The sequence below is a fragment of the Paraburkholderia sp. BL9I2N2 genome (assembly GCF_004339745.1).
GTDB lineage: Bacteria > Pseudomonadota > Gammaproteobacteria > Burkholderiales > Burkholderiaceae > Paraburkholderia.
In genome coordinates, this window is record NZ_SMGP01000004.1 from 456,900 (window position 1) to 569,512 (window position 112,613).

Consider the following 112,613-nt stretch of genomic DNA (forward strand, 5'->3'; position numbering starts at 1 on the left):
CTCCCTGGGAATGGACGTGATGGCACGAATTCCAAAACTCACAACGACGCTCGCCTACGACCGCTACATGGCGGGCCAGAAACTGGTGTCGAGCGTGGATCGCCCGTGGCGGCACCTGGTGCTGCGTTCCTATCTCGAACCGGCCGAGCAGGAACTGCTGGAAGCGCCCGGCTTGCAGGACCTCACGCTGATGACCCTCGCGAGCGGCGCCGAGCACCTCGAGCGCAACCTGAACGGGCGCTGGGAAAGCGCCGATCTGCGGATGGGCGACGTCTGGTTCGTGCCGCCCGCGCCGATCTCGTGGCGCTGGCGTTCGATCAGCGATGAGCCGCTGTCGACCGTCCATTTGCACATCGAGCGCAGCCTGATCGACAGCGTCGCCGATCAGATGGAGCTCGGCGGCTCCCGCGAGCTGTCGCTCGGCGACGCGATGCGGTTTCGTGATCCGTTGATCGCCGCGATGCTTGCTGCATTGCATCGCGCCGCCGCCGATCCGGCCGACTCGCGCCTGTATGTCGATGCGCTGGTTCACGCGCTCGCCGCGCACCTGTTGCAGCACTATTCGCGCGGCCGCCCCGCGCTGGCCGGATTGCTGGCGCGCCCGGAACGCCTCGTGCCGCGCCGGATCCGCCGTGTAACCGATTACATTCGCGCCAATCTCGCCGAGGATCTGGCGATCAGCGAACTGGCCGCACAGGCGGGGTTAAGCAGCTTTCATTTTGCGCGTGTGTTTCGCCGCGAGACCGGCGAGACGCCGCATCAGTACGTATCGCGATTGCGGCTCGAGGAAGCGGCGCGGCTATTGCGTGCCACCGATCAGACCGTGCTGCAGATTGCGATCGCGGTTGGTTTCGAGAGTGCCAGTCATTTCTCCGTGCAGTTCAAGCGTGACTACGGCGTGACACCGCTCGCTTACCGGCTGCGCGGCTGAAGTACGGATTGCGCGGCTGGAAGTGGCCGGCTGGTCAGCCCGGCAATCGCGGGACGGCGGCGGACGGTTCGAGGCAGTCCGATGAGTACACTCGGAGCCTCGCCGCTTTCGCCGCCGGGCAATGCTGCGGCCCCTGTCTCTGACGGCAGACAGGGTTGGGCCGCCGGACGGTACAGTCCGATGAGCCGCCTTGGGAATCACGCACTTTGCGCAGTGTGCTGCGCATTGCGCGGCTTGCAAACTACGAACTTTCGTGGCGCTCGGGCGGTTGGACCTGGCATGCGTGTGCCGTTGTGGCTTGCCGGGCGGTATTCGCACAAGAAAACAGTACTGGTCCAACTGGCCTGACCAGTCGAACGGCAACTGTATCTGTCGAAGCCTTGCATCGGACGACAGAATGATGTGCCTACGGCCTGGCTCCGCCTTGCGTCAAACCTCCGACCGACCACTCCATTCACCTCACACTGGAAACCTGGCGATGACCCGACTCCGAATCACCTCCTGTGGCCATGTCTTTACCGCCGAAACCCATCCGGACGCGCCGCAAACCGTGGCTGCCTTCCTGAAGCTCCTGCCGTACCGGCAGAAGATCATTCATGTGCGCTGGAGCGGCGAAGGCTGCTGGGTGCCGCTTGGCGACTTCAAGCTCGAGAACGACGGCGCGGCGGTCGGCTTCGAAAATCACACGAGCCATCCGTCGGTCGGCGACATTCTGTTCTACCCCGGCGGCTACAGCGAAACCGAGATCATTCTCGCGTACGGTTCGTGCTGCTTCGCGAGCAAACTGGGACAACTCGCGGGCAATCACTTCCTGACCATTGTCGAAGGCAAGGAGAAGCTGCGCGAACTCGGCACCAAGGTGTTGTGGGAAGGCGCGCAAGACGTATTGTTCGAAAAGATCTGAAGCAGTGGCGCCGGGTTGCGCAAGGGGGAGACGTTCGGGCGGCTCTTGAGGGGACTTTCTTTGTGAGACCCTCACGGAGGCTTTCTTTGCGGCGCACTACTGCGGACGCGTCCTAACCCTGGTTAATTTTTATTCCATAAATCGCGCATACTGGAGGCGCCCGGGCGGCTTGTGAAGCGCTCACCTTCTGCCTCCTGAGCGCGGTTTGCAGTCCATGCGGACGCGTTAGGTACGCTCCGAAAGCAGTTCTTTGGAGCCGGCGCGGAACACCTATTTTCGCCGCCATGCGGCGCCAGGTCTCGCACATGACGGACTCGCACGTACTGCCGCTTACCGCTTTCGCCACACAGTTGCGCCTGCAACAGGTCGATCTGACCGAACGCTGGATGAAGGCCGTCTTTCACGACGCCGAATTGACCGAATCCGACCGGCTGACCTACGAGCAACTGGCCGATCACATCCCGAACATCCTCGACGAAATCTGCAGCGTGCTGGAGAACCAGGATCTCGACCATGTCGAGAGCGCGATCGAACGCGACGCGCGCCTGCACGGCAAATTGCGCTGGAAGCAGGGCTACCGGATCGACGAACTGGTGCGCGAGCTCGATCTGTTCCGGCAGATGCTGACCGGCGCGATCGTCGAATTCAGCGAGGCCCGGCCGTATTTCACGCGGCGTCATGAGGAGCGGGCGCGGCATTTCATCGACGAAGCCGTCAGCTTTGTCACGCTGACCTCGATCCGCGAGGTCGTCAACGAGCGCGACCGGAAGATCGACGACTACACCGGACGCCTCGAACGCGCGAATCACGAACTGACGCTCAAGCAACGGCTGGTCGGCGATCTGTACGAGTCGCGCATGCAGATCACGCGTAGCGTCGTGCACGATTTGCGCAACTTTCTCAACGTGTTTTCGATGGCGCTGCAACTGATCAGCCGCGCGCCGTCCAAGGTCGAGACCGCGCTCGCGCTCGCGAACCGTCAGGCGGCCGATATGAAAACGCTGGTCGACGAACTGGTCGAATACTCGGTCGTGCTCGGCGACGACAGTCCCCTCGTGCTGGAAACCTTCGCGCTGCGCGAGCTGTTCGACGAACTGGTGATTTCGTGCGAAAGCGCGATCGAAGCGAAAGGGCTGCGCCTTCTGACTGCCTTCGACGGGGCGTTGGATGTGGTCGTCTCCAATCGACTCAAACTCAAGCAGGTCGCGCTCAACCTGTTGACCAACGCGGCCAAATACACGAAGGCCGGTCAGGTCGAATTGAGCATGACGGCCGCGGAGGACGATCGCTGGCGCCTGCGCGTGTCGGATACGGGGGTGGGCATCGGCGCGTCGGACCGGGAACGCGTGTTCAAGGAGTTCGAGCGCGCCGCCGATGACGACGTTCCGGGCGCCGGCCTGGGCCTCGCGATCGTCAAGGAACTGTGCCGGGTGCTGGAGGGCGAAATTCGTTTCGACTCGCAGGAAGGCGAAGGGACGATCTTCGAGATCAGTTTTCCAATGCGCTTGCAGGCGGTGGATGGGTGATAGCGCTATTCGGCGTTTGTCCGTTTAAGGGTTTGGGCCGTAATTCTTAATTGACCAATCCATTATTTAAGAATAACTGAACCTCCACTTAATCCGGCCTAATGCACAGTCCGTGCACATTGAGACGTTTGGCATTTCGCGTCTTAAATGGACTACGCCTTTGAGCTAATTCGAGCTAAAAAATAGCTTTTAAGAATTTGCCGTATTCCGCGTAATCGGGGCATGGCGGCAAACTGTGCGCTTCGCTTTTGTCGGCCAAGTGAAAGCGCAATGCCATCTCAAGTTTTTGCTGATCTCTCTTTAATAGTTAGGATGACATAAGAAAAATCTTGGCGTACGAGGCTTTAAGAAAAAGATTGGGAGGAATGTTGAACAAGTCTTATAGGACCGTATGGAACAACGCGACCCGCACCTACGCGGCGGCGTCCGGGGTGGCGAAAAGTCGCGGTGCGAAAGGGGCTTCGGTACGCGGGGCGCTGATGGCCGCCGGAACCAGTCTGTTTGGCGTCCTGGTGGTGGCTTCGCCTGCGAGAGCGGCGGAGGAGTCGCCCAACCCGATCATGAATGCGCCTGTGCAATGGGATGTCGACACGCTGACGACCGTCTCCCAGCCGCCCGAATCCGGCGCGGCCCGTTCGAAAACGCTGACTCTGGGAGCCGCCGCGTTGACGGACGCAGTACCGGTCACCCAATACATTGCTGTGAGTTCGTTCACTACGCCGGCTTTGACGACGTCCGCGTCGGGGGGAGAAAACGCAATGGCGATTGGCGTCGGTGCGATGGCCATCGACGACAATGCGCTCGCAGTCGGTACGAGTTCCGGCGCTGCGCGTAGCAACACGACCGCGGTCGGCGCGGGCGCAGCAGCGTTGGCGCCTTATGCGACGGTGGTGGGCGCCGGCGCGACGTCCAACTATTTCGCCGAGAATGGTGTTGCAATCGGCTACATGGCAGCCGTTCAGAATGTCAACGCGGTGGCTATCGGGACAAACGTCCAGACGGACGCCGTAGACTCGATCGCAGCCGGCAGCGGTGCCCGGATCACGGCGGCCGCAGCGAAAGCGATCGCGTTCGGTTCCGGCTCGAAAGCTACCGCAGCGGGTTCCGTAGCGCTCGGTGCGGATTCCGTCGCGGACCGGTCGAATACCGTCTCAGTCGGCAATGCCACGCTGCAACGGCAGATCACCAATGTTGCAGCCGGTATCCAGGGTAACGATGCCGCTAACGTCACACAGTTGAAGGGCATGGCGGCCGTACTGGGAGGCGGCACGGACGTCGCCGCTGACGGAACGATCGCAAAGCCTGTCTACAAAGTCAGCGGGAAGATATACAACGACGTCGGCTCCGCGCTCGCGGCCGCCGTCACGACCAGCACTCAGGCCAGCGCGGATTCTGTCCAGTACGATTCGAGCTCACACAGCGCCGTCACGTTGGGCGGCGCCGCCGCGCCGGTTCGGCTCACCAACGTGCGCGCCGCGAATCTCGCTGCCAACAGTTCGGACGCCGTCAACGGCGCGCAGCTGTTCACCACGAATCAGGCCGTCGCGCAGAACACGGGCAGCATCACGAACCTCGATCAGCGCGTTACGGATAACACGACGAACATCAGCAATCTCGACCAGCGCGTCACGGATAACACGACGAACATCAGCAACCTCGATCAGCGCGTCACCGACAACACGACGAACATCAGCAACCTCGATCAGCGCACCACGACGATCGAAGGCGACGTGAACAACATCACCAACCAGATCACCAATGGCGAGATCGGGCTCGTTCAGCAGGATCAGACGTCGCGTAATCTCACCGTGGCGAAAGGCACGGATGGCGCCCGCGTCGATTTCACCGGTACCGGCGGCGCACGCGAGCTGACCGGGATTGCGGCGGGCACCACCGATGCATCCGCGGTCAATCTCGGCCAGTTCAAACCGATGGTGGCCGCGTTGGGCGGCGGCGCCCAGATCAACGCCGATGGTTCTGTGACCGGCCCGAGCTATCACATGCAGGGCGGCACGCAAACCACCGTCGGCGACGCGCTCGGCTCGCTCGACAACGGCCTCACCACCTTGCAGCAGAACATGGCGACCGGCGGGATCGGCATGATCACGCAGGATCCGGTGTCGCGTGTCATCAATGTCGGTGCAATCACGGACGGTAACCTGATCAACCTGGCCGGCACGGCGGGCAACCGCGTCGTCACAGGCGTGGCAGCCGGCGCGGTCGCTCCGGCCAGCAGCGACGCGGTCAACGGTTCGCAACTGTATGCGCAGTCGGCGGGCACGGCGGTGGCGCTCGGCGGCGGGTCGACCGTCAACGCGGACGGTTCGGTGACGGCGCCGTCGTATCGCGTGGGCGGCACGGTCGTGAACAACGTCGGTAGCGCGATTACCAACCTGGACGGCCGCGTCACGCAGAACAGCAGCGACATTGCCGGCCTGCAGACCACCGTTGGCAACCTTGGCGGGGCGGTCGCGAATGCGGTGCAGTACGACAGTTCGGCGCATGACAGGATCACGCTAGGCGGCACGGCGGCCAATGCGCCGAAAGTACAGCTGACCAATCTGCAGGACGGCACGCTATCGGCCACCAGTACCGATGCAGTGACCGGTGCTCAACTCTGGAACACCAATCAGACTGTCAGCAGTCTTAGTCAGCAGGTCAACGTGGTGCAGAACAGTCAGACCACGGGCAGTCCCTATGTCGCCGTCAGCAGTTCTGGTAACGCGGCTCAGGCGATCGGCAACGGTTCGGTGGCGATTGGCGGCGGCGCCAAAGCGTCCGCGCCGAACTCGGTGGCGATCGGCGAGGGGTCGGTAGCCGATGTGACGAACACGGTGTCGGTCGGCTCGTCCGGCAGCGAGCGCCGCATCACCAACGTCGCGGCAGGCCAGACGCCCACCGATGCAGTGAATATGCAGCAGTTCCAGGGCGGCCTGAGCAACATAGCACGCGCCGCCTACACCGGAACGGCGTCCGCTATTGCATTGACCATGGTGCCGGAAGTGGACGCGACCAAAAATCTCGCGATCGGTGTCGGAACGGCCGGGTATAAGGGTTATCAGGCCGTAGCGGTCGGCGTGTCGGCGCGTGTCACGCAGAACCTGAAAGTGAAGCTGGGTGCCGGCATTAGCTCAGCCACGACGACAGTGGGTGCCGGTGCGGCCTACCAGTGGTAACGCAAGGGGGTTATTCGCCGCACCCGAGCGGCGCGGGCATCAATTCCGCGACGACCGCGCTCACGGCCGGCGCGCCCGTCCCAATGGCAACAGGGAGACGGGAGATCGGCGCGTTTGACATGCGCCGGTAGACAGTCAGCGAGTCATGCTCGCTGCAAGCACCCCGCGCGCTGAACGCGCGGGGTTGCCATACGACATTTACTTGAAGAGCTTCATCGCCTGCGAGAGCGTATTGACCACGCCCCATGCCAGCGGCAGCGTCACATACAGCCAGAAGACGGCGACTTTGGCCTTGCTGGTCTGATTCCCTGCTCGAACGGTCGACATACGAGTCTCCTTAAGCGCCTTTGGCGAGTTGTGCGTCGGTCATGTGGTGCTTGTCGTCCACGCGCTTGACCAGCAGGTTGCAGACGAAGCCGACTACAAGCAGCACGGCCATGATGTGAACGGTCATCGTGTAGGCGTCCGCCTTGGCGACGCCTTGCGCGACTTCATAGGCGCGAATGTAGTTCACCAGCACCGGACCCGCGACGCCCGCCGCGGCCCACGCCGTCAGCAGACGGCCGTGAATGCCGCCGACGAACGCCGTGCCGAACATGTCGGCGAGATACGCTGGCACGGTGGAAAAGCCGCCGCCGTACATCGTCAGGATCACGCAGTAGGCGAGCACGAAGAGAGCGATGTGACCGGACGCAGCGAAGCCCGGCACGAGGTAATACAGCACCGCGCCGAGCGCGAAGAAGATGAAGTAGGTGTTCTTGCGGCCGATCCAGTCCGACGCCGACGCCCACACGAAACGGCCGCCCATGTTGAAGAGCGACAACAGGCCGACGAAACCGGCTGCCGCGGCTGCCGACACCGTGTCCTTGAAGCTCTCCTGAATCATCACCGAGGCCTGGCCGAGAATGCCGATGCCGGCCGTCACGTTCAGGAACAGCACGAGCCAGATCAGATAGAACTGCGGCGTCTTCAACGCCTGATCGATATGCACATGGTTGCGCGAGATCATCTTGCTCTGGCTGGTGGCGCCCGGCGTCCAGCCGGCCGGCTTCCAGTCCGCCGGCGGCACGCGGATCGCGAGTGCGCCAATCGTCATCGAGATGAAGTAGGCGATGCCGAGCACGACGAACGTCTCAGCCACGCCGATGCTGGTTGCGCTTCGGAAGTGGTTCATCAACGCCACCGACAGCGGCGCGGCGATCATCGCGCCGCCGCCGAAGCCCATGATCGCCATGCCGGTCGCCATGCCGCGGCGATCCGGGAACCAGCGGATCAGCGTGGACACCGGCGACACGTAGCCGAGGCCCAGCCCGATTCCGCCGATCACACCGTAGCCGAGATAGAGCAGCACGATCTGATGCAGATACACGCCGAGCGCGGAAACCAGGAAGCCGCCGCCGAAGCAGCATGCGGCGGTAAACATCGTGCGGCGCGGGCCGACGCGTTCGAGCCACTTGCCGGCGAAGGCCGCCGACAAACCGAGGAACACGATCGCCAGCGAAAAGATCCAGCCGAGCGATGTCAGCGACCAGTCATCCGCGCTGGATTGCGTAATGCCGATGACCTTGGTCAGCGGGCCGTTGAACACCGAGAAGGCATACGCCTGGCCGATACAGAGGTGGACGGCAAGGGCCGCAGGCGGAACCATCCAGCGCGAAAAACCTGGCTTCGCAACGGTGGCCTGTTTGGAAAAGAAGGGGGCGGAGCCTGAATTCCCGCTAGGCTCGGTGATACTGCTCATGGTCGGTCTCCGGGGTGACGAATTAGTTGTTATCGGCGCTTCACACCAATGCTTTAGGTCTCGCGGCGTAAAAATTGTGGTTTTTGGTGCCGTCGATATATGTAATTAAGGTGCATATGGTGTGCACGAATTCGCGCCAAAATCAGCTTCGTCGAACGATAGGGCGCGATCAAGCCCTTGGCAATATGAGATGCAAATACATAAGGTGTTTGCCTGGTGAAACACGACCGTAATTTGTCGAATTGCGGCTTGGCAATGAGGCTGTCCGAAATAAGCTACCGAACGCTCAAAGCAAAGCGGGCCGGCAATGGCATCTTTCGCCACGCCGGCCCGCTTATCAGTGATCGAGGGAAACTCAGTCGACGGTGCGCCCGGTCTTCATCTTGGCCGCCACGAGCACCGAGATCAGGCAGCCGACGGCCAGATACGCCGCCACCGGATGCCACGAGCCGCCGGCAAAGCTGACCAGCGCCACCGCGATGAACGGCGTGAAGCCGCCGCCGACCACGCTCGCCACCTGATAACCCACGCCCGCGCCGCTGTAGCGGTACTCGGTGCCGAACAGTTCGGTGAACATGGGCTGCTGCACGCTCACCACCATGTCGTGCGCGATGTTGGCGAGCATGACGGCGAACACCACGATCCACACCGTCGAGCGTGCTTCGAGCGCGAGGAAGAACGGCACCGCGCTCAGCATGCCGACCAGCGCGCCGACGATATACACGCGGCGGCGGCCGAAACGGTCTGCCAGCAACGCGAAGCACGGAATCGTCACGCAACTCAGCGCGCCCACCAGCAGACCGATGGTGAGGAAGAACTCGCGCGGCATGTGCAGATTGGCCGTCGAGTAGTTCAGTGCGAATGCGGTCACGATATACATCGTGAACAACTCGGCCAGACGCAGTGCGATGATCAGCAGGAACGCCTTCGGGTGGCGCAGCAAGGCTTCGACGATCGGCAGGCGCACGCTGCGCTCACCGTGCTTGCCGACTTTTTCGACGAACTCCTTCGACTCTTCCATGCTCGAGCGGATCCACAGCGCGATCAGCACCAGCACCACGCTGAACAGGAAGGGCAGGCGCCAGCCCCAACTCAGGAACGACGCGTTGTCCATCGAACGGCTGATCAGCGCGACCAGTCCCGTCGAGAGCACGAGGCCCACGCCGTAGCCGACTTGCACGCCGCTGCTATAGAACGCTTTCTTCTTCTCCGGCGCGCTTTCGACCGCCATTAATGCCGCGCCGCCCCATTCGCCGCCCACCGCGAAGCCCTGGATCGCGCGCAGGGTCACGAGCAGCACCGGCGCCCACCAGCCGATGGTGGCGAACGACGGCAGCAGGCCGATCGCGGCGGTCGACAGACCCATCATCATCACCGTGAGCACCAGCATGCGCTTGCGTCCGAGCCGGTCGCCGTAGTGTCCGAACACGAAGCCGCCGAGCGGACGGAACAGAAAGCCGACGCCGAAGGTGGCGAACGCGGCCAGCGTGCCCATCGCCGGGCTGACTTTTGGGAAAAACTCGGAGTTGAAAACGAGCGCGGCGACGATGCCGTACAGCAGGAAGTCGTACCAGTCGACCACGGCGCCGACGAAGCTGCCGAGCGCCGCCTGGCGGGCCTGGCTGCGCGCCTTGCGGTTGTCGACCGTTGCGGCCGTCGGGATGGTGGTACTCATGACAATGTCTCCTTGAAATTCTCGGGCTGCTGGGGACGGGCGACAGACGCAGGGCTGTGGCCGCTCCCGATCGATTGCAGGATGTGCGAAGGTTAATGATGCGGAGTCGATCCCACAATCCGCATCCGATAGAAATTGCGCGATCATCGGACGCGACTGCGCGCATAGCGCGCGTTTTGCGCGTTTACACCGAGCGCCATGCGTTCGTGCATGGCGATAAACCATCGGGAAGCAGCCCGTGCTACCGTGAGGATGTAATCCTGAAAACAACAGTTATTGATATACTACATACGGAATATTGATTTTTGCGGCAATGCAGCATATGATTGAGTCATTCCTTCACTCAATCATTCGGAGTTACAAATGGAATTTGTTCCTCTTTCGCTGTTCGCCGCTGCTGTTGTTGGTTTAGGCTCTGCCGCCACTGTGCTGTTGACCCGCTGGATTCCGCGGCCGGTCGCCCAGCTTGCAGCGCAACATGGCCGCTTTGTCGGTCTGGGCGAGCAACGCGTGGCAGTGGCAACACCGTATCGTGCGCATGTTAAACAAGAGGCGATGAATGTCGTCAGAACTTCAAACTGAAACAGTGGCCACACCGTTGACGTTGTCATTGCAGCCGATCGGCGCGAGCGCGAGCTTGCGCGATCAGGCGTATGCGATGCTCCGCCAGGCCATTGCCGACGCGGACATCTATCAGAACCGCGAAGAAATCCGTCTCGACGAGCGGGTGCTGAGCGAGTCGCTCGGCGTCAGCCGCACGCCGGTGCGCGAGGCCATGACGCTGCTCGAACAGGAAGGTTTTCTGCGCATGGTGCCGCGGCGCGGCATCTATATCGTGCGCAAGAGCAAGCGCGAAATCGTCGAGATGATCCAGATGTGGGCCGCGCTCGAAAGCATGGCGGCGCGTCTTGCCACGCTGCACGCCACAGACGAGGAAATCGCCCGTCTGCGCCACATGTTCGACAACTTCCGCGACGCCACGCCGGCTGAGCACATCGCCGAGTATTCGGACGCCAATATCGCGTTTCACCAGGCAATCGTCGAGTTGTCCAAGTCGCAGATCATTCTCGACACAATCAAGAACATCTTTATCCACGTGCGCGCGATTCGCCGCATGACCATTTCGCAGAGCGACCGCGCGTCGCGCTCGATCGTCGATCATCTGCGCATTATCGAGGCGCTGGAGCAGCGGGATACCGAACTGGCCGAGCGTCTCACGCGTCAGCATTCGCTGGATCTGGCCGCCTTCGTCGAGGCGAATTGCGATTTTCTGGACTGACGGCTGGCGGCCCAAGGGGCGTCTGATTGGCAAGTTGAACAAGAAGGGCCCGCGGTGGAGACACCGCGGGCCTTTTTTGTTTGCCGCCAAACCAACGTGGCGTGGGGCCGCGCGAGCGATGCGGGATAAACCTCGCTTGACGGTCTTAGAAATATGGTATGTGATATATCAAACGACGCGAGACAACAACCGGCCTCGGTGTTTTCCCTCGAATCGAGGCGCCGGGATCGGCACTTGTCCTCGTAACCCTTAGCAGACAAGCAAAAGCAGCAGAACACGAGCCATGAGCATCTGGAAATCCCGATTGATCGAATCTGATATATCACATACGGTATGGTCCAGCTGAGTGGAGTGCAAGGTCGAGACTGTTCGAAGCGGGCGAGTTCACCGATAACCCTTTTGCGTAACCGATTGACCCAGGAGTCGACTATGTCTGCAGTTGTGTCATCCCTGCACCCAGCCACGGACACGATGCGCGTGCTCACGCTCGAGCAGGAGGTGCGCAGCGCCAGCGCCTTGCCGCGCGCTGCCCTCAAAGTGACCCATCGCACCGGCCGCCCGGCGGTCGTGAGCATCTGCGCTGACCCGAGCCAGTACGCGCTGGGGAGCCGCAACCAGACCACATACCAATGAGCCACCCTTCAGGAGACAGGACATGAGCAAAGCACTCGACGGTGTGCGCATTCTCGACTTCACGCATGTGCAATCCGGGCCCACCTGCACGCAGCTGCTTGCATGGTTCGGCGCGGATGTGATCAAGGTGGAGCGGGCGGGCGCGGGGCGACATCACGCGTGAGCAGTTGCGCGATATTCCCGATGTGGACAGCCTCTACTTCACGATGCTCAACCACAACAAGCGTTCCGTCACGATCGATACGAAGAATCCTGAAGGCAAGCAGGTGCTCGAAGCGCTGATCCAGAAATGCGACGTGCTGGTGGAGAACTTCGCGCCGGGCGCGCTGGACCGCATGGGCTTCACGTGGGAGCGGATTCAGGAGTTGAATCCGCGCATGATCGTCGCGTCGGTGAAGGGCTTCGGTCCTGGGCCGTACGAGGACTGCAAGGTCTACGAGAACGTCGCGCAATGCGCGGGCGGTGCGGCTTCGACCACCGGCTTCGACGACGGCCCGCCGGTCGTAACGGGCGCGCAGATCGGCGACAGCGGGACCGGCTTGCATCTGGCGCTCGGCATCGTCACGGCGCTTTATCAGCGCACCCACAGCGGACGCGGTCAGCGCGTACTCGCCGCGATGCAGGACGGCGTGCTCAATCTGTGCCGCGTGAAGCTGCGCGATCAGCAGCGGCTCGAACGCACCGGCGTGATGAAAGAGTATCCGCAATATCCGAACGGAGAGTTCGGTGAGGCGGTGCCGCGCGCGGGCAATGCGTCGGGCGGCGGTCAGCCGGGCTGGATCCTGAAGTGCAAGGGCTGGGAGACGGACCCCAACGCGTATATCTACTTCATCACGCAGGCGCCGGTGTGGGCCAAGATCTGCAACGTGATCGGCAAGGAGGAGTGGGCCACGGATCCCAACTACGCGACGCCCGCCGCGCGTCTGCCGCACCTGAAGGATATCTTCGCCGAGATCGAGCGCTGGACCATGACGAAGACCAAGTTCGAGGCCATGCAGATTCTCAACAAGTACGACATTCCGTGCGGACCGATTCTGTCGATGAAGGAAATCGCCGAGGAACCGTCGTTGCGCAAAACCGGCACGATTGTTGAAGTGGATCACCCGACACGCGGCAAGTATCTGACGGTTGGTAATCCTATCAAACTGTCCGACAGTCCGACCGAGGTCACGCGCTCACCGTTGCTCGGTGAACATACCGACGAAGTCATGGCCGAACTCGGCTATTCGCCTGAGCAGGTCAGTGCATTGCGCACTGCCGGCGCGATCTAGGCCTGATCCAGGCAAATACGGAGCGACGAATGGATACATGGATGCGGTTCATGTCGAGCGACGGCGGCGTCGTGTTCGGCCGTGTGGAAGGTGGCTATCTGCACGAATACGAAGGTCTGGAGCACCCGGTGGCCACTGGCGCCGTGCTGTCGACTCGCGCACTGATGCCGCTCGCGCCGTGCGCGCCCGGCAAGGTCGTCGCGTTATGGAACAACTTTCACACGCTGGCGGCGAAGCTCGACAAGCCCGTGCCGGCGCACCCGCTTTTCCTGTTGAAGCCGGCGGGTTCGGTGATCGGCTCGGGTGAGCCGATCAGGCGGCCGCTCAGCTATGCGGGCAAGATCGCCTATGAAGGCGAACTCGGCATTGTGATTGGACGGCGCTGCCGCGATGCAAGTGTCGAAGAGGCGGCCGAAGCGATTTTCGGCTACACGCTCGTCAACGACGTGACCGCTGCCGATCTGCTGAACGAAAATCCGCACTTTCCGCAATGGTGCCGGGCGAAAGGCTTCGATACGTTCTGCTGTATCGGACCGGCGATCGTCTCCGGTTTCGACTGGCAGCAAGCGCATCTTGTCACGACGCTCGATGGCGTCGAGCGGCAGAACTATCCGCTCGCCGACATGGTTTTCTCGCCCGCCGAGCAGGTGAGTCTGATCTCGCAGGATCTCGCGCTCGAGCCGGGCGACGTAATCGCGTGCGGGACGTCGGTCGGCGTCGGCTCAATCAAGGATGGCGCGACGGTGTCGATCACGGTCGACGGGATCGGAACGCTGAGCAATACCTTGGGCGCCGCGCGCGCAGTCGCCGCGGAGGGCGCGGCGCCGATGGTGGCAGGCGCTGTCTGAACGGTTGACCGATTGTGCGATGCGTTGGCATCGCGCCCATGTATTCCGACACGGAGAAGCGCGCATGCCGCTAGCGTATGACAGTACCGTGTGGTGTTCGCTGGCTGTGGTGTTGGCTTCCGTGCTGGCCGTTGCGCTTGCCGCGGTCGGGCAACTGCCGCTCGAACGGCGACCGAAGCGCCGGCCTGACTGGCACGCCGGTGCATTGGCCGTCGCGCTCGCGGGCCTTTTCGCGGCCGGCATGGGCGCGAGCAACGGCGTGGTCGGAGCGGCGGTGGCGGGCGCGGTGCTCGGCGCGTGGCTGGTGCGCCGGCGCAATCTGACACGGCGCCCGCGCCTCGTTGCGCTGTTGGGCAGCAGCATGGGGCTCGCTGTCATGTCGGGCGGCTTCGCGCGTTATCTGTCGTCGGCGGCGCAGGCGAATGTCGAGCGCGTCGAACTCTATGTCGCCGTGTTCATCGGCGCGCTGATCTTTGCCACCTCGGCTATTGCGTTCTGCAAACTGCGCGGTGCGTTGCAGCTCGGCGCGGCGGTGCGGCCGGGGCACGGCATCGTCAACCTGCTTGCGCTGATGCTGTGCGGGTGGCTCGGCTACGGATTCGTCACGGAACATGCGCAGCCATTCGGGCTCGCCTCGCTACTCGCGATGAGCGCGCTCGCTTGTGCGATGGGTGTGCATCGGATGCTCAGCCGCGAGTATTCCAGCGGCCACGAGCATGGCCACGATTCAAGCGAGCTTGCCTTTGCCGCGCGTTGCCATAGCTTGACGATGGGCAAGCGCGGCCTGTTGGCACGAATCGAATGGCACGGTGGAGAGGACCAGGCCTGGACGCTGCGCGACGTAGCGCAACGTAAGGTGCGCACGGCAGCTTATCCGCATCGTCGAAATGGAAGCCATGGCGTGAATGCGGAACGGCGGCAACGTGCGTGCGCCGGCCACCGGCCGGCTCGCGCTACGACACGGCGCACGCCATGAATGCACACATGCGTCGAACGGTAGGCACGACGGCGCGTCGCGGGATCGTGATCGCGCCGACGTCCTCAGTCGCCCGTCTCGGCGAACTCGCTGAAGTACCGAGCCTTTTTGTGCAGAATCATTTGAGCGAGAAAGTCGGCGTCGTAGGCACGGTGCAGATGGGCGTGAAACCGCTCGATGTAGGCAGTAATTCGAGCCGCCTCGCTGTTGAATTCCTGGAGTACGTCGAGCGTGGCGCGATCCCAGCGGAAGCGCAGGCCGAGGTCGCTGAAGGCGGCGTTGTACGCGCTCAGGTGGGCGTCGTCGGGATGGATCGCGGCAACACGAGCGGTGTGCGCGCTGGGCTGGGACTCAACCGAAGCGTGATTCATGATCGGCCTCCTGGGCTGACGAGTGATGGAACTCGCTTGCAGCATAGAAGTCCTGACGAATTTGCAATAGTTAAAGTTTCATTGGGTCTCCATAGCCTACTGCTTATACACGCTCAATTCCTTGACGCGCGTGATCTTCTCGATCAGATTCGCGCCTTCTTCCATCAGGAAGCGTTTGAAGGCGACCGCAACCGGCGGCAGCCGCTTGTTCTTGCGATGCACCACGTACCAGTTCAGCATGACCGGAAAGCTCTCGACGTCGAGCACGACCAGATGGCCGAGCTGCAATTCGAGGCTGATGGTATGCGCGGACAGGAAGGCGATGCCCATGCCCGCGATCACGGCCTGCTTGATCGTCTCGGTGCTCTTGATCTCCATGGCGATCTTGAGGTTGGCAAGACGCCCGGCGAAGCCTTCTTCCATCGAATTCCACGTGTCCGAGCCGCGCTCCCGCACGATAAACGCTTCGCTCGCCAACTGGCTGAACTTGATGTTGCGCTTGTTTGCGAGCGGATGCGTGGGCGCCGCCACGATCACATACGGGTGCGGCGCGAACGGCTCGTTGGTCGCGTCGGTCTCGTGCGGCGGGCGCACCATCACCGCGAGGTCGGTCTGGTTGGTGGCGAGCTGATGCAGCAGTTCCTCGCGATTGTGCACGGCGAGGTTGAGCACGACGCCCGAGTAGCGGCGCGTGAATTCAGCGAGCAGCCGCGGAAAGAAGTAGTCGCCGGCGCTGATCACCGCGACATTCAGCTTGCCGCCGGAGACGCCTTTGAGCTGACTCATCGCTTCGTCGACTTCGTGGAACTGCTGGATGATCGCGCGGCTGTAGTGAAGCATTTCGGTGCCGGCCGGCGTCAGATAGATTTTTTTACCGAGTTGTTCGAACAACGGCAGCCCGGCGTGTTCTTCGAGTTGCCGGACCTGGGTGGAGACGGCCGGCTGTGTGAGGTGCAATTCCTCGGCGGCGCGCGAGAAGCTCAGGTGGCGCGCCACCGTTTCGAAAACCTTCAGTTGCCGCAGAGTCGCATTCCGCATCGTCATGACCGATGTATAAGCAAATGTGAATCAACATAATAACAAACTTTAATTATTAGTAATTCAGCAATGACCCTAGCATGGCTCTGTATAAGAAAGCGGAATTGCCGCCAGCGGAGTCGGCGAAAAACTCGGGGTTAACGCTTGGATTTGAGGCCTGTTGGACGAGGCGGCCGGCGTCTCGCAGTGTAAAAAAGCATTAATTGATCGGAATAAAGCGCTTCCCAGAAAGCGATGATTTAAGCTGGTCTATTTTTAAAGCAGCGAATTAAAGACGCAAATATCAAATATTCCCGAAGGGTACGGCTTTTCGGGGCAAAACCATAAGGTGGGACGAATACAGCACGGCGTCTCCCGAGGGATTTCCTTCGGGACGTTGGCCGGCTGCACCAAATAAATAGTGGAGACAAGGCACATGGACGATATCAGTCAGCAGACTACGACCCGCGCGTTTTGGGCGAACCGTTGGTGGCAACTCGTCATCGGCATGGTGTGTATGGCCCTGGTGGCCAATCTTCAATACGCCTGGACGCTGTTCGTCACGCCGATGAACGCGCGGCATCACTGGGGCGAAGCGTCCATTCAACTTGCGTTCGCTATTTTCATTCTCACTGAAACGTGGCTCGTGCCGCTCGAAGGCTGGCTCGTCGACAGGTTCGGACCCCGGCCCGTGGTCGCGGGCGGCGCCATTTGCGCGGGCATTGCCTGGGTGATGAATTCGTATATCACGACCTTGCCGATGCTGTACGTCTCCGCGGTCATTGCCGGGATCGGTGCGGGTGGCGTGTACGGCACGTGCGTGGGCAATGCGTTGAAATGGTTTCCCGACCGCCGCGGACTTGCCGCGGGTCTCACGGCTGCGGGCTTCGGCGCGGGCGCAGCGGTGACGGTGATTCCGATCGCCAACATGATCACGCGTTCGGGCTATGAGCACACGTTCTTCTTCTTCGGCATTCTGCAAGGTGGATGCATTCTGGCGCTCGCGCTGTTGTTGAAGAAGCCGACCGCGCGCCAGCAAGCCGCACCGAAGAGGAAGTTCGCCGTCTCGAAGGTCGACTTCACGCCCGGTCAGATGATCAAGACGCCAGTGTTCTGGGTGATCTACGTGTCGTTCGTCGCGGTGGCCGCGGGCGGCTTGATGGCGACCGCGCAGATCGGTCCGATCGCCAAAGACTGGGGCCTCGCACGCATCCCGATGACGATCTTCGGCATGACCTTGCCGCTCCTGACCGCCACGCTGTCCATCGACAACGTCTGTAACGGTTTTACGCGTCCGCTGTGCGGCTTTATCTCCGACAAGCTCGGCCGTGAAAACACGATGTTCGTGATCTTCATCGGCGAGGGCCTGGCGCTGCTCGGCTTGATGGAGTACGGCACCAACCCGTATGCGTTCATGACGTTCGCCGCGTTGATCTTCCTGTTCTGGGGCGAAATCTTCTCGATCTTCCCGGCGATCTGTGCCGATACCTTCGGCAGCAAATATGCCGCGGCCAACGCAGGCACGTTGTACACCGCCAAGGGCACGGCTTCGCTGCTGGTGCCGATCGCCTCGGTACTGTCGGCGACGGGCGGCTGGAATCTCGTCTTCGTCGTTTCCGCCGTCGTGACGATCGCCGCGGGCATCTCGGCGAAATTCATACTCGCACCGATGCGCTCGCGTTGGATCGAATCGCACGATGAGCCGCAGGGTGTGCTTGCCGTTGCCGGCAACGGCAAGGCGTCGCGGTTGAGCCACTGGCCTGAGCAGACAGGGGAATAGCATAAATGGCCCACACCCGGCAGTGACGTTATGAATGTTTCGTTGCAGCAACTCAAGGTGTTTGTCGCCGTTGCGCGTGAGCGGAGTTTTACGCGCGCGGCGCGTGAGTTCGATCTGACGCAATCGGCGGTGAGCCGTTGCGTGCGTGAACTCGAAGAAGCCGTCGAATTGAAGCTGTTCGACCGTACCACGCGCCAGGTCGAACTGACTCATGCGGGCGCGAGCCTCGAGCGAAGGATCGGCCGGCTGCTCGATGAAATCGAACTGACGCTGCGGGAAGAGCGGGCCGCTTACGACGGGCACACTGGCGTAGTGGTATTGGCCAGCAATCCCGTGTTGTCGTCGAGTTGGGTGGCGCAGGGACTCGCGCACTGCGCGGCGGCTTTTCCTGAGCTCGCCGTGTCCGTCAGGGATCAGCCGCAAAGCAGTGTGCTAACCAGCGTGGAACAAGGCGAGGTGGACTTCGGCGTGGTTTCGATGGCCGAGCCGCTTGCCGGCGACCTGTTGCACGCGCAACTGGTTTTCACGACGCCGCTCCATGCGGTGATGCCACCTGCCCATCCGCTTGCCCGCCACGCGAGCGTTGCATGGAGCGAGTTGCACGAATGGGCGCTCGTCACGCTGAACGCCGACACGGGTGTGCGCGCCGCGCTCGAACTCGCCTTCAACACGAACGGCGTTAAACGACGGCCGGTGCAGGAACTCGGACATGTCGCGGCGGTGCTGCGCATGGTCGAACTGGGGCTCGGCATCGGCATATTGCCCATCGACACGCATTGGCCCGCAATAGGCGCATCATTGGTCAGCCGGCCGCTCGCGCCCGCGATGAATCTGGCGACACTGCTCGTGCATCGCCGCAACCGTTCCCTCCGACCCAACGCCGCGGCGGCCTGGGCACAGTTCTCCGCGACTTCACATGCCACCGGCGTGTCGCCGTCCGCTGCGCAGATAGACGCGAAGCCGACCGTTGCGCGCGACGGCGCCGTCCTCCACGAGCCCTAGCGTCTTTTGCCCGAACCGGCTCGCAAGCACTCAGCCCACGCAACATCCAAGCAAGGAGCTTCATGATGGAAACTGAAACCGACCTCAGGCGCCATGATTTGCTGATTGACGGCAAGCGTTTGCCGCCCGGCACCGGCGAGTATTCCGTCGATATCAACCCCGCCACCGAAGAGCCGATCGCGCTGGTTGCGCAAGGCAGCGCCGCCGACGTGGATGCCGCCGTGCGCGCGGCGCGCGCCGCATTGAAGGTATGGAACGGCATACGGACGGCTGAGCGGGCCCGCATACTGATGCGTCTCGCAGGCCTGATGCGCGCGAATCTCGAGGAACTCGCCGCGCTCGAAAGTCTCGACGCCGGCAAGCCGATCGCGGCGGTGATGCGCCAGGACATCCCGGCCGCGATCGATACGCTCGAATACTACGCAGGCTGGTGCGACAAGATCAACGGTCAGGTCGTGCCGGTGCGCCCCGATGCATTGACCTACACGCTGCGTGAACCCGTGGGCGTAGTCGCCGCGATCGTGCCGTGGAATTTCCCGCTGATGATCGGCATGTGGAAGATCGCGCCGGCGCTCGCGTGCGGTTGCACGCTGATCGTCAAGCCCGCGGAGATCACGCCGCTGACCGCGCTGCGCATCGGCGAACTCGCACTCGAAGCGGGTGTGCCGCCGGGCGTGCTGAATATCGTCACCGGCAAGGGACGTGTGGTCGGCGATGCGCTGGTCGCGCATCCCGGCGTCGACAAGGTGACGTTCACGGGCTCGCCCTCCGTGGGGCGCGGCATTCTGCAAGGCGCGGCCAGCAATTTCAAACGCGTTACGCTGGAACTCGGCGGCAAGTCGGCCAACCTGATTTTCCCGGACGCCAATCTCGACAACGCGGTGCGCGCCGCGGCGTCGGGGATCTTCTTCAATACCGGCCAGGTGTGTTCGGCGGGTTCGCGCATTCTCGCCCATCGCGATGTGTACGACGAAGTGGTCGAGCGTCTCGCCGCGCGTGCGAAGTCGATCAAGGTCGGCGATCCGTCGTCGCGCGAAACGTCGATGGGGCCGCTCATCTCCGCGGCGCAGATGAAGACCGTGCTGGGCTATGTCGAAACGGGCCGCGCCGAAGGGGCGTCGCTCGTAGCCGGCGGCGCGCGGGTGGGCGAGCGCGGCTTCTTTGTCGAGCCGACTGTGTTTGCCAACGTCGAGCATGAAATGCGCATTTCGCAGGAGGAGATCTTCGGGCCGGTGGCGAGCGTGATTCGTTTCAACGACGAAGCAGACGCGATAAGGATTGCCAATGGAACGTTGTATAGCCTTGCTGCGGGCGTGTGGAGCGCGGATATCGGCCGGGTGCATCGGGTTGCGCGCGATCTGAGGGCGGGGACCGTGTGGATCAACACATACGGCTACACCGATGTGCGCCTGCCGTGGGGAGGATCGGGCGACTCGGGATTTGGCCGCGAACACGGCGACGTTGCGATTGAGAACTTCACTGAACCCAAGGCGGTGTGGCTCGCTATCGATCAGTAGCGTTAAAAAAGGATCGAACGCGCGCGGCGTTCGATCCTTTCTTGTTTGCGTTTGACGGTATGCGAGAGAGAGCGAGTTTCTGATCGCTCTCTCTCTTTTGAGCCTCAAGCCCCCTGCAATGCCATCCGTTCACGCAGTTTGATGAGCGCCAGCACGACATCGATAGTCGGCGTGGGCTCCGCGACGAGGCGGCCCATTTCCTGCACGACCGTCAGAAGCGGATCGATCTCCATCGGCCGACGATTCTCCAGGTCGACCAGCGTCGAGGTCTTGTGCGCGCCGACCGCGCCCGCCCCATCGATACGCTTTTCCACGTCGACGCGAAAGTGCACGCCGAATTGATCCGCAATGCGCTTGGCTTCGAGCATCATCGTGCGTGATACCGCGCGCGTGCCGGGGTCGCTGGTGAGCACGTCGAGCGTGGCATGCGTCAATGCGCTGATCGGGTTGAAGCACAGGTTGCCCCATAGTTTCAGCCAGATTTCGTCGCGGATATTGTCGCGAATCGGCGCCTCGAAACCTGCCGTCTGCATGATTTCGTGCAATTGTTGAATGCGCGGCGTGCGTTCTCCGCTCGGCTCGCCGATCGGGAATTTCTTGCCGTACACGTGTTTGATCACACCCGGTTCGACGATTTCGGCGGCGGGGTACAGCACGCAGCCGATCGCCCGTTCGGGCCCGAGCTTCGTCCATTGGCTGCCGTCCGGGTCGACGCTGGCGAGACGCGTGCCGGCGAATCGGCCGCCGTGCTGATAGAAGTACCAGTACGGAATGCCGTTGACGCCCGTGACGATGGCCGTGTGCTTGCCGAGCAGCGGCTGCATTGCATCGACCACGCCGGGCAGCGAATGCGCCTTTAGCGTAATGATCACGAAGTCCTGTACGCCGAGCTCGCGCGGATCGGACGTGCAGCGCACAGGCGCGCTGAACGTCTCGCCGTCCATGATCAGACGCGCGCCGTGCTCGCGCATTGCCGCGAGATGTGGACCGCGCGCGACGAAACTCACATCCGCACCGGCGCGTGCAAGTTGCACACCCATCAAGCCGCCGATCGCTCCCGCTCCGAAGACACAGATCTTCATGATGCCGCTCCTCTGATGATGAAAAGTCGCTTGCCCGATGCCGTATCTCGCCGTGCACGGTTTGCGGGTCATTGTTCGAGCATACGGGGGCGGGACGATTGCAGATAGTTAAAGTTTGTCGACGAATGCATTAGGGATGGGTTATGGATGACGCGACGCCCGAGAACGCGGGAAAGGAACTGTACTAAACCGGGAAGCAAGGCGGGAAGCGGACGAATGCCGCAATTGATTGGGAAATCTCTCAAGCCTATGAAATCTACGTGGGCGCAGAACGCGACTTCTTTGAGAAGTTACGCATGCAGGCGACATCGCAAGCAGAATGTTGAGAGTGGCGCCAGAAAGTCAAAGGTTGATGTGAGCTATCCCGTCGTGTTCTTGTGTGTGGCGCCCGTGCGGATAACTTTTCAACCGTTCAAAATACCGGCGAACGGCGGTCGCACGTGTTGCCACAAATCAGCCCTGTTAAACACATTGGCGGGGCTTTATTTATTTGCGGAGGATACGGCTCGACATGAGTTGCCGCCTTCTCGTTGAAACCAGCCTCCCGGTCGACAAGATTGCCCGCCGATGCGGAATTGCGCTCGAGCGAAACGGCGTGATTGGCCGCGCCGAGTGCTCAATGTCCAACTCCCTCACCCCCGCCTCACCATCAAAAACCCCACCCCAATCGCGGCCAGAAATCCCCCACAGCAGCGATTAAACCACCGCCTTACCCTGGCACGCACCAGCCACTTCCCAAGATACATCCCGGCCCACGAATACAACGCAATAGCAAACCACTCCAGCACGAGAAAGCTCGCCCCAAGCACCGCAAACTGCGGCAACATCGGTTTCGCAATATCAACGAACTGCGGCAAGAACGCGGTAAACACCAGAATAGCCTTCGGATTGCCGGCGGCCACGAGAAACTCCCTTCGCGCGACCCGCCCAAGCGACGCCTCTTCCTGCTGCGTCGTGTCGATTGCAGGCGCATCACTGCGCCACAACTGAATGGCCAACCAGATCAGATAAGCCGCGCCGGCCAGTTTGATCGCGAGAAAGAACCATTCCGAGGCGTGCAACACAACCGCAAGACCGGTTGCGGCAAGCACGAGCATCACGGCGAATGCGACCAGGCGCCCCATGCCGCCGACGAACGCGGTCATGAAACCGTGACGCGCCGCTACATTGATCGACAGCAGATTATTGGGCCCGGGCGCGAGATTGATCGCGAAGCAGGCAGGCAGGAAGAACAGCCAGGCGGTGATGGACATGACGGCTCGCAGGTAAAACGCAGTTGCCACGGAGCGCGGCACGCTATTGCAAATTGTAGCGAACCCGCCCGACCCGATGTCGACGATGCGCTTAATTCACCGCTTTGACAAACCCCGGATCGCCGATCAAAGCGTCGACGCTCAACTTGACGGTATCTTCAATAGCGATGGTGCTACTGGTGAACTTCGGCGACTTTTGCTTGACCGTCTTGGTGGTCGAAAACACGACCTTCTGGGTCGCGGCGTCGGTCACCACATAACGCATTTTCAGCGTCCACAACGCCGGCGAGCGTGTGTCGTCCACAGTGAATTTCTCGATGCTGCCGCTGAGAACGCGCTCGCCTGCGTCGAGATGAAAGCCGGCGATCCGTAGACTGGTCACAATGCCGTTGCGCACGGTTTCATTGATATCGTCCTTGAGCACGATGCCCGTCATCGCCGTGTTTTCGATGCGGTTCGGCGACACTTGTCCGCTGCGAGCGGGCATATAGGCGAAGTCACGGGCAGGGGCAACGCTGAGCCAGCCGGTCGGATGCGCGACCGCGCGCGGCGAGCTATTCAGGCCGAACCAGGACCACGAGCAGGCGGAGAGCATCAACGGCAGCGCGATCGTCCCGCATCCCTTGAGCACGGTCGATGTCAAGGGTGAACGCGTGGAATTGAGCGACTGCGGCAGAGACGCGCTCCGATGCGGCGACTCAGTCGCTGTGCTGGAAAAAGCGGCGGTCGAGGTCAGAGGAGTTGCCCTTTTAGATTGAATCAAGCCGGGGAATAAACGACATGGTAACAGCGGCCCGGACCCGCGCATCTCTTATTCAGGGAGCGCTCTGCCTCTCGCAAGGAAGAAACACGTCAAGCCGTCAGAAGAACCCGGCTTTTCCTTGAGTCATATCCACCAACGCTCGCTGGGCATCATCGACCGCGTTGATGGGCAAACGGATCGTCATTTTCACCAGCATCGCGTAGGCGCTGTCCACGAGCGCATAGCCTTCGGCATCGATCCATCGGCGCACTTTCGCCTCGTCGGCGTAACTCACCTCGACGATCAGCGAAACCTGTGCAATCCGCTCGACGCGCGGCGCATCCAGCAGCGCCGAAGCGATCGCATCGGTGTATGCGCGCACGAGGCCGCCGGCGCCGAGCTTCACGCCGCCGTAATAGCGCACGACGGCGGCCAGCACGCCGTCCAGATCGTGATGCCGCAACACTTCGAGAATCGGCCGGCCCGCAGTGCCGGAGGGCTCGCCGTCGTCGGACATGCCGGACTGGCCGCCTGCCAGCAGCGCCCAGCAGACATGCGTCGCGGCAGGATGCTCGTCGCGCAGGCGCCGCAATTCGGCCATCGCGGCGTCGCGGTCGGCGACCGGTAGCGCGTACGCAATGAATCGGCTCTTGCGAATCTCAAGTTCCGCGCTCAACGGCGCGGGCAGGGTGTAAGTGGGCAAGGCAAAGACTTTGGTGAATGGAAACGCTGACCGCGCGCGGTCTTACGCCCGCCATGGTAACGGATCGACGGCTCGCCAATGGACAATCTCCGAGACGGCCATGCACGGCTTGCGCGGCGGGTTTGCGGCGTGCGTTGTGCCGGCCCACTCGCTGCGCGTTTATCGCGTAAGTCATGGCGATGCGCCGGACGGCACGCACGGCGCGCGCCAGTCAGAAATCGCCCGTTCGTCTACAATCTTCCGCTAAACACGCGCGGCTGTCCGCCGGAACCAGCGCGTCAAAGGAGACGACATGCTTGACCTATCGACGTTAGGGACTTTCGTAGCCGTTGTACTCGGGCTCTTTCTGATTCCGGGTCCGGCGGTGCTGCTGGTGTTGACGCGCACCGTGCATGGCGGCCGCAAGGCCGGCATTCTCACCGGCCTAGGCATTGCGGTTGGCGATTTCATTCATACGCTGGGCGCGTCGGTCGGCCTCTCGGCGCTACTGATGACCTCGGCGCTGGCCTTCAACGCGGTCAAGTTCGTCGGCGCGGCCTACCTCGTTTATCTGGGCATTCGCGCGTTGCGCGAGAAGCAGGCGAGCGCGCATATGCCGACCGTCGCCCCGGTGTCGGCCTCGAAAGCCTTCTTTCAGGCCATTCCCGCCGAAGTGCTGAATCCCAAGACCGCACTGTTTTTCCTCGCGTTTCTGCCGCAGTTCGTTCGTCCCGAACACGGTTCCACGTTTCTGCAGTTCACCACGCTTGGCCTCATCTTTGTCGGCATGAGCGCGCTTTACACGACGCTGATCGTGTTGACGATTCGTCCGCTGGGCAAATTCGTCAAGCGTCTGACGTGGCTGACGCGCTGGCAGAACAAGATCATCGGCGTGCTGTTCATTTCGCTCGGCCTGCGCGTGGCCACGCAAACGCGTTGATCGATCCGCGCGGCCTCGCTTCATCGCAGCGTCAGCGAGGCCGCACTCCCGCTAGATATTGCGGCGCTGGCGCCTGAGACGGCCTTCGCGCGCGTACTCCATCTGACCTTCCGTGCGGACCGCGAGCCTTTCCTGCTCGGCGCGGCTCATCTGCCGGGTATCGTCGATGTCGCCGACACGCAGCACTTCCTGCGCAATCCTGATGCGCAGCGTCATCAACGGTTCGCCGCGCTCGACCAGCGTGCGGTCCGCGGCGCGCGCCTGCTGGACGCCGCAGTCGATCAGGTTGCGCAGTTCCAGCAGCGTGAGCCGCTGCCGCTGGATTTCGAGGATGAGCCGCTGGACGGCCTGCTCGTCGCGCGTGCGCCACCAGGCGCGCAGCTCGGCGAGCGTGGGAGGTTCGAAGGGTGGAAGGCGCATTGCTTAGACGAAAAGTACTGTATATATGTACAGTATATCCCGTCTTTTTACGGAATCGCGTAGAGCGCGTTCGCCGGTTCACCGGCGTCGCAGGCGAGGGCGTGAATAGCTCAGGACAGCGCGAGCATGATGGACGTGGACACCACGATGATGAAAAGACACGCGGCGGTGAGAATGTCGTAGGGATAGTTCATGTTATGAGCATCTGACGTAGCGGTGTGAAGGGCCATCATAGGGATAAGCGCGCGGCACGACTGTTAAGCTTTGCAAGACCTAGGCGCTGTCCGGCTACGTATGACTGGAGGGAAAGATGAACGAGGCAGCAACGCGCGTGCCTGCGCATGCACCGGAGATCGAGTTCTGGTTCGACTTCGGCAGCAACTACAGCTATCTCAGCGTCATGCGCGTCGAAGCTGAGGCTGCAACGCGAGGCGTGCGGATTGTCTGGCGTCCGTTCCTGCTGGGGCCGGTCTTTCGCGACCTCGGTTTCGACAATTCGCCGTTCGTGCTGCAGAAGAAGAAGGGCGCATATGTGTGGAAGGACATGGAACGGCAATGCCGCAAATACGGCATCGCCCTGACGCGTCCCACCACGTTCCCGCGCGCGGCGCTTCTTGCAATGCGCGTGGCGCTGCTCGGCGCGGATCGCGAATGGATTGCCGCCTATTGCCGCAAGATCATGCAATTGAACTTCGCGCATGACCGCGATATCGGTTCGATGGAGGTGGTGAGCGAAGCGCTCGATGAACTGGATTTGCCGGCGCGGGAGATCATCGCCGAAGCGCAAAGCGACGCGAACAAACTGCGCTTGCGTGAACAGACCGCGGCAGCCGCGGACCGAGGGATTTTCGGCGCGCCGACGTTCTTTGTCGGCGATGAAATGTTCTGGGGCAACGACCGGCTGGACGATGCGTTGGACTACTGCGCATCGTTCGCCACGCGCGGCTAGCGTGACGAATGGTGACGAATGGTGACCAATGCGCGGCGCGCGATCGGCGCGCAAGCGAGTTATTCGTTGCCGTCCTGACAAAAACGCCGGCCCGGCACGTGCGAGACGACAGCCTGAGCGATTTCAAGCGGCGTACTCTCGGCGGGCACCACCCGGCGGCTCGATTCGGGCGTGTGCTTCATGGTCCATTCGACGAGCCGGTATGAGCGCCCCCAAGGATGCTGCAGCGGGTCCGAGACCTTGCATGAGTGAATCTGGCTGACCCATTCGTTGCCGGGCATGGTGCGCAGATGCTCGAATACCGTGTCTTCAACCATGGTTTGACTCCTTCTTCGCGGGCCTGCAGCCCATCTTCTGGCGCGTCGTCGACACCCCGGGGAAAAAGCGCCGCCGATGTTCTGGCGGCTTCAACAGGGGATGTTGTGCCTCATGGTTACAGCAAAGAATTAAGCCAGACTTAAGAAGGCGCAAAAGCGGATCGCGTAAAAGCGTGGTCGCCGCGATCGGGCCCTCAAGAGCTCGCGAAATCCGCCGTTATTACAGCGATTGGGGGTCGCCAACCCCGCTTCGCCTTCGGGCCCGCACCTATAAAGTGACGAACCTCGCCCAAACGCCGCTTTCCGAGCGCCTTCGTTCGCTCGTCGATACCGTGCAGCACAACGAGCGCACGCTGCGGCGCTTCCAGAACGTCGAGTTGCGTTTGATCGGCGCTCAGGACTTCGCATCGTTTCTCGACACGCTGTTCACTCAGTTGCCGCGGGAATTTTCGCTGACGGGCGTGACGCTCTGGCTCGACGACCGCGCGCCGATGCTGCGCGAGCTGCTCGAACCGGTCGCCTTGCGCGCACTCGATCAGTCGAAGCTGCGCACCTCGCGCGAAGGCGGTCTTGCAGCACAAGGTCTGTGCGAAGAGGGCCGGCCGTGGCTCGGCAAGCCGCACGACATGGATGACGCGGCGCGACGCGCGTTCTTCGGCGACGCCGAAGCACCGGCAAGCGCGATCCTGTTGCCGCTTGCCGCGGGCGACACCGTCAGCGGCTATCTCTGTCTCGGCAGCGACGACCCGGCGCGTTTCGGCCAAGGCATGGCCACCGACATTCTGGAGCGCTTCGCGAGCATCGTGACAGCGAGTCTCGACAACGTGGCGCATCGCGAGCGGCTCAAACAACTGGGCATGACCGATTCGTTGACGGGCCTCGCCAATCGACGCTATTTCGACGAGCGGCTGCGCGAGGAGATCATGCGCGCCGTTCGCTATTGCGTGCCGGTGGCGTGTCTGTTCATCGATATCGACAGCTTCAAGCGGATCAACGACACCTACGGCCATCAGACCGGAGACCGCGCGTTGGCGGCGGTGGCGGCTTGCGTGCGGCAACAGGTGCGCCTGGGCGATACCGTGGCGCGTTATGGCGGCGAAGAATTCGCCGCGCTGCTACAGGGCGACCGCGCCGATGCGCTCACGGTCGCCGAGCGTGTGCGCCTCGCGGTCGAGCGACTCGCTTTGCAGGACGATCATGGCGAGCGCATCGCCTTGACGGTGTCGATCGGTGTGGCGGCGCGTACGATCAGCGGCACGCCGACCGAGGCGGCCAAACTAGGCGGCGCGATGATGGAAGAAGCCGATCGCGCGATGTATCAGGCCAAACGCAACGGCCGCAATCGCATCGAGGCGCTGGTGAATGCGGGCGGCGAGCAGATGGCTCGTTGATGTGAGCCGCTGAAGCGCGCATCGAACTTGCGTGACCGGCTGCTCGGCGCGCATGCCGCTTGAGGTTCTCAAGTGCCCGGCGCATCCGGCGGCACACCCAGCAACTGCAGTGCTCCGCCCGTCACACCGCTGAACACCGGACCGGCCACCGTCCCACCATAAAACGCCTTGCCCGCCGGGTCGTCGATCATCACGGCGACGATCAGGCGCGGGTCGCTCATCGGCGCCATGCCGACGAACAACGCGCGGTAGCGGTTTTTCGCGTAAGTCGCGCCGACCTGTTTGCGCGCCGTGCCGGTCTTGCCGCCGATCCGGTAGCCTTCCACTGTCGCCGCTCGTCCTGTGCCGCCCACGCCGGTCGCCATTTCCAACATCGAGCGGATGGCGCGCGCAGTGGCCGGCGTCGTGACCGCCTGGCCCTTGTCGTCGGATTGCGCGGCCACGCCCGCTCCGTTGCGCAACAGACTCACGCGATGCATCGTGCCGTCGCCGGCATAGGCCGTGTACACCTGCGCCATCTGCAGTAGCGACGTGGACAGCCCGTAGCCGTACGCCATGGTCGCCTGTTCGATCGGCCGCCAGCGTTTGTACGGACGCACCTTGCCCGACGCCACGCCCGGAAAGGTCAGCTCGGGCCGCAGACCGAGCCCGTATTCCTGATACTTGGTCCAGATCTTCTCGGCCGGCAGATTCAGCGCGAGCTTGGCGAGCGCGATATTGCTCGACTTCTGCACGGCTTCGGCGACGGTCATCACGCCATGATTCGAGGTGTCGTGAATGACGGCCGGCCCGATCCTGTACCAGCCAGGCGCGGTATCGATGACACTCTGCGGCCGCACCTTGCCCTCGTCGATCGAGAGCGCGACGACCACCGGCTTGATCGTCGAACCCGGCTCGAAGGTGTCGACCACCGCGCGATTGCGCAACTGGCGGCCGGTCAGGCGCGCGCGGTCATTCGGATCGAAGCTCGGGTAGTTGGCGAGCGCCAGAATCTCGCCATTGCGCGCGTCGAGCACCACCACGCTGCCGGCTTCGGCGTGATGTTTGGCAATCGCGTCCTTCAGTTGCGCATAGGCGAGCTGCTGAATCCGCCGGTCGATCGTCAGGTGGATGGTCTCGCCGTTCTGCGCGGGCACGAGCGGCCGGGTCTCGGACACCACGCGGCCCAGACGGTCGCGGATCACTTCGCGCTGACCGGGCACGCCGAGCAGTTGCTCGTTGGCCGCGAGTTCGACGCCTTCCTGGCCGTTGTCCTCGATATCCGTGAAGCCGACCACGTGCGCCGCCGATTCGCCTTCGGGATAAAAGCGCTTCGAATCGGCGATCTGCGTGATGCCGGCGAGGCCAAGCTTGGACAGATGCCCGGCGGTCTCGGCGTCCACCTGGCGCTTGAGCAGGACGAAGGTCTTGTCGCCGTTCAGACGCCGGCGCAGTTCCGCCAGCGGCAGATCGAGCAGCTTTGAGAGCGGCGCGATCGCGGCTTCGTCGATCAGTTTCGGCGAAGCCCAGATCTCGTAAGTCGCGAGACTGACGGCGAGCATCGAGCCATTGCGATCGACGATCCGCCCGCGCGTCGCGTCGAGTTCGATGGTGCGCTGATAGCGCTTTTGCCCTTGGTCGACGTAGAAGTCCTGGTTCACCACCTGCACCCAGAACGCGCGCCCCGCGAGCGAGGCGAACGCGCCGAACACCAGCAGGACGATGAATTTCGAACGCCACATCGGCAGGCGCGCGGCCAGCAACTGGTTCTTCGCGACGGGCGCGTAGGGATCGTGCGACTGCGATTTCTTCTTCTGGATCATTGGGTGCGGATAACGAACAGCTCGATTAACTTGCGCCGCCCGAATCGGCGGCGGTGAATACCTTGAGTTGCCAGCGGAATCGCACGGCCAGCATGCGCACCGCGAAACCGCCTGCGAGCACCACGACCGACGCCGGCCCCGGCGCCACGCCGCAGGCTTGCAAGGCCACATACACGGCGCCGGCGCCGAGGGCGATGCTGGCGTACAACTCCTGACGCAACACCAGCGGCATCTGGTTGCACAGCACGTCGCGCAACATGCCGCCGCACACGCCGGTGATCGCGCCGGCCAGCACGACAATGGCGGGGCTTACGTCCAGCGTCGCGGCCACGTCGCAGCCGATCACCGTGAAGGCGATCAGGCCGATCGCGTCGACCGTGACGAAGAGCCTCTGCCAGTTGCGCAGCCACTTCGCGCACGCCGCGGCAACCGACGCCGCCCCGATTGTAATGAGAACGTAATCTGGATGCGAGATCCACGCAAGGGGATAGTGACCGAGCAGGACGTCGCGCACCGTGCCGCCGCCGAGCGCGGTGACGGTGCCGACGAGGCACAGACCGAAGCGATCCATGCCGCGGCGCATGCCCATGAGCGCGCCGGACATGGCTTCCGCGACGATCGCGAGCAGGTAGAGGAGATGGAGCAGCATGACGGCGAGCCTCGATGAACGGCGCTCGCGGGCGGCTCCGGCGTGGAGCGCATCTGCGCGGCGGGCGTTAAAAAAGCGGCCATTATCGTAAGCGTGCCGTCAGCATGAAAATGCCTTAAGCAAAATTCGGCGATGCCAAATTCGGCTTAATCTGGTTGCGGTTCGGCGCGTGGTAAGCGTTTGCTGAGCAAGGCGACACCAGGTGCGCCAGAGGTGGTCCAAGGTGGACCGAGGCGCGCGCGGGCGTAAAAAAACCGCGCGGACTTAAAAAATCCGCGCGGCTCTTTCGTTCGATTAATGCGTCGACTCCGACGCGGCGTGTTAAAGAGGCGCTCCCTGCCTGTTGAGCGCCTTCTTTTTTTGTGTGCTGCTTGTTCCGGTTTCGGCCGGTCTGAAAACGCTCAGGCCGGCAGCGCGAAGCTCGAAATCGCTTCGCGCAAGACACCCACCTGGTCCTTCAGCGAATGTGCCGCGGCGGCGGCCTCTTCGACCAGTGCCGCGTTCTGCTGCGTGACCTGATCCATTTCGCCGACCGCGCGATTGACCTGCTCGATGCCCGCGCTCTGTTCACGCGAGGCGTTGCTGATCTCTTCGAGAATCTCGTTCACGCGACGCACCGACTGCACGATTTCGCCCATCGTCGAACCGGCGTTGGCGACCAGCGACGCGCCGGCTTCTACCGTATTCGTCGAGGTTTCGATCAAGGCCTTGATTTCCTTCGCCGCCGTGGCCGAACGTTGCGCGAGGCTGCGCACTTCGGCCGCGACCACCGCGAAACCACGACCCTGTTCGCCGGCGCGGGCCGCTTCGACCGCCGCGTTGAGCGCGAGAATGTTGGTCTGGAAGGCGATGCCGTCGATCACGCCGATGATGTCGCCGATCTGGCGCGAGCTGGCGGTGATCTCGCCCATCGTGCGGACCACGTCGTCGACCACGCGGCTGCCGCGCGTGGCGACATCCGCGGCCTGGCCGGCGAGGTGCGCGGCCTGCAGCGCGCTGTCCGCGTTCTGCTTCACGTTGACCGTCATCTGATCCATGCTCGACGCCGTTTCGACGAGCGCGGCCGCCTGTTCTTCCGTGCGTTGCGAGAGATCCGTGTTGCCGGCGGCGATTTCGGTCGCGCCGACATTGATGTTCTCGGTGCCGAGACGCACACGCGATACCGTCTCGACGAGACCGGCCTGCATCGTCTGGAGCGCATGCAGCAGGCTGCCGGTGTAATCCGACTGAACCGGCACGCGCGTGGCGAGATTGCCGCGCGCCATCAGCTGCGCGTGTTCCACGGCTACTTCGAGATCGCCGCCGAGCGTGCGGCGAATACTGCGCAGCACCAGCAGCATGACGGCGGTGGCGATCGCGCCGAGCGTAACGGTGATGACGAGCCAGCGCAGCAGATTGGCGTAGAACGCGCTTTGCACGTCGTCCATATACATGCCGGTGACGAGATACCAGTCCCACGGCGCGAAGTGAATCGAGTAGCTGGTTTTGGCGACCGGTTTGTCGCTCCCCGGCTTGGACCACAGGTAGTCGACAAAGCCGCCGCCCTCGCGATTGCCCGCGTTGACGATATCGACGAACAGATGGTTGCCCGCCGGATCGGTGAACTGCGCGAGATTCTTGCCGACCATTTCCGGTTTGATCGGATGCATCAACATGGCGGGCTGCGAATCGTTGACGGAGATGTAGCCGTCTTTGCCGTAGCGCATGGCCGCGAGGCTTTCCAGCGCCTGCTTCTTCGCTTCGTCTTCGGTAATGGTGTGCTGCTGCGCGAGCGCGTAGTAACGGCCGACGATGTGGTTGGCCTGGTCGATCAGCGATTTCAGCTGATCGCGGCGGTCCGAGATCATTGAGGCACGGTTTTGCCATGCGCCGAAGCCGCCGATCAGGATCAGGCCGATCCAGAGGACGGCGATCATCGAGGCCAGTTTTCTGTTCAAAGTCATAGCGGTTTTTGCTTTCGCACAGTGGTCGGTCAGGGATTGGATTCGCTTGTGGCGAGTGGCTTGTCGCTGACTGTGTTTACGGCGCGGCGGCATGCGGTCCGCAGGGCAGGGGAAACCCGCTGTTAAACATTTCTATTCGTCTGACTAAAGAGATCTTTTACCGTTGGAACGGCATTTTTTATGTTGCGTTAAGTGGATTTATTCATTTTTTGCTTGTTCAATCAGGCTTTCTCGCTATTGCCAATTAAAAATGTCGGTGTTGATGAATCGGCATTAATAATTAAGGCTTTCCGTAATTAAAAAACCAATATTAAAACCTCAACATCGCCACAACTGTTGACGACCAAAACGAAGGGACGCACCGCCCATCAAAGCGCCGCCATACGATTGCATCAGGATTCCACAAAACGCCAATAAAATCCAAGTCGCGGTTCGCATTAGTAAATCGCAAAAAACGACACATTTTTCCACTTATCCGCAAATGGAAATAACCGCTGTCACGAAAAAGACGAATAAATAAAAATTCCGCTATAGTCGCCATTTTCCAGTCGTCAGTCGGGCAAAAGAAGAGCACCAATAAGCCCGCCACCAGGAGTACATAAAATGAACGCCCGCGAACCCGCTTTCGTCTCCGCTTCCCGCAGCGCGCGCCTGCGCCAGATGCTCGTCAGCAACGAACTCGAATTCATGATGGAGGCCCATAACGGCCTGTCCGCGCGGATCGTCCGCGAAGCCGGCTTCAAGGCGATCTGGGGCTCGGGCCTCGCGATCTCCGCGCAATACGGCGTACGCGACAACAATGAAGCAAGCTGGACGCAAGTCGTCGACACGCTCGAATTCATGGCCGACGCCAGCGATCTGCCGATCCTGCTCGACGGCGATACTGGCTACGGCAACTTCAACAACGTGCGCCGCCTCGTGCGCAAACTCGAACAGCGCGGCATTGCCGGCGTGTGTATCGAAGACAAGCAATTCCCCAAGACCAACAGCTTCATCAACGGCGAAGCGCAGCCGCTTGCCGATATGGACGAGTTCTGCGGCAAGATCAAAGCCGGTAAAGACTCGCAGTCCGATGAGAATTTTTCGATCGTCGCACGCGTTGAAGCGTTGATCGCCGGCTGGGGCATGGACGAGGCGCTGCGTCGCGCGGAAGCCTATCGCCAGGCCGGCGCGGATGCGATCCTGATTCACAGCAAGCTCTCGCGTCCCGACGAAATTCTCGAATTCGCGCGCGAATGGGCCGGCCGCGGTCCGCTCGTGATCGTGCCGACCAAGTACTACAGCACGCCAACCGAAGTCTTCCGCGAAGCCGGCATCAGCACGGTAATCTGGGCGAACCATCTGATCCGCGCGGCGACCTCGGCGATGCAGGCCGTTGCCAAGGAAATCCACGCGAGCGAAACGCTCGTCAACGTGGAAGACAGCATTGCCGCGGTCAACGAAATCTTCCGCCTCCAGGACGCCGACGAATACTCGGAAGCCGAAGACCGCTATCTGTCGAGCGGCCGTGCGGCCGGTTCCGCGGTCGTGCTCGCGGCGAGCCGCGGCAAGGGCCTCGAAGCCGTCACCGAAGACCGTCCGAAAGTGATGCTGCCGATTGCCGGCAAGCCGCTCTTGCGCTGGCTCGTCGATGCGTTCAAGAAGCAGGGCGTGAACGACATCACCGTGGTCGGTGGTTATCGCGCCGATGCGATCGACACGGCCGGCATCAAGCTCGTCGTCAACGAACAGCACGCGCAAACCGGCGAACTCGCGTCGCTCGCCTGCGCGATCGACAAGCTGGCCGGCGACACGGTGGTCTCGTACGGCGATCTGCTATTCCGCAGCTATATCCTGCGCGATCTCGTGGAGAGCGAAGCGGCGTTCAGCGTGGTAGTCGATTCGTCGCTGACCGACGCGGAAAACGCCAGCGTGCGCGATTTCGCCTGGTGCTCGGCGGCCGACGACCGCGGTTTGTTCGGCAACAAGGTTGTGCTGCGTCACGTGTCGAGCGGGCAGGACGCCACGTCGGCCATCGCGTCGCAAACGCCGCATGGCCGTTGGGTCGGTTTGCTGAACGTGCGCGGTGAAGGCCGTGAGCGTTTGCAGGCGGCCATGAGCCAATTGCAGGCGCGCCCGGATTTCGCGTCGCTCGACATGCCCGCGTTGCTGAACGCGCTGATCGAAGCAGGCGAGTCGATCGAAGTGCAATACGTGCACGGCCACTGGCGCGGCGTGAACGACCTCGAGGACTTCCGCCGTGCGGGCGACTTCGCGCATGCACAAGCGCCGTTCGCGGCCGCGGTCGGCCGTGCGGGCAAAGGCGCGGCGGACGCAGCGAGCGGAGCCGCGCAATGATCGAGGCAGCACAGTTCGTCGAGGCGGCGCGCGAGCGCGGCTTCGACTGGTATGCGGGCGTGCCGTGCTCGTATCTGACGCCGTTCATCAACTACGTGTTGCAGGACGAGTCGCTGCATTACGTGTCGGCGGCCAATGAAGGCGACGCCGTCGCGTTGATCGCGGGCGTCACGCTCGGCGCGCAAAACGGCCGGCGTGGCATCACCATGATGCAGAACTCCGGGCTCGGCAATGCCGTGAGCCCGTTGACCTCGCTCACGTGGACCTTCCGTCTGCCGCAATTGCTGATCGTCACGTGGCGCGGCCAGCCCGGCGTCGCCGACGAACCGCAGCACGCGCTGATGGGCCCCGTCACACCCGCGATGCTGGAGACGATGGAGATCCCCTGGGAAACCTTCCCGACCGAAGCCGACGCGATTGGCCCGGCTCTCGATCGCGCCATCGCGCATATGGATGAAACCGACCGCCCGTACGCGCTCGTCATGCAGAAGGGCAGTGTGGCGCCGTACGAGTTGAAGGACAGCGGCGCGACCGAGCGCCGCGCACCCGTCACGCCGCAATCGCAGTTCACGAACGTGGCGGCGAGCGAACTGGCTTCGCGTCACGACGCGCTGAACAAGGTGATCGCGCACACGCCGCTCGACTCGACGGTGGTGCTCGCCTCGACCGGCTTTTGCGGGCGCGAACTCTACGCAATCGACGACCGGCCGAACCAGTTGTACATGGTCGGCTCGATGGGTTGCGTGACGCCGTTCGCGCTGGGCCTTGCGCTCGCGCGTCCCGACCTGCACGTGGTCGCGCTCGACGGCGACGGCGCCGCGTTGATGCGCATGGGCGCGTTCGCCACCATCGGCGCGTACGGTCCGTCGAATCTCACGCACGTGCTGCTCGACAACGGCGCGCACGATTCCACCGGCGGTCAGGCGACGGTGTCGTCGCAGGTTTCGTTTGCGGGCGTGGCCGCGGCGTGCGGTTACGCGTCGGCGGTCGAAAGCGACGACGCGAACGTGATCGACGCCCTGTTCGAAGCGGCGCCGCTCGACGGCCCGCGCTTCGCGCGTCTCATCATTCGCCGCGGCACGCCCGACGGGCTGCCGCGTCCCACCATCACTCCGCCCGATGTGAAGACGCGTCTGATGCGCCACATCGGCGCCGCTTAAAGTCAAGGAGCGCTCATGCTGCTGCTCAATCCCGGCCCGGTGACGCTCACCGAACGCGTTCGCAATAGCCTGTTGCAGACGGATCTGTGCCACCGCGAAAGCGAATTTTTCGATTTGCAGGAAGAGGCGCGCACGCGCCTCGTCGATCTGTACGGTCTCGACGCGAGCGAATGGCAAGCGGTGCTGATGACCGGCTCCGGCACGGCGGCCGTCGAAAGCATGACCGCCGCGCTGGTGCCGCAAAACGGCAAGCTGCTCGTGGTGGAAAACGGCGTGTACGGCGAGCGTATTTCGCAGATCGCCACGCAATACGGCATCGCGCATGAATCGCTGAAGCACGACTGGATGCAGGCGCCCGATCTCGCGAAGATCGCCGAACGCCTCGACGCGGATAAGGCCTTCACGCACGTCGCCGTGATCCATCACGAAACCACCACGGGCCGCCTGAACGATCTGGCCGCGCTCGGCGCGCTGTGCCGCGCACGGGGGCTGCGTCTGCTGGTGGACGGCGTGAGCAGCTTCGGCGCGGAAACGATCGATTTCGCCGACACCAGTCTCGACGCGGTGGCCGCCACGGCGAACAAATGTCTGCATGGCGTGCCGGGCGCGTCGTTCGTGCTGGTGCGCCGCGCGGCGCTCGCGCAGGCGGCGAGCCGCACGTACTACCTCGATCTCGGCCGTCTCGCGAAATTGCAGGATCAGCGCAACACGCCGTTCACGCCGTCGGTGCATGCGTACTACGCACTGGTCGAAGCGCTGCGCGAACTCGCCGACGAAGGCGGCTGGCGCGCGCGTCACGCGCGCTACGCGGCGCTGGCTGAACAGGCGCGGGCGGGTCTTGCCGAGCGCGGTATCGGCAGCGTGCTGCCGCCGGAAGAGTCGTCGGTGGTGCTGCGCGCGTACCGCTTGCCGGCAGGCATTGCGTATCCGCAACTGCACGACGCGCTGAAGGCGCGCGGCTTTGTCATCTACGCGGGGCAAGGCGGTCTGTCGGCCGAACTGTTCCGCATTTCGACGATGGGCAACATTCACGCCGCCGACATCGACCGCCTGTTGCAGGGCTTTACCGAACTGATGCGCTGATTCGCGCGTCCGGTGGCTGGCCGCGCAACGCGGTCACACCGGGTCTTTGTCCGGCGGCCCATCGGGCCGCTGCGGCTCCTCGGTGTGATGGCCGGGCGACGGCGGTACTAGCGGATCGGCTTCCGGGTCGCGATTCGGATCGGCGTTGGGGTCGGGAATCGGACTGGTATGCATGTCGTAGCTCATGGCAGCACCTTTGGGTGGAGAAGAGGCCGGTGCGGCGACGGCGTCGAACTCGCGCCGGCCGTGCTCTTCAAGCGTAGGCCTTTCCGGCGCGCCGCGTCTCCTACTTTTTCACCCGACGACCCACGCTGAGCTGCCAGTAACGCTCAGTCGCGAAGATGTCGTCGTAATTGCCCGCGCCGAACGCGCGCAACTGGCTTTGGTAAGCGTTGACCGCCTCGCGTTTGAGTTGCGCGCGGCGCTGCGCATCGATCGTGTGGCCGGCGCTCGGACTGGCCGGCGTTGCGACGATGCCGCGCTGCGCGAGATCGGCGAGCCGCGCCTGCACCACGCCGGGCGTGCGCCGGTGAATCGCTTCCTCGTAACCGAACCAGGTCAGATGTGACAGGCGTGGCAGGATTTCACAGCAGGCTTCGAAGACTCGCACGTGATCGTCGTGATACAGGCCGAGCGGCATCAGCAACGTGTTGGCGGTGCTGCGGTAGATAGTTTCCTCGAGCGCCGCCGCCATTTTGCTGATGGAGGGCGAGTCCAGATACTGGCTGTCGCGAAACGGCATGCGCAGCGGAATCGCGTCGAGTACTTCGAGTGCGCGGTTGTCTTCCAGCGTGCGTTCGTGGATGGCCTGATGGGCGTCCGTGAAGCCCGACTTTTCATCCCATTCGGTATGCATTGGCTGCTCGGGTGGGGCGGCGAAGACCGTGCAGACCGCGGCGTCGGGATGGGCGGCGAGCAATGCGCCGCAACTGAAGACGGCGTCGTCGAAATGGGGCGAGACAATGAAAAGGCGTGGGCTGGTTTCGCTCATGGGACGTGTGATGGTTCGCAACGCGCGGGCCGTTGGCGAGGCCGTTCGAGGCTCGAGCGTCGCGCCGGTGCTTGGAAAAATGCGGCGTCACATCAGCTTAGGCGGAATCGTCGCGGCTTGCGCGGCGGGTTTGTGGTGCGCAATCCGCGTGCCTGATCGTGATGGCCGTGCTGATCGGGTCGAGGGTTCCCGTAGAGGCTCACCCTGGTGGGACGGAGGCTTCCTGAATTGGCTCACCATTCGAGACAAAAAACTACGCTCCTTCCGCCGTCAACCCCGCCGCGCGGCTGAACGCCGCCACCATGCCCGCGACGATATCCTCGCGCAGCCGGCCGTCCACCATTTTCAGCGCATACGACGGATGCCACGTCGGCACGATCAGCCGCCCACCGTGGTCGATGGTCTGCCCCAGATATTCGGACAGATTGACGTGCGCGCCCGTCAACGCCTTCAGCGCCGTCGCGCCGAGCGTGACGACCACGCGCGGCGCGATTTGCGTGAGTTCGTGTTCCAGCCAGTACTGGCAAGCTTCGACCTCGCGCCGCGCGGGCGTGCGGTGGACGCGCTGCTGCTCCAGCGTTTCCCACTTGTAATGCTTGACGGCATAAGTCAGATAGAGCGCCGCGCGGTCGAGGCCGGCGCGCGCGAGCACCGTATCGAGCAGTTGACCGGCGGGCCCGGTGAAGGGCGCGCCGTGCTGGTTTTCGTGCTCGCCGGGTTGTTCGCCGACCACCATGAGCGCCGCCTGAGCCGGACCGGCGCCCGCGACGGCCTGCTTCGCGTTGCGCCACAACGCGCAGCGCCGGCAGGTAGCCAGCGGGCCGGTGGGCTCGCGCAGCGGTGGCGTCACCGCCGAATATTCGAGCGGCGGCATCTCCGGAACGGTGACGGTGCCACTCTGCGCGCCGAGACGGCTACGCTCGCGCGCAAGCTGTGCGGGCAGCGGCGGACCCACAGGCGGCGTTCTCCAGTAACGCAGCGGCACGGGCGCCGGCGCTCCATTGAAGGCGCTGGCGTAATACGCGAGCCAGAGCGCCTCGGTGGGTTCGCTGGTCGTGGCTTCGCCGGCCATGGCGCCGGGTGGTAACGCCTCGGTGGTTAGCGGATTCTGCTGCTGGTGCTCGGGGCAAGAGGTCTCGCCGTCATCCGCTGCCAGCCGGCTGATTCGCAGCAACATGCCGTTCCAGAAAACCGCGCCTTGCGGCGTCGCCAGCATCCAGGTGGAATCGCCCATGCGCTCGGCAAAGCGCTCGGCGGCCTGCGCCAGCAGATCATGATGCGGCTCGTACCAGCCGACGAATTCAGGCGCTCCCATGGACGGATCGCGCCGCCTGAACAGGGTGAGTGTCACCAGATCATTGGTTTCGTGCTCGACCGACTGGATGCGCTGATCGAGCAGCGCGCCGTCGGCGTCCTGCGGATCGAGGACGTGGCGCTCGCCGTGCGTCCAACGCCACAGGATGCGGTAGAGCAGGGACCAGCGGTCCGGCGCGCAAAAGCAGGCCGCCGTTTTCAGCCAGGCGAGCAGTTCGCGAGGAATGGCGGGCGTGGCGACGACCGGGGCGGCGGAGTTGTCTTGTGTGTTTGCGCTGCCGGTGCCCGAGCCGACCGACTCACACGAATCGAATTCAACCCACTCGATCCGCTCCGGCTCGACGCCTTGCCGCAGCAGTTCCCGCGCCGCGCGGCGCCAGTCGGCAAAAGACGGTTCGATTGAAATGCGTTTCATGCGGACGCGCCGCGGCCATGCGCAACGTAACGCGCCAACCCATGCGGACAAAAACACTGTATGGATGTACAGTATGCGCCTGAACACCAGTCCGGATCAAGCGTGTCACGTCACGACTGCCAGGCCAGGGTCACGCAACGACTACACGTTGCGCAAATCCTCCGGCGTGTCCACATCGCGCAAGATGCCCGCATCGTCGACGTCCAGCCGCGTCACGTGCTGCGACATGAGCAAGGACCTGGCGCCGGTATCGCCGTCGAGCGCCAGCAGCGCGTCGCGATGCTCGACGCCGAAGCCGACCGGATGTCCACGCTGCCCCTGGTAAAACGGCGCGACCAGCGATGCGCCGCCGTCCAGCGCGCGCGCCACGTCTTCGATCGTGCTGGTGGCGATGCGCGGCATGTCCGCGAGCGCGACGATCCAGCCCTCGGCGCTCTCACTGGCTTCGACGCCGGCGGCGAGACTCGCGCCCATGCCGCGTTCGGCGTCCAGCGCGAACACCACGTCGCAACCGGCATCGTTCAGGAGCCGCGCGAGCGCGTCCGAACCCGGCCGCACCACGGCCAGCACTCGCGTCACGACCCGCAGCAGCCGATGCGCGGATTCATGCGCGACCGGTGTGCCGTCCGGCATGCACGCGAGCAGTTTATTGTGCAGGCCGTCCGGGTCGAAGCGCGAACCGAAGCCGGCGGCGAGCAACACGCCAGTGGCGAGCGAGGCGTAGGCCATGGGCGGGCACCGGTAGAAAGGATGAGAAGAAAGGATGAGATCGATTGTGCGATGCAACGCAGCCACAGGCAAGCGCCAATGTCGATTCACGGCGCGGGACTGCCAAGGCCACGCCGCGCTCGCTGCGAAGCAGAAACGCCATGCGTGCACGGGCCCGATCCGCCTTGAAAGCAATGGCGAAGATAGACGTGAGCGCGTCGGCCACCGCATCCGCGCTAAGCGCACGCGCCAACGAACACAAACCCGAACGCGACCGCGTCGCCATGAAACGCACTGGCGAACGCGAGTGCGTCAAACCTGCATCGTCTGCATCACCTTGTCGAGCGTGATGGGCAGATCGCGCACGCGCACGCCGGTAGCGTGATACACCGCGTTCGCAATCGCCGCCGGCACGCCCGTAATGCCGATCTCGCCGATGCCGCGTACTCCGAGCGAGTTGATATACGGATCCGGCCGGTCGATAAAGCTTATGTCGAGCGACCCGATATCGGCATTCACCGGCACGTGATACTCCGCGAGATTCGCATTGGTGAAGCGGCCATAGCGCGTATCGAGCGAGGTCTCTTCCTGCAGCGCCGCCCCGACGCCCCACACGATGCCGCCCATCAACTGGCTGCGCGCCGTCTTCTGGTTGAGCACGCGCCCCACGTCGTACACGCCGACCACACGCGCCACGCGGATCGTGCCGAGATCGGCATCGACATGCACCTCCGCGAACACCGCGCCGAACGAGTGAAGCGAGTACTTCTGCTTTTCGTCGCCGGGCTTGACGGTCGCGCTCGCCTCGATCGGCTTGCCGCCCGAGCGCGCGATGATCGCCGCAGCCGGATCGCGCTTGCCCGGTTGCGAGCGGCTCATCACCCAGCCGTTTTCCACGGTGATGTCGTCGAGCGCGATGCCGTGCACGGGCGAGGCCTGATCGGCGAGCGCCAGCGCGATCAACTGGCTGCGCGCCTGGCTCGCCGCGTCGCGCACGGCCGGCGACACGCTCGCGGCCGATTGCGAGCCGCCCGACCCCGGCGCTCTGGGCAGCGACGAATCGCCGAGCGCGAAGCGAATGTTTTCCGGCGCGAAGCCGAGCGCGTCGGCGGCTACCTGAGTCATCACGGTGTAGGTGCCGGTGCCGAGATCCTGGGTGCCGGAGGCGACCATCGCGGTGCCATCCGGCAAAATCCGCGCGATGGCGCTGGCTTCGCTGCGATTGGCCGGATAGGTCGCGGTCGCCATGCCCATGCCGATCAGCGTGCCGCCGTTGCGCATCGAGCGAGGGGCGGGCGTGCGCCGCGACCAGCCGAATTTCTCGGCGCCGATCTGATAACACTCGCGCAAGGACTTGCCCGACCACGGCTTGTTTTCCTGCGGGTCGGCCTCGGCGTAATTCTTGATGCGCAGCGCGAGCGGGTCCATCTTCAAGGCCGCCGCGAGTTCGTCCATGGCCGATTCGAGCGCGAACGAACCGGTCGTTTCACCCGGCGCGCGCATGAAGGTCGGCGTGCCGAGATTGAGCGGCACGATGCGGTGTGTGGTCACCTGATTCGGCACCGCGTACAGCATGCGCGTGACCATGCAGCAGGTCTCGGTCCAGTCTTCGATCACCGAAGTGTTCGAGATGCTGTCGTGGCGCATTGCGGTCAGCGTGCCGTCGCGCCGCGCGGCGAGCACGAAGTGCTGCTCGGTGCGCGGACGCGCGCCGACCGGCCCGAACATCTGCGGCCGTTCGAGCACGAGCCGCACGGGCCGCCCGGTCTGCTTCGCCGCCATCGCGCACAACGACACATGCGACCACGACGAGCCCTTGCAACCGAAGCCGCCGCCCACGAACGGCGAAATCACGCGCACGTCGCCGGGCGACATGCCGAATGTCTTCGCGATGGCCTGCGCCGCGCCGCTGACGCCTTGCGTCGAATCGTAGAGCGTGAGTTGCGGACCGTCCCAGTGCGCCATCGTGGCGTGTGGCTCCATCGGGTTGTGATGTTCGATCGGCGTGGTGTAGGTCGCGTCCACGCGCACTGGGCCGCTTTGCAAGCCGTCGTCGAAGCTGCCGCGTTGCGTGTCGGTCTGGCGGCCTTGCGGTTTGTCCGGCGCGTGCGCGTTCGGCTTGGCTTGCGCGAAGTCCACGGTCGCGACGCTGCTCTGATACGCGATGCGCAACTGGCGCGCGGCGTCGGTAGCGTGTTCGAGTGTGTCGGCGACCACCACGGCAACCGGCTCGTTGCTGTAGTGAATCTGGTTGTCCTGCAGCAGCGACAGGCGGCGTCCGGCCGGCGGCGCCAACGTGGGCTTGCCACCGTTCGGCGGACGCGGCGCGTTCTGATATGTCATCACGAGCAGCACGCCGGGCAGTGACTGCGAGCGGCTCGCATCGATCGAGGCGATGGTCCCACGCGCGATCGTGCTGGTGACGAGCACCGCATGCGCGAGACGTGCTTCAGGAAATTCGGCGGCATAGCGCGCTTCGCCGGTGACTTTGAGCAGACCGTCGGTGCGGTCGATGGGTTGACCGATCAGATTCATGCGACACCTCCCGCGCGGCCGGCGGCCTGGTTCACTGCGCGCACGATCGCGCGCTGCGCGAGCTGCACCTTGAAACGATTGTCGTGTTGCGGCCGCGCTTCACGTAAAGCCGCCGCGGCGGCGTTGGCGAGCGTCGCTTGCGTGAGCGGCTGGCCGTTGAGCATCTGTTCCGCGCCGCTTGCGCGCCACGGTTTGTGCGCGACGCCGCCCAATGCGATACGCGCGGTCTTCACGCGATCGCCATCCATCTGCAACGCGGCGGCAACCGAGACCAGCGCGAATGCGTAACTGGCGCGGTCACGCACTTTCAGATAGTGGGAGTTCGCGCTGAAGAGCGGCGGCGGAAGATCGACGGCGGTGATCAGTTCGCCCGGCTGCAAGGTGGTATCGACATCGGGCCGGTCACCAGGCAGCCGGTGGAAATCGGCGAACGCGATAGTCCGTTCGCCTGCGGGGCCGCTCACGCGCACTACCGCATCGAGCGCGGCAAGCGCCACGCTCATATCCGATGGATTCACGGCGATGCACTGCGGACTCGCGCCGAGAATCGCATGCGTGCGATTGTGGCCGCCGAGCGCCGCGCAGCCGCTGCCCGGCATGCGCTTGTTGCACTGAGTGAAGGCGGTGTCGTAGAAGTAGCCGCAACGCGTGCGTTGCAGCAGATTGCCGCCGACCGTCGCCATATTGCGCAGTTGCGACGATGCGCCCGCCAGAAATGCTTGCGAGAGCAACGGGTATTGCTCGCACACCAGCGCGTGATTGGCGCCATCGCTATTGCGCACCAGCGCGCCGAGCCGGATGCCGCCGTCAGGCAGCGTCGTGACCGTATCGAGTCCGCGGATGTGCGTGATATCGATCAGCCGCATCGGCCGCGCTACGCCGCCCTTCATCAGATCGAGAAGATTGGTGCCGCCGCCGATGAATACCGCGCCCGGCTGCTGCGCCGCCCGCACTGCGCCGGCGACATCGCCGGCGCGTTCATAAGAGATCGCATCCATGCTGTCGCTCCGTCAGACGTTGGGGTTATTGCCGCCGCTGTTCTGGCCGCCGCCTTCATGCACCGCGCGTACGGCGGCCACGATGTTCGCGTAGGCGCCGCAGCGGCAAATATTGCCGCTCATGCGTTCGCGGATTTCATCGTCGGAGAGTTGGGCGGGACGGTTGCGCACATCGGCCGTGACGGTGCTGGCGGTGCCGTTGCGGAATTCATTCAGAAGGGCCGTCGCGGAACACAACTGCCCGGGCGTACAGTAACCGCACTGAAAGGCATCGTGTTCAATGAATGCGCGCTGCATCGGACTCAATGCGCCATTGGCGGCAAGCCCTTCAACCGTCGTGATGCTCTCGCCTTCATGCATCACGGCGAGTGTCAAACAGGAGTTGATGCGGCGGCCGTCGGCGAGCACCGTGCAGGCGCCGCACTGTCCGCGGTCGCAGCCTTTCTTCGTGCCCATCAGGCCCGCGTATTCCCGCAACGCATCGAGCAAGGTCACGCGCGGCTCGAGCTGCAGCGTGTACGCGCGGCCGTTCACAGTCAGCGTGACCGGGCGCGGCGGCACGGCTTGCTGAACCTGAGCCGGTGGTGCGGTTGGGGTTTGAGTCTGCGCGCGCAGATGCGGCGCCGCGCCGACCGTGGCGGCAGCGGCGGCCGATTGAAGAAAGCGGCGGCGTGAAGGTTTGGGTGGGGTGGCGGCTGAGACGTCGCCCGGATCCTGACTTTCGTTATGCTTGGACATGACGTTCTATTGACTCCATTGAAAGGTCAATGCAGGCTAGCGATGCGTCGGTATCCGAAGCGTCGCGATCCCTTGGACAGCGGGCAGCAAATTCGGTGCCGTTGCATTCACAACGGTATTAGCAAATATCGGAGACAAAAAACGTGAAGTCCATTTTCAGAGTCCAGCCTGCGCAACGACCGGTGCCGATGGTGCGAACCCTGGCGATCGTGATGGCCGTGGCGATCGTGCTGACCGCCTGCCACGGCGGCGGTGACAGTGATTCGCCGCCGCCGCCAGCCAACACGCTGCCGGGTTTCATTACCGCTTCCTCGGTGAGAACCCAGGCCTACGACGGCAACACCGACGACCTGCTTACCGCGGGCCTCGGCAAAACCGGCCTCGGGTCGGCCACGGCGCCGGCCATTGCCAACGCTGCGCAACCTACGGCCGCCGAACTCCGGCGCCTCGCCATCTGGTCGAACTATCGCGCGCTCGTCGACATGACGGCGACCGGCGGCTATGGACGCTTCTGGGGGCCAAACGTCGACCTCAACGGCAACGACACGCTCGGCGAAGGCAAGATCGCCGGCAAGGAGTACCTCGCCTACGCCGACGACGGCAGCGGCACACAGAACGTCACCATGCTGGTGCAGATACCGGCGAGCTTCAATGCGGATCAGCCGTGCATTGTCACGGCAACGTCATCTGGTTCGCGTGGCGTGTACGGCGCGATTTCCGCAGCCGGCGAGTGGGGCCTCAAGCGCGGTTGCGCGGTGGCGTACACCGATAAAGGCAGCGGCAATGGCGCGCATGAACTGTCTTCCAACCTGGTCACGCTGATCGACGGCACGTTGCAGGATGCCACCGCTGCAGGCAAGAACAGTTTCTTCACGGCCAACCTGGGCAACACCGATCTCGCGACTTACAACAGCAAGTTTCCGAATCGCTATGCGTTCAAGCACGCGCACTCGCAGCAGAATCCGGAGCAGGATTGGGGCAAGGATACGTTGGAGGCGATCCAGTTCGCGTACTGGGCCCTCAACGATTCTTTCGGCACGCTGAACGGTTCGACCCGCACGGTGCGTTATGCAAGCGGCAGCATCACGACTATCGCGGCCTCGGTGAGCAACGGCGGCGGCGCATCGCTCGCGGCGGCGGAACAGGATACGTCCGGTTGGATCACCGCGGTCGTCGTGGGCGAACCGCAGATCAATTTGCGCTTGCCCGCCCAGGTGTCGGTGGCTCAGGGCGGCGTGCCGGTCGGAGCATTCGGCAAGCCGCTCGCCGACTACATGACGCTTGCCAACATGCTGCAACCGTGTGCGGCGCTCGCGCCCGCCGCGGCAGGCGCGCCGTATCTGACGACATTGCCGGTCGCCACGACCACGGCGATTCGCACCGCGAGATGCGCGTCGCTGGCAGCCGCCGGCGTGATCGCGGGTGGGAACTTGACGACCCAGGCGACCAACGCGCTCGCGCTTCTGCATCAGAACGGCTATCAGACCGACTCCGATCTGCTGCAAGCGCCGATGTGGGACTCGCAAGCGGTGCCGGCCGTCGCCGTGACCTATGCGGATGCGTACGCGAAAGCGAGCGTCACCGCCAACCTCTGCGACTTCAGCTTCGGCACGACGAGTTCGACGGGAACCGCCGGTGTGACGCCGGCCGTGTCGCCGATGCCCACGGTGTTCGGCAATGGCAACGGAGTGCCGCCGACCAACGGCATCAACCTCGTCTTCAACTCGGTCGGGGGCGCGGCGGACCACCGGCTGGCGACCGCCGACGCCAGTTACCAGGGTGCTTCCTGTCTGCGTACGCTGTGGACGAACGGTACGCTGACCAACAGCGTCGAGGCCATTCGCGTAAATGCGAATCTGCATGGCAAACCCACCATCATCGTGCAGGGCCGCGCGGATACGCTGGTGCCGATCAATCACGCGTCGCGGCCGTATCTCGGCCTGAATCAACTGAGCGAAGGCGGCGCGAGCAAGCTATCGTTCTATGAAGTGACGAACGCCCAGCATTTCGACGCGTTCCTCGGCGTGGCGGGTTTCGATTCGCGCTTCCTGCCGCTGCATTACTACAACCTTCAGGCGCTCAATCTGATGTGGAGTCATTTGAAGAGCGGTACGCCGCTGCCGCCGTCGCAGGTGATTCACACGATACCGCGTGGCGGCGCGCCCGGCGCCGCGCCCGCGCTGACCACGGCCAATCTGCCCGCGATCGCGGCGAATCCGGGCGTCAATGCGATCACTGTGAGCAACGGCGCGGTGAACGTGCCGAACTGAGTCGCGCACAACGGAAGCACCGGCTCGCGGCTGCGCTTCACGCACGCGAGCCGGCGTGCGCGAAGCGCCGTCGGTGAGCATGGCTGATCGGGAATAAACGATGCTATAGCAGACGAAGTGAAGCGCGTTCAAAGGAGAGCGAATGCAGTTCGACTACAGGCATTTCCATATCGATTGCCGCGCCCGCCACGCAGACGACGGCCTCTACTATGCGAGAGCGAAGATCACTCGCGTACCGCGGAAAAAAGAGCACGTGCAGGCGCACGATTCCGGCGACATCGACGCCTTTCCCAGCCAGGCCGATGCCATTTCATGCGCGAGGTCCTGGGCGATCGAGTGGTGCGACGCGGCAGCGCAATAGGGTGCATTGCAGCGAGTGCAGGGAGAACATGCCGTGGCCAGGCTTCGAATCGCGACTTTCAACATCAACGGTATCCGCTCGCGCCTGCCGGCGCTGCTGCAATGGCTCGAACGCGAGGCGCCCGACATCGTCTGTTTGCAGGAACTCAAGGCGGTGGATAGCGCGTTTCCTGTCGAGCAACTGCGCGACGCCGGCTATAGCGCGATCTGGCAAGGGCAGAGCGCCTGGAACGGCGTGGCGATTCTGTCGAAAGGCGAAGCGCCGCTGGAGAGCCGCCGCGGCCTGCCCGGTTTCGAGGACGACACGCATAGCCGCTACCTCGAAGCGGCAGTCGGCGGCGTGCTGGTGGCGTGCCTCTATCTGCCGAACGGCAATCCGCAACCGGGCCCCAAGTTCGACTACAAGCTGGCGTGGTTCGATCATTTCATCGAGCACGCGGCGAAACTGTACAAGAGCGCCCATCCGGTCGTGCTGGCGGGCGACTTCAACGTGGTGCCCACCGACGAAGACATCTATAACCCGCGCTCCTGGCTAAAGGACGCGCTGCTGCAACCCGAGACCCGCGAGCGTTACCAGCGGCTGCTCGCGCAAGGCTGGACCGACGCGCTGCGAACGCATTTCGGCGACGAACGGGTCTATACGTTCTGGGACTATTTCCGCCGGCATTGGGATACCAACTCCGGCTTGCGCATCGACCATCTGCTGCTGAGCGCCGACCTCGCGCCGCGCGTGCGCGATGCGGGCGTCGACCGCTGGGTGCGGGGCGAGCCGCACGCGAGCGATCACGCGCCCACGTGGGTCGAACTGGAGATGAGTGCGGGGCGCCGCAAGAAAAGCGGCGCATAGGAGTGTAAAAGCGGCGTATAGCGGGCGCATAAGCGCGAAACGGGCGATCGCTCATCGCGGATCGCCCGGCGATCAACCGCGTCGAAAATCAACGGCGATAGTCGCGTCCCGCGGCACCGTGTGCCCACAGCGCACCGGCCACGAAGCCGGCGAGCGCGACCACCGCGATCGCGGTGAAGGGGCTTTCCGCCGTGGTTTCACGCACGAGGCTCGTGGTGCTCGCGGCTAGTTGCTGGGCTTTGCCGCTGAGTTCCTTCGCCTTGCCGGCCAATTGCGTGCCGGTATCGCCCAATACGTCGCCGACCGCGCCCTGAACCTTGCCCGCGACTTCCTTCACTGCGCCTTCCGCTGAGTTAGCTGCCGAATTGGTGTCCATACGTTTTTGCTCCCATTGTCATATTTACGTGTGAGCCATTGCGATCGCAACGCGGCCACACCAGGGTGTCGCGCAGGCCGCGCCGAGAAGCGCGGCTTACGTCCACCAGACAGGGCGCAAGAAGCGCGCCCGACGGAAAAAGCAAAACCGGTGGCGCCGGACTGGAGCGTCAGTGCCGCCGCCGGGAATTGATCCCCACGAATACGGCCATCAGCATAAGGAAGCCGCCGAACAGCAGTGCCGAATTCACCACGGCGTGCGTAAACCCGAGTCGCTCGACATTGATGAACGGATAGGGGTAGAAATCCGACAACCTTCCGCGCCAGAAGGTCACGCCGAGATAGGTCAATGGATACACCAGCCACAACAGACAATGCCGCAGCTTCAGGTGAAAACGCGGCACGAACAGCACCCAGTAAAGCGCGGCGAGCATAGGCAACACACTGTGGAGCGATTCGTTGAGCAGCAGCCGGAATGCCGTAGGCGTCCAGTAACCTCGCAACAGCAGGTTGTAGGCGACCCCGACAAACGCCATGTACACCACCACGGCGGTGACGACGGTAGGTTGCCGGAAAAATCGCGCGGGCGTCGACCGGTGGCCACGCAACGCCACGCAGGTAAAGCAGATCGCGCAGGCGAGCACCGTCAGATTGGTGAGGTAACTGCTCATGCGGGCGAAGCCGTCGAGCACGGTCAGCCCGCGGGCGAGCGTGCGATCGATCGTGACCTCGGCTTGCGCGACGATGGAGATCCACGCAATGACGGCGATGATCGCCGCCAACGTCACCGACGGAACACTAGGCGTATGCAGCGGAAGCTCGGGCTCCCGTTGCTCGGAAAGGGCAGGGCGCATGCGTTCGATTCTATACACACTGCATGGGCTTTGCAGTGTGTGCTATGGCTCTGCAGTGTGCGCTATCGAGCGCACGCGCTGAATCGATCAGGCGGAGGCCCGTAAAAATACTACGGCGTGCTACGCGAACCGGTCACCGCCTGCAAGCGCCCGACCACGGCGGGAATGGTCGAACTCGCCGGAGTGGCTTCGTCGATTGCGGTGCGTCCGCCGTCGTGGAAAAACGCCAGTTCCGCGGCTTTGTTCAGCACCAGGATGCTGATGCGACGATTGGTCGGCTCGTCGGCGACATGGCTGTTCAGCGGCAAGACGTCCGCTAGCCCGCGCACCTGCAGCAGCTTTTCGCCGTGCATGCCGCCGGCGACCAGCGAGCGGCGCGCGGCGTTGGCGCGTTCGGACGACAGCTCCCAGTTCGAATAGCCTTCCGGGCCCGCCGTGTACGGCACCGCATCCGTATGGCCGGCAATCGAAATGCGGTTGTCGACGTCGTTGAGCGCGGCGCCGATCTGCGTGAGGATCGTCACCGCGTAGGGCTGCAGCTTCGAACTGCCGGAAGGGAACATCGGCCGGTTCTGCGAATCGACGATCTCGATACGCAGCCCTTCGTTCGTGATCGAAATGCGGATCTGATCCTTGAACGCCTTCAATGCGGGGCTTTGCTCGATCAACGTAGTGAGCTTCGCCTTCAGTTGTTCGAGACGCGCCGCATCGGACGGCGCCACGGTCGGCGCGGCGGTGGCGGGCGGAGCGGGCTGGGTCTGGCTCTTCTTGCCGTCGCCGGGCCGTGTATCGGAGATGTCGCGGCCGCCGCCTTGCACCACGCTCGGACGCGCTGCGGCGGTGCCTTCGTTGCCGCCGAGCAGGCTCGACAGGGGCGTGTTGAAATAGTCCTCGATACCCTGCTTGTCGTACTTCGACGTGGAGCCGAGCAGCCACATCAGCAGGAAGAACGCCATCATCGCGGTGACGAAGTCGGCGTAGGCGATCTTCCATGCGCCGCCGTGATGCCCGCCGTGGTCGTCGCCCTTTCTCGAACGGCGCACGATCACCGGCGCCGGCGCCTGTTCCTCCTGCGAGGCGCGCGATCTTCTTTCGCTCATCATGCCGCTCCGCGTCAGGCCGACTTCGGCATCTTGGTGGCGCGCACGGCGTCGTCGAGTTCCTGGAAGCTCGGACGGTCGGCGGTGAACAGCACCTTGCGGCCGAACTCGACGGCGATCGGCGGCGCGTAGCCGGACAGCGACGCGAGCAGCACGGCCTTCACGCACTGGTACGGCTTGGCCTCAGCGCGGCCCTTCGCGTTGAGCAGATCGGCCACGGGGCCGATAAAGCCATACGCGAGCAGAATGCCGAGGAACGTGCCGACCAGCGCGCCGGCGATCATTTCTCCAAGGACGGCGGGCGGCGCGCCGACCGAACCCATGGTATGAACGACGCCCATGACCGCCGCGACGATCCCGAAGGCGGGCAAGCCGTCGGCCATTTTCTGAATGGCGTTGGCCGCGACCGACGCTTCCGCGTGATGCGTGGCCAGCTCCTCGTCCATCAAGTCCTGCACTTCGAGCACGTTCACATTGCCGCCGGACATCATGCGCAGATAGTCGACGATGAAATCGAGCAGATGTTGGTCCTCCAGCACGTGTGAATACTTCTGGAAAATCACGCTTTCCTCCGGCGCGGTGACGTCCGTTTCGAGCGACATCATGCCTTCCTTGCGCGCCTTCTGAAGCAGTTCATAAAGCAGCGCGATCAGCTCCAGATATTTTTCCTTGGTGTAGCCGCCGCCTTTAAAACATGACGGAATCGCCTTGATGGTTTTCTTCAGCGTGGAAGTCGGATTGCTCACGACAAATGCGCCGATTGCCGCACCGAAAATACAGAGTAATTCGAACGGCTGAACGAGCGCCGGCAGGTGCCCACCCACGCCGACAAAACTCCCGATCACAGAACCGATCACTACAACCCAGCCGATTGCGACAAACATACTCTCTCCGATTATCTTGCGCGACGCACGGCCGATCAGAGCAGGTCCTATTTCAAGGCCTTTTCTTGTGCGTCATAAAATTTTTGCATGTATGGGTAAACGGCTGGATTCGTTGTTGCTGAAGTGCTCGGCTGGGTGAAACACTAAAAATTTCACCAATCGGTTAGTTTATTGAGTGGGTGCCGGTAAATTTGTCCGCTCATTGCGATCGTTGCAATTGCAACTTGTATTCGCCTAGTCCGGTAAAACCCCCGTGTCAATCTGCCGCTGACGCAAAACGGATACGTAACCTTTTTACCGATCGGTCTGCTAGCATGACGAACAGTTTGTATCGACGGCCATTCCCCGGGGACACCTCGCCACAGTGCCCCCGTCGACCACGAACACCGGCAGCGCTAGCGACTCACCCGGAGAAGAATGCCGCATGCGGAATCTGACATCTGCTGCTCGATATTGGCTGATTCGCAAGGCGGCCGCCTGCATGACGGGTCTCGGCCTGCTGTTCATTTCCACTCTCAGTCACGCTCAGGAGTTTTCGCTATTCGGCGGCGGCTCGCGCGCGAGCAGTATCAACACCTATACGTGGGCCTTCAACTATCAGGAAGGCCTGGGGCAATATTTCGCCGCGAGCTTCACGTGGCTCAACGAAGGGCACATTCCCGATCATCATCGCGACGGGCAGATGATCCAGTTGTGGGCGCGCCTTCCCGTGGGCAGCCCGCAGTTCGTCGTGCAAGCGGGCGTCGGCCCATACCGCTACTTCGATACGACCACCGCCGAGCAGGGCGGCAGTTATTCCAACACCCACGGCTGGGGCGTGGTGTACAGCGTGCGCGCCGCGTATTACGCGTCGAACCGGTGGATCACGCAGTTCCAGTTGAATCGCGTGCACGTTCAGCGTGGACCGGATTCGACCGGCGTGATGTTCGGCGTCGGCTATCAGCTCGACGCGCCTGGCTCGCCCGGTCCGCGCGACTGGGCGATCGGCAGCACGCACAAGGTCACCAATAACGAAGTGGCGGTGTATCTCGGCAAAACCATCGTCAATTCGCCCAGCTCACCGAACGCAGTGGGCGGCGCGATCGAGTACCGGCGCGGCCTCGCGAAATATCTCGACGTGACGGTCGGCTATCTTCACGAAGGCAGTACCAAGGTGGCGCGCCGCGACGGGCTAACGAGCCAGTTGTGGGCCACACGCGCGTTCCTCAACGACAAGGTTTCGTTGGCGGTCGGCTTCGGCGCCTACTATGCGATCGACGAGAACGAACATAGCGAGACGCCCGGTCCGGGCGCCGGGACGTTCTCCGGCCTCATCACCATTGCGGGCTCGTATCGCATCACCGAGCACTGGGATGCGCGGCTCGCATGGAACCGCGTCATGACCCGTTATGATCGTGATTCGGATGTGATATTCGGTGGCGTGGGCTACCGTTGGTGAAGGCTTACTCGACCCACGCAGGATGTTGTCGTGCCAGCAGAAGCAGTCTCTCGAGCCGCTAATCAAGACCCGGAAAAACGGAGAAGAGCATGAAAGCCAGCACCATCGCCGAACGGGAGGCCCGGGGCCGCGCCGCCCGCGAGCATTCGAAACGGTCGAGCCATAAGGCGGTAGGCGAGTTGCATCGCAACCCGATCGAGTTGCTCAAGCAAAGCAGCGAGGGCCGGGTGCAGAACCTCGTGCCGCTGCGCTATGGGCGCATGGCCGCCTCGCCTTTCACGTTTTTTCGCGGCACCGCAATCCTGCAGGCGCACGATCTCAGCCAGGTGCGCGACTCCGGCCTGACCATGCCGATCTGCGGCGACGGCCACTTGATGAATTTCGGCGGCTTCGCCACGCCCGAGCGGCAACTCGTCTTCGATCTGAACGACTTCGACGAGGTGTCGATCGGGCCATTCGAGTGGGACCTGAAACGGCTGACCGCAAGCTTCGTCGTCGCGGCGCGTCACATGCGCCTGAGCCGGGGCGCCGCTGAAAACCTGGTGATGACGGCGGTCACCGAATACCGCGACCGCATGGCGCAGTACGCGCAATGCGGCGCGCTCGAACTCTGGTACGACCGGATCACCTTCGACCGTATGGCGGAAACGGCGTTGACACCGGAACGCCGCCGCACCGTAAGGCGCGGCATGGAAAAAGCTGCGAGCCGGACGCACGAAAGCCTGCTCGAGAAAATGGCCGAGCACGACGGCGACCACTGGACGATCCGCGATGCGCCACCGGCGCTGTTTCATATGCTGGGCACCAACACCCTGTTCACCGCGGAAGAGACCGAAGCGTTCCGAGGCGCGAACTGGCGCAAGTTGCTCGAACGCATGTGGGGCGAGTATCTGAAGACGATGTCGCATGACCGGCGCGAACTGCTCAGTCATTTCACCGTGCAGGATCTGGTGTTCAAGGTGGTGGGCGTGGGCAGCGTCGGCACGCGCTGCATGGTGCTGCTGTTGGTCGATCACATGGGCAAGCCGCTGTTCCTGCAGCTGAAGGAGGCGCGGCCTTCGGTGATCGCGCAGTTCTACAAATCGCCGGTCATCAAGCACGAAGGTGAACGCGTCGTGCAAGGACAGCGCATGCTGCAGGCCGCGAGCGACGTCTTTCTCGGCTGGGCGACGGGGCCGCTCGGGCGGCAATTCTATTTCCGCCAGCTGCGCGACATGAAGCTCTCGGCGAACATCGAGTTGTTCGACATCGACCTGCTGGAAGGCTATGCGCGGCTATGTGGCTGGATCATGGCGCGCGCGCATGCCAAGGCGAGCGGGCAGGCGATCGAAGTCAGCGCGTATATCGGCCGTGGCGACCAGTTCGCGGAAGCGCTCACCGGCTACGCCGCGACCTACGCGGATCAGGTGGAGCGCGATTACGACGTGTTCCTGAAGGCGTGCCGCAGCGGACAACTCGAGGCGCGCACGGACGAGGACATGGCGGCGGATTTCCGCGTGTAGCGGCGGTGTTGGCGCGGCTCTCCGCGTTGGACCGCATGCGAGCCGTGCAACGCGCATGGACTGAGCGGCCTACGCGCGTGCGCGTGTGCGCGCCTCAGTCTCTGCTGTCTACGCGCGCCTCGCGCAACGTCACGAAACGCAAGCGCCGTTGCCGAGCGGCGTCGATCACACGCGGCAGCACCGCGAGGATCAACGGCGTGCCCTCGATCGTGAGCGCGGCGTTGCCGTCGTGGAGTAGCAGAATATCGCGCGGCGCGAGGCCGTCGAGCAACCGCCGCGTCACCAACCCGGGATCGCGCTCGCGCGTGTCGTAGCCGCGCCGTGTCCACGCCGCGAGCCGCAGATCGAGCTTGCGCAAGACCGGTTCGAGAAAGATGTTGCGCAGCCCCGCCGGCGCGCGGAAGAACATCGGCCGTTCGCCGCTTAGGGCTTCGAGCGTGCGTTGCGCGGCGTCGATCTCGCGCGTGAGGGCGGCTGGTAACGTCACGGAAAACGTGTGGACGTGAACCTGCGAATGGTTTTCGAGCGCATGGCCGCGCGCGACGATCTCGCGTGCGAGTTCCGGATAACGCTGCGCCTTCGCGCCGATGCAGAAGAACGTGGCGCGCACGCCGAAGGCGTCGAGCAGATCGAGCACTTGCGGCGTGACGAGCGGATCGGGACCGTCGTCGATGGTCAGCGCGATCGCGTCGGCGTTGCGCGCGGACGCGGGCAGGCGGGTCCAGTTCGGACCGAGCAGCGAGGTGCGCGGCAACAGACCGGCCACCGTGAAAATGGCGTGATTCACAAAGATCGCGGCGAGCCACCAGGGCCACGCGGCGGGCGCGACCAGCCATCCTGCCAGCACGAATACGTGCCATGCGGCGGTGGTGGTGAGCATCGCGGGATAGCCGGTTTGCGGCCAGCGGCGTGGCGGCACGTCGTGGACGCCATGCGGCGGCGTGGGGAGTTCTTTCATAAAGCGTGCTTCCTGTCTTCCTTCCTCCTTCCTGGGAAGGCCTTGAATCGCGCACGCGGCGCGCAACAGCAGACGATACCATTGATGCGCGCCGCGACGCGCCCGCGGACAGAAACGGCAAATAATGAAAGCGCGCTGAAAGACGTTATGCTTCGCGACGGCCGGGCCTTCAGGACGGCCGCTCGTCCAACTTACTGTGCCTAATTCGCCGGTTCGTGCCGGTCATGCGTCCATGCGTTTGCGTCACATCGAAATTTTTCACGCCATCATGCGCACGGGGTCGCTGTCGAAAGCGGCGGAACTGCTGTGCGTGTCGCAGCCCGCCGTGAGCAAGGCGCTCGCGCATGCCGAGCGCAGCTTGGGCTTCGCTTTGTTCAACCGCGTGCATGGCCGCTTGCAGCCGACGCGTGAAGCGGAGCTGCTGTTCTCCGAATCGCAGAAGCTGCAGGCGAATCTCGACGGCATTCGCCATCTGGCGCGCAATCTCGCGCTGCAACCGGAGGGGCACCTACGCATCGGCTGTCTGCCGAGTCTCGGGCTGAGTCTGATTCCGCCGACGGTGCAGGCGTTTCGCCGCGACTTTCCGCGCGTGTCGCTGAAGATTCAGACGCGGCATACGGAGGAGTTGTTCAACGCGCTGCTCACGCGCGATCTCGATCTCGCGATCGCGTTGAATCCACCGGCGCGGCCCGGCATCACCGCGGTCGAGCTGGGCCGCACGGCGATCGTCTGTGTCTGTCCGCCCGACGATCCCGACGCGCGGCAGCCGATCGATCTCGCGGCCTTCCTCGCGCGCGACTGGATCAGCATCGGCAATACCGATCCGCTTGGCGAATTGATCGGCAATGCGCTCGAAGCGCAGGGCCTCGATGAAAGCGTCGCCGCCGTCGAAGCGCAGACCTGGTATGTGGCGCGCGCTCTCGCCGCACGCGGCATCGGCTATGCGCTGCTCGATGAACTGACGGCGCGCAGCGGCGCGGAGCCGGTCGCGATCCGGCCGGTGACGCCCGCGCTGTCGGCGGGCGTGTTCGCGCTGTGGCGCGACGGCGGCATGGACTCGCAGGCCGGCAACGCGTTTCTCGACGTGTTGCGCGCGCCCTTCGGCTGAGCCGTCCCTCGGGTTCGAGCTCTTAACCCTGGGTTATGGAGCCGTGCATCTGCTCATTTGCTGCGCGCATTTCGTCGCGCCACACTCATGTGGATGAATCTTCGAAGGCGTGATGTTTATGCGGGTATGTGTACTTGGTGCGGGCGTGGCGGGTTTGACGAGCGCCTATCAACTCGCGCGAGACGGCCACGAGGTAACGATTCTCGAAGGCCGCGACGGTGCGGCGCTCGAAGCGAGCTTCGCGAACGGCGGCCAGTTGAGCTATAGCTATGTCGCGCCGCTCGCCGATCCATCGGTTCTGCCGCATCTGCCCGCATGGCTGCTGCGAAGCGATTCCGCGTTGCGTTTCGTGCCGCGTCTCGATCCGCAGCAGTGGCGCTGGTGCCTGTCGTTTCTGCTCGCCTGCCGCGGCGAACGCGCGCGTCAAACCGCCATTGAGATGCTGCAACTGGGCGCGTTGAGCCGCGCTACGCTGCACGATCTCGTGCAACGCGAAGCGATCGACTTCAACTACGTGCGCAACGGCAAACTCGTCGTGTACCGTGACGCGAATGCGTTCGATGCGGCACGTCGCAAGATGGCCTATCTGCAAACGGCCGGCTCCGATCAGCGTGCACTCGACGCCGCCGCCTGCGTGGCGCTCGAACCCGCGCTCGAACGCGCGCAGCCGTTGCTGGCGGGCGGGATTCATACGCCGTCGGAAGAGGCGGGCGATTGCCACCGCTTCAGCGTCGCGCTCGCCGATGTGCTGAAAGCGCGCTACGGCGTGACGATTCACTACGAGACGCCGGTTCACTCGTTCGTCACCGAGCGCGGCTCTGCGGTGGCCGTGCGCACGCCGCAAGGCGAATGGCGCGCGGATGCCTTCGTGGTCGCGTTGGGCAACGGCAGCGCGCCGTTGTTGCGCGAGCTCGGCATGCGGTTGCCGATGTATCCGCTCACCGGCTATAGCCTCACCATTCCGGGCGCGCCCGGCCAGGCGCCGCGCGTGAGCGTGACCGATCTGCATCGCAAGGTGGTGTATGCGCCGCTCGGCGAGCGTTTGCGGATTGCCGGCATGGTCGAAATCGCCGGCATGCATGTCGCGCAACGCGAGCGGCGTCTGGCCTTGCTCAAGCGCCAGGCGCAGGAGATTTTCCCGAATGCCGGCGACTACGCGAAGGCGCAGACATGGTGCGGCCATCGGCCGGCCACGCCGGACAGCAAGCCGTTCATCGGCGCCACGCCTTATCGCAATCTGTGGCTCAACACGGGACACGGCGCGCTCGGCTTCACGCTGGCGTGCGGCAGTGCGCGTGTGATCGCCGATGCGATCGCGGGCCGCACGCCGCCGCTCGACCTCGGCGCCTATGCATGGCAGCGCTAGCGCACAGTGCGTTGCATTACGCCGTCTTTACAGAACCACCACAACACGCCGCTTCGGCGCCACGAAAGGAGACCTCATGAAACTCGCTGTAGCCCTCACCACGATCGCCATCGCCACGACGCTTGCCGGCACCGCGCGGGCCGAAGAGACTAGCGCCACGCTGAAAAAAATCCGCGACACCGGCGTGATTTCGCTCGGCGTGCGCGAATCGTCGGTGCCGTTCTCTTACTACGATGAACAGCAGCAGGTGATCGGCTACTCGCAAGCCATCGCGCTGAAGATCGTCGACGAGGTGAAAAAGGAACTGAACCTGCCGAATCTGAAAGTGAAGGAAGTGCCGATCACGTCGCAAAACCGCATTCCGCTGGTGCAGAACGGCACCGTCGATATCGAATGCGGCTCGACCACGCACACCAAAGACCGCGACAACCAGGTGGCGTTTTCGAACAGCTTCTTCCAGTACGGCGTGCGCATGATCGTGAAGAAAAGCTCGGGTGTGAAGGACTTTCCCGATCTCGCCGGCAAGACCGTGGTGACCACGGCGGGCACATCCGAGGAACGCCTCTTGCGGCAGATGAACAACGAGAAGGGCATGAACATGCGCCTGATCAGCGCGAAAGACCACGCGGAATCGTTCCTCAATGTGAAGACCGGCCGCGCCGTGGCATTTGTGATGGACGATCCGCTGTTGTATGGTGCTAAAGCCAAAGAGGCGGACGCGGACGACTACCTGATCACCGGCACCTCGCCGATGTCCGAAGTGTATGGTTGCATGTTCCGCAAGGAGGACCCGGGGTTCAAGAAACTCGCCGACGGCGTGATCGCCCGGCTGCAAACCTCGGGCGAGGCCGCGACCATGTACCAGAAGTGGTTTACGCAGCCGATTCCGCCGAAGGGCATCAACCTGAACTATCCGCTGTCGGCGGATATGAAGTCGCTGTTCGCGAACCCGAACGACCGCGCGCTCGATTGATCGCCCGCTGGGCGTTTCCGTGGCGCTTTCCACGCCGTCCGGTCCGGCAGGTTCGTGTGCAGTGGTCCACACCATGCATCAACTGCACAAACGAGGAGACGTGCCGTGACGGAAACGGGAGTCAAGAAGGTCGCGCTGGTGACGGGCGCGGGCAGCGGGATCGGTCGCGCGTGCGCGCTCAAGCTGCTGGAACACGGTTATAGCGTCGTACTGGCTGGCCGTCGTCAGGCGCCGCTCGACGCCGTCGTTCAGGAGGCGCAGCCACTCGGCGGCGACGCGCTCGCCGTGGCGTGCGACGTCACCAACGCCGATAGCGTCGCCGCGCTGTTCGAGACGATCCGCGCGCGCCGCGGCCGGCTCGACGTGCTGTTCAACAACGCCGGCCGCAACGGTTCGCCAGTCGATATCGACGAACTCGATATCGACGAATGGCGCTCGGTGGTCGACACCAATCTCACCGGCGTGTTCCTGTGCACGCGCGCGGCCTTCGGTCTGATGAAAACGCAGAGCCCGCGCGGCGGGCGCATCATCAACAACGGTTCCATCTCGGCGCATGCGCCGCGGCCCAATAGCATTGCCTATACCGCGACCAAGCACGCCATCACCGGCCTCACGAAAGCCGTGTCGCTCGACGGCCGCAAATACGACATTGTGTGCGGGCAGATCGACATCGGCAATGCGGCGACGGAAATGGCCGAACGCATGGCGCGCGGCGTGCCGCAGGCCAATGGCGAAATCGCGGTCGAGCCGCTGATGGACGTTCAACACGTGGCGGACGCCGTGCTGCACATGGCGGAGCTGCCGCTCTCGGCGAACGTGCAGTTCATGACGATCATGGCGAGCAAGATGCCGTTCGTCGGGCGGGGGTGACGGCCGCGCGCGCGCCGGACGCAAAGAGCAAGCGGCGCGAGATCAACTTATACTGATCGCTTCCCGCCTCGATGGAAAGCGATTCGCCGTGCCCCGAGCCACACCCAAGGACGACCCGCAACCGGTGCCGCCCGTGCAGCCCGATCTCGACGACTGTTGTCATAGCGGCTGCAATCCGTGTGTTTTCGATCTCTACGACGACGCGCTCGAACGTTATCGAACCGCGCTCGCCGAGTGGCAGGCGCGGCAAGCGCAGCAGACGCCACATACGGCAACGCGGCAGAGCAAGCCGCGTTCGCACCGTTGAACGGCGCTCGAGATTTAGCCTTGAGATCGCCGCAGCCCTTCACCATGCCCCGTCATGACCGACCTTCAGTCCGCGCCGCTCGAACCCCTGAATGATTCGCACACGCTGGACGACCTGCATCGCTTCGTGCAGCGTTATCCGCGGCTGTTCGTGCTGACCGGCGCGGGCATCAGCACCGACTCCGGCATTCCCGGCTATCGCGACGACAATGGCGAGTGGAAACGCTCGCCGCCCATCACGGTGCAGGAGTTTCTCGGCACGCTCGCCATGCGCCAGCGCTACTGGGCGCGCAGCATGGTCGGCTGGCCGGTGGTCGCGCACGCGCAGCCCAACGCCGCGCATACCGCGCTGGCCCGGCTCGAAGCGGCCGGCCACGTGCCGACGCTGGTGACGCAGAACGTCGACGGCCTGCATCAGCGGGCGGGCAGCCGCGAGGTGATCGAACTGCATGGCGGCATCGATGGGGTGACGTGTCTGGACTGCGGCATGCAACACGCGCGCGCGTCGATCCAGCAGACCCTTGAAGCCGACAATCCCGCGCTCCTGAACGTGACCGCCGAAACCGCCGCCGACGGCGACGCGCATCTCGAATGGCACGATCTCGGCGGCTTCCGCATTCCGGCGTGCTCGAACTGCGGCGGCTTGCTGAAGCCGGCGGTGGTGTTCTTCGGCGAAAGCGTGCCGAAGGAACGCGTGGAGGCGGCCTCGCACGCGCTCGACGCGGCGGACGCCGTGCTGGTGGTCGGCTCGTCGCTGATGGTCTACTCCGGCTATCGCTTTTGCGTGTGGGCGCAGAAGCAGGGCAAGCCGGTCGTCGCGATCAATCTGGGGCGCACGCGCGCCGATCCGCTGTTGTCGCTGAAAATCGCCGCCCCGTGCGCCGCCACGCTGACCGCGCTGGCCGGCCGCCTGGCGCTGGATTAAACCGGTCACACCGATATAAAAAGGAATGCCGATGTTGACGACGATCGCACAGCTCGAAGCCCTCTACGGTCAGCCGCACGAGCGCGCCGTGCGCAAAGAGATTTCATACATCAACGAGGACTATCGCGCGTTCATCGAAGTCGCGCCGTTCGCCGTGCTCGCGACCGCCGGACCGGAAGGCCTCGACTGTTCGCCGCGCGGCGACGCGCCGGGCTTCGTGCGCATCGTCGACGAACGCACGCTCGCGCTGCCGGACCGGATCGGCAACAATCGCCTCGACAGTTTGCGCAATATCATCGTCGAGCCACGGCTCGCGCTGCTCTTCATCATTCCCGGCGTCGGCGAAAGTTTGCGCGTGAACGGCCGCGGCCGTATTACCAACGATCCGCACTGGCTGGACAGTTTCGCCGTCGAAGGTAAACTGCCGCGCACCGTGCAGCTGATCGACGTGGACAGCGTCTATTTCCACTGCTCGAAAGCGCTGGTGCGCTCGAAACTGTGGGACCCGGCGCGGCACGTCGAACGTTCGCGGCTGCCGAGCGCGGGCGCGATTCATCGGCGCATCAACGGCGTGCAGTTCGACGCGGCCACCTACGATCGCGAACTCGCCGAACGCGTGCGCACGACCCTGTACTGAAACTGAAACCGAACCTGAACATGACAGATTCCCAATCGGCGTTGCGGCAACATTCGCCATCCGCTGAACGCAACCGCGAACCGATCCTCGCGGTGTTGCGTGCGGCGCTGCCGGTCACCGGCCGCGTGCTCGAAATCGCGAGCGGCACCGGTCAGCACGCAATCTGGTTCGCCCGCGCCATGCCCGGACTCGACTGGCAACCGAGCGACTCCGATGCCAGCGCGCGTGATTCGATCGCCGCGTGGACCGCGCACGAGGGGCTCGCGAACGTGCGCGCACCGCTCGCGCTCGACGTGCATCAGCCGGACTGGCGCGTGGACACGCTCGACGCCGTGGTGTGCATCAACATGATTCACATCTCGCCGTGGAGCGCGGCGCAGGCGCTGTTCGCGGGCGCGAGCCGCCGTCTCGTCGATGGCGGTGTACTGTATCTGTACGGTCCTTACAAACGCGGCGGAGCGCATACTTCTCCGAGCAACGATGCGTTCGATCAGCAGTTGCGCGGCCGCGATCCGGAATGGGGCGTGCGCGACATGGAAGCCGTGGTGGCGTTGGGCGCTTCAGTCGGACTCGTGTGCGACGAGCCGATCGCGATGCCGGCCAACAATTTCAGTCTGGTGTTCAGGAAACGCGCGGACGCGGCGTGGGTCTGACGAACGTCAATGCAGGTTAAGCGCGGGTTGGACGCGGACTCGACGGACTGAAAAGCGCCGCCCGGTGTCCGCCAACGAGCGGCAAGCTGGCATTTCTTTTATTCTTTCACCCTCGACGTCGCACTGACGTTCTTTCCGGCGCGGCGTCACGACATTTTTGGACTCTGGAGAATTCACATGGGCAAACAGGCAATCGGCGTGGTGGGGCTAGCGGTCATGGGCCGGAATCTGGCGCTCAACATCGAGAGCCGCGGCCACGCGGTATCGGTGTACAACCGTAGCCGCGAGAAAACCGACGAACTCATCGCCGAATATCCGGACAAGAAGCTGGTGCCGGCTTTCACGTTGGAAGAATTCGTGGAGTCGCTGGAAAAGCCGCGCCGCATTCTGCTGATGGTCAAGGCAGGCGAAGGCACCGACGCCACGATCAATCAGTTGAAACCGCTGCTGGACAAGGGCGACATTCTGATCGACGGCGGCAACACGCATTTCACCGACACCATCCGCCGCAACCAGGATCTCGCGAAGTCAGGTCTGCACTTCATCGGCACGGGCGTGTCGGGCGGCGAAGAAGGCGCGCTGAAAGGTCCGTCGATCATGCCGGGCGGCCAGCGCGACGCATACGACCTCGTGGCCCCGATCCTCACCGAAATCGCCGCGAAGGCGCCGGACGGCGAGCCGTGCGTCGCTTACATGGGGCCGGACGGCGCGGGCCACTTCGTGAAGATGGTGCACAACGGCATCGAATACGGCGACATGCAACTGATCGCAGAAAGCTACGCGGTGCTCAAGCAGGTGGTCGGGCTGTCGAACGAAGAACTCGGCAAGGTCTATACCGAGTGGAATCAGGGCGAACTCGACAGCTACCTGATCGAAATCACCTCGAAGATTTTCAGCAAGAAAGATGACGAGACCGGCAAGGATCTGGTCGACGTGATTCTCGATCGCGCCGCGCAGAAGGGCACCGGCAAGTGGACCAGTCAGAACGCGCTCGACCTCGGCGCGCCGCTGCCGCTGATCACGGAAGCCGTGTTCGCGCGCGTGCTGTCGTCGCTGAAGACGCAGCGCGTGGCAGCGAGCAAATTGCTGGAGGGGCCGCAGGCCAGGCCGCTCGGCGTCGAACGCGACGCCTTTATCGAATCGGTGCGCCGCGCGCTGTATTTCAGCAAGGTGATTTCGTACGCGCAAGGCTTCGCGCAACTGCGCGCCGCCTCGGAAGAGTACAAGTGGGATCTGGACTACGGCACGATCGCGAAGATTTTCCGCGCCGGCTGTATCATCCGCGCCCGCTTCCTGCAAAAGATCACGGACGCTTATACGAAGGACAAGGCGATTGCCAATCTGCTGCTCGATCCGTATTTCCGAGACATCGCCAGGAATTATCAGGCGGCGTTGCGCGAGGTCGTGGTGGCAGCGGTCAACGCGGGCGTGCCGGTGCCGGCGTTCGCGTCGGCGATCGCGTATTTCGACGCGTATCGTTCGGAACGCCTGCCGGCGAACCTCGTGCAGGCGCAGCGCGATTTCTTCGGCGCGCATACGTTCGAGCGCATCGACAAGCCGGGCAGCTTCCACGCGAACTGGAGCTGAGCGTTTGAATCGCAGTCCGGCGCGCCCTTGCAGCAAGGCGCGCCGGGTTGTGAAAGCGCTTCAAACCCAGTTGATGAATTATTGCTGAAAGGCAGCGGACAGGTAGCGCGGCGGTTCGGTCCGTCTGCTACTGTTGCGAAATTCGAAATAGAGTTTCGTCGTTTTAGGGGTTTCCCCTAGGTGTCGACACTCCTAAACTTCTATTTAAGCGCTACGGCACAACAAGCCCACAGCGAATTAAAAAACAAGTTCTGGAGGTTTACATCATGAAGGCTCTTATCTCTGCAGTTGTCGTCGCCGCCGCTCTGGCCGCTCCTGTCGCTTCGTTTGCTCAATCGAATCAGCCGGTGACGCGCGCTCAAGTCCGCGCTGAACTGGTTCAGCTGGAAAAGGCCGGTTACAACCCGGTGGGCGATCACTTCGACTACCCGGCTAACATCCAGGCCGCCCAGGCACGTGTCGATGCGCAAAACGGCACCGCCCAGGCTGTGAACAGCGGCTACGGCGCACCGATCGCCGGCAGCTCGCAAGCTGGCCGTCCGGTGAGCAGCAACGACCGTAACTCGGTTTACTTCGGCAACTAATTTACGCCGAAGCTGATGGAAATGCCGCCTGGCTCATAGGCGGCAAGCAAATAAAAACGCCGTCCGGATTGCCGGGCGGCGTTTGTCGTTTACGGCGCGGCGCGGGCGCCGGCATCCGACACGATGTCGGTGCGCGCTCGTCGACCCGCGGTCCTCAACGATTCGGCAAATGCGGAATCGCTTCGTTGCTCGTCAGATTGAGCTGATGAATCTGCCGATGCGCCTTGTTCAGATGCGCCTGGGCGGCCACGCGCTGCGCTTCCAGTTGCGACACCTCTTTGCGCACCTGATGTTGCCGGTTCGACACCGCCTGCTCGTGCGTGCCGCGCCTTTGCAGATCGCTGCGCAGCCGCTCGGCCTGCGCCTCGGAGCGCGCGATCATGCGCGCGAGCTGTTCGTTCTGCGCCTCGAGTTGGGCGCGGCGGGTTTCGCCGTCCGCGAGCCGCGTCGCCTGCTCCTCGAAATGATGGAAGGCGGTTTGGGCGGCTTCGAGATCGGTGGCTTTCAGTGCGCGCCACAGCGAGCCGTCCTCATACAGGGCGACGTAGTAGGTCAGTTCCTTCGCATGGAAGAGCAGGCTGACCGAATAGTCGAAGCTGCGGAATACGCGAAACGGCGTCAACGCTTCCTCTTCGGCGAGCCATTCGACTTCGGCGATGTCGGCAATCTGCACGCCGCGCACGCCGACCTGTGCCGGCACCACCGGCACCGGCCGCAAGGTGCTCACCGGACGAACCGGCCTCGGTGCCGCGTCCAGCGCCGCGGAGCCGGCGGACGAGCCATCGGCCGCTGCCGGTTCGTTGTCGTCGGACGAGGCGGGATCGGAGGCGCTCGCGCGCACGTCATGCACGAGATGCGACGGGCCTGCCAGCACGTGGCGGCGGTTCAGGAGACTTTTCACGGCGGTCCTCCGGTTGAGTCGCCCGAAATCCGCAAACGGCGCCGACAGTGAAGCGTGCCGGTTAGTCTGGCAGGCGAGCGGTGAGCGAAACATGGCGGACCGGCGGCGTTGGTGAACGGACGCCGGGGGTGCGCGGCATACGGATGCAGCCCGGATGCAATCCGCGTGCGTGGCACTAATGCAGCGTGCGATGCCGGCGGCCTATTTCATCGAATAATGCGCGGCTCGGTTCGAGGGCGAGCAGCCAGGATTCGTCGTAGCCGCTCAGATTGTCGAGCGCCTCGCGCAGCCGCTCGATCGCCAAAGCAGGAATCTCGACGCTCGCCTCCACGCCGCTCGACAATCCCGCAATGCTGGCAAGTTGGACGAGGGCGTCGGCGGCTTCGGCCACGTCGGCGGCGAAGACCAGGTGCGTGTTCAGCAACTCGACCAGACCAGGCGACGCCGCGACATCGTCGACGTGGAGTTGCACGGCCAGAAAAGTGGCTTTGTTCATTCTCAACCCCCTCGCGGAATCAATCGTTTTGCTTACGGCGCGTCGCGGCAGCATGACTGAGTATAGGCGAGGGCTCAAAGGATTCAATGCTCACACAAATCGGCCGCGCGGCCTGCTGACGACGGGCGAGCGGGCCAGCGCACCTATAATGGGGCCAGCCGGGAGGTGGTTCGCCCAAGGCCTGGCGGCCCGCTATGCACAATGGATCGCATGACTGGCCGGTATCGTTTTTCTCAACTGCCTCGTGACCATGAAGATCATTCGCAGCAAGAATTTCACCGCGACGCACGCCTGGGGCGCGCTCGATATCGCCAACATGGGCGGCATCACGACGCGCCTGCATTGGACCGATCAGCCTTATAAATGGCACGTCAACGACGGCGAGGAAGTGTTCGCCGTGCTCGATGGCCGCGTTGAGATGCGCTATCGCGAAGGCGGCGTCGAACAGTCGGCCATTCTGGAGACGGGCGACGTGTTCTACGCAACGGTCGGCACCGAACATGTGGCGCATCCGATCGGCGCGGCGCGCATTCTGGTGGTCGAGGCGCAAGGCAGCGTCTGAATGTTGGCGGACGGCCGATGCCATGCCGGCGCGGTTGTCGCCGCGCACGGCGGCATAATGGATAACCGTCGCCGCGCCCTCGAGACGAGCGGCACGGCAAATGCTTGGGCATCGATTGAATCCGATTGATTGAACAAAGTGTCGAGGAAAATCACATGACAAGACCATGGCAATTGACGGGGACCCGGTTGCTGGCAGCGGCCGCACTCAGCGTGATGTTCAGCGGCTGTACGACGATGCCGTGGGAGAGCACGCCGTTTTACAGCAGCACGCCTTCCGGCCCGACCACGCTCAGTACGGTTCCGGTTCCCGCCGGTTTCTACCGGGTCAATCCGGGCGACACGATCGGCGGGATTGCTTCGGCATATGGCCGCAAACCGCAGGAGGTCGCGGCGTGGAACGGCCTTGCGGCCAATGCCGCCGTTACGCCGGGCCAAGTGCTGCGAGTCTCTCCGCCGATGGCCTCGGGCAGTGTCGTGACGCCGCCGGTTGCCGTCGGGCCGACCGGTCCCGCTACGCCCGGCGCGCCCCCGGCATCTGCCGGACCGCAGCAAGGCGTGTTGCAATGGCCGGTCCGCGGCCCGGTGCTGAGAGCCTTCGCGCCGGGTAAATCGAACGGCATCGTAATCGGCGGGCGTGCGGGCGATCCGGTCAAGGCAGCCGCTACCGGCCGCGTCGTCTATGCCGGCTCGGGTATCGAGGCGTACGGCCCGCTCATCATCATCAAGCACGACGACTCGCTGATCACCGCCTACGGGCAGAACAGCACGCTGCTCGTCAAGGAAGGCGACGCGGTCGCGCAGGGGCAAACCATCGGTGAAGTCGGAGTGGATAGCCGCGGTGTCGCGTCGATCCAGTTCGAGGTCCGCCAGAACGGCCAGCCGGTCGATCCGCTCGCGTGGCTGCCCAGGTCGGGCGGCTGAAGCTTCTTTTTAGCGCGATTTCAGCGCCGCGTTAATTGAATATACTGTGTGGCTAAACTGCCGGCGCCGTGTCCGCCCGTCGATACCGACGGCGCGGTGCGTCGACCGGCTGTCATAGGCTGTCATTCACAGGCGCACAGGAACACACAATGATCGATTTACGCAGCGATACCGTAACCCGTCCAACGCCGGCGATGCTCGCGGCCATGACGGCCGCCGAAGTCGGCGACGACGTCTGGGGCGACGACCCCACCGTGTTGCGTTTGCAGGCCACGCTCGCCGAACGCACCGGCAAGGAGGCCGGCCTGTTCTTCCCGAGCGGCACGCAAAGCAACCTGGCGGCCCTGATGGCGCACTGCGCGCGCGGGGACGAATACATCGTCGGCCAGTTGGCGCACACCTATAAGTATGAAGGCGGCGGCGCGGCGGTCCTCGGCAGCATCCAGCCGCAGCCGCTCGAAAATGCCGCGGACGGCTCGATCCCGCTGGAGAAGATCGCTGCCGCGTTCAAACCCATCGACAACCACTTCGCGCGTACGCGCCTGCTGGCGTTGGAAAACACCATCGGCGGCAAGGTGTTGCCGGCGGGGTACGTTGCCGAGGCGGTGCAGCTTGCGCGTCAGCACGGCCTGTCCGCTCACCTCGACGGCGCGCGTGTCTACAACGCGGCGGTCGCGTCGGGCAAGCCGGTTGCGGCGTTGTGCGAGCCGTTCGATTCGGTCTCGGTCTGTTTTTCGAAGGGACTGGGCGCGCCGGTCGGCTCGGTGCTGGTCGGCAGCCGCGCGCTGATCGACGTTGCGCACCGCTGGCGCAAGGTGCTGGGCGGCGGCATGCGTCAGGCCGGCGTATTGGCGGCGGCTTGCTTGTACGCGCTGGATCACAACGTCGAGCGCCTCGCCGACGACCACGCACACGCCGCCCATCTGGCCGCAGGTCTGGAGGCCATCGACCAGGTCAAAGTGCAGTCGGTCGCCACTAATATGGTGTTTGCGCAGTTTCCGCAGCAGCACTGCGCGCCGCTCGAAGCATGGCTCAAGGAGCGCGGCATTCTCACGCAGATGCTGTATGCGTCGCGATTTGTGACGCATAAGGACGTGTCGCGTGGGGATATCGATACGTTTATCGCCGCGGTGAAGGGGTATTTCGCGGCGCGGTGATGTTTGGGCGGAGCGCGGTCGAACTTGAGTTTTTAAGCGGCCGCGCTCGCAAAAGTCTGGGCGCAAAGTTGGCCGGCAATGCGCGGCGAAGACTGAGGCACGGGAACGCCGCGTATCAATGCCGCTGGCAACAGCCGCAAAGCCGGATCGCAAGACGAGGCGCCGAACAAAAGCAGCAACGAAAATCAGCAAAACAAAGCGGACGCACTGTCACCCCAGCGCGTCCGCTTTTTCATTTCATCGACGCTTTCGCATGCGCCCCCGACCGATGCGACGGCGCCAGCAAACGCAGGCCGCTCGCGAGGCTCGCCGCGCCCGCAAAGAAAGCGCCGGTGCTCAGCGCCAGCGTCGGCCCATGCCGGCCGGCAATCCCGAAGCTCAACGCGACGAGCGCCGCTCCGGTGGTCTGCCCAAGCAGCCGCGCAGTCGCGACAATGCCGCTTGCGCCGCCGCTGCGCTCGGGCGGCGCGCTCGCCATCAACGCCTTCAGATTCGGCGACTGGAAGAAACCGAAGCCCGCGCCGCAAATCGCCATGCGGATACCGATGTCGAGAACGTGCGGATGCACCGGCAGGAGCGCCAGCGACGCCATCCCCGCCGACATCACCGCGAGACCGATCGCGCCGAGCAGTCCCGGCGGATAGCGGTCGGACAGGCTGCCCGCCAGCGGCGCGGCCAGCGCGACCACCACGGGCCACGGCGTCATCAGAAAGCCGGTTTCGACCTGGCTGCGATGCAGCACGTCCTCGAAGTAGAACGGCAGCGAGACGAACGCCAGCCCTTGCGCGGCGAACGAGCAAACCGCCGTCACCGCCGACAGCGCGAATACCGGCCGCTTGAACAGATCGACGGGCAGCATCGGCGCCGGATGGCCCGCTTCGCGGCGAATCAGCAGCAGACCGAACACCACGGCAGTCGCCGCCGCGCCCAGCACCAGTTGCGTCGAGGCGCGCTGGGCCGCCTCGCCGAGCGCGAAGATCAACGCGGCGAAGGTGATGACGTTCAGCAGCGCGGCGACCGGATCGAAGTTGTGCTTGCCGCGCTCGGTGTGCGGCAACGCCGGCCACGCGAATCCCAACGCCAGCAGACCGAGCGGCACGTTGACCGCGAACAGCCACGGCCACGCGGCCACGGACAGAATCAGCGACGCCACCGTCGGCCCGACTGCGAACGACACGCCGACGATCAGCGCGTTGGTGCCCAGACCGCGTCCGAGCCGGTGCGGCGGAAACAGATAGCGGATCAGCGCGGTGTTCACGCTCATGATCGCGCTCGCGCCGAGGCCTTGCAGGACGCGCGCGGCGGCCAGCAGCGGCAGCGTCGTCGCTAGCGAGCACGCCAGCGACGCCAATGTGAAAAGCGCAATGCCGCCGATGTAGATCCGCCGATGCCCGACGATATCGCCGAGCGCGGCGAGCGGCAGCAGCGTCGCGACCATCGCGAGCTGATACGCATTGATGATCCACACCGACGCCGCCGGTGCCGCATGCAGGTCCGCGGCAATGGCGGGCAGCGCGGTGTTGGCGATGGCGGTATCGAGCGTGGCGAGCGCGACGGCGAGCATGATCGCGGCCATCGCGCGGCGGTTGGCGGCGGACATCGGAACGTCCGCGGGGAAGGGTTGGGCGGCGGTGGCGCTGGGTTTGTCGGACAAGGCGGTGGTTCGTCGGGTTGAGCATGCCCGCGCGCAGCCGGACGAGTCGAGGCGCTCGGCGCGCGAGTGGCAGGAGTTGCGTGGCGTGTGGCGCGTTGGCCTGAGTCCAGCGTTTGACGCGTTTCAGGCGGGGCGCGCGACGAATGTAGTGATTGTTACAGAGACGCGGAAATCGTGCTGGGACCTGGGCGGAGAGGGCGCTGATCACACAGGTCACTAATGCAACTAACGGTCGAGCCCGCACGCCATCCGCGAACTGCTGCGCGCTCGCGTTGTCACACGCCACTCCGGCACAATCGCTTGACAGACGAGGCGCTTCGATTTGACCACGCACCGGCCCATCGGCTCATTCATCCGCGCGTCACGCGGCGAAAAAATAATGGCCTTGCCTTCCATTCAATACGCATTGGACGCTTCGCAATCGTTTGCCTGTTTTGCGCAACCGATGCACGCGCGCAGTGCCACGCACACGTGGCTTGCACCTCGCGCGTGCGAAAAAACGCCGCGTCGGCTGATGTCGGCGGGCATGGCATGTGCGTAACCAAGCGCTCGCGCTCGCCAGTGTCCGGTGGTCGTAAAATGTCGTACTCTGCTTCTTAACCCGCCTGACCGGCACGCGCCTCCCGCCCGTCATCTGTGCGGTTCGCGTATGTCGCGTCTTTTTTCCCGGAGGCTTCGATGACAGCCGTCGATCTGGAATTCGACCAGCTCAACAGTACCGTCGACGCGCTACGGCGCTCAATTTCCAATCGCATGATGTACGGCGTCGGCAAGGACGCCGTCACCGCGCATCCGCATGACTGGCTGCACGCCGCGGCGCTTGCCGTGCGCGACCGGCTGGTCGCGCGCTGGATGAAGACCACGCGCCTGCAATACGAACAGGACGTGAAACGCGTCTACTACCTGTCGATGGAATTCCTGATCGGCCGGACGTTTACGAATGCCTTGCTCGCTCTCGGCATTCATGACCAGATGAAGGAAGCGCTGGCGAGTCTCGGCGTCGACATGGATGCGCTGACCGATATCGAGCCGGACGCCGCGCTCGGCAACGGCGGCCTCGGCCGGCTGGCGGCCTGCTTTCTCGATTCGATGGCGACACTCGGCATTCCGGGTTTCGGCTATGGCATTCGTTACGAATACGGCATGTTCCGTCAGCAGATCGTCAACGGCGAGCAGGTCGAAGCGCCGGACTACTGGTTGCGCGCGGGTAATCCGTGGGAGTTTCCGCGGCCCGAGATCAAGTACATGGTGCACTTCGGCGGCCGCACGGTGCAGCGTGGCGAACATGTCGAATGGATCGACACGGAGCACGTGAACGCCACCGCGTACGACACCGTCATTCCAGGTTACGCAACCGACGCGACCAACACGCTGCGCCTGTGGTCCGCGCGCGCGACGGAAGAACTCGATCTCGGCGCGTTCAATCGTGGTGACTACCGCAACGCGGTCGACACGAAGAACATGTCGGAGAACGTGTCGCGCCTGCTGTATCCGGACGACTCGACTCCGGCTGGCCGCGAGCTGCGTTTGCGGCAGGAATACTTTTTCGTCTCGGCGACCATGCAGGATCTGATTCGCCGCTATCAGCGCACGCACAGCACGTTTGGGCGCTTCTCCGAAAAAGTGGCGGTGCATCTGAACGATACGCACCCCGTGCTTGCGATTCCCGAACTGATGCGTTTGCTGGTGGATGTCCACCATCTGCAGTGGGACAAGGCGTGGAAGCATGTCACGCAGATCTTCTCGTACACGAATCACACGCTGATGCCCGAAGCGCTTGAAACGTGGGACGTGGAGATGCTCGCGCGCCTGTTGCCGCGGCACCTCGAGATTATCTTCGAGATCAACGCGCAATTTCTCAAGCACGTCAGCGAGCAGTCGGGTCATGACGCCGAGATGATCCGGCGCATTTCGCTCGTCGACGAATACGGGCAGCGGCGCGTGCGTATGGCGTATCTGGCGATCGTTGCGAGCCACAAGGTGAACGGCGTCTCGAAGCTGCATTCGCAACTGATGACGCGCGATATCTTCGCCGACTTCGCGCGCATCTATCCGGACCGCTTCACCAACGTGACCAACGGTATCACGCCGCGCCGGTGGCTCGCGCAGGCGAGCCCGTCGCTGTCCTCGCTGATCGATCAGCAGATCGGCAAGCATTGGCGCAGCAATCTGTTCGAACTGGAGCAACTGCGCAACCTGCGCACGGACAGTGGCTTTATCGAGGCTTTCCGCGAAGCGAAGCGGCAAAACAAATTGCGGCTCGTGCACCGTCTCGCGCATCACACGAAACTGCATTTCGATCCGGATGCGCTGTTCGATCTGCAGGTCAAGCGCATTCACGAATACAAGCGGCAACTGCTCAACGTGCTGCACGTGATCGTGCGCTACAACCAGATTCGCGCGAATCCCGAGCGCGACTGGGTGCCGCGTGTGGTGATGTTCGCCGGCAAGGCCGCGTCCGCGTACCGGATGGCGAAGACGATCATCAAGCTGATCGGCGACGTCAGCGAGAAGGTCAATCACGACCCGCTAGTGGGCGACCGCCTGAAAGTGGTGTTCGTGCCGAACTACGGCGTGAGCGTGGCGGAGTTGATCATTCCGGCCGCCGATCTGTCGGAGCAGATTTCGATGGCCGGCACGGAGGCGTCGGGCACCGGCAACATGAAGCTCGCGCTCAACGGCGCGTTGACGATCGGCACGATGGACGGCGCGAATATCGAAATCTGCGATGCGGTGGGCCGCGAGAACATCTTCATCTTCGGCCACACCGCCGACGAAGTGGACAACCTGCGCGCCACCGGCTACCGGCCGCGGCAAATCTACGAAGAAAACGCGGAACTGCGCACGGCGCTCGACCAGATCCGCACGGGCTTCTTCTCGCCGGATGATCCGCTGCGCTTCTCGGATATTTTCCACACGCTGGTCGATTGGGGCGATCACTACATGGTGCTCGCCGATTTCGCCGCGTTCGCCAAGGCGCAGGACGAGGTGGACGCGCGCTTCGTCGACAAGCGCGCGTGGGCCGAAAGCGCGATCGAGAATGTGGCGGGCATGGGTCAGTTTTCGTCGGATCGCACGATCGGCGAATATGCACGCAATATCTGGCATGTGAATCCGCTGAATATCGAATAGCGGATGCTTGCCTCGTTTCAGTCCCGGAGTGGAAAGGCCGTGCGATTGTTGATGAATCGCACGGCCTTTTTTACTGTCTGCTGCGAGTGTGGTTATTGCGCGAACTGCTCGACTCCGTTCGCGGCACGCAGGCCCATCTGGCCATGCGGGAAGTCGAACAGCACGTCGATATTCTGCATGCCCATCAGGCCGATCACGATGCGGTCGGCGCCCGGTTTCGCCTTGACGATCGTCACTTGCGCGCCTTCATAGCGATGCACCCATTTGCCCGTGCCGACCGCCGCGTTGTAGTTGCCTTGATTGAGCACCTTGCCCGCTTCGTCGTCGCCGGTCCAGTTCGGCGCCTTGTCCATTTCGATGCGGATCATATCGGTGCTCGCCGTGGCGAACACCAGCGGCGCGCAAAAGGTCATCTTGTCGCCGACGTTCACGCAACCTCTCGGCCATTGCGCGGTGCCGTCTTGGGGAACAGTCAACGGCACCATCGTGTAGTCCTTCGTGATCGCGCTCGACGGACTCAGCACCAGGTAAGGTTTCGCAAAGTTCGAGTGCACCAGATAGCGCTGGCCGATATTGCCGGGCAACGCGCGCAGCGGTTGCGTGCAGCACGTGTCATCGGATTGCGCCGCGCCGACGCCGAACAGACCCGAGAACGCCCAGCCGAATTCACCGGTGTAGCCATCCATGCCTACGCAGCGCCGGGCGTTGGGCTGACAGTTCACCATTTCGACGGCTTGTACGTCGATCTGCGCCGGCTTCGTGCCTGCGAGACTCATTGGCAATTTCACGGCTGCGCCGGAAACTTGCGCGCCGTTCGCCAACGGCAGCGAACTCGATGGCCCGGCGTTCGGATAATTCGTGGCCGGCAAGACCGACTTCAGCACGCGCACGCCCTGCGTGCCCGTGTCCAGTGCGACATACACCGGCTTGCCGTCGAGCTGGATCGGCAGGCCGAGGCGCGCGTGACCTGCGTCGACGCGCTCCACTTGCAGCGGAATCAGCAGACCGTCCTGGCCGCCGTTGATCAGGGAGGTGGTTGGCGCGGGCGGCGTGGGCGTGGGGAAGGTGACGGCGCAGCCGCTGAGTGCGGCGAGCGCCCCGGTCACGACAAGCGCGGCCGCGCTGGAATGATGCAGGGCGAGGCGTAAATGCCGGCGCGCGGTATCGAGAGACGACAGGAACATAGATCACACGCTTTGCAAAAAGGCGGGTCCCTGACGAAGGCGAGGCATCGCACGCTGTGAGGCGGACAGCACGAGCGGCAATCTCGCCGGATTGGCCGTGGCGTGCGCGGTGAAACCGGGGCGCTTGCGAACCTGCGGAAGGGAACACGCGATAACAGGAGCGGCGACTCTACATGGCCGCTCGAGTGCAATTGCAAAGATGTGTGACGGCGCGGGCGCGGCAGGCAACCGGCCCGTGCAAGTGTCGATCTACATCAATAGTCGCGCGGACGCCGGATCACGGTTGATTGCGCGCGGCCGAGCGTGGCGCGATCGAGTTTGACGGTCAGCAGGCCGATCACGTCTTCGAGGGTGCGCGAGGTGACTTCGACGCGGAAGGTCACGCGCTCGCGTTGCTGGTCGATGGTGACGACATAAAGACGCAGGTCGTCGCCGAGCGCGGCGTGCAACGCGCGCCGTCCGTCGGCCGACGACCTGCCGGGCACGGTGACGTCGATGATGACGAGTGGCACGACGATATGCGTGCGGCGAGCCATGTGCGGCGCTTGCGGCGCGCGCTGGGTGCGCGAGGAGGTGCGCGTGATGGGGAGATCGGACGTGGCGACGGAGGGGGGCATAGGGTTGCGCCGACCCGGCGGGCGGCGCGCGTTGTTGGCACCCGCCCACAATAACGGCGCGCGTCTCAAGGAAGCGCAAAAGCTGCCGCGCGGCGAATTAAAATTGTGTTAACGCGCGGGCTGCGTGTGGTGTGGTAACGCGGCAAACAGCGGCGAACCGCCGCATCAAACCTTCGGCGCCGCAGCCGTGGCCTTCGCCTCGTTCACGGCCACGCCGACGCGTTCGACGAAATCGCGATCGGTGCTCGACAGCGCTTCGCGATCGCCGTTCGCCGTTCGCACCATCAGACGATGCGTGATGTCCTGGGTCAGCCAGGTGAGCCAGCCGACCACGACCAGCATCGTGCCGCACACCATGCCGGCCGGGGAGCGCAATATCGCGCCGACAATAGCGCCGGCGAGTCCAAGCAGCGAAATCGTGAGCGGCAAGACCTTGTTCTTCGGCACGGTGACGACCCGCACGTCCACGATATCGCGCAGCGGAAAGACCTGGCCGGCGGACGAGAGTGCGTTGCGCGTGACCGACACGCCACGATCATTGAAAGGGGTTTCCATCGAGTCGAATGCAAGCGGTAGCAAAGGCCGCAGCGTACCAGACTTCGAATGTCGAAAGTTACGGGGCCTTTCGCCGGCTCACAGGCCGACTGCGCAAGGGGAGCGTGCGCAGTCGGCTCAAACCTGCAATCACTGGATTTTTCTGCCCGCATGGCGCGGGCGATGGATTGTCTTTCTCCGCCTAGTCAATGCGCAGCGGCTGCCTCGACCAGAGCGACCACGCCACTGAGCGGCTTCATCAAATCATCCGGAAGTCCATGACGTTGGCGGAGATACTCGATCGAGTTGAACGACAACCATGTACGGCCATCGGCATCCTCCCAGACGAGTACCTTAAGCGGAAGATCCAGCGCAGCAGTAGGCGCGCATTGCATCAATGGCGTACCAGCCTTGGGGTTGCCGAAGATCACGAGTTGACTGAAGCTTAGCGCGAGCCCGGCTCGCTCGGCGTCGCCACTGAAATCGATGCAGCTGAAAAGCATCAGCCCCCGTTCCCGGATCGACTGTTGGAGGCGTTCGGTTGTTGCGGCACCGGAGCGCGCGCTTGCAAAGGTGACGATGCCGTTATCGGCACTCTCAGTAGTTGAGTTGGTGGTCATGGTGTCTCCAATGCGGACGGTACGCGTTCGACGTAGTCCAGACGAGCGCACCAGCTCAGTTTAGGTGTTCCCGGAACCAGCGTGGTCGATTTTTTGCCCAGTCTCAATCAAACGACTTGTCGTTCGGCGCTGCGTACAATTTTTCCAGTCCCTCGCTCATGGGAAAGTCAAAGTTGATGCCTTTCGGCGGTACCGGCTTCATGAACCACTTGTCGTACATGGTTTTGATATCGCCGCTTTTCATCTCGTGAATCATGACGTCGTCGACCAGCTTCCTGAACTCCGGGTCGTCCTTGCGGAGCATGAAGCCATACGCTTCGGACGATTGGGGCGTTCCCACGATGACCCAGTCGGCGGGCTTGGCCGTTAGCGAGCGCGCGCCGGCAAGCAGGACGTCGTCCATCATGTAGGCCACGGCCCGGCCGGTTTCGAGCGTGACACGGCCTTCACCGTAATCTTTCGCGCTGATGATCTGCATGTTCATCTTTTTCTCCTCGTTCATTTTCCTGAGGAGACGTTCTGATGTGGTTCCCTGGTTGGTCACGACGGTCTTGCCGGCAAGGTCGGCGAAATCCTTGATGCCGGAGTCTTTGCGCGTCAGGAGACGCGTCGTGGCAACGAAGAACGTGTCGGAAAACGCGACCTGGTTTTGCCGGGCCGTCAGGTTCGTCGTCACCCCGCATTCGAGGTCGACTGTGCCGTTCTGCACGAGTGGAATGCGGTTCTGCGAAGTAACCGGTATGAAGCGGACGCGCAGATCGGGGTGGCCAGTCTTGGCCTTCACCGCGTCGATGATCCTGTTGCAAATATCCTGGGAAAATCCGATCACCTGATTATTCGTATCAACGTAAGAAAACGGCACGGATGTTTCGCGGTGGCCGATCGAAATCGAATTTCCGTTCTGGATTTTTGCCAGGGTCGACTGCGTCTCCTGCGCCGAGGCGGTGGTCGAAATAACGGCAAAAGTCGCGAGGGCCATCAACAGCCTGTGTTTCATAACAATTTCCCCATCGTGGTAAGAGCCCGTCTCTGCGCGTGTGCGCGGCCGATTTGATACATATGTTGCCAGAAAAATATTTAATGCAACATATGTTAACCACTGATACGCCAAACATTTGGCCGCTTTGGTTGCACGAGCGGCACAAGGGATCGACGGGTGCCTCACAAGGGCCGGTCACGCTGCGCTGCAATCCACGTCTGCGAATGCGTGTGATTTCGCCTGTCGGCATCGCGGCCGGAATCCGCTCGGGGGAGGGGAACGTTAAATGCTACTTCGGTCGACGGAGTCGCGCGGCGGCACGAACGAATACAGCCGCGCGAATTGCACATCGACCCTGGAGACAAACAAAATGAGCACTCGGCCCACCAATCCGCCTGATCCTGCACGCCGGAAAATTCTCGCTGCGCTGGCAAGTTCTATTGCGTTGTCGGCTTGCGGCGGAGGTGGCGGCGGCAACTCCGGATCAGGCGGGTCGACCAATCCTGCGATCGGAGCGATCCCGCCAGATCGCGCCAGATCGCGCCAATCTTCCGCGTCCTCCGTTGCCCGATCCGTCGACTTCCGGCATCGACCATATCGTCCTCGTCACGATGGAAAACCGTTCCTTCGATCATCTGCTCGGCTGGGTGCCGAACGCCGAAAGCGCGCAGGCTGGGCGCACGTTGACTGATGCGTTCGGCACGGCCCGCGCGTCGTTCGCGCTCACGGCAAATGCGGCCTATGGCTTCCAGGGCTGCGCATACGCGGACCCGGATCACGCGTACGACGCCGGGCGCACCCACCTCGCAAACGGCGCAATGAACGGCTTCCTGCTGACGCCGGCCACCAGCCTCACGCCTGGCGACTTGCTGCCGATCGGCTATTTCCAGGCCACGGATCTGGAGTTCTACCAGGGGGCTGTCGCGCAATACACCGTCTGCGACTATTACATGAGCGGCATTCTTGCCGACACCTACCCGAATCGCGTCTACCTGCATAGCGGTGAAACGGACCGCCTTTCCGACACGCTCGACACTTCGTCATTGCCGACCATCTGGGACCGTCTCGACGCGAAGAACATCTCGTCGACCTACTACTTCCACGACGTGCCGTTCACGGCGCTCTATGGAACCCGCTATGTCGGCCGTTCGAAGCTGTTTGCCGATTTCCTGACCGATGCCGCCGCGGGCACCTTGCCGTCGTTCTGTATGGTCGATCCGAGTTTCGGCGGCGAAGCACAGGGGACGTCGAACGACGACCATCCGCATGCCGACGTCCGCAACGGCCAGGTGCTGTTGGGGCAGATCTACGATGCGCTGCGCACCAGCCCGAACTGGAGCAAGACGCTCGTGATCATCGTCTACGACGAGTGGGGCGGCTTCATGGAACATGTCGCGCCGCCGATAAGGACGGTGTCGGCCGCCGAAAGCGCGTTGGGCAACGACGGGCGGCTCGGGTTTCGCGTGCCTTGCGTGCTGCTCGGACCGCGTGTGCGGGCGAACAGCGTGTCGCGCTATCCGTTCGATCCTAGTTCGATCCATCAACTGCTGGCCTGGCGCTTCGGGCTCGACCCGCTCGGCGTGCGGGGAAGCGATCCGGGAACGGTCAACCTGGCGTACGCATTGGATCTGGCGGACGCGCCACGCACCGACGCGCCTGCCATCGCCGTCACGCAGGGTGTTTTCGGCGCGGCGTGCGCGGCGTCGGCGTCCACCGGCGCTTCGGCCGTGACCGGCATCGGAGAACTGGACAAGAGCCAGGTCACGCCAGGAAGCACCGTCCCCGATACGTCAGTGAGCCCGGTGGGCGGCCGTTTCGCGGAGCTGAGAACGAAGGCGGACGCTCTTGGCTTCCCGGGCCCGAAGTAACCTGGCGTCAAGCGTGATCCGCTGGATTGCCTTGACCCGCCTTCGGCGCTCCGGCGTCCTGATGATGATCGGCGGCGAGAAACATATACATCGCGGGCACCACGAACAACGTGAAGAGCGTGCCGATCGACAGCCCCGTGAAGATCACGAGGCCCATCGCATTGCGGCCCGCGGCGCCTGCCCCGGAGGCGACCACGAGCGGCAGGACGCCGAGCACCATCGCCGCCGTGGTCATCAGAATCGGGCGCAGCCGCACGCCGGCCGCCTCTTCCAGGGCTTCGCGCTTCGATCTGCCGGCATGTTGCAGTTCGTTGGCGAACTGGACGATCAGAATGCCGTGCTTGCTGACGAGCCCCATCAGCGTGACAAGCCCGACCTGCGTGTAGATGTTCAGCGTCGTCAAGCCGATGTTGATGAAGATCAGTGCGCCGAAGAGCGCCATCGGCACCGAAATCAGAATCACGATCGGGTCGCGGAAACTTTCGAACTGGGCCGCGAGCGCTAGGAACACGATGATCGTCGCGAACATCAGCGTGATGACAAAACCGCCGGACTCCTGCACGAACTGCCGCGATTGCCCCGAGTAGTCCGCCGAATAGCCTGCTGGTGCCGCCTGTGCGGTCGCCTTGCGCAGAAAGTCGAGTACCTCGCCTTGTGACACGCCCGGCACGATCACGCCGGAGATCGTCGCCGAGTTGAGTTGCTGGAAGTGGTTGATCGATTCCGGCACGACGTTGTGTTCGAGATGCGCAATCGTCGAAGCCGGCATGACACTGCCGTCCGGCGTGCGCAGGTAGTAATCGAGCACCTGTGAAGGATTCAGGCGGTCGGTCTGCAATACCTGCGGAATCACCTTGTACGAGCGCCCGGCGATCGAGAAGTAGTTGACATAGCCGCCGCCGAGCGCCGACCCGAGGGCTTGCCCGACGTCGCTCTGCGAGAGGCCGAGCGAGGCGACCTTGTCGCGGTCGACGACGAGCGTGGCTTCCGGCTTGTCGAGCTTGAGATCGCTGTCGACGAAGAAAAACATCCCGCTCGCGCGGGCTTGTTGCAGAACTGCCTGCGATACCTCGTTGAGGTTCTCGAAAGGCTCGGTCGTGCTGATGACGAACTGCACCGGCAAGCCCTGTGAGCCCGGCAGCGGCGGAAACTGGAATGCCGCGACACGTGCCCCGGCAATCTCATTCCATTTCTGCTGCAATTCCTGCTGCAACGCGGTCGCGCCCTTGCTGCGCTGATCCCATGTCTTGAACAGCACCCCGCCGATCCCCTGGTTGAGTGTCGGTGAGCCCGTGAGCTGGAACATCTGCGCGTATTCAGGCAAGGCCTTGGATATGTCGAATACCTGGTCCGCGTACGTCTGCATCTGCTGGATGGTCGCGTTCGGCGGCCCCTGGATCTGCGACAGTACGATGCCCTGATCCTCCTGCGGCGCGAGTTCCGATTTCGACGTCATGAACAGGTAGACCGTGCCGCCGAGCAGCAGCGCGCCCATCACGGTGAATACGGGCCAGGTGTCGAGCGTCGCATGCAACAGACGGCCGTAGCCACGATGAAGGCGTTCGAACTGGCGGTCGACGAAGCGCGCAAAGCGTCCCGACTCCTGGTCCGCGCGAAAGAAGCGCGAGCACATCATCGGCGACAACGTGAGCGCGATCACGCCGGACACCGTCACCGCGCCGGCCAGCGAGAACGCGAACTCGGTGAAGAGGGCGCCGGTCAGGCCGCCCTGAAAACCGATCGGCGCATACACGGCGATCAGCACGACGGTCATCGCGAGGATCGGGCCGCCGAGTTCGCGCGCGGCGATCAGCGCGGCCTCGAATGGCGCCTTGCCTTCCTCCTTCATGTGGCGATCGACGTTCTCGACCACGATGATTGCGTCGTCCACCACGAGCCCGATCGCGAGCACGAGCGCGAGCAGTGTCAGCAGATTGATCGAATAGCCGAGAAACTGCATCACGAAGAACGTGCCGATGAGCGACAACGGCATTGCGATCAGCGGCACGACGACCGCGCGCAAGCTGCCGAGGAACAGGAAAATCACCGCGGTGACGATCAGCAGCGCCTCGACCAGCGTCTTGATGACTTCGACGATCGCGGTGTTGATGAAATCGGTTGCGTCATAAACGATCTCACCCGTCATGCCGGTCGGGAACTGCTTCTGCAGCCCCGGAAAGATGGCCTTCACGCGCTTGGCGACATCGAGAATGTTGGCGTCCGGCGCGACCTTGATGCCGATGAACACCGAACGCTTGCCGCTGAACGCGACATTGAAGTCGTAGCTGTCGGCGCCGAGCACGACGTTCGCGACGTCTTCGAGGCGCACGATCGCGCCGTTCTTCTGTTTGACGACGAGTTGCTTGAAGTCGTCGACGGTATGCAGGTCCGTGCCCGCGTTCAGATCGACGCTGACCATTTGCCCCTTGGTCGTGCCGAGCGTCGCGAGATAGTTGTTGTTGCCGAGCGCCGTGAAGACGTCGGCTGCCGTCACGCCGTGGGCGGCGAGCCGCGTCGCGTCGAGCCACGCGCGCAACGCGAACTGCCGGCCGCCGAGGATTTCGGCCGTCTGCACGCCTTCGATCGAATCGAGCTTGGGCTTGATGACGCGTAACAGGTAGTCCGTGACGTTGTTGCTCGGCAGCACGTCGCTGTAAAAGCCCATGTACATCGCGTCGGTGGTCTGCCCGGTCTGTATCGTCAGCACCGGCTGCTGCGCCTGCGGCGGCAACTGGTTGCGCACCGAGCCGATCTGCGTATTGATCTCGGTCAGCGCGCGGTTCGCGTCGTAGTTCAGGCGCAGCGTTGCGATAATGGTCGACACGCCGGTGCTGCTCGTCGACGACATGTAGTCGATGCCTTGCGCCTGGGCAATCGCCGACTCGAGCGGCTGCGTGATGAAGCCGGCGATGGTGTCGGCGCTCGCCCCGTAGTAGGCCGTGGTGATCGTCACGATGGCGTTTTCGGTCTGCGGATACTGGCTGACTTTCAGCGCGGCCAGCGAGCGCAACCCGAGCACGAGGATCAGCAGGCTGACGACCGAGGCAAGCACGGGCCGGCGGATAAAGAGATCGGTGAAGGTCATCGCGCGGTCTCTCTATTGTTCCTGGGGCGCCGGGTTCGGATTGTCCGACGGCTGCACGCTGTTGTTGATGACGAGCGGCGTGCCGTTCTTCAGCTTGAGCTGACCGCTCGTCACGACCTGCGCGCCGGCGTCGACGCCTTTGAGGATCGCGACCTGATCGCCGCGCGTCGGGCCAGGCGTGACGAACACCTGCTGCGCGACGGGCAGCGCCTTGCCCTGCGCGTTGGGCTGGGTGCCCGGCTTGACGATGAACACGGTCGCGCCATAAGGGTTGTAAGTGATCGCGGTTTGCGGCAGCGTCAGGTAGCGCTGTCCGGCGCCCGCGTCGATCTTCACGTTCGCGTACATGCCCGGCAGCAGCTTGCGCTCGTGGTTGTCCACGCTGGCTTCGATCTGCACGTTGCGCGTGGTGCTGTCGACCTTCGGGCTGACCGACTGGATCTTGCCCTTGAACGTTTGCCCGCTGTAGGCATTGGTGTCGACCACGATGGTCTGGCCGATCGCGAGCTGGCCGAGCTGCTGCTGCGGCACGTAGAAATCGGCGTAGATCGGGTCGATTGCCTGCAGCGTGACGATCGCATCGCCCGGATTGATGTACTGCCCCGGATTGATCGTGGTGATGCCGAGACGTCCCGCAAACGGCGCGCGAATGATCTTCTTGTCGACAAGCGCGGCCTGTTGCGCGACTTGCGCCTTCTTGCCCTTTAGGTCGGCGGCGTCGGCTTCGAGCTGCGCCTTGGCGATCGCCTTGATGTCGTACTGCGCCTTGTCGCGTGTGTAGACCGTCTGCGCGAGTTCTGCGGCTGCCTGCAGCGACTGGAGCAGCGCCACGTCGCTGTCCGCGTTGAGCCTGACGAGCACTTGTCCGGCTTTCGCTTCCTGTCCCGAACTGAATGCCACCTCGCGCACGAGGCCCGCGACTTCGGTGGTGACATCGACGCCGCGCACGGCGCGCAGGCTGCCGACCGCCGCAAGCTGCGGCTGCCATTGCTGATAGCCGGCGACGACTGCCGAGACGGTGGCGGGCGGCGCCGAGTTGCCCGCCATGAACCTGGCGAACATATGCGTGCGAAACACGTTGAAGCCGACGAGCGCGGCCAGCAGCAGGCCGACACAGATCAGCATGATCACCATCCGTTTTGTCAGCGGTTTTCTTTCGGTCATCGTGATGTCCTTGCACGGCATTGGGCGAAAGCGCCGGACGGTTCGTCCATTCGTTCCTTCGTTTCTGACGGCGCGTGTTGCAAAGAGCGGTGAAGCGAGTGTCCTGTCGGGCTATGGCAATGCGTCAATGCGTGGCCGCGGCGGTGGCCGGCGCGGCGGCGTTCCACCAGCCGCCACCGAGCGCCTGGAAGAGGGCCGCGGTGTCGGCGTAGCGGGCTGCCTGAGCCTGAGCGAGGCTCACCACTGTTTGCTGGTACTGGCGTTGGGCATCGAGAAGCGATAGATAGCTCACGCCGCCGACGCGGTACTGCCCACGCGTGAGTTCCAGCGAGTCGTTGGCGGCATGCCAGGCATCCGTCTGCGCTTTCAGGCCGGTCGCGTCGTGATCGAGCGCGCGCAGCGAGTCCGCGACGTTTTGAAACGCCAGCAGCACCGTTTCACGATACTGCGCGTCGGCCTGCTCGTACGCCGCCTCGGCCGCGCGCTTCTGCGCGTTCAGTTGCCCGCCGTGGAAGACCGGTTGCAGCAGGCCGGCGCCGATGCTCCAGATCGTGCTGCCGGCTTTGAACACCTGTGCCGGCGTGAGGGCCTCGGCGCCGTAGCTGGCCGACAGCGTGATCTGCGGATACATCGCCGCGGTGGCCACGCCGATTTGCGCGCTGGCCTGATGCAGCACGGCATCGGCGGCGAGAATGTCGGGCCGCTGTTGCACCAGGGCCGACGGGAGACTGACAGGCAGCGTTTCGGGTAACGAAAACATCTCGAGCCTGAATTCGGGCAACGCGGTGTCGCTGGGCAGTTTGCCGGCCAGCATGGCGAGCTGGTGACGCACCTGGTCGAGTTGTTGTTGCAGCGGCGGCAGCGTGGCGCGGGTCTGCGCCAACAGGGTCTGCTGCGCGAGCACCGTCGTACGGCCCACGCCCCCAAGTTCGAACTGCTTGCCGAGTACGCCGAGTTGCTCGTCTTCTTGCGCGGCGATCTGCTCGGTTGCCTCGATCTGGGCGCGCAGCGACGCCTCCTTGACGGCCGCGGTCACGATGTTCGCCGACATCGCGAGATAGGCCGCCTGCAACTGGAAGCGCTGGTAATCGACTTGCGCGTGCACCGCTTCGAGTGCGCGCCGGGTGCCGCCGAACACGTCGAGTTTGTACGACACGTTCACCGATGCGTTGTAGAGATTGAACTCCTCGACGAGCCCGGGCTCGCCGAATGTGACGCCGTTGAATTTTTGGCGCGTGGCGCCGAGTTGCGCGTCGACGCTGGGCAGAAGGGTGCCGCCCGCTTGCGCCGAGAAGTTCTCGCGCGCCTGCCGCAGGGCCGCTTGCGCCGCCGCGATGTTCGGACTGTTGACGAGCGCCTGACGGATCAGCGTGTCGAGCGGCTCGCAATGAAAGAGCGCCCACCAGGCGGCGGGAATGTCCTGTCCCGGCACGAAGCGCTGCGGCAAGCCGGCGGCTCCCGGGGAAGAGGCCGTCTGCTCGGGCAGCGGCGAGGCGGTGTAGGTGTCGGTAGCGGGCGCGGGGGGAGAGCGGTAGTCAGGACCGACCATGCAGCCGGCCACTGCGGCGCAGCCGCATAGGGCGACGCACAGGCGCCGCTGCCTGACAATACGCGGGTTAACGTCGGTCATCGATCCACCTTGTATCGCCTGCGTTCTGACTAAACGAGCGAGCGGACGCGGATATTCGGGCAACGTGAACGTTCGGTGTTTCTTTTCCTGCCTGACGCCGGAATTTACCATGCGGGACGATAGCTACGCGTAGCCTAGCACGGTCGATTGCTGCGCTCGCACACGAGATCACGTAGGCAGCGCGCTCGACCTGCCGCAACCGGAATCTCCCATCGCGCAAACGGTCTATACTGGAATATCGCCCTTTTTTTCGGGGGATCAAATGGCTGCCACGCAATCAGGGGCGACGCCCCTCTCCGATCAGGACGCTCGGCGGCAGTTACGCCGCGCCGTCATCGCCAGCACGATTGGCACTACGATCGAATGGTATGACTTCTTCCTCTACAGTACGGTCACCGGCCTGGTTTTCGCGAAGCTGTATTTTCCCGGATCAGACCCACTCGTCGGCACACTGCAAGCTTTCCTGATTTACGCCGTCGGCTTTATAGCGAGGCCGGTTGGCGCGGCTATTTTCGGCCACTACGGCGATCGCATCGGACGTAAAGCCACGCTCATCGTCACGCTGTTGCTGATGGGATTCGCCACGTTTGCCGTGGCCTTTGTTCCGACCTATGCGACGATCGGCATCTGGGGCGCCGTCGCGCTCACGGTGCTGCGTTTCATCCAGGGCGTGGGCGTCGGCGGCGAATGGGGTGGCTCGGTCCTGATGTCGATGGAATGGGCGCGCACCAACGCGCACCGCGGCTTCGTCGCCTCCTGGCCGCAGTTCGGGGTGCCGGCGGGACTGTTCCTGGCCAATCTCGCCGTGCTGGCCATGAGCGAGATCTCCGGCAGTGCTTTCCTGACGTGGGGCTGGCGCGTTCCCTTCTTTCTCAGCATCGTACTGGTCGCGATCGGCCTCTACATCCGCCTGAATATTCTCGAGACGCCGATCTTCGCGCGGCTCCTCGCCGAACACAAGATCGAGAAGACGCCGATGCTCGAGGTATTGCGCCGCCAGCCGAAAGACATCCTTCTCTCGGCCTTTGCGCGCATGGCGGAACAGGCACCGTTCTACATTTTCACGGCCTTCGTCTTCACTTATGGCGTCACGACGCTGGGCGTGACACGCGACCTGCTGCTGACGGCGGTGCTGGCGGCTTCCGTGCTGGAATTCGTCACCATCCCGCTGTTTGGCCATGTGTCCGATCTGATCGGGCGGCGGCGGATGTACATGATCGGTGCCGCCGCTGTCGGTGTATTCGGCTTCCTCTATTTCGGCATGGTGGACACCAGGAATCCAATGTGGATCTTTGCGGCCATCGTGCTCTCGCTGGTACCGCATTCGATGATGTATGGTCCGCAAGCTGCATTGATCGCCGAATCGTTCACGGGGCGGCTGCGTTACAGCGGGGCGTCCATGGGCTACCAGTTGGCTTCGGTCATTGCAGGCGGCCCCGCGCCGCTGATTGCGACCGCGCTCTTCGCTTACTATCATTCGGGCTATGCGATCGCCGGCTATGTGCTGGTGTGCTCGGTGCTCAGCCTGATCGCCGCTTCGCGGCTGGGTGACTACACGAACAAAGACATCTCGCAGGAATACGACGATGCGCGGACGATGGGCGATAGCGGGCACGCCACTCCAGCCGCATGATTAGTCGGCTTGCCGCGGCTTCCATCAATAGGCCGCGGTCAGAGCGGGTCGGGCCGGCCCGGCCCGGGTTCGCATTGCCTGTCTTCATTCCCACCACGCCAATTCCCGCTACCTCTGGTCCTACATGCCTCGACAACATCCGCGGGCGCGCGACCTGACCGGTGCCTCATTGCGTCCATTGGCCAGATTGCCAGCGTGCCCCGTGCCATGCCCGACACAATGTTCCTTCACATGCGTCGAATCCGATCAGGCGTTTCGGTCATATCTTACGGCGACCTGATCATAGAACCTCGCCTCTCCCAATCGTACATTTGAGCCACCGGAATGCTAGGTCAGCCGCCTGCCTTCAGGCCGGTAGATGAACGCTCACGGCCCCGCCGCATGACGATCCATATTGGGAGAAATGCTATGAATGCAGTATCGCGACTCACCGACCGCGATCGTTACGCGCGGTGCATTCGCGCTTCGAAGATGGTCAGTTGGGACATCGACCGTGACGTGATTCGAGGCCGCACTTTTGACACGTCGCAGAAGTATCTGCCAGACGGGCTCTCACTGGCTCCGAATTTCATCACGCTCTCGGATAGCGAGAAGCGCTTTGTCAGCCAGATTCAGGGACGCACGTATGCCAACGTGTTCGGACTGGTGGAGCGCTTCATCAACGCCAAGGTGCTGGAGGTCAGCCGCGACTATTGGCTCGGCGACCAGGTGGCGCTCGAGGCGCTGGTCCGCTTTAGCGACGAGGAGCTTAAACATCAGGCGCTGTTTCGCCGCATCGACATGCTGGTCGGTGAAACGCTGCCCGCTGGCTATCGCTTCAACGTCGACCCTGATGCCATTGCCGCCGTGGTCCTCGGCAAGAGCACCTGGGCCGTGCTGGCGCTGACGCTGCATATCGAACTGTTCACGCAGCTTCACTATCGCCATAGCATTGACCCAGACGGTCAGCTTTCCGAACTATTCAAGAATGTATTCCTTTACCACTGGAAGGAGGAGAGTCAACACGCCATTCTCGACGAGCTCGAATGGGAACGTCATGACGCCACTGTCACGGCCAACGATCGCGACAAGGCTGTTGACGAGTTCATCGAACTGGTCGTCGCGATCGACGGCATTCTGCAGGCGCAGGCCGTAGCCGACGCGCGTTACTTCGTGGCCAACTGCGGCCGCGCGGTCTATGAAGCGGAAACGCTGTCGATCGAAGCGAATTTCCTCGAGGCCTACCGGTGGCAATACATTCACTCGGGTGTACGTCACCCTCATTTCAGGGAGGTGCTTTATAGCCTTATTTCCGAAGACCAGGCCATGCGCATCCAGACTGCGCTCGCCACCCTGCAATAAGACTTTCTGAAGCTGAACAACCCACGTTTGTAGAGGAGATGGAACATGAATGCCAATGCACAGACCCATGAAACTAACATCGTCAACGGCCTCAACGTCGACGACCTGTTCTCCCTGATCGAAGGCGTCAAGGGCGATGCGTCGAAAGCCAACACCAGTTGGCGCGTTGCCACGACCTGGAAGGGCCAGGCCCGGAGTCACTCCGAGGTAAAGGGGTTCGCGATCGGCGGGCAGGACGTGTCGCGTCGATTCACGATCGATATCGATGAACCTCTCGAACTCGGCGGCTCGAACCAGTTCGCCAATCCTCAGGAGCATCTGATCGCGGCGCTGAACGCTTGCATGACGGTGGGTTACGTGGCGCAGTGCGCTGTTCGCGGAATCACGCTCCAATCTCTCGAGATTGAAACGGAGGGCGACATCGACCTTAGAGGCTTTCTTGGGCTCGACCCGAAGGTGGCAAACGGTTACGAGAGCCTGCGTTATACCGTTCGTATCAAGGGCAGCGGTACCAGGGAACAGTTCGCCGAAATCCACGACGCTGTCATGGCCACTTCTCCCAACTTCTACAATCTGGCGAATGCCGTCTCCTTGAAACCCACGCTTGTGATCGGGTGAGCTTCGCGATGTAGGGCGGCGCGACTGGAATCGTCTCTGTCGCACCGCCTTCCAACTGTGGATCGCCAACTCAGCTGTCCGGTGAACGGTCATACGCGTTCACCGACGCTCACCGGTTTCAACTTTTCGGCACGTGTTCAGGCTTGAAGTTACTCGACGAAATCCGTCGCTGCGGAAGAGCCTTTCCAGGCGTCGACATCGTGCTGGACCGCCGCGGTCTTTTGCGCCGCCAGTTCGTTCGCAATCTTGCCGGCGAACAGGTGCAACGGGGGCTCTGTTACATCCACGGCCTGGATGATCAGCAGGGCCAGCTTGTCCGGGTCGCCTGCCTGACGACCGTGCAGCGTGCCGAGATGCAGATCGAGCGATGCCTTGGCCTCGGTATATTCGTCGATCTGCCGTTCGGCTACCGCTAGCGCGCCACTCGACAAAAACTCCGTGCGCACCGGCCCCGGATACACCACCGTTGCCTTGATGCCGAACTCGGCCACCTCGGCGGCCAGCGACTCCGTCAGGCCGGCGATGGCGAACTTGCTCGCCACATAGCTGCCCCAGCCGGCGTAGCCGCCCTGGAAACCCACGATCGAAGCGATATTGATCACGTGCCCGCCGCGCTCGGCACGCAGGTGCGGAAGCGCATGCCGCAGCACCGTCAGCGGGGCGAACAGGTTGATGTCGAAGTTTTGCCGAAGCTCCTCGTCGGAAAGCCCTTCAACGGTGCCCTGTTGCGCATAGCCGGCGTTGTTGACGACCACATCGATCTTGCCGAAGGTTTCGATCGTCCTGGCGATAGCGGATCGCACGCTCTGGTCGTCGGTGAGATCCACTTGCAGAGGAAGAAACTGCCCGGAAGCCGGGCCGATCGCTTCGGTCAGCGACGCTACGGTTCGCGAGGTCGCCGCGACGCGATCGCCGCCCGCGAGGAGTTGCCGTACGAGTCGTTGGCCGACGCCTTTCGACGCGCCGGTGACAAACCAGATTTTTGCAGACTTGCTCATGATGATGTCCTTTGATAGATCAGTCATGCGAAATTAATGGAGGCCAATTGTTTAAAGGAACTCGGCCATGAATCACTTGAGCGCCACGCTCATTCCGCCATCGGCCATCACCACCGCGCCGACGATATAGCTGGCTTTATCGGAAGCCAGGAAGGCGATCACTTCGGCGATTTCCTGCGGATCGGCCGCCCGTTTGATCGGCGCGCTCTTGCCGTGCGCGGCGAGAAAAGCCGGCCCGTCTTCGTGGATGTGGTTCGTGATGTTCGTCACCGCATCGCCCGATCCGACCGCATTGACGCGAATGCCGTGATCGATCGCTTCGAGCGACATGGCGCGCGTCAACTGGGCGAGCGCGCCTTTCGACGCCGCATAAGCGGCGATCAGCGGAAACGCCTGATAACACGCATATGAGCCCACGTTGACGATCGCGCCCGTCTTCGCCGGCATCATCGCGCGCATTGCCTCGCGCGAGAAAAGGAACGCGCCGGTGGAATTGACTGCCTGAATGCCGTTCCAGTCGTCGAGCGTCATGTCAATGACCGGCTTGTTGATGATGATGGCCGCGTTGTTGACCAGAATGTCCAGCCGCCCAAAGCGTTCTGTCGCTGTCGACACCGCACGCACCGCGCTTTCTTCATGCGCGACGTCGGCGATGAGCGGCACGATCCCCGGCTGGGCCAACGCTTCGACATTGGCGCCACGATCGACGGCGATCACGGTGGCGCCTTGGCCGTGCAGTAGCTCGGTGGTGGCGAGTCCGATGCCGCTAGCCGCGCCAGTGACGATGGCGACCTTGCCGGCGAACATTTGGTCTGTGGATGCAGATGAGGTCATGATGAATTTCTCCTGGGGGAAGGGGATGGTTAGAAAGGACTTGCCGTCGGACGCACGACGAGTTCGCTCACGTCGACATCCGCCGGCTGCTCGATCGCATAGGCGACTGCGCGCGCAATGGCGTCGGAGGTCAACGCGATCCGGCGGAAGTCACGCATTGCGGCCCGCGCCGTTTCGTCGGAGATCGATTCGGCCAACTCCGACTCCACGACGCCCGGGCAGATCACGGTCACGCGAATCTTGTCGGTTTCCTGCCGCAAGCCATCCGAGATGGCGCGCACGGCGAATTTGGTGGCGCAGTACACGGCGGCCGTCGGCGTGACGGCCAGCCCGCCGATCGAGGACATATTGATGATCTGGCCGAACCCCTGGCGCTCCATGGTCGGCAGTACCGCGGCGATGCCGTGCAACACGCCGCGCACGTTCACGTCGATCATGCGATTCCACTCGTCCACTTTGAGCGAGCTCAAAGGCGACAAAGGCATCACGCCGGCGTTGTTGACGATCACGTCGATACGGCCGAAGGTGTCTAGCGCGAACTGGGCGAAAGCGTTCACGTCGGCGGCGGACGTGACGTCGAGTGCTCGATAATGAACCGAGCCGCCGCTCGCCTGGATTGTTTCGGCCAGCGCCGCGAGTCGTTCGGTGCGCCGTGCGCCGATCACGAGCTGATGCCCCTGGGCAGCGAGCAGCCGAACCGTTGCTTCGCCGATACCGCTGCTTGCCCCGGTGATGAGGATGACCTTGGGTTGGTTGGTTTGCGTTGTCATGGTGCGTTCTCCGTTCCGATAGTTCGTGCAGGTTTTGTCCGAGGGGCGCCGCGAAGGCCGTACATCAGGAAGCAGGGCAATCGCGGCGGCGTCTCTCTCGAGACCTTCGGCAGCACTGTGCAACCGATGACCCATCTTATGAGCCGGCCACCTGCGTGCGAATACACGCGACAATGGCGGTATTGCCTATTCCTATCGACGTGGGTTGTTGCCCGTTGATCGAGTCCGGCGGAATCGCTTAACCTGACCTCGCAAAAAAAGGAGTTCTCGTGACCGTTGCCGACAACCCGGTTTCCACAAGAATGGTGAGCCTGCTTGGGCGTCTGGCGCCGAATGAGGGGTACACCCAGTCCGCACTGGAATCGGTGCGGTTCATGCGCTCGAACCGGCCGCTGGGGCGCACGCCCGTGCTGTACGAACCCAGCATCGTGATCGTGTGCCAGGGGCGCAAGCTGGGCTTTCTGGGCGAAGAGGTGTACGTCTACGATGCGCAGCACTACCTGATTCTGTCGGTACCGCTGCCGTTTTCGACGGAAACCGAGGCGAGCGAGTCCGAGCCGATGCTGGCCGTGTCGCTGCGGCTCGATCTCACCGATCTGACCGACCTGATTCTGGCGATCGATCAAGCGGCGTGCCAGCAGCAAGGCACGCCGCTTGGGATCGTCTCCACGCCGCTGGAGGGCGATCTTGCCGACGCTACGTTACGCCTGCTACGGGCGCTGAGCTCGCCGCTCGATGCCCAGGTGCTCGGGCCGGCAATCGTGCGCGAAATCTGCTATCGGGTCCTGGTGGGGGAGCGTGGTGCGGCGATGCGAGCGGCGCTCGCCCATCAAGGCCGCTTCGGCAGGGTGGCCAAGGCGCTGCGGCGGATCCACACGGACTTTGCCGAGCCACTCGATGTCAGCCGTCTCGCCGACGAAGCCGGCATGAGCGTGCCGGCTTTTCACGCCAATTTTCGGGCCGTCACGCAGACCTCTCCGATCCAGTACATCAAGTCGACGCGGCTTCATCAAGCGCGCCTCATGATGATCCGCGACGGCTTGACTGCCGCGTCCGCGTCGGCGCGAGTCGGCTATGAGAGCCCGTCGCAGTTCAGCCGCGAATTCAAGCGGTTTTTTGGACGCTCGCCGGTGGACGAGGCTCGGGACATGCGAGCGTCTTTCGCGCTTTCGCCCGCCGCGAAGATCGACGATTTTGTCGCGTCTCACTGATAGCCGGCTTCACCCATGCTGCGCGCGAGTTGCGGCGCTCAGACCGGGCACCGGCGCTGAGCACAAAGGCAACGGCAACGGAGGATGACGCTAGCTGCGGTAATCGGATTTCGGGTCGTCGATCAGACGGAGCGCGGCTTGCCACGCCAGCTCCGCGATTTCCGCCGAATCCTCGCGATCGAACTGGCTCGCGGTCAGTTCACACACTTCGCGCGGCGGGATGCGCAAGGCGCTGCCGCCGGCCAATGCCTGAATCTGCGCCTGGCAGGCACGTTCGAGGAAGTAGATCTCATGGAATGCTTCGGCGGCCGTGGCGCCTGCGGCCAGCAATCCGTGATTGCGCAGGATCATCGCCTTGCAGGTGCCGAGATCGCGGACCAGACGTTCGCGTTCGCCGAGTTCCAGCGCGATGCCTTCGTAATCGTGGTAGCCGAGCTTGCCGTAGAACTTCAAGGCATGCTGGCTGATCGGCAGCAGCCCTTGTTCCTGAGCGGATACAGCGGTTCCGGCGGCCGTGTGCGTGTGGATCACGAAATGCAGGTCGTCCCGCGCGGCGTGAATCGCCGAGTGGATCGTGAAACCCGCGGCGTTCACGCGGAACAATGCGGGCTCGGTTTGCGCGCGCTCGTCGACGACCTTGCCCTGATGATCGATCTTCACCAGATCCGAAGCGCGCATCTCGTGGAACAGGACACCATAGCGATTGATCAGGAAGGCGGCTGACTCACCCGGCGCGCTCGGCAGACGCGCGGTAATGTGCGTGTCGATCATGTCCGTCATGCGGAAATGCGCGACGAGCCGGTAAAGCGCGGCCAGTTCCTCCCGCACATGCTGCTCGCTATCGGATTGCGTGCTGCGTGCTGCGCGCGATTCCGGCGCTGGGTCGGATAATTGGGTCGTTTGCATTTGAGAAGGCTCCGAGGTTCGCACTTGCAGTCGCGTGCGTAATGTTCGCTGGCGGCGAGACGGGTTGGCAAGCGTCGCGGCTTCGGTAAACAATACGCCGTTATCGTCGGCGAGGACCAGTCCCTTGGGCCGTACCATGCTCGCGCATGGTCTCGCGCCTTTATCGGAAGCCAAAAACAACGGGGCGAATGATCTCCGATAAAAAAGGAACTCGCCCAAAAAGAAAAACGCCCCGCAGGGCGTTTTTCAAGAACCTCGATCCAGCAGGAAACTCGCGTTCCCCGCTGAGAGAGACCCGCTTAGAACTTGTGACGGATACCGACGCGGAACGCCAACTGGTTGTCCGAACCCGTGCCCGACGTGTTGAAGTAGCTCGTGCTCGAACCGATCTGCGCTTGCACATCGCCCGTTGCCGCGTTGTGGCCCGAAGCGATCTGGTAGATACCCAGTGCATACACGTCCGTACGCTTGCTCAGCGCGTAGTCGACGCTCAGGTCCACCTGGTTCCAGTGGCCCGTGTTCGCGTTGCTCAGGTGCATGTACGTGTAGCCCGCGCCTGCCGTCAGAGCCGGCGTGAACGCGTACTTCGCGCCTGCTTCATAGGCGGCGAACGTCGTCGAACCACCCGTGATCGGCTCGAAGCGCGTGTTCGTGTACAACGCCCACAGCGTCGCTGCGCCGATCGAGTAACGGCCGCCGACGCCGAACGTGCGCAGATCGCGCACCGTGCCGGTCGTCACGTTGGCCATCGCCGTCGAGAAGGCCGGCGTTGCCTGACCCGGGAAGCGGATGTCCGTGTAAGCCGCGCCGACGCCGAACGGGCCGTTGGCGTAGTTCACGCCGAAGCTATAAGCACGCGACGAACCGGCGGTCGTGCCGACCGTCGGTGCGCCGGCAAATGCGCCTGCCTGGTTCGAGAAGCCGTACATCGCGCCGAAGGTCAGGCCCGCGAAATTCGCGCTGCTGAACTTGACTGCGTTGTTGATACGGCTCGACGTCAACTGGTCGACGTCGTTGATGTGGTAAGCGTAGTTACCCGCGACGGTCTGGCCGCCGGTCGAGTAGTTGCCGCCCAGATAGTCCGTCGAAAACGAGTACTGGCGACCGAACGTCAGCGAGCCGATGCCGTCCTTCGACAGACCGACATAAGCTTGACGGCCGAACAGCGCGCCGCCCTGGCCGAGCGTGCCGTTGCCGCTGTTAAAGCCGCTTTCCAGGACGAACAGCGCCTTCAGGCCGCCACCCAGATCTTCCGTGCCGCGCAGGCCCCAACGGCTGCCTTGCGAAACGCCGTCGTCGTACTTGAAGAGGTTGTCGTGACCCGTTGCGGTCTTCGAGTTGTTCACGTAGCTGATACCGGCATCGATCAAGCCATACAGCGTGACGCTGCTTTGCGCGTGGGCGGCGGTGGCGAAGACGGCGAGAGTAGCGGCGGTCAATACTTTCTTGTTCAAGACTTTCTCCGATTAAAAATTAAGCGATCGCGGCGCCGAACTCTTTGGTCAGGTCGTGCGATGGCCCGAAATTTAAGGGAACGCAGAGTAAGGTATGTGACAGCATGGGTTATTTTTGAAATCTGTCGCGCCGGCGCGACACTCACATGGCGCCGCCCGCTCAAATCACGCAGGCCATGCGCGTATAAGCTTTTTCCGGATCGTGCATATAAGCGTGTGAAAAACGATTGGTTTCGGGCGCCCCGTCCGCATGCGACGATGCGCGCCTATCAACAAATCACACGTGGGGCAACGCATGCAACGCCGGAGAATCAGCCAGAACCTGCTCGCTATTGCGGCCATTTCGCTGACGGCCACGTTCGCGCACGCGGACGACAAACAACTCAAGATCGGCACGATGAGCGGTCCCGACGCGCAAATCTGGACGGTCGTGACGAAAGTGGCGGCGCGCGAAGGTCTGAGCGTCAAGGTCATCGAATTCAACGACTACGTGCAGCCGAACGCGGCGCTCGACGCGGGCGATCTCGACGCCAATGGTTTTCAGCACCAGCCGTTTCTCGACAGCCAGATCAAGCAGCGCGGCTACAAGATCGTCAACGTCGGCCTGACCTATGTGTCGCCGATGGGCTTCTATTCGAAGAAATTCAAGTCGCTCAGGGACTTGCCGGAAGGCGCGAAGGTCGGCATCCAGAACGATCCGTCGAACGGCAACCGTGCGCTGCTGCTTCTGCAGAAGTACGGCGTGATCAAACTCAAGCCGGGCGTCGGCACGAACGGGGTGAACGCGACGCCGCTCGACGTCGCCGAGAATCCGAAGAAGATCAAGCTGGTCGAACTCGACGCCGCGCAATTGCCGCGCGCGCTCGGCGATCTCAACGCGGCGTCGATCAATACCGACTACGCGGTCAAGGCCGGCCTGCAGCCGACCAAAGACGCGATCGCGATCGAAGACCTCAAAGGCCCGTACGCGAATCTGATCGCGGTGCGCGAGCAGGACCGCAATCAGCCGTGGGTGAAGAAGCTGGTGGCGGCGTACGAGTCGGACGAAGTGCGCAAGTACATCGATACGCAATTCAAAGGCGCGATCATTCCGGCCTTCTGAGCGCGGCTTCGACACACGGAGTGCAAAAGCAGATCGCCCGCTGAAACAGCGGGCGATTTGTCTTTCGGCTCAAGCTTTTACCGGTGCAATGCGCGGCAACGCGGCACCGTCCACGGTTGCGCTTTAGTTGCTCAACAGCGAGCCGCTGCGGAACGCCTTCGCGCCGGCGATGCGCGCGAACTCCAGGCCGGCCGTCGCAAAGCGCGTCAAATGCCGTGCGTACAGCACGCCGGCCACGCTGCTCTTCAGCGTGACGACTTGCTCCGTCAGCGGATCGACGATATCGGCGATCTCATGGCCCACGTCGACCCAGGTGCCCACTTCGCAGCGATACACCAGCACGCCGCTCATCGGCGCGACGATCGGCTCGGCGCCGGCGAGCGGCGTGGCGGCGAATTCGAGCGGCGGCAGCGGGGCGGGCGTACCGTCGATCACGCCACGCGAGGTCAGGTATTCGATGATCGCCTGGGCATCGTGCTCGGCGTACTCGTACGACACTTCGCGCTGGCCGCGCAGTTCGATCGTGACCGAGATCGAGCCGTTCGGAATCGGGAAGCGGTCGCCGTAGCGGCCACGCAGATCCGACCAGCAGAAGCTGTGGATTTCATCGAACGGGTTGCCCACCGAATTGAGCGCGAGCAGCGAGGCCTTGGCATCCAGGTAGCAGGCGAGCGGCTCGACTTCCGGCCACAGATCCGGATTCGTGTAGAGGTGCATCGCGGCTTCCCAGTCGCAGTGCAGATCGAGCACGATGTCGGCGTCGTACGAAAGCTTTTGCAGTGCGAGGCGCTGCGATTCGAGTTCGGTTGCCGGCTGTTGCGCGTCGAGTGCCTCGCGCATGGCCGTACGGATGGCGGTGCGGTTGGCGTCGACGTTGTCGGTCAGGCGCGACTCGATCACCGGCTGCACCAGCGCCGACAGATCGTGGAAATTGCGGTTGAAGTTCTGCGCGGTGTTGGTTTCGAAGCGTCCCGTCAGATGGCCGAGAAAGTGCTGGTTCAGGCCGATCGGATTGGCCACCGGCACGATAACGACTTCGCCGCGAAGCTTGCCGGCGGCTTCCAGCGCGGCCAGCTTGCGGCGCAGCGCCCACGACACCAGCATGCCGGGCAACTCGTCGGCATGCAGCGACGACTGGATGTAGATCTTCTGCCCGCCGCCGGGACCGTAGTGGAAACTCATGAGGTTGCGGGCGGTGCCGAGCGTCGGGGCAATCAGCGGATGGGTTTGGGTTTGCATAGTTTTCAAATCCGCGGCCAGGTAAGGCGTGCCGCGCTATCTCGTTGATAACAGTGGGGAAACTTGCTTGGCGGCCGGTCAGTCTCGGGGCCGGCGGGTGGCGCCTTGCGGGCGCCTCGATCGCACGATCTTAGCCGATATGACGCAGTGTGTGGTTTTATGCGGCGCCGCAAATGAAACGGGCTCCGCATGTGGCGGAGCCCGTTTCGGCAAACCGGCCGGCGCGCCGTCAGACGCGCATGGCTGGTTGAGTTGGCAACTTAGCTGCCGTACACGTCGAAGTCGAAGTACTTCTTCTCGAGCTTCTTGTACGTACCGTCCTTGATGATGTCGGCGATCGCCTTGTCGATCTTCGCCTTCAGATCGGTGTCTTCCTTGCGCATGCCGATGCCCGCGCCGTTGCCGAGGATCTTCGGATCGTCGAGGTTCTTGCCGACGAAGTCGAAGCCGGCGCCGCGCGGCGTCTTCAGGAAGCCGATTTCAGCTTGCACCGCATCTTGCAGCGCTGCGTCCAGACGGCCCGACAGCAAGTCGGCGTAGACCTGGTCCTGGTTCTGATACGGCACGACCTTCGCGCCCTTCGCTTCCCAGTACGTCTTCGCGTAGGTTTCCTGGATCGTGCCTTGTTCCACGCCAACCGTCTTGCCCTTGAGCGAGTCGGCCGTCGGCAGGATGCCCGAACCCTTCTTCGCGACGAGGCGCGTCGGCGTGTTGAACAGCTTGTTCGAGAAGGCGATCTGCTCGGCGCGTTGCGGCGTCATGGACATCGACGACAGCACGCCGTCGAACTTCTTCGCCTTCAGGGCCGGGATCATGCCGTCGAAGTCGTTTTCGACCCACACGCACTTGGCCTTCAGGCGCGCGCAGATCTCATTGCCGAGGTCGATGTCGAAGCCAACGAGCTTGCCGTCCGAGCCCTTCGACTCAAACGGAGGATAGCTGGCGTCAACGCCGAAACGGATGGTCGACCACTCTTTAGCGTGTGCGCCAATCGAGACGGTAGCAAGCAGAGCAACCGTCAAAGCCGCTAGCAGTTTTTTCACTGTTTAACTCCTCGTGTAGTTCAAATACGCCCGCATGCGGTTGTACCGCTGCGAGTCACCCGGCGCGACTCACGACCGGGCTTGGGTTGAAGCTGCCAGCCGGGGCGGCCAGCAGCGCGCGCCAAGCTTATCAGTTCAAAAAGATTGGGTAGCTAGTGAAACACCGGATGGCGCGGGAGGATAGCTTTTAAGGTCCAAGTGTGGTGGAGATTCAAAAGCGGCCGTGATGCGTATTGGATGGAATGGCCGCTCGCCTTGCGCATGTAATCGCGTAGTAATGAAGTTGGCTAATTGCGTCCGTATTGCAGTTCGGCCGAATGACGCGCGATTCAAGCCGCCCGGGCGCGGGCGGACTAAAAACCGGCCATTTACTCTTTATTTACTCCTTACCCAGCGAATCCGCGCGCCCGGCGCCGACCTCACCGCACCACAGTTCGCCCTTGTCCATCATCTGCGCCTCCTGCGCGGACATGCCCGCGCAGGTGCCGCGCATGTCCGGCGTCTCGCGCTCAGTGCGCGCGAGTGCGGCCCGGTTCATTTCGCCCTGAAGCCAACTGCCGAAGCACCCAATCGACCCGGCCGCGACGGCCACCCACATCCACTCTGTTTTGCTCAAGCGCATTGTCTGTTTCTTGTCCGACTCTTCGACTGCCCGCGAGACAGGCCGCGCGACATCCGGCGACGCTGCCGTCGACCGCCGGCGGCGGACACTGGGCAAGAGAGTTTATCGGCGCCGGCGCGGGGTTCTTTAGAGGCGGCCCTCTATCTCCGAATGGCGTTATTGAGCGCGGACAATCGCGCGCTATTCCAGCGTTTGCGCGCGTTTCAATCGATAGGCGGCGAGTTAAAGTTTCCGCATAAAGTGCCGTTAAATGCAGTTGAGCGGCTTTGATGCATCACGTTCGACCGGATATTTTTTCGACTCTGGCTAAGCCAAAAACCAAAAATGGTTTCCTTAGCGCTATCATCGATGCTCCTCGCGCTCCGCTACACGCAGCATCGAGCGCATCTGTCTGAAGAAAGTCACCGAGCACCCCGTCCGCGGATCGAGTCCGCGTGTTTGCGCTCGTCGGAAAGACCTTCTGCTAAACGGTGTTGGTTATGCACATGATGTTGACGGCAGATGAAAAGCGCTTTTGTAAACGATTCTTCCATTCACGAATCGCTGCCGCCTTGGCGCGCGCGCGTTTGTCGTATCGCGGCGTTTGTTCGGGATATTTAACATTTCTGATTGGCGCGGTTATCTGCCTGGGCGTTTGTTTGGCGTCGCCGGTTAAAGCCGAAGAAAAGATTCTGCGCGTGCTGGCATGGCCCGGCTACGCGGACGCCGACGTCGTCAAGAATTTCGAGACGCGTTATCAAGCCAAAGTGGAAGTGACGCTGGTCGATTCCGACGAGGCGCTGTGGGCGCAGATGCACGCCAAACATGCGCCGCCTTTCGACGTGCTCGCCGCCAATACCGCGGAAATCCAGCGCTACACGCAGGCGAATCTGCTCGCGCCGCTCGATCTCGCCAGCTTGCCGAACACCAAAAAGCAATTGCCGCGCTTTCAGGCGCTCGCGTCGATCGGCGGCATCACGTCGGGCGGCAAGGCGTACGCCATTCCGTTCACGTATTCGTCGATGGGCCTGATCTACGACCGCAAGCAGGTCGCCGTGGCGCCGCGCTCCATGCGCGAATTGTGGAATCCGCGCTACCGCGGCAAGGTGCTCGACTTCAACAGCGCGCAGCACAATTTCTCGTTCACGGCGCTGGCGCTCGGCTATCCCCATCCTTTTCAGCTCGATGCCGCGCAGATGCGCGCGATCGCGCACAAGCTCGTCGATCTGCGCCGCAATCTGCTGACCTATTACACGTTGCCCGAGGAGGCGACCGCGTTTTTCATCCAGCACAAGGTTGCGCTGATGTTCGGCAACTACGGCACCCAGCAGGTCGAATTGCTGCGCCGCGCGGGAGCCGACGTCGGCTACGTGATTCCCGACGAAGGCGCGCTCGCGTGGCTGGATTGCTGGTCGATGACGCGCGCGGCGGCCGATCAGCCGCTGGCGCTCGCGTGGATCAATTACATGCTCGAACCGGACGTGAGCGCCTTGCTGACGCAACGCCAGGGACTCGCCAACACGTTGACGGCGCCCGCGGAAAATAGCGATAACGCGCGCATCGTGTGGATCGGCCCGGTCGAAGATATTCAGCGGCGCGAGGACCTGTGGGCCAGAATCGTGTCCGGGGACCGGTCGGAGCGTTTTTGATGATACGCCCGGGGCTGACCTTCAAACTATCCGTGCTGCTTGCATGCATCGGCGTGCTCGCGTCCGGCGCGACCGGCTATTACGCGTATCGCGCCAACCGCACGATGCTCGTGAACGAAGCCGAGCGCAGCCTGCTTACGTCGACGGAATTGCTCGGCCAGCGCTTTTCCACCTCGATCGACGATGTCGCCGCCGACGCGCTCGTGCTCGCAAGCATGCCGTCCACGGCGGAGGTCGCGCAGACCGACGACGGTATCGGCCCGAACGTGGCGCGCGAACGGCTGGCGCAGGTGTATTCCAGTTTCATGGTGCATCACCCCGAGTACCTGCAAGTCCGTCTGATCACGCGCCAGCACTATGGACTCGAACTGGTGCGCTTCGACCGCGACGCCGACGGCCTCGTGCGCGTCGAAGGCAACAAGCTGCAGGAGAAAGGCCAGTTCGCGTACGTGTTCGACACGCTGGCGTTTTCGCCGGGCCGCATCTACACCTCACCGATCTCGGTCAACCACGAGTACGGCACGCATGCCGCGGAGGGCAAGCCGACCTTGCGGGTCGGCACGCCGGTGTCGAACGCCAATGGCGCAGTGGTGGGCGTGATCGTGATCGACATCGATCTGGCGGGTTTGTTCAAGCGCCTGCAAAGCGATTTGCCGAGCGATTATCAGGTCTATCTGGCTAACGAGTGGGGCGATTTCCTCGTTAATCCGGATGTGTCGAAAACCTTCGGCTTCGATCGTGGCCGGCGCGTGCTGATGCAGGACAGTTTCTCCGTCACCAAGCCGCTGTTCGAGCAGACGCAAAGCGAGGTGCTGGTCAACGGCCTTGGGCGGCCACGGCAGGCCGCCGGCCAGGTGCTCGCTTTCGTGCGCAGGCCGTTCGGCGATCTGGAGGGCAACCGCTTCATCGTGCTCGGCCTGGCCAAGCCGCTCGAAGATGTCCTGTCCGGAGCGAATCTGCTTGGCAACAGAATCGTGCGCATGGTGCTGATTTTCAGCGTGCTGGCGCTGTTCCTTGCGGTTCTGTTCGCGCGCGCGCTGACCAAGCCGCTGCACATTCTCGCGTACGCGGCGACGCATCTGTTCGCCGAGCACGCCATGGAAACGCTGCCGCTCAAACGGACCGACGAGATCGGCGTGCTGGCGCGCTGCTTCGACCGGCTGCGCCGCGAAATCAAATCGCAGATGGACGTGTTGCACACCAAGCAACGCGAGCTCGTGCATCTCGCCACGCACGACGTGCTGACCGGACTGCCGAACCGCGTGCTGTTCATGGAGAAGCTCGAAAGCGCAATCGACGAAGCGACGCGGCGCGAGGAAGGGCTGGCCGTGCTGTTCGTCGACCTGGACCGCTTCAAGCAGATCAACGACCAGTTCGGCCATGCCGTCGGCGACAAGGTGCTCGTCGCGGTGGCGCGCCGCTTGAAGCAAGTGCTCTGTTCCGCGGATGTGGTGGCGCGTCTGGGCGGCGACGAGTTCATCGTGCTGATCGAGGGGCCGCGCTCGGCGGAGGCGGCGCCCGCGATTGCCTCGCGGATCATGGCGACGTTGAACGAAGAGCTTCGGGTGGACGGGCAGGGCATGACCGTGGGCGCGAGCATCGGCATCAGCCAGTTCCCCGACGACAGCGGCACGGCCGAGGAGTTGCTGCTCAACGCCGACGCCGCGATGTACGCGGCCAAATCCGGCGGACGCTGCGCCTATATGCGCTATCACGTCGTGCTCGAAATGCGCCGCCGCGAACAGCTCGAGCAGGCGCACGCGCAGGCAGACGTAGGCGTAACGGAAGGGCGCGAGGCCAAGCCGACGGCCTGATGCGCCTGTTACGCTTGAGCTGCACGCCCAGCTTTGCTGGCTGCTTGCCGGTTGCTTGCCGGTTGCTTTCTAATTGCTTTCCGATCGCGCTGCCTGCTGCTCTCTCCCCAGCAAAACCGCGAGGCAACTTTGCCTCGATCCTCGCTTTGCCGAGCGTCGAAGCAATCGTTTGCGCCGATCTTGAGGCAAGTCTTTTTGATTTTCGGCGAAGCGTTTCCGCGATATCAACTTTGCCGCGGGCCTGCCGAAAACTCCGATATAGCAACGGATTTGACGGGAGATTGCCGTGAAGCGACAGATAGGGTTGTTGGCTGCCGTTTTCGCGTTCGCCGGGTGCGCCCAGATGCCTCCGCCGACTGCGGCCCATACGGACAAGGCGCCGAACGAAGTGATCAGTTTCGACATTCCGCCCGACGCGCTCGGCGCGCGCGATCCGCAACTCAGCGCCGTGCTCGCCAAAGCGGGCGCGTTGGCCGCCGCGCAGCCGCAGTCCACCGTCGTTCTCGTGACCGCGCTGGGGCAGGATTTTGCGTACCTGAATCAGGCGGTATGGAAGGGCGTGCCCGCACAGCGCACGGCCCGCGTGAACTTCGAGAACCGCACCGCCGGAGTGGGTCAACCGTATAGCGTGTCGATCAGGACGGTTCAATGATGGAGGGTACTGTGACGGTTCGCATCATTTTGCTGGCGCTGGCCGCGCTTCTGAGCGCGCCGGCCTTTGCCGGCCAGCCGGGCGCGGACCTGCAATCCGCCGGCGCATTTCCCGCAGCATTTCCCGCCGCGGCGGACAAGGTTTATCCGCCGTTGCCGTCGCTCGCCATGCTTCCGCCTCCGCCCGCAACCGACGACGACTTGCCGCTCAAACCGGCTACGCGTCGAAAGAAGCCGCATGGGGCGGTTCAGACGCAGGAGCGCAGAAGTCCGCCGGGCCCGGTCGTGCGCATCGTCGTGTCCGACGCCTCGCGTGCCTATCTCGACTCCGTGCAACGACAGATCGATCAGGCGTTGGCCAGTAAATCGGGCGGCGACCCGACGCTCGCCACTCTTTATCACTAACTAGCGGAAGGATGCGTCATGTCCTTGAAGATCTTCCTTATTGCGCTCGCCTGCCTGTCGGTGTGCGGCGTCGCGCAAGCGGCCGACGATTGCTTCAACGAAGCCGCGGCGTATCAGGGCGTCAACCCGTGGGTGCTGCGCGCGCTTGCGTGGTACGAATCGAAGGGCGACGCGAGCGCGATACGCCAGAACGCAAATGGTTCGATCGACGTGGGTCAGCTGCAGATCAACTCGATTCACTTCGACGACCTGGCGCGCGAAGGCGTGCCGCATCGCGCGCTGATCGATCCGTGCGTGAACGTGTACGTGGCCGCCTGGCTGCTGAAACAGAAGATGGTCAAGCACGGCAATACGTGGCGCGCGATCGGCGCTTACCACTCGGAAACGCCAAAGCAGCGCGATGCGTATGCGCGTGGGATTCAGAAGGTGCTGGTGGCGTGGGGGCAACTGCCGTCCACGCCATGAGGATGCTCGCGAGCCGCGCATCGCGAGCCCGGCGAGCAATAAAAGCCCTATAAAAAAGCCTTCAAACGATCCGTGCCCCGCCGCGATACGTCGCGCGCGGCACCGGCAGCTTATCGAGCATCGTCACGCGCACGAAGTCCCCGCGCAAACCCGCTTCGATCGCGCCGCGGTCGTGCAAACCGGCGCTGCGCGCCGGTTCGGCGGAGACCGTCGCCATCGCGCGCGGCAAGGTCCAGCCGGCTTTGTCGACCAGTTCGAAGACGGCGGTCATCAGGCTCGACGGCACGTAATCCGACGAAAGGATATCGAGCAAGCCGGCTCGCGCCAGTTCGAGCGCCGATACGTTGCCCGAATGCGAGCCGCCGCGCACGATGTTCGGCGCGCCCATGATGGTCGAAATGCCGTGTGCGCGCGCGGCCTCGGCGGCGATGCGGGTGGTCGGGAATTCGGCGAGCACGATGCCTTCCTCCTTGGCCTGCTCGACGTGTTCGATCAGCGTGTCGTCGTGGCTCGCCACCGGAATGCCGAGGCGGTTGCAGCGCGCGACGATCTCGCGGCGGTGCGTATCGGCGTAACGCGCCTGTTCGACCGACAGTTCGGCGAGCGCGGTCGCGACGTGTTCGTCGCTCAGCTTGCCGTTGCGTTCCTGGAAGCGGCGCCATTGCTCGCGGTCGTGCCACTGACGCTGACCCGGCGTGTGATCCATCACCGAGGCGAGCCGCAGCAACGGATGCGCGCACAGCGAGTCGAACACTTCCACGACGTCGGCGGTGGCGATTTCACAGCGCAGATGCAGGAAGTGTTCGGCGCGCAGCAGCTTGCGCTCGGAAAACCGTGTGAGCGATGCGGCGCATTGCGTCTGCAAGTCGCGGCCCCGCAGCCCCACGTTCGTGCGCGAGCCGATGGCGAGCGCATCGAACACCGTGGTGATGCCGGCCGCGGCCACTTGCGCGTCGTGGATCACGAAGGCGGCATCCGTATTCCATTGCACGCCCGGACGCGGCGCGAGATGCTTCTCCAGATTGTCCGTGTGCAGTTCGATCAGACCGGGCAACAGATAGTCGCCGTCCCAATCTTCGGCTTCGCGCGCGCTGGTCGTGCCGCGCTCGACGTCGCGAATCACGCCGTCTTCGACGCGTAGCACGCCGGTGAATACTTCGTCTCGCGTCACGATGCGAGCGTTCCTGATCAACATCGACTTGCTCCGTAGTCAGTCAGACTTGAGTGTGGCTGTGTGGTTGCTGTGTTGACGCCGCATGCGTCAGTGTAGTGCCGTTTGGTGTCACTTAGTGACGCAGCGGCGGCTGCAGTTCCAGGCGGCGCGTGGCCACCTTGCCGCGCGTATCTTCGTCGTGAAAGATCCCGACGATCGCCGCGCCGCGCTCGCGCGCTTCGACGATCAGATCGGCGACCACGTCGCGGTTTTCCGCGTCGAGCGAGGCCGTCGGTTCATCGAGCAACAGTAGCGGATGCTCCGCGATCAGACCACGCGCGATATTCACGCGCTGCTGTTCGCCGCCGGAGAATGTGGCGGGCGCGAGCGACCACAGACGTTCCGGCACATTCAATCTGGCCAGCAGCGCGGCGGCGCGCGAGCGCGCTTCGTCTTCAGGGACGCCGCGCGAGAGCAGCGGTTCGGCGACGAGCGTGAGCGTCGGCACGCGTGGAATCACGCGCAAAAACTGGCTCACGTAACCGACCACGCTACGGCGCAGGCGCAGTACGTCGTGCGGTTCGGCGCCGGTGATCGACACGGGCCGGCCGTCATTTGCCGCATCGCGAATCGCAATCGAGCCGCGGCTTGCCAGGTAATTGCCGTACAGGCAGCGCAGCAGCGTGCTCTTGCCCGCGCCCGACGGTCCGACCAACACCACGCACTCGCCGCGCTCGACTTCGAGCGAGACGCCCGCGAGCGCTTCGATCTGCACGCCGCCCTGGCCATGCAAGATAAACGTCTTGCCGATGCCGACCGCGCGCAGCATCAGCGCCGCGTTGTCGATGAACGCGCGCTCGCCGGCGCGCGCTTCACTGCTTGTTTCAATGGATCGCATTGTGAGCCTCAAACCGGCAGAACCGAGGAAACCAGCGTTTGCGTGTACGGGTGCTGCGGATCGTCGAGCACCTGATCCGTCAGGCCCGCCTCGACGACTTCGCCACCCTGCATGACCATCAACCGATGCGCGAGCAAACGCGCGACGCCGATATCGTGCGTGACGATCAGCACCGACAGATGCAGCGTGGACGTCAGCGTGCGCAGCAGATCGAGCAGACGCGCCTGCACCGACACGTCGAGACCGGCGGTGGGTTCGTCCATGAAGACGAGCCGCGGACTGGTGACGAGATTGCGCGCGATCTGCAAGCGCTGCTGCATGCCGCCCGAAAACGCAGCGGGAAATTCGTCGATACGCGAAGCGTCGAGTTCGACGCGCTCCATCCACTGCGTGGCCGCGTAACGGATATCGCCATAGTGACGCGCGCCGACGGCCATCAACGGCTCGCCGATATTCGCGCCGGCCGAGACGCCGCTGCGCAGTCCGTCGCGCGGATTCTGCTGGACGAAGCCCCACTCGGTGCGCATCAGCAAGCGGCGGCGCGGTTCGGACAATGCGAGCAAATCGAGCTGGTCGCCATGCGTGGCCGTGTAGTGAAGCGAGCCGCTGTCGGCCGCGGTTTTGAGCGCGAGCGTGTTGAGCAGTGTGGTCTTGCCCGAGCCGGATTCACCGACAATGCACAACACTTCGCCCGGATACAGATCGAAGCTGACGTTTCTGCAGCCGTTGCGGCCGCCGTATTGTTTGGTGAGCGAGCGGGCGCTCAGAAGCGGCGTCATGCGGGCTCTCCTTTGCGTGCTTCGCGTGCCGGCAGATCGAGATCCGCGTCGCCGCGGCGTTCGTGGCAGTAGTCGCTATCGGAGCAGACGAACATGCGTTTGCCGGCGTCGTCCACGATCATTTCGTCGAGAAAGCTCTCCGTCGATCCGCACAGCGCGCACGCGTGCTGCCACTTCTGCACTTCGAACGGGTGATCGTCGAAGTCGAGGCTGCGCACCGGCGTGTACGGCGGAATTGCGTGAATGCGCCGTTCGCGGCCGGCGCCGAACAATTGCAGCGCGGGGTTCATATGCATCTTCGGATTGTCGAACTTCGGAATCGGCGAGGGCGAAGCGAGGTAGCGATGGTTGACGATCACGGGATAGTCGTAGGTGGTCGCAATGCTGCCGTGATGCACGATATCCTCGTAAAGCTTCACGCTGATCAGACCGTAGTCGGCGAGCGCATGCAGCTTCTTGCATTCGGCGACGCGCGGTTCGAGTCGAAACAGCGGCTCGGGCATCGGCACCTGATAGACGAGAATCTGCTTGTCGGTGAGCGGCGCTTCGGGAATGCGGTGACGGGTCTGGATGATCGTCGCGTCGACCGTGCGGCGCGTGGTCGCCACGCCGGTGGTGCGCGCGAAGAAGCGGCGGATGTTGACCGCGTTGGTGGTTTCGTCGGAGCCCTGATCGATCACCTTCAGCGTGTCCTCCCTGCCGATGATCGCCGCGGTGACCTGAATGCCGCCGGTGCCCCAGCCGAACGGCAGCGGCATTTCACGCGAGGCGAACGGCACCTGATAACCCGGCACGGCGACGGCCTTGAGCAAGGCGCGGCGCAGCATGCGCTTGGTCTGTTCGTCGAGGTACGCGAAGTTGTAGCCGTCGGCAGCGCTGTCGTATGACGCGGTTGACGCGGTGGCGAGAGATGTGTCGGGCGCGTTCATGCTGCCTGCTCCTGCTGAGCGTTGGATTGATCCTCATTCTGCATGGCGTGCTGCGCACGCAAACGGCGCACGAGTTCCAGCTCCGATTGGAAGTCGACATAGTGAGGCAGCTTCAGGTGCTGCACGAAACCGGACGCCTCGACGTTATCGCTATGCGAGAGCATGAATTCGATATCCTGTGTCGGCGAGGCAAGCGTTTCGCCGAGCTCTTCGGCGCGCAAAGCGCGGTCGACCAGCGCCATCGCCATCGCCTTGCGCTCCGAGTGGCCGAACGCGAGACCGTAGCCTTGCGTGAAGGTTGGCGGCACCGCGCCGCTGCCGGCGAACTGGTTGATCATCTGGCATTCGGTAATGTCGATGTCGCCGATTTCGACCGTTTCGCCTAGCTCGTCGAGTTCCATTTCCACGGCGATCGTACCGAAGCGGATCTCGCCCGCGAACGGATGCGAGTGCGCATAGCCGCGCTGCGTCGCGTAACCCATCGCGAGTAGGAAACCTTCGTCGCCGCGCGCGAGATTTTGCAGGCGTGTGGCGCGGCTCGCGGGAAAGGCGAGCGGCTCGCGCGACAGATCGCCGGGTTCAGGCGCATTCGGCGTGGGACGTTCCTGTTCGATCAACCCTTCCTTGTCGAGCAGACTGACGACGCGCGGCATCGCTTCCGTTTCCAATGCGGCGACTTGATTCGAAGGCGACGGCGCTACGCTAACAGCCCCATCGCCTTCAGCGAGCAACGCGAAATCCAGCAGACGCTGCGTGTAATCGTACGTCGCGCCCAGCAACTGCCCGCCGGGCACGTCCTTGAAGGTCGCCGAAATGCGGCGCTCCACATGCATCGCTTCGGTATCGATCGGCTGCGTGTAGCCGAAACGCGGAAGCGTGGTGCGATAGGCGCGCAGCAAGAAGATCGCTTCCACCAGATCGCCTGCGGCTTGCTTGATCGCAAGCGCGGCGAGTTCTTCATCGTAGACCGAGCCTTCGGTCATCACGCGCGCCACTGCGAGGCGCAATTGTTCGCGAATCTGCGCGACGCTGAGTTCGGCCAGCCGCGTGTCACCGCGGCGTGCCTTGTCGAGCAGACGCCACGACGCTTCGATCGCGCGTTCTCCACCCTTGACGGCAACGTACATCAGTTCACCTTCGCTTGAGTTGTGCGCGGCAGGCCGATCAGGCGCGCGCCGCAGACGAGATAACAATCGACGCCGCAAGGAAAGAGCGGCGCGAGCGCGGCGCGTTCGCGCCAGAAATGCTCGGGCAGGCCGACCGGCGCAATCGTCGCCGTGTGCTGGATGCCGGGGCCGCTCAGCACGATCGGCGCGCCGCCCGTCAGCGCGTCGACTCGGATCAACAGCGTCACCGATTGCTCGGGCGATTCCGCCGCGCCGAGCGCGAAGCGTTCCAGCGGCGGCAACGCGCTTGCGTCGTGGATATAGGCAAACGCGGCTTGGCCCGGTTCGTCGACGAGCGGCGCGCCGGTGTGAAAGCGCAATGCCGAACCCAGCGCCGTATCGGGTTGCGCGAGCCACACGGGCGTCGCGTAGTCGCAGAGCGCGAGCAGCGCGGCGAAGGCGGCGAGCTCGGCGCGTGTGGCCCGCCCTTCGGGCAGCACGTTCTCGATCACGCCGACCGTGCCCGGCCGCGACAGCGCGTCGAGCAGGGTGCGAAACACCGCCTGGGTGTCGTGTACCGGGTCTGCGAAACCCGGCGCTAAGGTGGATAACGCGGTGGACAATGCAATCTGTGAGTTTTCCATCAGTCGCCCCGGACCATCGTAAAGAATTCGACGCGCGTGGCCGCGGCGTCCTGTTGCCGCCCGGCGCGTTTCGCGGCCTGCTGCGTGGCAAACGGCTCGATCACTTGCTTATGCAAGACGGCGTGATGTTCAGGCATTTGCAGGAGCGCGTCTGCGAACGCAGCCAATTCGGCGCGGCGGCGGTCGCGGCCCAGATGGCACGCCACGCCGACAGCCGCGGCGGCGTCGCCCGACGCGCGCAGACGCAAGGTGGCGCGCGTTACCGTGGCTTCGCCGAGATTGAACGGATCGCCGCTGCCGCCGACGCGCCCGCGCACCATCGCAAGGCCGATCTCGGGTGGGCGCAGCCAGTCATACGTCGGAGTGGGGATGTCCCGCAGTGCGCGCTCGAGCGCGGCTTCGAGATCGGCGCGCGGCGTGCGGGCCAGGACGGCCATCCATGCGCGCCGGACAGCCGGTGGCGGAGCGGAGGAAGGCGAGGCGGAAGTGGCACTCATCGAATTTCCTGTTGATCCAGCGAGAAGACATTTGACCATCTATTCATCTAAACGTCTAGACGTTTAGAGATATGCTTGTCGAGCCGTGTAGCGCATGCTGGCCGTTTCACATTTCCATCACGGCTTGCGCACTACAATGCACGTCATAGAGAATATTTGAACCCAAGGGAATGACAGCACCATGACATCGAACGACAACGCGACGCCGGGCACGATGCTCGAACGCGGCGCGGGCGTTGCCGTGTGGCGGCAGATCGAGCAGATCCTGGCGGCGGAGATCGCCGCCAGCGGTTTCGGCGAAGAAGGGCGCCTGCCGAGCGAGGGCGAACTCGCGAAACGCTTCGACGTGAACCGGCATACCGTGCGCCGGGCCATGCTGGGTCTCGCGGCGTTGGGCCTCGTCAGCGTCGAGCAGGGGCGCGGCACCTTCGTGCAGCCCGGCGCCATCGACTATACGATTGGCCGCCGCACGCGGTTTACAGAAAACTTGCGCCAGCAGCATCACGCCGCGGCGGGCACGATGTTGTCGGCCGCGCGCGTGAAGGCCGAGCCGAGTGTCGCGAAGGCGCTGAGCCTGCGCGCCGGCGCGTCGGTCTACCGGATCGAATCGCTGCATGAATCCGACGGCGTGCCGCTCACGTTCGCGCGCAACTGGTATCCCGCGGCGCGTTTCGCGGACCTGCCGGAGGTGCTGGAGCGCACCGGCGGCATCACCAAGGCCATGGCGGAATTCGGCGTGCACGACTATCTGCGCAAGTGGAGCCGTATCGGCAGCGTGCTGCCCGAGCCGGAGGTGGCGCGGCGTTTGAACATCAACCGTCAGCAACCGGTGCTGTGGGTCGAAAACGTCGATGTCGATCTGCAAGGCACGCCGGTCAAATACGGCTTCACGCACTTTGCCGCGGACCGTGTGCAACTGCTGGTGGAGCACGACTTATGAGCGGCGCCGTATGGGGTGCCGACGCTCGTTTCGCTGTGTATTACGCGCCGTCGCGTGAATCGGCGTGGTGGCAGGCCGGCTCGGCGTGGCTCGCGCGCGACGCGGAAAGCGGCGAGCGCTGCGAATCTCCTCAACCTCCCGAGTTGACGCGTCCACTCGCAGAACTCACCGAAGCGCCGCGCCGCTACGGTTGGCACGGCACATTGGTCGCGCCGTTTCGACTCGCCGACGGTGTGACGCAGGCACACGTATTGCAAGCTACACGTGAGTGGGCGCGGACCCAAAGCGCATTCGCGTTGCCGGTGGAAGCCGCGACGCTCGGCGATTTCGTGGCATTGCGGCCCGCCGATGCGCAAGGCGAAGCCAGCATCCGCGACGTGGCCACGAGCGCGCTGCGAACGCTCGATGCCTTGCGCGCGCGGCAGTCCGCGGCCGATCTGGCGCGCCGTTTGGCGGCCCCGCTCAGCGAACGGCAACGCGCGTTGCTGATCGAATGGGGTTATCCGTACGTGTTCGACGAATTCCGATTTCACATGACGCTTTCCAGTTCGCTCGCCGATGCGCAGGAGCGCGCTACGCTGGTCACATGGTGGCAGGCGCGAACGGCCGCGCTCGGGCCGCTGCGTGTCGATCACGCCGCGCTCTTCGTCGAACCGGCTCCCGGCGAGCCGTTCGTGCTGTGGCAACGTATGCCGTTCCGGACCGACGAGGTGAAATAACAATGACAGGTCGTTTGATCTATGTAATGGGGCCGTCCGGCGCGGGCAAGGATTCGTTGCTGGAGTTCGCGCGCAAACACTTGATGGGCGAGCCGATTCTGTTCGCGCATCGCTACATCACGCGGCCGAGCGGCAATGGCGAGGCACACGTGGCGTTGAGCGTCGAAGAGTTCGCGGCGCGTTCCGTGCTCGGCCTGTTCGCGCTCGAATGGTCGAGCCACTCGCTGCGCTATGGCATCGGTATCGAACTCGATGTATGGCTGGCACGCGGCTGCACGGTAGTCGTCAACGGCTCGCGTCAGCATTTGCAGCATGTGCTGGCGCGTTATCCGAATACGGAAGTGGTGCACGTGGACGCCGCGCCGCATATTCTCGAAGCCCGGCTCGGCGCGCGGGCACGCGAATCGGCGGAACAGGTGGCGGCGCGGCTCGCGCGCCGCGCGCCGTTCTCGTTGCCGGATGGCGTGCGCTGCACCACGATCGACAATTCCGGCGAGCTGAACGAAGCCGGGCATGCGTTGATTGCGTTCCTCAAGGCGGAAGCCGACGTTCAGTAAGCCGTATTATTCGGCCATCGCCATGCGTTCCCGCGTGGCGTCCTGCAGGCAGGACACGAACTGCAGGACGGCCGGCGTCGGCAGCAGGCCGCGCCGCGAAATGATGCTCAGATCGTAGTTCGGCAGCGCCTCTTCGATCTGCGCGACGCGGATGCCGAGCGGCGCGACCATCTGCGCGAGCGGCCGCGTGAAGCAGCCGATCACATCGGTTTGCGACACCAGTCCGAGCGTCACCGCGAACGACGACGGCGCGCGCACCAGCCGCTTCGGCACCGGCAGGCCGTGCGCGTTGAACATCGCCATCATCACGCTGTGCGGGAAGTGATCGGCGCCCACGGTCACGATCCACTCCGCGTCGAGCAGTTCATGCAGGCGCGTCACGTTGGCCAGCGGATGCCCCGCGCGCATGGCGACGACGAACTGCGTCGAATAGAGCGGCGCTTGCACCAGATCGCTGT

104 protein-coding genes and 2 pseudogenes (1 of these 106 only partly in view) are annotated in these 112,613 nt (G+C 63.4%); 52 read left to right on the plus strand and 54 right to left on the minus strand.

Annotated features, from left to right (window positions below; all coding sequences use genetic code 11):
• Positions 1-19: 19 nt before the first annotated feature.
• The 4 genes from B0G74_RS38350 to B0G74_RS38365 all read left to right on the plus strand — a co-directional run bounded on the left by B0G74_RS38350 (position 20) and on the right by B0G74_RS38365 (position 6,537).
• Positions 20-931, plus strand: a complete 912-nt coding sequence (locus tag B0G74_RS38350; RefSeq protein ID WP_132382066.1) for an AraC family transcriptional regulator — start codon at positions 20-22, stop codon at positions 929-931.
• Between the two features lie 478 nt (positions 932-1,409).
• Positions 1,410-1,835, plus strand: a complete 426-nt coding sequence (locus B0G74_RS38355) for a DUF3830 family protein (protein ID WP_132382068.1) — start codon at positions 1,410-1,412, stop codon at positions 1,833-1,835.
• Positions 1,836-2,140: 305 nt separating this feature from the next.
• Positions 2,141-3,361 carry a sensor histidine kinase gene (locus B0G74_RS38360; RefSeq protein ID WP_132382070.1) on the plus strand — a complete coding sequence of 407 codons (1,221 nt, stop codon included), beginning with the start codon at positions 2,141-2,143 and terminating at the stop codon, positions 3,359-3,361.
• Positions 3,362-3,726: 365 nt separating this feature from the next.
• Positions 3,727-6,537: a YadA-like family protein gene (locus B0G74_RS38365; RefSeq protein ID WP_132382072.1), complete on the plus strand. Its 2,811-nt coding sequence runs from the start codon at positions 3,727-3,729 to the stop codon at positions 6,535-6,537.
• A gap of 198 nt (positions 6,538-6,735) precedes the next feature.
• On the opposite strand, the gene B0G74_RS38370 is transcribed toward B0G74_RS38365, so the two are convergent.
• The 3 genes from B0G74_RS38370 to shiA all read right to left on the minus strand — a co-directional run bounded on the left by B0G74_RS38370 (position 6,736) and on the right by shiA (position 9,953).
• The gene (locus tag B0G74_RS38370; protein WP_132382074.1) at positions 6,736-6,864 is read right to left on the minus strand and encodes an oxalate:formate antiporter; all 129 of its coding nucleotides are present in this window, start codon (positions 6,862-6,864) and stop codon (positions 6,736-6,738) included.
• A 10-nt stretch (positions 6,865-6,874) separates the two neighbouring features.
• Complete coding sequence (locus tag B0G74_RS38375) at positions 6,875-8,278, minus strand: OFA family MFS transporter (RefSeq protein WP_132382076.1); 1,404 nt, start codon at positions 8,276-8,278, stop codon at positions 6,875-6,877.
• 355 nt (positions 8,279-8,633) lie between these two features.
• Complete coding sequence (gene shiA / locus B0G74_RS38380; RefSeq protein ID WP_132382078.1) at positions 8,634-9,953, minus strand: shikimate transporter; 1,320 nt, start codon at positions 9,951-9,953, stop codon at positions 8,634-8,636.
• A 363-nt stretch (positions 9,954-10,316) separates the two neighbouring features.
• On the opposite strand from shiA, the gene B0G74_RS38385 reads away from it, so the two are divergent.
• From B0G74_RS38385 to B0G74_RS38410, 6 genes and pseudogenes are all read left to right on the plus strand, one after another.
• Positions 10,317-10,535 carry a hypothetical protein gene (locus tag B0G74_RS38385; RefSeq protein WP_132382080.1) on the plus strand — a complete coding sequence of 73 codons (219 nt, stop codon included), beginning with the start codon at positions 10,317-10,319 and terminating at the stop codon, positions 10,533-10,535.
• Positions 10,513-11,232, plus strand: coding sequence for a GntR family transcriptional regulator (locus B0G74_RS38390; RefSeq protein WP_132382082.1), 720 nt, complete (start codon positions 10,513-10,515; stop codon positions 11,230-11,232). Before B0G74_RS38385 ends, B0G74_RS38390 begins: the two co-directional genes overlap by 23 nt.
• 429 nt (positions 11,233-11,661) lie before the next feature.
• A complete protein-coding gene (locus B0G74_RS38395) occupies positions 11,662-11,865 on the plus strand; it encodes a hypothetical protein (RefSeq protein WP_132382084.1) in 204 nt (67 codons plus the stop codon).
• Between the two features lie 22 nt (positions 11,866-11,887).
• Positions 11,888-13,136, plus strand: a pseudogene (gene frc / locus B0G74_RS38400) (formyl-CoA transferase).
• 29 nt (positions 13,137-13,165) lie between these two features.
• On the plus strand, positions 13,166-13,984 hold the full coding sequence (locus B0G74_RS38405) for a fumarylacetoacetate hydrolase family protein (RefSeq protein ID WP_132382086.1): 819 nt from the start codon (positions 13,166-13,168) through the stop codon (positions 13,982-13,984).
• Positions 13,985-14,048: 64 nt separating this feature from the next.
• Positions 14,049-14,960 carry an NAD(P)(+) transhydrogenase (Re/Si-specific) subunit beta gene (locus B0G74_RS38410; protein ID WP_132382088.1) on the plus strand — a complete coding sequence of 304 codons (912 nt, stop codon included), beginning with the start codon at positions 14,049-14,051 and terminating at the stop codon, positions 14,958-14,960.
• A 65-nt stretch (positions 14,961-15,025) separates the two neighbouring features.
• Here the strand turns inward: B0G74_RS38410 and B0G74_RS38415 are convergent, their stop codons facing one another.
• Positions 15,026-15,331, minus strand: a complete 306-nt coding sequence (locus B0G74_RS38415) for a hypothetical protein (protein WP_132382090.1) — start codon at positions 15,329-15,331, stop codon at positions 15,026-15,028.
• A gap of 96 nt (positions 15,332-15,427) precedes the next feature.
• Positions 15,428-16,375 carry a LysR family transcriptional regulator gene (locus tag B0G74_RS38420; protein WP_132382092.1) on the minus strand — a complete coding sequence of 316 codons (948 nt, stop codon included), beginning with the start codon at positions 16,373-16,375 and terminating at the stop codon, positions 15,428-15,430.
• Between the two features lie 409 nt (positions 16,376-16,784).
• On the opposite strand from B0G74_RS38420, the gene oxlT reads away from it, so the two are divergent.
• The 3 genes from oxlT (at position 16,785) to B0G74_RS38435 (ending at position 20,647) form a co-directional block, all read left to right on the plus strand.
• Positions 16,785-18,128, plus strand: a complete 1,344-nt coding sequence (gene oxlT / locus B0G74_RS38425) for an oxalate/formate MFS antiporter (protein ID WP_132382094.1) — start codon at positions 16,785-16,787, stop codon at positions 18,126-18,128.
• A gap of 30 nt (positions 18,129-18,158) precedes the next feature.
• Entirely contained in the window at positions 18,159-19,130 is a 972-nt protein-coding gene (locus B0G74_RS38430; protein WP_132382096.1) for a LysR family transcriptional regulator, read from the plus strand.
• Positions 19,131-19,195: 65 nt separating this feature from the next.
• The gene (locus B0G74_RS38435; RefSeq protein ID WP_132383258.1) at positions 19,196-20,647 is read left to right on the plus strand and encodes an aldehyde dehydrogenase family protein; all 1,452 of its coding nucleotides are present in this window, start codon (positions 19,196-19,198) and stop codon (positions 20,645-20,647) included.
• A 104-nt stretch (positions 20,648-20,751) separates the two neighbouring features.
• Here B0G74_RS38435 and B0G74_RS38440 read toward each other — a convergent pair whose 3' ends face one another.
• From B0G74_RS38440 to B0G74_RS38455, 4 genes are all read right to left on the minus strand, one after another.
• On the minus strand, positions 20,752-21,729 hold the full coding sequence (locus tag B0G74_RS38440) for a 2-dehydropantoate 2-reductase (RefSeq protein WP_132382098.1): 978 nt from the start codon (positions 21,727-21,729) through the stop codon (positions 20,752-20,754).
• Between the two features lie 632 nt (positions 21,730-22,361).
• Entirely contained in the window at positions 22,362-22,982 is a 621-nt protein-coding gene (locus B0G74_RS38445) for a LysE family translocator (protein ID WP_132382100.1), read from the minus strand.
• A 91-nt stretch (positions 22,983-23,073) separates the two neighbouring features.
• Positions 23,074-23,613: a hypothetical protein gene (locus B0G74_RS38450; protein WP_132383260.1), complete on the minus strand. Its 540-nt coding sequence runs from the start codon at positions 23,611-23,613 to the stop codon at positions 23,074-23,076.
• A 229-nt stretch (positions 23,614-23,842) separates the two neighbouring features.
• Entirely contained in the window at positions 23,843-24,427 is a 585-nt protein-coding gene (locus B0G74_RS38455) for a YigZ family protein (RefSeq protein WP_132382102.1), read from the minus strand.
• A gap of 292 nt (positions 24,428-24,719) precedes the next feature.
• Between B0G74_RS38455 and B0G74_RS38460 the strand changes: the two genes are divergently transcribed.
• A complete protein-coding gene (locus B0G74_RS38460; RefSeq protein WP_132382104.1) occupies positions 24,720-25,346 on the plus strand; it encodes a LysE family translocator in 627 nt (208 codons plus the stop codon).
• A gap of 51 nt (positions 25,347-25,397) precedes the next feature.
• Here the strand turns inward: B0G74_RS38460 and B0G74_RS38465 are convergent, their stop codons facing one another.
• Both B0G74_RS38465 and B0G74_RS47590 read right to left on the minus strand, forming a co-directional pair.
• On the minus strand, positions 25,398-25,766 hold the full coding sequence (locus B0G74_RS38465; protein ID WP_132382106.1) for a hypothetical protein: 369 nt from the start codon (positions 25,764-25,766) through the stop codon (positions 25,398-25,400).
• Between the two features lie 110 nt (positions 25,767-25,876).
• The gene (locus B0G74_RS47590; RefSeq protein ID WP_279388643.1) at positions 25,877-25,999 is read right to left on the minus strand and encodes a hypothetical protein; all 123 of its coding nucleotides are present in this window, start codon (positions 25,997-25,999) and stop codon (positions 25,877-25,879) included.
• A 77-nt stretch (positions 26,000-26,076) separates the two neighbouring features.
• Here B0G74_RS47590 and B0G74_RS38470 point away from each other — a divergent pair, with 77 nt between their 5' ends.
• Positions 26,077-26,715, plus strand: a complete 639-nt coding sequence (locus B0G74_RS38470; RefSeq protein ID WP_132382108.1) for a 2-hydroxychromene-2-carboxylate isomerase — start codon at positions 26,077-26,079, stop codon at positions 26,713-26,715.
• 59 nt (positions 26,716-26,774) lie between these two features.
• Here the strand turns inward: B0G74_RS38470 and B0G74_RS38475 are convergent, their stop codons facing one another.
• The gene (locus B0G74_RS38475) at positions 26,775-27,032 is read right to left on the minus strand and encodes a DUF2866 domain-containing protein (protein ID WP_132382110.1); all 258 of its coding nucleotides are present in this window, start codon (positions 27,030-27,032) and stop codon (positions 26,775-26,777) included.
• A gap of 275 nt (positions 27,033-27,307) precedes the next feature.
• On the opposite strand from B0G74_RS38475, the gene B0G74_RS38480 reads away from it, so the two are divergent.
• Positions 27,308-28,423, plus strand: a complete 1,116-nt coding sequence (locus tag B0G74_RS38480) for a DUF484 family protein (protein ID WP_132382112.1) — start codon at positions 27,308-27,310, stop codon at positions 28,421-28,423.
• A gap of 68 nt (positions 28,424-28,491) precedes the next feature.
• On the opposite strand, the gene B0G74_RS38485 is transcribed toward B0G74_RS38480, so the two are convergent.
• From B0G74_RS38485 to B0G74_RS38495, 3 genes are all read right to left on the minus strand, one after another.
• Positions 28,492-30,225, minus strand: coding sequence for a penicillin-binding protein 2 (locus B0G74_RS38485; RefSeq protein WP_132382114.1), 1,734 nt, complete (start codon positions 30,223-30,225; stop codon positions 28,492-28,494).
• A 25-nt stretch (positions 30,226-30,250) separates the two neighbouring features.
• Positions 30,251-30,874, minus strand: a complete 624-nt coding sequence (locus B0G74_RS38490; RefSeq protein WP_132382116.1) for a trimeric intracellular cation channel family protein — start codon at positions 30,872-30,874, stop codon at positions 30,251-30,253.
• 401 nt (positions 30,875-31,275) lie between these two features.
• On the minus strand, positions 31,276-32,817 hold the full coding sequence (locus B0G74_RS38495) for a methyl-accepting chemotaxis protein (RefSeq protein WP_132382118.1): 1,542 nt from the start codon (positions 32,815-32,817) through the stop codon (positions 31,276-31,278).
• Between the two features lie 603 nt (positions 32,818-33,420).
• Between B0G74_RS38495 and aepX the strand changes: the two genes are divergently transcribed.
• From aepX to B0G74_RS38510, 3 genes are read left to right on the plus strand one after another with little or no spacing between them, the layout of a single operon-like run.
• Positions 33,421-35,154, plus strand: coding sequence for a phosphoenolpyruvate mutase (gene aepX, locus B0G74_RS38500; RefSeq protein ID WP_132382120.1), 1,734 nt, complete (start codon positions 33,421-33,423; stop codon positions 35,152-35,154).
• On the plus strand, positions 35,151-36,314 hold the full coding sequence (aepY, locus tag B0G74_RS38505; RefSeq protein ID WP_132382122.1) for a phosphonopyruvate decarboxylase: 1,164 nt from the start codon (positions 35,151-35,153) through the stop codon (positions 36,312-36,314). The genes aepX and aepY overlap by 4 nt, the downstream gene beginning before the upstream one ends.
• Before the next feature lie 15 nt (positions 36,315-36,329).
• Entirely contained in the window at positions 36,330-37,397 is a 1,068-nt protein-coding gene (locus B0G74_RS38510) for a 2-aminoethylphosphonate aminotransferase (protein ID WP_132382124.1), read from the plus strand.
• A gap of 33 nt (positions 37,398-37,430) precedes the next feature.
• Here the strand turns inward: B0G74_RS38510 and B0G74_RS46040 are convergent, their stop codons facing one another.
• The 7 genes from B0G74_RS46040 to B0G74_RS38540 form a co-directional block, all read right to left on the minus strand.
• Positions 37,431-37,571, minus strand: coding sequence for a hypothetical protein (locus B0G74_RS46040; protein ID WP_165924003.1), 141 nt, complete (start codon positions 37,569-37,571; stop codon positions 37,431-37,433).
• 112 nt (positions 37,572-37,683) lie between these two features.
• The gene (locus B0G74_RS38515) at positions 37,684-38,388 is read right to left on the minus strand and encodes a PIG-L family deacetylase (protein WP_132382126.1); all 705 of its coding nucleotides are present in this window, start codon (positions 38,386-38,388) and stop codon (positions 37,684-37,686) included.
• 253 nt (positions 38,389-38,641) lie between these two features.
• Positions 38,642-40,117, minus strand: a complete 1,476-nt coding sequence (locus tag B0G74_RS38520) for a UdgX family uracil-DNA binding protein (RefSeq protein WP_132382128.1) — start codon at positions 40,115-40,117, stop codon at positions 38,642-38,644.
• A 141-nt stretch (positions 40,118-40,258) separates the two neighbouring features.
• Positions 40,259-40,846 (minus strand): nucleotidyltransferase family protein, encoded by a 588-nt coding sequence (locus B0G74_RS38525; protein ID WP_132382130.1) that lies wholly within the window; start codon positions 40,844-40,846, stop codon positions 40,259-40,261.
• 291 nt (positions 40,847-41,137) lie between these two features.
• Positions 41,138-43,360, minus strand: a complete 2,223-nt coding sequence (locus tag B0G74_RS38530) for a xanthine dehydrogenase family protein molybdopterin-binding subunit (protein WP_132382132.1) — start codon at positions 43,358-43,360, stop codon at positions 41,138-41,140.
• The gene (locus B0G74_RS38535) at positions 43,357-44,358 is read right to left on the minus strand and encodes a xanthine dehydrogenase family protein subunit M (RefSeq protein WP_132382134.1); all 1,002 of its coding nucleotides are present in this window, start codon (positions 44,356-44,358) and stop codon (positions 43,357-43,359) included. The genes B0G74_RS38530 and B0G74_RS38535 overlap by 4 nt, the downstream gene beginning before the upstream one ends.
• 12 nt (positions 44,359-44,370) lie before the next feature.
• Entirely contained in the window at positions 44,371-45,096 is a 726-nt protein-coding gene (locus tag B0G74_RS38540; RefSeq protein WP_132382136.1) for a 2Fe-2S iron-sulfur cluster-binding protein, read from the minus strand.
• A 188-nt stretch (positions 45,097-45,284) separates the two neighbouring features.
• Here B0G74_RS38540 and B0G74_RS38545 point away from each other — a divergent pair, with 188 nt between their 5' ends.
• The 3 genes from B0G74_RS38545 (at position 45,285) to B0G74_RS38555 (ending at position 48,573) form a co-directional block, all read left to right on the plus strand.
• The gene (locus B0G74_RS38545) at positions 45,285-47,366 is read left to right on the plus strand and encodes a D-(-)-3-hydroxybutyrate oligomer hydrolase (RefSeq protein WP_132383262.1); all 2,082 of its coding nucleotides are present in this window, start codon (positions 45,285-45,287) and stop codon (positions 47,364-47,366) included.
• Between the two features lie 142 nt (positions 47,367-47,508).
• Positions 47,509-47,727: a hypothetical protein gene (locus tag B0G74_RS38550; protein ID WP_132382138.1), complete on the plus strand. Its 219-nt coding sequence runs from the start codon at positions 47,509-47,511 to the stop codon at positions 47,725-47,727.
• 33 nt (positions 47,728-47,760) lie between these two features.
• Positions 47,761-48,573, plus strand: coding sequence for an exodeoxyribonuclease III (locus B0G74_RS38555; protein WP_132382140.1), 813 nt, complete (start codon positions 47,761-47,763; stop codon positions 48,571-48,573).
• An 88-nt stretch (positions 48,574-48,661) separates the two neighbouring features.
• Here B0G74_RS38555 and B0G74_RS38560 read toward each other — a convergent pair whose 3' ends face one another.
• The 4 genes from B0G74_RS38560 to motA all read right to left on the minus strand — a co-directional run bounded on the left by B0G74_RS38560 (position 48,662) and on the right by motA (position 51,786).
• Positions 48,662-48,949 carry a CsbD family protein gene (locus tag B0G74_RS38560; protein WP_132382142.1) on the minus strand — a complete coding sequence of 96 codons (288 nt, stop codon included), beginning with the start codon at positions 48,947-48,949 and terminating at the stop codon, positions 48,662-48,664.
• A gap of 169 nt (positions 48,950-49,118) precedes the next feature.
• A complete protein-coding gene (locus B0G74_RS38565; protein ID WP_132382144.1) occupies positions 49,119-49,802 on the minus strand; it encodes a Pr6Pr family membrane protein in 684 nt (227 codons plus the stop codon).
• Positions 49,803-49,912: 110 nt separating this feature from the next.
• Complete coding sequence (motB, locus tag B0G74_RS38570) at positions 49,913-50,902, minus strand: flagellar motor protein MotB (protein ID WP_132382146.1); 990 nt, start codon at positions 50,900-50,902, stop codon at positions 49,913-49,915.
• A 14-nt stretch (positions 50,903-50,916) separates the two neighbouring features.
• Positions 50,917-51,786 carry a flagellar motor stator protein MotA gene (motA, locus tag B0G74_RS38575; RefSeq protein ID WP_132382148.1) on the minus strand — a complete coding sequence of 290 codons (870 nt, stop codon included), beginning with the start codon at positions 51,784-51,786 and terminating at the stop codon, positions 50,917-50,919.
• 424 nt (positions 51,787-52,210) lie between these two features.
• Between motA and B0G74_RS38580 the strand changes: the two genes are divergently transcribed.
• Entirely contained in the window at positions 52,211-53,224 is a 1,014-nt protein-coding gene (locus B0G74_RS38580; RefSeq protein WP_132382150.1) for a hypothetical protein, read from the plus strand.
• Positions 53,225-53,313: 89 nt separating this feature from the next.
• Positions 53,314-54,726, plus strand: a complete 1,413-nt coding sequence (locus tag B0G74_RS38585; protein WP_132382152.1) for a DUF2252 domain-containing protein — start codon at positions 53,314-53,316, stop codon at positions 54,724-54,726.
• Between the two features lie 94 nt (positions 54,727-54,820).
• On the opposite strand, the gene B0G74_RS38590 is transcribed toward B0G74_RS38585, so the two are convergent.
• Complete coding sequence (locus B0G74_RS38590) at positions 54,821-55,684, minus strand: polysaccharide deacetylase family protein (RefSeq protein ID WP_132382154.1); 864 nt, start codon at positions 55,682-55,684, stop codon at positions 54,821-54,823.
• Between the two features lie 232 nt (positions 55,685-55,916).
• On the opposite strand from B0G74_RS38590, the gene B0G74_RS38595 reads away from it, so the two are divergent.
• From B0G74_RS38595 to B0G74_RS38640, 10 genes are all read left to right on the plus strand, one after another.
• Positions 55,917-56,792, plus strand: a complete 876-nt coding sequence (locus B0G74_RS38595; protein ID WP_132382156.1) for a LysR substrate-binding domain-containing protein — start codon at positions 55,917-55,919, stop codon at positions 56,790-56,792.
• Positions 56,793-56,910: 118 nt separating this feature from the next.
• On the plus strand, positions 56,911-58,158 hold the full coding sequence (locus B0G74_RS38600; protein ID WP_132382158.1) for a D-amino acid dehydrogenase: 1,248 nt from the start codon (positions 56,911-56,913) through the stop codon (positions 58,156-58,158).
• 76 nt (positions 58,159-58,234) lie between these two features.
• The gene (locus tag B0G74_RS38605; RefSeq protein WP_132382160.1) at positions 58,235-59,131 is read left to right on the plus strand and encodes a glutamate/aspartate ABC transporter substrate-binding protein; all 897 of its coding nucleotides are present in this window, start codon (positions 58,235-58,237) and stop codon (positions 59,129-59,131) included.
• Positions 59,132-59,236: 105 nt separating this feature from the next.
• Positions 59,237-60,001, plus strand: coding sequence for an SDR family oxidoreductase (locus B0G74_RS38610; RefSeq protein ID WP_132382162.1), 765 nt, complete (start codon positions 59,237-59,239; stop codon positions 59,999-60,001).
• 88 nt (positions 60,002-60,089) lie between these two features.
• Positions 60,090-60,308 carry an oxidoreductase-like domain-containing protein gene (locus tag B0G74_RS38615; RefSeq protein WP_132382164.1) on the plus strand — a complete coding sequence of 73 codons (219 nt, stop codon included), beginning with the start codon at positions 60,090-60,092 and terminating at the stop codon, positions 60,306-60,308.
• A 54-nt stretch (positions 60,309-60,362) separates the two neighbouring features.
• Positions 60,363-61,232, plus strand: a complete 870-nt coding sequence (locus B0G74_RS38620) for an NAD-dependent protein deacetylase (RefSeq protein WP_132382166.1) — start codon at positions 60,363-60,365, stop codon at positions 61,230-61,232.
• Positions 61,233-61,263: 31 nt separating this feature from the next.
• The gene (locus B0G74_RS38625) at positions 61,264-61,869 is read left to right on the plus strand and encodes a pyridoxamine 5'-phosphate oxidase family protein (protein WP_132382168.1); all 606 of its coding nucleotides are present in this window, start codon (positions 61,264-61,266) and stop codon (positions 61,867-61,869) included.
• A gap of 20 nt (positions 61,870-61,889) precedes the next feature.
• Complete coding sequence (locus B0G74_RS38630) at positions 61,890-62,522, plus strand: DUF938 domain-containing protein (RefSeq protein ID WP_132382170.1); 633 nt, start codon at positions 61,890-61,892, stop codon at positions 62,520-62,522.
• Positions 62,523-62,699: 177 nt separating this feature from the next.
• The gene (gene gndA / locus B0G74_RS38635) at positions 62,700-64,109 is read left to right on the plus strand and encodes an NADP-dependent phosphogluconate dehydrogenase (protein WP_132382172.1); all 1,410 of its coding nucleotides are present in this window, start codon (positions 62,700-62,702) and stop codon (positions 64,107-64,109) included.
• A gap of 266 nt (positions 64,110-64,375) precedes the next feature.
• Positions 64,376-64,693, plus strand: a complete 318-nt coding sequence (locus B0G74_RS38640; RefSeq protein ID WP_132382174.1) for a DUF4148 domain-containing protein — start codon at positions 64,376-64,378, stop codon at positions 64,691-64,693.
• A 154-nt stretch (positions 64,694-64,847) separates the two neighbouring features.
• Here the strand turns inward: B0G74_RS38640 and B0G74_RS38645 are convergent, their stop codons facing one another.
• Together B0G74_RS38645 and B0G74_RS38650 are read right to left on the minus strand one after the other, a co-directional pair.
• Positions 64,848-65,594 (minus strand): DUF2968 domain-containing protein, encoded by a 747-nt coding sequence (locus B0G74_RS38645; RefSeq protein WP_132382176.1) that lies wholly within the window; start codon positions 65,592-65,594, stop codon positions 64,848-64,850.
• Positions 65,595-65,769: 175 nt separating this feature from the next.
• The gene (locus B0G74_RS38650) at positions 65,770-66,090 is read right to left on the minus strand and encodes a hypothetical protein (RefSeq protein ID WP_132382178.1); all 321 of its coding nucleotides are present in this window, start codon (positions 66,088-66,090) and stop codon (positions 65,770-65,772) included.
• A gap of 250 nt (positions 66,091-66,340) precedes the next feature.
• Between B0G74_RS38650 and B0G74_RS38655 the strand changes: the two genes are divergently transcribed.
• The 3 genes from B0G74_RS38655 (at position 66,341) to ltaE (ending at position 68,732) form a co-directional block, all read left to right on the plus strand.
• Positions 66,341-66,652: a cupin domain-containing protein gene (locus B0G74_RS38655; RefSeq protein WP_165924014.1), complete on the plus strand. Its 312-nt coding sequence runs from the start codon at positions 66,341-66,343 to the stop codon at positions 66,650-66,652.
• A gap of 155 nt (positions 66,653-66,807) precedes the next feature.
• The gene (locus tag B0G74_RS38660) at positions 66,808-67,575 is read left to right on the plus strand and encodes a peptidoglycan DD-metalloendopeptidase family protein (protein ID WP_132382182.1); all 768 of its coding nucleotides are present in this window, start codon (positions 66,808-66,810) and stop codon (positions 67,573-67,575) included.
• Between the two features lie 149 nt (positions 67,576-67,724).
• Positions 67,725-68,732 (plus strand): low-specificity L-threonine aldolase, encoded by a 1,008-nt coding sequence (ltaE, locus tag B0G74_RS38665; protein ID WP_132382184.1) that lies wholly within the window; start codon positions 67,725-67,727, stop codon positions 68,730-68,732.
• Between the two features lie 232 nt (positions 68,733-68,964).
• Here ltaE and B0G74_RS38670 read toward each other — a convergent pair whose 3' ends face one another.
• Entirely contained in the window at positions 68,965-70,332 is a 1,368-nt protein-coding gene (locus B0G74_RS38670) for an MFS transporter (protein ID WP_132383264.1), read from the minus strand.
• A 732-nt stretch (positions 70,333-71,064) separates the two neighbouring features.
• Here B0G74_RS38670 and B0G74_RS38675 point away from each other — a divergent pair.
• Positions 71,065-73,518: a glycogen/starch/alpha-glucan phosphorylase gene (locus B0G74_RS38675; RefSeq protein WP_132382186.1), complete on the plus strand. Its 2,454-nt coding sequence runs from the start codon at positions 71,065-71,067 to the stop codon at positions 73,516-73,518.
• Between the two features lie 92 nt (positions 73,519-73,610).
• Here the strand turns inward: B0G74_RS38675 and B0G74_RS38680 are convergent, their stop codons facing one another.
• From B0G74_RS38680 to B0G74_RS38700, 5 genes are all read right to left on the minus strand, one after another.
• Positions 73,611-74,702, minus strand: a complete 1,092-nt coding sequence (locus tag B0G74_RS38680) for a hypothetical protein (protein ID WP_132382188.1) — start codon at positions 74,700-74,702, stop codon at positions 73,611-73,613.
• 254 nt (positions 74,703-74,956) lie between these two features.
• Complete coding sequence (locus B0G74_RS38685) at positions 74,957-75,319, minus strand: hypothetical protein (RefSeq protein ID WP_132382190.1); 363 nt, start codon at positions 75,317-75,319, stop codon at positions 74,957-74,959.
• 165 nt (positions 75,320-75,484) lie between these two features.
• Entirely contained in the window at positions 75,485-75,874 is a 390-nt protein-coding gene (locus B0G74_RS38690) for a DUF6232 family protein (protein ID WP_132382192.1), read from the minus strand.
• Positions 75,875-76,059: 185 nt separating this feature from the next.
• A complete protein-coding gene (locus B0G74_RS38695; protein ID WP_132382194.1) occupies positions 76,060-76,473 on the minus strand; it encodes a DUF302 domain-containing protein in 414 nt (137 codons plus the stop codon).
• 103 nt (positions 76,474-76,576) lie between these two features.
• Positions 76,577-77,452 (minus strand): glutamate/aspartate ABC transporter substrate-binding protein, encoded by an 876-nt coding sequence (locus tag B0G74_RS38700; RefSeq protein WP_243658561.1) that lies wholly within the window; start codon positions 77,450-77,452, stop codon positions 76,577-76,579.
• A 370-nt stretch (positions 77,453-77,822) separates the two neighbouring features.
• On the opposite strand from B0G74_RS38700, the pseudogene B0G74_RS38705 reads away from it, so the two are divergent.
• Positions 77,823-79,320: pseudogene (locus tag B0G74_RS38705) on the plus strand (alkaline phosphatase family protein).
• Between the two features lie 7 nt (positions 79,321-79,327).
• On the opposite strand, the gene B0G74_RS38710 reads toward B0G74_RS38705, so the two are convergent.
• The 3 genes from B0G74_RS38710 to B0G74_RS38720 form a co-directional block, all read right to left on the minus strand.
• Positions 79,328-82,405, minus strand: a complete 3,078-nt coding sequence (locus B0G74_RS38710) for an efflux RND transporter permease subunit (protein WP_132382196.1) — start codon at positions 82,403-82,405, stop codon at positions 79,328-79,330.
• A 12-nt stretch (positions 82,406-82,417) separates the two neighbouring features.
• Positions 82,418-83,569, minus strand: coding sequence for an efflux RND transporter periplasmic adaptor subunit (locus B0G74_RS38715; RefSeq protein ID WP_132382198.1), 1,152 nt, complete (start codon positions 83,567-83,569; stop codon positions 82,418-82,420).
• A 124-nt stretch (positions 83,570-83,693) separates the two neighbouring features.
• Positions 83,694-85,199, minus strand: a complete 1,506-nt coding sequence (locus B0G74_RS38720; protein ID WP_132382200.1) for an efflux transporter outer membrane subunit — start codon at positions 85,197-85,199, stop codon at positions 83,694-83,696.
• Between the two features lie 262 nt (positions 85,200-85,461).
• Here B0G74_RS38720 and B0G74_RS38725 point away from each other — a divergent pair, with 262 nt between their 5' ends.
• From B0G74_RS38725 to B0G74_RS38735, 3 genes are all read left to right on the plus strand, one after another.
• Positions 85,462-86,832, plus strand: a complete 1,371-nt coding sequence (locus B0G74_RS38725) for an MFS transporter (RefSeq protein ID WP_132382202.1) — start codon at positions 85,462-85,464, stop codon at positions 86,830-86,832.
• A gap of 408 nt (positions 86,833-87,240) precedes the next feature.
• Complete coding sequence (locus B0G74_RS38730) at positions 87,241-88,173, plus strand: hypothetical protein (RefSeq protein ID WP_132382204.1); 933 nt, start codon at positions 87,241-87,243, stop codon at positions 88,171-88,173.
• A 45-nt stretch (positions 88,174-88,218) separates the two neighbouring features.
• A complete protein-coding gene (locus B0G74_RS38735; protein ID WP_132382206.1) occupies positions 88,219-88,791 on the plus strand; it encodes an OsmC family protein in 573 nt (190 codons plus the stop codon).
• A 149-nt stretch (positions 88,792-88,940) separates the two neighbouring features.
• Here B0G74_RS38735 and B0G74_RS38740 read toward each other — a convergent pair whose 3' ends face one another.
• The 3 genes from B0G74_RS38740 to B0G74_RS38750 form a co-directional block, all read right to left on the minus strand.
• Positions 88,941-89,789 carry an SDR family oxidoreductase gene (locus tag B0G74_RS38740; RefSeq protein ID WP_132382208.1) on the minus strand — a complete coding sequence of 283 codons (849 nt, stop codon included), beginning with the start codon at positions 89,787-89,789 and terminating at the stop codon, positions 88,941-88,943.
• A gap of 72 nt (positions 89,790-89,861) precedes the next feature.
• Complete coding sequence (locus B0G74_RS38745) at positions 89,862-90,623, minus strand: SDR family oxidoreductase (RefSeq protein WP_132382210.1); 762 nt, start codon at positions 90,621-90,623, stop codon at positions 89,862-89,864.
• 29 nt (positions 90,624-90,652) lie between these two features.
• A complete protein-coding gene (locus tag B0G74_RS38750) occupies positions 90,653-91,393 on the minus strand; it encodes an SDR family oxidoreductase (protein WP_132382212.1) in 741 nt (246 codons plus the stop codon).
• Between the two features lie 269 nt (positions 91,394-91,662).
• Between B0G74_RS38750 and B0G74_RS38755 the strand changes: the two genes are divergently transcribed.
• Positions 91,663-92,604 (plus strand): AraC family transcriptional regulator, encoded by a 942-nt coding sequence (locus B0G74_RS38755; protein WP_132382214.1) that lies wholly within the window; start codon positions 91,663-91,665, stop codon positions 92,602-92,604.
• 90 nt (positions 92,605-92,694) lie between these two features.
• Here the strand turns inward: B0G74_RS38755 and B0G74_RS38760 are convergent, their stop codons facing one another.
• Both B0G74_RS38760 and B0G74_RS38765 read right to left on the minus strand, forming a co-directional pair.
• Complete coding sequence (locus B0G74_RS38760) at positions 92,695-93,510, minus strand: class II aldolase/adducin family protein (protein WP_132382216.1); 816 nt, start codon at positions 93,508-93,510, stop codon at positions 92,695-92,697.
• Positions 93,511-93,809: 299 nt separating this feature from the next.
• Positions 93,810-94,964: a porin gene (locus tag B0G74_RS38765; protein WP_132382218.1), complete on the minus strand. Its 1,155-nt coding sequence runs from the start codon at positions 94,962-94,964 to the stop codon at positions 93,810-93,812.
• A gap of 295 nt (positions 94,965-95,259) precedes the next feature.
• Here B0G74_RS38765 and B0G74_RS38770 point away from each other — a divergent pair, with 295 nt between their 5' ends.
• Positions 95,260-96,066, plus strand: coding sequence for a MetQ/NlpA family lipoprotein (locus tag B0G74_RS38770; RefSeq protein WP_132382220.1), 807 nt, complete (start codon positions 95,260-95,262; stop codon positions 96,064-96,066).
• A gap of 123 nt (positions 96,067-96,189) precedes the next feature.
• Here the strand turns inward: B0G74_RS38770 and B0G74_RS38775 are convergent, their stop codons facing one another.
• The 3 genes from B0G74_RS38775 to B0G74_RS38785 form a co-directional block, all read right to left on the minus strand.
• Positions 96,190-97,305 (minus strand): succinylglutamate desuccinylase/aspartoacylase family protein, encoded by a 1,116-nt coding sequence (locus tag B0G74_RS38775; RefSeq protein WP_132382222.1) that lies wholly within the window; start codon positions 97,303-97,305, stop codon positions 96,190-96,192.
• A gap of 260 nt (positions 97,306-97,565) precedes the next feature.
• Positions 97,566-98,348: an ABC transporter substrate-binding protein gene (locus B0G74_RS38780; protein WP_132382224.1), complete on the minus strand. Its 783-nt coding sequence runs from the start codon at positions 98,346-98,348 to the stop codon at positions 97,566-97,568.
• Between the two features lie 379 nt (positions 98,349-98,727).
• Positions 98,728-98,970 carry a hypothetical protein gene (locus B0G74_RS38785; RefSeq protein WP_132382226.1) on the minus strand — a complete coding sequence of 81 codons (243 nt, stop codon included), beginning with the start codon at positions 98,968-98,970 and terminating at the stop codon, positions 98,728-98,730.
• Between the two features lie 479 nt (positions 98,971-99,449).
• On the opposite strand from B0G74_RS38785, the gene B0G74_RS38790 reads away from it, so the two are divergent.
• The 5 genes from B0G74_RS38790 (at position 99,450) to B0G74_RS38810 (ending at position 103,933) form a co-directional block, all read left to right on the plus strand.
• Positions 99,450-100,598, plus strand: a complete 1,149-nt coding sequence (locus B0G74_RS38790) for an extracellular solute-binding protein (protein ID WP_132382228.1) — start codon at positions 99,450-99,452, stop codon at positions 100,596-100,598.
• Positions 100,598-102,412: a sensor domain-containing diguanylate cyclase gene (locus B0G74_RS38795; RefSeq protein WP_132382230.1), complete on the plus strand. Its 1,815-nt coding sequence runs from the start codon at positions 100,598-100,600 to the stop codon at positions 102,410-102,412. The genes B0G74_RS38790 and B0G74_RS38795 overlap by 1 nt, the downstream gene beginning before the upstream one ends.
• A 343-nt stretch (positions 102,413-102,755) precedes the next feature.
• Positions 102,756-103,064, plus strand: coding sequence for a hypothetical protein (locus B0G74_RS38800; RefSeq protein WP_132382232.1), 309 nt, complete (start codon positions 102,756-102,758; stop codon positions 103,062-103,064).
• Positions 103,061-103,468 (plus strand): hypothetical protein, encoded by a 408-nt coding sequence (locus B0G74_RS38805; protein ID WP_243658525.1) that lies wholly within the window; start codon positions 103,061-103,063, stop codon positions 103,466-103,468. Before B0G74_RS38800 ends, B0G74_RS38805 begins: the two co-directional genes overlap by 4 nt.
• Before the next feature lie 18 nt (positions 103,469-103,486).
• Entirely contained in the window at positions 103,487-103,933 is a 447-nt protein-coding gene (locus B0G74_RS38810; protein ID WP_132382234.1) for a lytic transglycosylase domain-containing protein, read from the plus strand.
• 61 nt (positions 103,934-103,994) lie between these two features.
• On the opposite strand, the gene B0G74_RS38815 is transcribed toward B0G74_RS38810, so the two are convergent.
• From B0G74_RS38815 to phnG, 7 genes are all read right to left on the minus strand, one after another.
• On the minus strand, positions 103,995-105,128 hold the full coding sequence (locus B0G74_RS38815; RefSeq protein ID WP_132382236.1) for an alpha-D-ribose 1-methylphosphonate 5-triphosphate diphosphatase: 1,134 nt from the start codon (positions 105,126-105,128) through the stop codon (positions 103,995-103,997).
• 91 nt (positions 105,129-105,219) lie between these two features.
• Positions 105,220-105,984 (minus strand): phosphonate C-P lyase system protein PhnL, encoded by a 765-nt coding sequence (gene phnL, locus B0G74_RS38820; RefSeq protein ID WP_132382238.1) that lies wholly within the window; start codon positions 105,982-105,984, stop codon positions 105,220-105,222.
• An 8-nt stretch (positions 105,985-105,992) separates the two neighbouring features.
• A complete protein-coding gene (phnK, locus tag B0G74_RS38825; protein WP_132382240.1) occupies positions 105,993-106,763 on the minus strand; it encodes a phosphonate C-P lyase system protein PhnK in 771 nt (256 codons plus the stop codon).
• Complete coding sequence (locus tag B0G74_RS38830) at positions 106,760-107,692, minus strand: alpha-D-ribose 1-methylphosphonate 5-phosphate C-P-lyase PhnJ (RefSeq protein ID WP_132382242.1); 933 nt, start codon at positions 107,690-107,692, stop codon at positions 106,760-106,762. The genes phnK and B0G74_RS38830 overlap by 4 nt, the downstream gene beginning before the upstream one ends.
• Entirely contained in the window at positions 107,689-108,819 is a 1,131-nt protein-coding gene (locus B0G74_RS38835; protein ID WP_132382243.1) for a carbon-phosphorus lyase complex subunit PhnI, read from the minus strand. The genes B0G74_RS38830 and B0G74_RS38835 overlap by 4 nt, the downstream gene beginning before the upstream one ends.
• A complete protein-coding gene (gene phnH, locus B0G74_RS38840; RefSeq protein ID WP_132382245.1) occupies positions 108,819-109,442 on the minus strand; it encodes a phosphonate C-P lyase system protein PhnH in 624 nt (207 codons plus the stop codon). Before phnH ends, B0G74_RS38835 begins: the two co-directional genes overlap by 1 nt.
• Positions 109,442-109,939 carry a phosphonate C-P lyase system protein PhnG gene (phnG, locus tag B0G74_RS38845; protein WP_132382247.1) on the minus strand — a complete coding sequence of 166 codons (498 nt, stop codon included), beginning with the start codon at positions 109,937-109,939 and terminating at the stop codon, positions 109,442-109,444. Before phnG ends, phnH begins: the two co-directional genes overlap by 1 nt.
• 181 nt (positions 109,940-110,120) lie before the next feature.
• Between phnG and phnF the strand changes: the two genes are divergently transcribed.
• From phnF to phnN, 3 genes are read left to right on the plus strand one after another with little or no spacing between them, the layout of a single operon-like run.
• A complete protein-coding gene (phnF, locus tag B0G74_RS38850) occupies positions 110,121-110,879 on the plus strand; it encodes a phosphonate metabolism transcriptional regulator PhnF (protein ID WP_132382249.1) in 759 nt (252 codons plus the stop codon).
• Positions 110,876-111,598: a DUF1045 domain-containing protein gene (locus B0G74_RS38855; RefSeq protein WP_132382251.1), complete on the plus strand. Its 723-nt coding sequence runs from the start codon at positions 110,876-110,878 to the stop codon at positions 111,596-111,598. Before phnF ends, B0G74_RS38855 begins: the two co-directional genes overlap by 4 nt.
• Positions 111,599-111,600: 2 nt before the next feature.
• The gene (gene phnN / locus B0G74_RS38860; protein WP_132382253.1) at positions 111,601-112,155 is read left to right on the plus strand and encodes a phosphonate metabolism protein/1,5-bisphosphokinase (PRPP-forming) PhnN; all 555 of its coding nucleotides are present in this window, start codon (positions 111,601-111,603) and stop codon (positions 112,153-112,155) included.
• A gap of 6 nt (positions 112,156-112,161) precedes the next feature.
• Here phnN and B0G74_RS38865 read toward each other — a convergent pair whose 3' ends face one another.
• A protein-coding gene (locus B0G74_RS38865) for a LysR substrate-binding domain-containing protein (protein ID WP_132382255.1) crosses the window boundary here: on the minus strand, positions 112,162-112,613 show its 3' portion. 457 nt of this gene lie beyond the right edge of the window; the window shows 452 of its 909 coding nt (coding positions 458-909); its start codon lies beyond the right edge, outside the window; it ends in the stop codon at positions 112,162-112,164.

What these genes read in the sequence shown, in the direction of transcription:
- B0G74_RS38350 (WP_132382066.1), top strand. Translation starts at nt 20, where the DNA reads ATGGCACGAATTCCAAAACTCACAACGACGCTCGCCTACGACCGCTAC.
- B0G74_RS38355 (WP_132382068.1), top strand. Translation starts at nt 1,410, where the DNA reads ATGACCCGACTCCGAATCACCTCCTGTGGCCATGTCTTTACCGCCGAA.
- B0G74_RS38360 (WP_132382070.1), top strand. Translation starts at nt 2,141, where the DNA reads ATGACGGACTCGCACGTACTGCCGCTTACCGCTTTCGCCACACAGTTG.
- B0G74_RS38365 (WP_132382072.1), top strand. Translation starts at nt 3,727, where the DNA reads ATGTTGAACAAGTCTTATAGGACCGTATGGAACAACGCGACCCGCACC.
- B0G74_RS38370 (WP_132382074.1), bottom strand. Translation starts at nt 6,864, where the DNA reads ATGTCGACCGTTCGAGCAGGGAATCAGACCAGCAAGGCCAAAGTCGCC.
- B0G74_RS38375 (WP_132382076.1), bottom strand. Translation starts at nt 8,278, where the DNA reads ATGAGCAGTATCACCGAGCCTAGCGGGAATTCAGGCTCCGCCCCCTTC.
- shiA (WP_132382078.1), bottom strand. Translation starts at nt 9,953, where the DNA reads ATGAGTACCACCATCCCGACGGCCGCAACGGTCGACAACCGCAAGGCG.
- B0G74_RS38385 (WP_132382080.1), top strand. Translation starts at nt 10,317, where the DNA reads ATGGAATTTGTTCCTCTTTCGCTGTTCGCCGCTGCTGTTGTTGGTTTA.
- B0G74_RS38390 (WP_132382082.1), top strand. Translation starts at nt 10,513, where the DNA reads ATGTCGTCAGAACTTCAAACTGAAACAGTGGCCACACCGTTGACGTTG.
- B0G74_RS38395 (WP_132382084.1), top strand. Translation starts at nt 11,662, where the DNA reads ATGTCTGCAGTTGTGTCATCCCTGCACCCAGCCACGGACACGATGCGC.
- B0G74_RS38405 (WP_132382086.1), top strand. Translation starts at nt 13,166, where the DNA reads ATGGATACATGGATGCGGTTCATGTCGAGCGACGGCGGCGTCGTGTTC.
- B0G74_RS38410 (WP_132382088.1), top strand. Translation starts at nt 14,049, where the DNA reads ATGCCGCTAGCGTATGACAGTACCGTGTGGTGTTCGCTGGCTGTGGTG.
- B0G74_RS38415 (WP_132382090.1), bottom strand. Translation starts at nt 15,331, where the DNA reads ATGAATCACGCTTCGGTTGAGTCCCAGCCCAGCGCGCACACCGCTCGT.
- B0G74_RS38420 (WP_132382092.1), bottom strand. Translation starts at nt 16,375, where the DNA reads ATGACGATGCGGAATGCGACTCTGCGGCAACTGAAGGTTTTCGAAACG.
- oxlT (WP_132382094.1), top strand. Translation starts at nt 16,785, where the DNA reads ATGGACGATATCAGTCAGCAGACTACGACCCGCGCGTTTTGGGCGAAC.
- B0G74_RS38430 (WP_132382096.1), top strand. Translation starts at nt 18,159, where the DNA reads ATGAATGTTTCGTTGCAGCAACTCAAGGTGTTTGTCGCCGTTGCGCGT.
- B0G74_RS38435 (WP_132383258.1), top strand. Translation starts at nt 19,196, where the DNA reads ATGGAAACTGAAACCGACCTCAGGCGCCATGATTTGCTGATTGACGGC.
- B0G74_RS38440 (WP_132382098.1), bottom strand. Translation starts at nt 21,729, where the DNA reads ATGAAGATCTGTGTCTTCGGAGCGGGAGCGATCGGCGGCTTGATGGGT.
- B0G74_RS38445 (WP_132382100.1), bottom strand. Translation starts at nt 22,982, where the DNA reads ATGTCCATCACCGCCTGGCTGTTCTTCCTGCCTGCCTGCTTCGCGATC.
- B0G74_RS38460 (WP_132382104.1), top strand. Translation starts at nt 24,720, where the DNA reads ATGCTTGACCTATCGACGTTAGGGACTTTCGTAGCCGTTGTACTCGGG.
- B0G74_RS38465 (WP_132382106.1), bottom strand. Translation starts at nt 25,766, where the DNA reads ATGCGCCTTCCACCCTTCGAACCTCCCACGCTCGCCGAGCTGCGCGCC.
- B0G74_RS47590 (WP_279388643.1), bottom strand. Translation starts at nt 25,999, where the DNA reads ATGATGGCCCTTCACACCGCTACGTCAGATGCTCATAACATGAACTAT.
- B0G74_RS38470 (WP_132382108.1), top strand. Translation starts at nt 26,077, where the DNA reads ATGAACGAGGCAGCAACGCGCGTGCCTGCGCATGCACCGGAGATCGAG.
- B0G74_RS38475 (WP_132382110.1), bottom strand. Translation starts at nt 27,032, where the DNA reads ATGGTTGAAGACACGGTATTCGAGCATCTGCGCACCATGCCCGGCAAC.
- B0G74_RS38485 (WP_132382114.1), bottom strand. Translation starts at nt 30,225, where the DNA reads ATGATCCAGAAGAAGAAATCGCAGTCGCACGATCCCTACGCGCCCGTC.
- B0G74_RS38490 (WP_132382116.1), bottom strand. Translation starts at nt 30,874, where the DNA reads ATGCTGCTCCATCTCCTCTACCTGCTCGCGATCGTCGCGGAAGCCATG.
- B0G74_RS38495 (WP_132382118.1), bottom strand. Translation starts at nt 32,817, where the DNA reads ATGACTTTGAACAGAAAACTGGCCTCGATGATCGCCGTCCTCTGGATC.
- aepX (WP_132382120.1), top strand. Translation starts at nt 33,421, where the DNA reads ATGAACGCCCGCGAACCCGCTTTCGTCTCCGCTTCCCGCAGCGCGCGC.
- aepY (WP_132382122.1), top strand. Translation starts at nt 35,151, where the DNA reads ATGATCGAGGCAGCACAGTTCGTCGAGGCGGCGCGCGAGCGCGGCTTC.
- B0G74_RS38510 (WP_132382124.1), top strand. Translation starts at nt 36,330, where the DNA reads ATGCTGCTGCTCAATCCCGGCCCGGTGACGCTCACCGAACGCGTTCGC.
- B0G74_RS46040 (WP_165924003.1), bottom strand. Translation starts at nt 37,571, where the DNA reads ATGCATACCAGTCCGATTCCCGACCCCAACGCCGATCCGAATCGCGAC.
- B0G74_RS38515 (WP_132382126.1), bottom strand. Translation starts at nt 38,388, where the DNA reads ATGAGCGAAACCAGCCCACGCCTTTTCATTGTCTCGCCCCATTTCGAC.
- B0G74_RS38520 (WP_132382128.1), bottom strand. Translation starts at nt 40,117, where the DNA reads ATGAAACGCATTTCAATCGAACCGTCTTTTGCCGACTGGCGCCGCGCG.
- B0G74_RS38525 (WP_132382130.1), bottom strand. Translation starts at nt 40,846, where the DNA reads ATGGCCTACGCCTCGCTCGCCACTGGCGTGTTGCTCGCCGCCGGCTTC.
- B0G74_RS38530 (WP_132382132.1), bottom strand. Translation starts at nt 43,360, where the DNA reads ATGAATCTGATCGGTCAACCCATCGACCGCACCGACGGTCTGCTCAAA.
- B0G74_RS38535 (WP_132382134.1), bottom strand. Translation starts at nt 44,358, where the DNA reads ATGGATGCGATCTCTTATGAACGCGCCGGCGATGTCGCCGGCGCAGTG.
- B0G74_RS38540 (WP_132382136.1), bottom strand. Translation starts at nt 45,096, where the DNA reads ATGTCCAAGCATAACGAAAGTCAGGATCCGGGCGACGTCTCAGCCGCC.
- B0G74_RS38545 (WP_132383262.1), top strand. Translation starts at nt 45,285, where the DNA reads ATGGTGCGAACCCTGGCGATCGTGATGGCCGTGGCGATCGTGCTGACC.
- B0G74_RS38550 (WP_132382138.1), top strand. Translation starts at nt 47,509, where the DNA reads ATGCAGTTCGACTACAGGCATTTCCATATCGATTGCCGCGCCCGCCAC.
- B0G74_RS38560 (WP_132382142.1), bottom strand. Translation starts at nt 48,949, where the DNA reads ATGGACACCAATTCGGCAGCTAACTCAGCGGAAGGCGCAGTGAAGGAA.
- B0G74_RS38565 (WP_132382144.1), bottom strand. Translation starts at nt 49,802, where the DNA reads ATGCGCCCTGCCCTTTCCGAGCAACGGGAGCCCGAGCTTCCGCTGCAT.
- motB (WP_132382146.1), bottom strand. Translation starts at nt 50,902, where the DNA reads ATGAGCGAAAGAAGATCGCGCGCCTCGCAGGAGGAACAGGCGCCGGCG.
- motA (WP_132382148.1), bottom strand. Translation starts at nt 51,786, where the DNA reads ATGTTTGTCGCAATCGGCTGGGTTGTAGTGATCGGTTCTGTGATCGGG.
- B0G74_RS38580 (WP_132382150.1), top strand. Translation starts at nt 52,211, where the DNA reads ATGCGGAATCTGACATCTGCTGCTCGATATTGGCTGATTCGCAAGGCG.
- B0G74_RS38585 (WP_132382152.1), top strand. Translation starts at nt 53,314, where the DNA reads ATGAAAGCCAGCACCATCGCCGAACGGGAGGCCCGGGGCCGCGCCGCC.
- B0G74_RS38590 (WP_132382154.1), bottom strand. Translation starts at nt 55,684, where the DNA reads ATGAAAGAACTCCCCACGCCGCCGCATGGCGTCCACGACGTGCCGCCA.
- B0G74_RS38595 (WP_132382156.1), top strand. Translation starts at nt 55,917, where the DNA reads ATGCGTTTGCGTCACATCGAAATTTTTCACGCCATCATGCGCACGGGG.
- B0G74_RS38600 (WP_132382158.1), top strand. Translation starts at nt 56,911, where the DNA reads ATGCGGGTATGTGTACTTGGTGCGGGCGTGGCGGGTTTGACGAGCGCC.
- B0G74_RS38605 (WP_132382160.1), top strand. Translation starts at nt 58,235, where the DNA reads ATGAAACTCGCTGTAGCCCTCACCACGATCGCCATCGCCACGACGCTT.
- B0G74_RS38620 (WP_132382166.1), top strand. Translation starts at nt 60,363, where the DNA reads ATGACCGACCTTCAGTCCGCGCCGCTCGAACCCCTGAATGATTCGCAC.
- B0G74_RS38625 (WP_132382168.1), top strand. Translation starts at nt 61,264, where the DNA reads ATGTTGACGACGATCGCACAGCTCGAAGCCCTCTACGGTCAGCCGCAC.
- B0G74_RS38630 (WP_132382170.1), top strand. Translation starts at nt 61,890, where the DNA reads ATGACAGATTCCCAATCGGCGTTGCGGCAACATTCGCCATCCGCTGAA.
- gndA (WP_132382172.1), top strand. Translation starts at nt 62,700, where the DNA reads ATGGGCAAACAGGCAATCGGCGTGGTGGGGCTAGCGGTCATGGGCCGG.
- B0G74_RS38640 (WP_132382174.1), top strand. Translation starts at nt 64,376, where the DNA reads ATGAAGGCTCTTATCTCTGCAGTTGTCGTCGCCGCCGCTCTGGCCGCT.
- B0G74_RS38650 (WP_132382178.1), bottom strand. Translation starts at nt 66,090, where the DNA reads ATGAACAAAGCCACTTTTCTGGCCGTGCAACTCCACGTCGACGATGTC.
- B0G74_RS38655 (WP_165924014.1), top strand. Translation starts at nt 66,341, where the DNA reads ATGAAGATCATTCGCAGCAAGAATTTCACCGCGACGCACGCCTGGGGC.
- B0G74_RS38660 (WP_132382182.1), top strand. Translation starts at nt 66,808, where the DNA reads ATGACAAGACCATGGCAATTGACGGGGACCCGGTTGCTGGCAGCGGCC.
- ltaE (WP_132382184.1), top strand. Translation starts at nt 67,725, where the DNA reads ATGATCGATTTACGCAGCGATACCGTAACCCGTCCAACGCCGGCGATG.
- B0G74_RS38670 (WP_132383264.1), bottom strand. Translation starts at nt 70,332, where the DNA reads ATGTCCGCCGCCAACCGCCGCGCGATGGCCGCGATCATGCTCGCCGTC.
- B0G74_RS38675 (WP_132382186.1), top strand. Translation starts at nt 71,065, where the DNA reads ATGACAGCCGTCGATCTGGAATTCGACCAGCTCAACAGTACCGTCGAC.
- B0G74_RS38680 (WP_132382188.1), bottom strand. Translation starts at nt 74,702, where the DNA reads ATGTTCCTGTCGTCTCTCGATACCGCGCGCCGGCATTTACGCCTCGCC.
- B0G74_RS38685 (WP_132382190.1), bottom strand. Translation starts at nt 75,319, where the DNA reads ATGCCCCCCTCCGTCGCCACGTCCGATCTCCCCATCACGCGCACCTCC.
- B0G74_RS38690 (WP_132382192.1), bottom strand. Translation starts at nt 75,874, where the DNA reads ATGGAAACCCCTTTCAATGATCGTGGCGTGTCGGTCACGCGCAACGCA.
- B0G74_RS38695 (WP_132382194.1), bottom strand. Translation starts at nt 76,473, where the DNA reads ATGACCACCAACTCAACTACTGAGAGTGCCGATAACGGCATCGTCACC.
- B0G74_RS38700 (WP_243658561.1), bottom strand. Translation starts at nt 77,452, where the DNA reads ATGGCCCTCGCGACTTTTGCCGTTATTTCGACCACCGCCTCGGCGCAG.
- B0G74_RS38710 (WP_132382196.1), bottom strand. Translation starts at nt 82,405, where the DNA reads ATGACCTTCACCGATCTCTTTATCCGCCGGCCCGTGCTTGCCTCGGTC.
- B0G74_RS38715 (WP_132382198.1), bottom strand. Translation starts at nt 83,569, where the DNA reads ATGACCGAAAGAAAACCGCTGACAAAACGGATGGTGATCATGCTGATC.
- B0G74_RS38720 (WP_132382200.1), bottom strand. Translation starts at nt 85,199, where the DNA reads ATGACCGACGTTAACCCGCGTATTGTCAGGCAGCGGCGCCTGTGCGTC.
- B0G74_RS38725 (WP_132382202.1), top strand. Translation starts at nt 85,462, where the DNA reads ATGGCTGCCACGCAATCAGGGGCGACGCCCCTCTCCGATCAGGACGCT.
- B0G74_RS38730 (WP_132382204.1), top strand. Translation starts at nt 87,241, where the DNA reads ATGAATGCAGTATCGCGACTCACCGACCGCGATCGTTACGCGCGGTGC.
- B0G74_RS38735 (WP_132382206.1), top strand. Translation starts at nt 88,219, where the DNA reads ATGAATGCCAATGCACAGACCCATGAAACTAACATCGTCAACGGCCTC.
- B0G74_RS38740 (WP_132382208.1), bottom strand. Translation starts at nt 89,789, where the DNA reads ATGAGCAAGTCTGCAAAAATCTGGTTTGTCACCGGCGCGTCGAAAGGC.
- B0G74_RS38745 (WP_132382210.1), bottom strand. Translation starts at nt 90,623, where the DNA reads ATGACCTCATCTGCATCCACAGACCAAATGTTCGCCGGCAAGGTCGCC.
- B0G74_RS38750 (WP_132382212.1), bottom strand. Translation starts at nt 91,393, where the DNA reads ATGACAACGCAAACCAACCAACCCAAGGTCATCCTCATCACCGGGGCA.
- B0G74_RS38760 (WP_132382216.1), bottom strand. Translation starts at nt 93,510, where the DNA reads ATGCAAACGACCCAATTATCCGACCCAGCGCCGGAATCGCGCGCAGCA.
- B0G74_RS38770 (WP_132382220.1), top strand. Translation starts at nt 95,260, where the DNA reads ATGCAACGCCGGAGAATCAGCCAGAACCTGCTCGCTATTGCGGCCATT.
- B0G74_RS38775 (WP_132382222.1), bottom strand. Translation starts at nt 97,305, where the DNA reads ATGCAAACCCAAACCCATCCGCTGATTGCCCCGACGCTCGGCACCGCC.
- B0G74_RS38785 (WP_132382226.1), bottom strand. Translation starts at nt 98,970, where the DNA reads ATGCGCTTGAGCAAAACAGAGTGGATGTGGGTGGCCGTCGCGGCCGGG.
- B0G74_RS38790 (WP_132382228.1), top strand. Translation starts at nt 99,450, where the DNA reads ATGCACATGATGTTGACGGCAGATGAAAAGCGCTTTTGTAAACGATTC.
- B0G74_RS38795 (WP_132382230.1), top strand. Translation starts at nt 100,598, where the DNA reads ATGATACGCCCGGGGCTGACCTTCAAACTATCCGTGCTGCTTGCATGC.
- B0G74_RS38800 (WP_132382232.1), top strand. Translation starts at nt 102,756, where the DNA reads ATGCCTCCGCCGACTGCGGCCCATACGGACAAGGCGCCGAACGAAGTG.
- B0G74_RS38805 (WP_243658525.1), top strand. Translation starts at nt 103,061, where the DNA reads ATGATGGAGGGTACTGTGACGGTTCGCATCATTTTGCTGGCGCTGGCC.
- B0G74_RS38810 (WP_132382234.1), top strand. Translation starts at nt 103,487, where the DNA reads ATGTCCTTGAAGATCTTCCTTATTGCGCTCGCCTGCCTGTCGGTGTGC.
- B0G74_RS38815 (WP_132382236.1), bottom strand. Translation starts at nt 105,128, where the DNA reads ATGTTGATCAGGAACGCTCGCATCGTGACGCGAGACGAAGTATTCACC.
- phnL (WP_132382238.1), bottom strand. Translation starts at nt 105,984, where the DNA reads ATGCGATCCATTGAAACAAGCAGTGAAGCGCGCGCCGGCGAGCGCGCG.
- phnK (WP_132382240.1), bottom strand. Translation starts at nt 106,763, where the DNA reads ATGACGCCGCTTCTGAGCGCCCGCTCGCTCACCAAACAATACGGCGGC.
- B0G74_RS38830 (WP_132382242.1), bottom strand. Translation starts at nt 107,692, where the DNA reads ATGAACGCGCCCGACACATCTCTCGCCACCGCGTCAACCGCGTCATAC.
- B0G74_RS38835 (WP_132382243.1), bottom strand. Translation starts at nt 108,819, where the DNA reads ATGTACGTTGCCGTCAAGGGTGGAGAACGCGCGATCGAAGCGTCGTGG.
- phnH (WP_132382245.1), bottom strand. Translation starts at nt 109,442, where the DNA reads ATGGAAAACTCACAGATTGCATTGTCCACCGCGTTATCCACCTTAGCG.
- phnG (WP_132382247.1), bottom strand. Translation starts at nt 109,939, where the DNA reads ATGAGTGCCACTTCCGCCTCGCCTTCCTCCGCTCCGCCACCGGCTGTC.
- phnF (WP_132382249.1), top strand. Translation starts at nt 110,121, where the DNA reads ATGACATCGAACGACAACGCGACGCCGGGCACGATGCTCGAACGCGGC.
- B0G74_RS38855 (WP_132382251.1), top strand. Translation starts at nt 110,876, where the DNA reads ATGAGCGGCGCCGTATGGGGTGCCGACGCTCGTTTCGCTGTGTATTAC.
- phnN (WP_132382253.1), top strand. Translation starts at nt 111,601, where the DNA reads ATGACAGGTCGTTTGATCTATGTAATGGGGCCGTCCGGCGCGGGCAAG.